Source organism: Mycobacterium numidiamassiliense (genome assembly GCF_900157365.1).
GTDB lineage: Bacteria > Actinomycetota > Actinomycetes > Mycobacteriales > Mycobacteriaceae > Mycobacterium > Mycobacterium numidiamassiliense.
This window is the reverse complement of sequence record NZ_FUEZ01000004.1, coordinates 2,968,758-3,084,100: the sequence shown is the minus strand read 5'-3', so window position 1 is coordinate 3,084,100 and position 115,343 is coordinate 2,968,758. Positions and strand designations below refer to the sequence as shown.

Here is a 115,343-nt window from a genome sequence, read left to right as displayed (position 1 = left end):
CGAGTTCGACGCCGTGGTTACGCGCCCCACCGGTAGTGGGGGCGATCAGTCCGGCGATGATGCGCAGCAACGTCGACTTGCCGCAGCCGGAGCGGCCGAGCAATGCGACAACTTCGCCCGCACGGATGTCGAGGTTGATGTCGTCGAGGACCACCAGGGTGCCACCATCGGGCTTGCTGAAGCTTTTGCCGACGTGGTCGAGGTGGATGATTACGTCGTCGTCCGTCATGGAACCTCCGTCAAGCCTTCGCGGATCAGGATAGGGAGAAGCGCCGCTCGGACAAGCGGTAGAGGCGCTGCCAGAGCACAATATTCATCGTCACGACATAGAAGCTCATCACGAGCACGCCTAGGAGAAGGCGCGGGGCGTCGCCCACCGCGGTGGCGTGCGTGATGTAAGAACCGAGCCCCACAGCCGACAACGTGGTGCTGTGGTACTGGACGACTTCAGCGACGATGGAAGCGTTCCAGGCGCCGCCGGCCGCGGTGATGCCGCCGGTGACGTAGCTGCCGAAGATCGCGGGCAATATCAGGGTGCGCCACCTCAACAGCATGGGCAGCCTCAAGCTGGCGGCGGCGTCGCGGAGCTCGGTAGGGATCGCGCTGGCACCGGCGATGACGTTGAACAGGATGTACCACTGCGTGCCGAGGGCCATCAGCAGGACGCCGCCCCAGTTGAGGCTGATGCCAGTGGCAAGCAGGACAGCGGTGAACAACGGGAACAAAAAGTTCGCCGGGAAGGACGCCAACACTTGCACCACCGGCTGGGCCAGCCGAGTCACCTTGGGATTCATGCCAATCCAGACGCCGATCGGCACCCAGATCAAGGTCGAGACCACGACCACCACCACGACACGGGCGAAGGTGGCCAAGCCCAGCAGCACGGCGTGGCCGACTTCGGTGAAGCCGACGGTACCGGCGATGTAGTCGATCACCCGAAACGCGCCGTAGCCGAGCATGACTATCAGTGCGAGAACGAATGCGACGTCGCCGGCGCGGCGGCGCACGCTAGATGTTTTCAGCGAACGCCCGGTCATCCCGAACACCGCCGTCACTCGGTCGACCGGATAGACCAGCCGCCCGAGTGGATGGCCGACAATGCCCGGAATCCGCGAGCGTCGCAGGACGTCTAGCGTCACACTGCGCGGTGTTTCGATGGCCTCGGATTCCTCGATGCGGAATCGTTCCGACCATGCTGTCAGCGGCCGCCAAAACAGCGCGTTGACCGAGATGATCACCACGATCATGACCGCGATGGCCAGCAACACCCTGGTCAGGTTTCCCTCGTTGCTGGCAGCTGCGACGTAGGCGCCGATCCCGGGCAGGGCGAACTTGTGATTGTTGACGCTCAAGGCCTCCGACGCGGTGAGGAAGAACCAGCCCCCGCCGAAACTCATCATGCCGTTCCAGACCAGCGGGATCACCCCGCTGGGCAGGTCGACCCGCCAAAATCGCTGCCACCGCGATAGCCGCAACAGCCGCGATGCCTCGTCTAGATCGCGGGGTTGGGCGATTAGCGATTGGTAGAACGCAAACGTCATATTCCATGCCTGGGAGGTGAAGATCGCGAAGATCGACGCGCATTCCAAACCCAGCAACGAGCCCGGAAACAAAGCGATAAACCCGGTGATCGTCACAGCAAGGAAGCCCAGGACTGGCACGGATTGCAAGAAGTCCAGCAGCGGGATCAGCACCTTCTCGGCCCGGCGCGAGCGCGCCGCCGCGGTGGCGTAGAAGAACGTGAAAACCAACGACAAGCCCAGCGCCGCGAACATGCGCAGCAGCGACCGGGCAGCGTAATACGGCAAGTGAATTGGGTCAGTTGACACTGTCGAGGGCGCGCTCGGCACCGTCCACGGCACGTCCGTCCCGCGACCGACGCGCACCACCAACCAGAGCAGCACCGCGGCGCCAACGAACACAGCGGCATCGGCGGCCCAGTTGCGTGTCGGGCGCGACACCACGCTCCGGCCGGCATACGTGCCGGCTGTGGTCGTCGTCACCGCACCCGGCTCTCAGGCGTCATGGCGCAATCCTCGGTCGTCGTCTGCGCTGTACCAAGTGCCAAGTTACGCAAATCCACTACGCAGAAGTCCCTTCCGCGCAGGGTCTAAAGCCCCCGTTGTTGCGATTAGGGACTAATGACTCTGCCCGGTGCGTGGCTGCTTCGCGCAATGTCGATATCGATTCAGCATATGACGGGAGATCCAGGTGACGTCGATGACAACTGTTCCAACGGACGTACTCGCACGCACAGTGGCGCTGGCCTGCCGGGCGCCCTCTTACCACAACAGCCAACCGTGGCACTGGGTCGCCGAGCGCGACGGACTGCACTTGTACTTGGAGCCAACCCGCGTGGTGCAAACCGACCCCACCGAGCGCCAGGCCTTGATCAGCTGCGGGGCGGCCCTTGACCATTTACGTGTCGCGATGGCTGCCGCTGGATGGCAAGCCCAGATCGACCGCTGCCCCGACCCGCGCAACGAGAACCATCTCGCCTCGATCAGGTTCACGGAGATGACGGCCGTGACCGATGAACAGCGGCACCGTGCCGAAGCGATTGCCACACGGCGCACCGACCGGTTGCCGTTCGCCCCCGTCACGGACTGGGCGGCGTTCGAAACTGCGCTGGCAAGCCGGACAGACGACGCAGTTGCGCTAGTGGACGTCATGGACGACGCGGATCGCGAGGAACTGGCGCGGGCAACCGATCTGACGGACGTCTTGCGTTTCTACGACTCCACTTACTTTGAGACGCTGCAGGAGTGGACGGCGCCGTTTGAGGGGAGCGACGGCATCCCCTACGACTCATTGGTCTCAGCGACCGAAGGCGAGCGAGTCGACGTGGCGCGCAGCTTCCCACTGAGCCACCACCCTGACCGGCGCCCACAGATACCTGCTGATCTGTCCACGATCCTGGTGATATCCATACACGACAACAAACGACGGGACCTGCTTGGTTGCGGCGAAACGCTGTCGACAGTGCTGTTGGAAGCCACCGCTGCCGGACTGGCCACCTGCACACTCACCCATCTGACCGAACTGGCAACCACCCGGCATCTCGTCGAAAAGGTGACCGGGCATCGGCTGCCCCAAGTGCTGGTCCGCATCGGTGAGGTGCCTGCCCACGAACACACCCCGCCACCGACCCCGCGCCGCCCACTGGCCGAAGTGCTGACCATCGACCTCTAGCATTCGGCAACCAGCTCTGTTCGAGTCAACTAGCCTCGCAAGGAAACCGTATGGACGACAACACCTCTCAGCACAGCCAGACAGTGGCCGTGACCATCACGTCCGATGCACACCATCGCCGCCGACGCGCCGTGGCCCGCCTGCGGTGGCGGGGTCACACCCTGATTGGTTTTGGTCTGTCTCATGGTGAAGTCGACAACGTCGGCGAGCAACTAGCACTGGCACAGGCCTTTTCGGACCTGAGCCGCCAATTATCCTGTATCAGTTGATGATTCAATGACTCCGGCACGACGGTCAGCCCGCGCCCTCGAAGATCGTCGGGACTAGGTGTCGGCCCTGTCCGCGTTTGTCTTGCCGTGTAGTGGTATTCGCATGCAAATCGCCCCGATACGCGCCGGCCGTTGACGTCCCGCGTCAGGACGACTTGTTACGCCGCACCTGATTGAAGGGCACTCCGCGATCGGCGGCATTCTCGCGGGGAAAATTTAGGACTCGCTCACCAATCACGTTGCGTGCCATCTCAGTAGTGCCACCGCCGATGCTGGCGATCTGACGACCCAAATAGCGCGTACCGATGTCGAGCTGGCCCGCATCGTCCTCGACAACGGCGGCCGGGCCCGCGACGGCCAGGGCCGTGTCGGTCTCCACATCGTGGACCGCGGCCATGGACAGCCTGATGATCGAGCCGGCCGTCGGCGGCAGCTTTCCTGCGGCTACCGCGTGGAAGACATGCTCGCTGAGCTGCGCGTGGACCGTGCGGTGGACCAGCGCCCGGCCGATCAGCTCCCGGACACGTTCGCTGTCGCCCTGACTGGTCCGTTCGACCAGCGACAACAGGTCGACCGAAACATCCTCGGCCTCACTGATTCCGGGTCCGCTGGTGTACTCCGAACCGTCGCCCATAGAGCGGCGTTCGTGATACAGCTGTCGGGACGCGACTTCCCATCCTTTGCCAGGCTCTCCGACGACGGCATCGTCACCGACTTCGACGTCGTCGAAGAATTCCTCGCAGAACTCCACCGAACCGTTCACCTGCTGGATGCGGTTGATCGTGATCCCGGGATGCCGCAGCGGCAGCAGGAACATCGTCAACCCCTCGTGCTTGGGCACGGTCCAGTCGGTGCGGGCGAGGCACAGACCGTAGTCGGCGGCGAAGGCCCAGGTGCTCCATGTCTTGGCGCCGTTGATGATCCATCGTCCGTCCCGGCGCTCGGCTCGGGTGATGACGCCGGCGAGGTCCGAGCCGCCACTGGGTTCGGAGAGCAACTGCACGAGGACCTCGTCGCCGCGCAACGCCGCCCGGATGTGGGTGCGCTTCTGTTCTTCGCTGCCCATGTCCAGAATCGTTGCGCAGCAGATGGCGAAAGACGGCACGTTGAGCAACAACGGAATCTCGTAGCCGACGGATTCGGCGTCGAAGGCTTTCTTGTACTCGTAGCCCAGGCCGAGGCCGCCGTACTCGCGCGGGAAACAAATTCCGGCGAATCCCCCGTCGTACAACCTCTTTTGCAGTTCGCGGGCCCGCACCCAGGATGCTTCCGCGTCACGCTCGAGCCGCGCCGCCTGATCGGGCTCCTGCGGCGGCATGTTCTCGGCCAGCCAGGCCTTGGCGCGGCTCCGGAATTCTGCCACGGTCTCCGTGGACTCGGCAGTCATCGCCGCTGGCCTCCCGCCGCCACTGTGCTGTTCGAGGATTGCTTGTGCTGGGCGACTGTACAACACCGCCGAATCACTGTACAGACCAGCGGGTTAGGACGATGCGTTGAACTTCACCGCGGCGCGAATGAGCGCCTTGAGCGTCTTCTCGTCGATCTTGTCACCCTCGTGGAAATCGACCGCCCGTCTGGTGTTGCCGTCCAGACTGGAGTTGAACAAGCCCGCGGGATCTTCCAGCGACGCACCTTTGGCGAACGTCATCTTGACCACGTTCTTGTGCGTCTCGCCCGTGCAGATCATCCCGTCGTGGTACCACACGGGGACGCCTCGCCATTTCCACTCCTCGACGACATCGGGGTCGGCCTGCTTGACCACTTTTCTGATGCGCGCGAGCATCTTCCCACGCCAATCCCCCAGTTCCTCGATCCTGGCATCGATCAGCTCAGCGGGAGTTTTCCCTGCTTTTTCGTCGGCCATGCCGGTCGTGGCATCCTTTCGGAGTCAGGTGATGGTCAGCGCGATCTTGCCGACGTGTGCGCCGGCCCGCATGACTTCGACCGCCTCGTCGATCTTTTCCCAATCGAAGACGTGGCTGATGTGCGGCTTGATCCCGGCCCGGGACATCAGCGCGCACAGGTCGCGATGGGCGCGCACGCTGCCGACGGTGATTCCGATGATCCGCAGATTGTTGAGCATCACCTCGGCAACCGAGAGGGGCGCCGAGTCGAATCCGCTGAGCACGCCGATCACCGCGACGGTGCCCCCGGGCCTAGCCGCATGCACCGACTGCGCCAGCGTGGCGGGCCCGCCGAGTTCGACGATCAGGTCGGCTCCGCGTCCCCCGGTCAGCCGCTTCACCTCGGCATCCCATTGCGGAGTCGTCCGATAATTGATGAGATGCGTTGCGCCCAAACCGGATCCAATCTTCAGTTTGTCGTCGGACGACGACGTGAGGATCACGGTGGCGCCCAAAGCCCGCGCCAATTGGACGGTGAACAGCGACACCCCACCCGTCCCCTGGGTGACGACGACGTCACCGTCGCCGATGTTGGCCTCCTGCAGCGCGCTCCACGCCGTCACCGCCGCGCACGGCAGCGTCGCGGCTTCGGCATCGGTGAGGTGATCGGGAGTGGGCACCAGACCGGACGCGGCGGCGACGCGGTACTGCTGCAGCCACCCGTCTTCGCTGTCGCCGGGCAACTCTCGCTTGGCCTCCGGCGTCGGCGGCCCGTCGAGCCAGCCGGGGTGAAACGCCCCCATCACTCGCTGTCCGACGTGCAACTCGTCGACATCCGGACCGAGCGCGACCACCTCGCCGGCCCCGTCGCTCATGGGCACCCGCGGCCAGGGCCCGGGAAGCAGACCCATCAGGTTGACGTTGTCGTGGAAGTTGAGACTGGAAGCGTTGACCTTGACCAGCACCTGCCCGGGGCCGGGTGGGTCGACGGCGGTCTCCAGTTTTTCCAAGTGTGCGCCGGGGCCGCTCATCACGAAGGCCTGCTGACGGTCCGGAATACTCACGTGCAACAGTCTGCCGCACGAGCCCGCTCGCAGAACGATTGTCCAGCGCACCCGCCGCCGAGTGACGAAGGATCAGATGACCCACCCATTCGATAGCGCCATCTACCTCGACACGATCGACACCAACACCAGGCGGGGCCGGACCCATCCGGAGTGGGCCAACATGGTCGGCCCGTTCGGCGGCATCACCGCGGCCGTGCTCATCCGCGCCGTCGAGACCCACCCCGATCGCATCGGCGACCCCTTGGCGCTGACCGTGAACTTCGCCGGACCCATCGCCGATGGCGACTTCGACATCGCGCTGCGCGCAGCGCGCACCAATCGCAGCAATCAGCACTGGATCCTCGAACTCAGTCAGGACGGTGAGGTCAAGACCATCGCGACCGCGCTGTTCGGCATCCGCCGAGACACCTGGGGCGACACCGAAGCGCGCCCACCGACGGTGCCGGCGCCAGAGCAGATCGCTCCCAGCGGCGATCAGGGGCGAGTCGTGGTGTGGGCACGCCTCTACGACATGCGATTCGCCGACGGCGCCCTTCCGGGCGAGGAGTCACAACCCAGCCCGTCGTCGACGACCACGCTCTGGGTGCGCGACAACGCGAAACGCACCGTCGACTACCCGGCGCTCGCCGCGCTATGCGACATCTTCTACCCGCGAGTGTTTCTTCGCCGCGGCGCGGTGCTGCCTGCCGGGACGGTCTCGTTGACGACGTACTTCCATGCCGATCAGCAGCAGCTTGACTCCGTCGGCGATGACCACGTCCTGGCTACCGCGCACGCCAACCGCTTCTCCAACGGCTACTTCGACCAGAGCGCACAAGTCTGGAGCCGTGACGGCGTCCTGCTGGCCACCACGCATCAGATCGTCTACTTCAAGGGCTGAAGGGCCCCGCCGACATACCACGTCCGAGTGGAATGTCAGGCTGGCCTGACGTCGGGAAGCACCGGTAGACCAGAATCGAGCCGTCATGACAGAACGCGCGAGCGATGTGATCGCTGACGACAACGCTGCCACGCTGGTCGCCATCGAGTCCATCAAGCAACTCAAAGCCCGCTACTGCCGGTATCTGGACACCAAGGACTGGGCCGCGTGGCGGACGATCTTCACCGACGACTTCGTCAGCGACACCTCGGAGGCGGGCGGCAAGCTGATCGTCGGCGCCGACGACTTCGTCGCGTTCACCCGCAAAGGCATCGGACGCCCGGCCCAGGCCACCGCGCACCAGGTACACGCGCCCGAGATCGAACTCACGTCCACGACGACGGCGCGCGGGGTGTGGGCGCTGCAAGACGTGGTGCGGTTCGGCCCGGGACTCAGCTTGGTGGGCTACGGCCACTACCACGAGACCTACGAAAACGTCGCCGGACAATGGCTTATCAAGAGCTCCAAGCTGACTCGGCTGCGTGAAGACATCGTGACGCCAGTCTTTTCGTTTTTCATCTCGGACCGGATCCGCAGGACAGCCGCCAAGCTCGCCGGCCGGCTGCTGGGTTAGTGAGGAATTCCATGACTGTCGACACCATTCTGGTCACCGGCGCGTTCGGACAGATCGGCAAGCGATGCGCCCAGATCCTGCTCGATCGGGGCCGAACCGTCATCGCCGTCGACCTGCGCAACGACAAAACCGTTGCGGTAGAACAGGAATTGTCGGCCGGCGCGCCATCTGGGGCGCTGGTTCCCGCCTACGTCGATCTCACGGATGCCGAGGGGGTGCGCGAACTGATCGCGACGCACCAGCCAGGCGCGATCGTTCACCTGGCGGCAGTCCTCTCGCCGGTGTCGTACCGCAACCCGGCGCTGGCCAGAAAGGTCAATGTGGGCGGCACCGAAAACCTCCTCGCCGCGGCCGCGGGCCTTCCTCGCCCACCACTGTTCCTGCTGGCATCCAGCGCAGCGGTCTACGGGTCGCGTAACCCCTATCGCCATCCGGAGCGGATCACGCCGGACACCGCGGTAAACCCGATCGACCAGTACGGTCAGGACAAAGTGCAAGCGGAGGCGGCAACCCGCGCCAGCGGTCTACCGTATGCGTTCTTTCGGCTCGGCGGGGTCATGTCGCCGGACTCCCACTCGAGCGTCAACGGTGACCACCTGGCGATCATGCGCTCACTGCCAAGCGACAACCGCATGCATGCGGTCGACGCGCGCGATGTGGCGCTGGCATTTGCCAACGGCGTCGATCGCGAGGCAACAATCAACGGCAAGGCGCTACTCATCGGCGGAAACGAATCGTATGTGCTGCTACAGAATGATTTCGAGGGCGACTTGATGACCGCCGTCGGCCTGGGTCGCCTCGGCCCGTCGGCGAGCCTGCCCGGCGACCCCAAGGACGATCGCGGTTGGAGCTTCACCGGCTGGTACGACACCACCGAGTCGCAGGCGCTGCTTGACTTCCAAGATCATGACTGGCATCAAACCCTGGCCTGGATTGCCGAATCACAGGGCAACCTACGCATCGCGTTGCGCGCCGTCGGTCCGATACTGCGGCCCGTGATACGCACCGCCCTCAAACTGCAGCGCCGCGCCGAGGGTCGAGGCCCCTACGCCGACCCGTGGACGCTGATCGAAAACAAATACGGTCCAGACGCCCTCGCTCATGCCGACGAGCAAGCGGGTTAGTGGTTCGAGGCGAACCAGACAGCGGCTCTGCGAATGGACTCTTCGGTGGGTTCGGGCGTCCATCCAAGGTCGCGTTCGGCCTTGCTGTGGTCGAGCGGCGACATCAATTCGACCATCCGCATCCCGGCGTAAGCGAACGGCAGGTCGCGGCGCAGCAGCCGCGCCATCACATCGTTGACCCGCGCACCCGCGCGAAGCACCGACATGGGAATTCCGATGCGCGGCGGCCGCCTGCCCACCGCGGTGGCGGCGATCTCGTGTAGCTCACGGTTGCTCATGAACCTGTCGGAGATGATGTAACGTTCGCCGTCTCGTCCGTGGTCGGCAGCGAGAAGCATTGCCCTGGCGGCATCTTCGATGCCCACCACTTCGCTCGAGTAGCCGAAGTAGAAGGGGAAGCGTCCGGTGGCAACACTGGCGAGCAGGGAACCGTGCGGAGTCGGGCCCCAGTCGCGGGGACCGTAGGTATTGGCGATGCACATGGCGACGGCGGGCAGACCTTTGTCGCGGGCGCACGACAGCACGATCTCCTCGGCGGCCACCCGGGCTTCGATATAGGCGCCACCCTCGTCCCAGTTATGCGGATCGTCCTCGGTAACCAGTCGACTGTTGTTGATCGCCAAAGTGCCTATGGTGCTAGTGAATACGAACTTCTTCAGGTTGGCGTCCAGGGCCGCATCCAGTACGTGGCGCAGACCGTCCACATTCGTGCGGAACAATGGCGCGGGATCCCGCAGCCACATCCGGGCGTCCACGACGCAGTAATACACGACGTCGCAGCCGGCCATCGCAGCCCGCAACGCCTTGTCATCGAAGACATCGCCGTAACAGCGCTCGACGTCAATATCGTCGATGGCCCTGGTGGAACTGTTGCGGCGCAACATGACTCGGACGTCGGCGCCCGAATCGGCAAGCTGTCGGGTCACGTGCGATCCGAGGAAGCCGCTGGCGCCGATCACTAGCTTCTTCTGGCTGATGGCTATCTCCCGTTCACACGCCTCACCATGATGGAATCGCACTAGAGAACGGGCGTGGCCTGGGCCTGGATTTCTTCGATGCGTTCCGCACGCGGCAGGACCGGACCGTCGTCGAGAGACTCGTCGATACCCAACTCGGACAGGCCGACCTGGGTGAGCATGGAGGTGCCGTAGGCGGCGATCATCAGTTTTTGATCGTCGCTGTGACCGTCCTCGATGAGCATGGCTCCGATGAGGCAGATGACCGCCATCTTGTAGGCGTTCAGGGCGCGGTACCAGGATCGGTTCTGCAGCCCGATCCCACTGGCCGCCTCGTAGTGCGAGAGCAGCGCCTCGATGTCCAGCGCGGCAGGATGACTCGTGAGGCCGACCGGCTGCATCCAGAGCAGTTCCAGCCAGCCGATGTCAGTCAGCGGGTCGCCGACGGTCGTCATCTCCCAGTCGAAGACCGCGCTGACCTGTCCGTCGGCGAACGCGAAGTTGCCCGGCTTGGCGTCGCCATGCACCAAGGTCACCCTGGGACAGGGTGCGGGCTTGCTGGCGCGCAGCGCTGCCAGCAGCCGTTCCAGGGCAGGCAAGGAATCCCGCTTGACCCGGTTCATCTCGTCGGCCCAGTGGGTGAGTTCGCGGTCGAGGTGATCCGTTCCTTTGTCGATCGCCGCGAGGCCAGTCGTTTTCAGATCGACCAAGTGGATCGCCGCGAGTTGTTCGGCCAGGCTCTCGCACATCCGCACCACGGTGTCGTCGGCGACGTCGGAAGGTGCCTGCATCTCATACACGATCCCGCCGGCACGTTCCATGATGAAGAACGGCCGGCCCAGCACGTCGCCGCTGTCCTCGAGCCACAGCGCGCGGGGAACCCGGACCGCGGTACCCTCCAACCCACGCAGGATGGCGAACTGGCGGGCCAGGTCGTAAGGTTCCAGCAGCGCAGGCGGTTTGGGACGCAGACGCAGCACGACGTCCTGCCGGGTATCCTGCCCGTCCTGTCGCGACACGATGGCCAGCACCATCATTTCGGCGGACATGCCGAACTTCAACCGATCGAGCCCCTCGACTCGGATGTCTTCGGCGCCGGGAAGCTGCGTGCGCAGCCATCCGGCCAGACGCTCATCCACCTTGTCGTCCAACGTCATTGACGAACTCCATCGCTATCGGCGGGCAGCTTTTCCACCGGCGTCTTTTCCTGGGTGAAGGCGGACATGTCCATCGCGGTCCAGTTGGGATAGCGGCGGTAGCGCTGGCCGCCCATCAGCAACTCGAAGATGCCCCAGCCGGTGTCGCCGTCGAGCTCAAAACGCATCAGCTGATCCAGCGCCATCGATTTCCCCTCGGTCTCGCCGAGCTGCTCGGGATTGCGGCTGTCCCACTGGAAGTGGATGAAGTACGCCCCGCCGCCGAGATCCTGGTACTGGCAATGCCCCATCGGCAACCCGTAGTAGGCGTTGACATCCTGATGCGGCGCGTCGGCGGTAACCCGGTAGTTCTTGCCGTCCTCGTCGGTGAAGACCAGCACCGCCCGGGCCGGCCGCTTATGGCCTGCGTCAAATTCGACGTCGTGCTCGATCTTGACGAACCGCTTGGACAAGCTGCCGTCATTGTGGGTAATCCCGCCGTCGACGTAACGAACTGCGCCATCTGATGATTCGATGATCCAGGCCTCAATAGCCCGGTCCTCGAAGCCGGCATCGAGCCAGAGCCAAAAGTCGATCTTGTCGGAGACCCGCACCCCGAAGGTCCGGTCCCGGCCACCGTGGAATCCGTCGACGCTGATCCGCTCGCCGTCGATCTGCACCCAACCGGTCCAGCGGCCCGGTTCCTTCATGTGGTACATGTCGGCCAGCGTCCGACCGTCCTCGTCGCGCACCTTCATCGGCAGCAGCTCCCACATGGGGGCTGTGGGTTCGTAATAGAGCTCCCACGCGATGCCGGAATCGTTGGGCTCGACGTCAAGACGCCACTTCTTCAACGGCTCCACGCAGGTCCAGCGCATCGGTCCGGCTTTCAGCTCGCCGCGGTCACCCCCGCCAATCGGACGACCGGACAACAGATCCCAGTGCCGGCCGTCGGCCAAAGTGACTTTGACGTATCCCAAGCCGGTACCGGTGTTCGGATTGTTACCGTAGCCGCTGGCCAACAGCAGCGTGCCGTCCGGCGAGGCCGCGAAGAAGTAGCACCGATCCGACCACGTGGGATCGGTGTCGTGCACCTGATCGAACGTCGTCGGCAGCTGATGGGTGAAAGACTCGTCAGCAGCGCTGTACACCATGAATGCCTTTCCATCGAAGAGCGAAAAATATTGTCACCGAACGCTTTCGGCTATCCCGCCAGAGTTGATGATATTTTTTGCCGAACCTCGCGAATCAGAGACTCAATGGCACAACCCATCCCCTACTATCGCTGCATGGAGCCGAGCCGGTGGTGGGGCGACGACCGCGCGATCCTCGACGACGACGAGGCGCGCATGCGTCTGCTGGACGCCGCGGGCCGCTGCATCGTACGTCGGGGCAACGCGCAGATCCGGATGGCCGAACTGGCCGATGAGGCCGGGGTGTCCCGCTCGACCGTATACCGATACTTCCCCAATCGCGACGAAGTCCTACTGGGCCTGATGCTGGCGCGGGTCGATACCGCATTGCGCGAATTGGTCGCGTCCCTGCACCATCCCGACGACCCGGTCCGCTCCCTGCCCGAGATGGTGCTGGCCCGCGTGGAATCGGTGGCGGGCAATCCGTTGAACGAAGCGTTGTTCGCCGCCGAGAGCACCGCGGTGCCCGTCGCCCTGGAGATCGGCTCGGAACCGATGGTGGAGCTGCTGTTGAAGCACTACGGGCCGCTGTTGCAGGGCTGGAAGCGGGCTGGCCGTCTCTATACCGACCTCGACCCTCGCTCGATTGTCCAGTGGCTGACCACGACCACCTTGTTCTTGCTGGCGCCATCGTGGCGGCACCGCCCAGTGGCTGACAAACGCAAATTCGTTGAGCAATTCCTGGTGCGGGCCCTGGTGCCACAGATCAGACATTAGTCTGACTTTGTCTGATGTCCAGACATTAGGTTATTTTTGTCCTAGCTAGTCGCGCGGCTCGGTTCCGTGGATCGCTACCAGCCCAAACAGGATGGACAGCTATGGCAAACCCGGTGGAACAGGCCTTTTCCGTCGCCGGCCTGGCGGCTCACCTGGGCCGAGGGCTCGGCCGGGTGACCGCGGACACGATCGTGGGGAGCCGCGCGGGGTTGCCCCGCTCGGTCGGCGATCTCGACACCTCGACGCTCTCCAAGGTCATGGGCCGCAGGGTCCGGTCGGTCCGTGTCCTTTCCAGCGACACCGGCACATCCTCGCGGGCGCGACTGGTGCTGACCGGCGACGGTGTGCCCGAGTCGGTCTTCGTCAAGATCGGCGCCAGTACCGCCGCCACCCGGTTGATGGGTGAGCTCGGCCGGCTGGGGCACACCGAGGTGCGCTTTTACAGTCAGCTCGCGCCCGAGCTCGCCGGCGTCCCGGAAGCGTACGGAACCGCATTCGACACCTGGACCGGTCGCTACCTAGTGATCCTGGAGGATCTGCCCGAGTCGTGCGTCTTCCCCGACACGTTGCACCCACTCTCGGTCGACCAGGCCAGCAGCATCGTCGAGTTACTGGCGAGCGTGCACGGCACGTTCTGGGATCGCATGCGCCAGAACGGGCGCGGGCCGTTGGCGTGGCTCTACACGCCGTCCGGCGACGTCACGTCGCTGCTGACCGGGTCGCTGATGAAGGCCTCGATGAAGCGGCTCGCCGAGAAAAACACGGTCCCGGTCGACTTCCCGGTTGAAAGGGGCCGCTTCATCGCGGAGAACTACCGTGCGGTCGCCGCCGTGATCGACACTCCCCCACACACCGTCATGCACGGCGATGCCCATCCCGGCAACGTGTATTTCCGCGACGGCGAGCCCGGACTGCTGGATTGGCAGGCGGTGCGCCGCGGGCACCCGTCCCGCGAGCTGGCCTACACCCTGATCACCAGCCTGACACCGCAAGATCGCCAGTCGGCGCAACGCGACCTGCTCGACGACTACCGACGCGCGCTGGCCGCAGCCGGTGGGCCCGAGCTGGAGCGTGACGATCTGTGGTTGCGGTACCGGCAAGGGGCGCTCTACGCGTATGTCGCCCCGCTGATCACCGCGGGCATGGGCGGAATGCAGGTCGAAGACATCGCCATGGAGGGTCTGCGGCGCGGCGTCGCCGCATTGGACGATCTGGAAACCGTTGCCGCGCTTGAGGGTGCGTTGCTAGCGGGCTAGCGGTCGATCCACGCCATCTGCGCCTCGGCGTGATGGCCCCCGGCCGCCGGGGTCAATTGGTCGAGTCGGGCCAGTTGATCGGTGGTGAGTTCCACGGTATCGGCCCCGACGTTTTCCTCAAGGCGTGCAACGCGTTTCGTCCCCGGAATGGGCACGATGTCACGCCCTTTCGCCAGCAGCCAGGCCAATGCGACTTGGGCCGGCGTGGCGCCGACTTCGGCGCTGATGTCCCGCAATTCGTCCGCACTGTTGAGGTTGTGCTGGAAGTTCTCGTCGAAGAATCGGGGGTTGGTCTTGCGGTAGTCGCTGTCCGGAAGCTCCGCGTTCGAGCGGATGCTGCCGGTGAGAAAGCCGCGGCCCAGCGGCGAGTAGGCAACGAACCCGATGCCCAATTCGCGTAGTAGGGGCAGTATCTCGCCCTCTTGGTCGCGCGTCCACAACGAGTATTCCGATTGCACCGCGGTAATCGGGTGCACAGCGTGCGCGCGGCGAATGGTGTGCACGCCAACTTCGGAAAGCCCGATGTGGCGGATCTTCCCCGCTGTGACCAGCTCGGCCAGCTCGCCGACCGTGTCTTCGATCGGGGTGTCGCGATCCAGGCGGTGCTGGTAGTAGAGATCGATGTGATCGGTCGCCAGCCTCTTCAGCGAACCGTCCACGGCGACGCGGATACTGGCCGGGCTGCTGTCCGGGCTATTGCGTCCGGTGTGGGAGATGAGGCCGAACTTGGTTGCCAGCACCACTTGATCCCGCCGACCCTGTAGGGCACGCGCGAGGAGTTCCTCGTTGACGAACGGCCCGTAGACCTCCGCGGTGTCGATGAGGGTGACCCCGAGATCGACGGCCCGATGAATGGTCCGGATGGATTCTGCGTCGTCGAAGCCGCCGACCGAGTAAGCCACCGACATGCCCATCGCACCGAGTCCGAGGCGCCCGACGCTCAGGTCCGCGAGTTGAGCCTGTTTCACAAAGCGTCTCCTGTCCTGAACCTTCTGTACGCCCGATCAACGGTCAACCGCCCTGGCACCGTTCGGCATTTTTGTTCCAGGGTCGACCCTAGACCGGAATCGCGGAAGGCCGGAAGGCCTTGGGTTCGGCGGCCTCATCCATCGGCGCAGCGGCTCAGAGCGTGGACGCCACCAGCCCGGTCAGGTCGGCGAGGCGGTTTGAGTAACCCCACTCGTTGTCGTACCAGCCGACGATCTTCACCAGATCGCCAGTGACTTTGGTGAGCCCCGAATCAAAGATGCACGACGAGGGGTCGGTCACGATGTCCGACGAGACGATCGGGTCCTCGGTGTAGGTGAGGAAGCCCCTGAGCTCACCCTCTGCGGCGGCCGCGAACGCGGCGTTGACGGCGTCGGCCGTTGCCGGCTCGCGGACAATGGCGGTGAGATCGGTGGCTGAACCGGTGGGCACCGGCACCCGCAGCGCATACCCGTCGAGCCGGCCCTCGAGCTGGGGCAACACCACGCTGATTGCGCGGGCGGCCCCGGTGGACGTGGGCACCACATTGATCGCCGCGGCGCGGGCCCGGCGTAGGTCGCGGTGCGGGCCGTCCTGCAGGTTCTGATCCGGGGTGTACGCGTGGACGGTAGTCATGAGCCCGCGCTCGATTCCGAACACCTCGTCGAGCACCTTCGCCATCGGCGCCAAGCAGTTCGTCGTGCACGAGGCGTTGGAGACGACGGTCTGCGTGCCGTCGTATTCGCGGTGGTTGACGCCCATCACCACGGTGAGGTCTGCACCCTTCGACGTCGCGGACACCACCACTTTCTTCGCCCCACCGTGCAGGTGACCACGGGCCTGCTCCGCGGCGGTATAGCGACCGGTCGACTCGATTACGACATCCACGCCGAGATCTCCCCACGGCACCGCCGCAGGCCCGTCCGCGATGGACCACGCTTTGATCCGCTGGTCTCCCACCACGAAGTCCTCGCCGTCGACCGACACGTCGTGCGATAGGCGTCCGAGGACGGAGTCGTATTTGAGCAGGTGCGCCAGGGTCTTGTTGTCCGTGAGGTCGTTCACCGCGACAATCTCGATGTCTGTGTCACCTGCCGCCCGTTGTACGTCCACAGCACGGAAGAAGTTACGGCCGACACGTCCAAATCCGTTCACGCCCACCCGAATAGCCACAATGGTCTCCTCATAGTTCTATGGTCTGGGCGCAGCATCGATTGCACGCCAATTCGAGTCTGACCACGCTTGGGGCCGAGCAGCAGAGGATAAAGTCCTCGGGCTCCCACTGTTCAGGATCGGAGCTGTCGCCACTGTCGTGGATCCAACGTCATCGGGGATCAGGGACCAATGCCTCTAGGGCCCGGTGTCGGAATCTCCGTAATGTCGGGTCCGATGGACAGGACGCCATCGGAGTCGGCGCAGCCTCCTACTGGCGAGGCCATCACGCGCACCACCATGGCGACCGCTGGAAAGTTTCACAGTTTTTCCGTCCCCCAATAGCTACCGCCGTCGGACGTCGGAGCACTCGAATACTTTGGAGCGCCAGTGCTCAACACGAAGATCGACGTTGAACTCACGAGCCAGCAGTTGAGCCAGTTGCGCGACGACGTGGACGACCTCCTGTCACGATTGGCTGCAGCTGAGTCATTATGGTCCTGGTGGCTGACCGGTGTGGCGACCCAGAATCGAATAAGCGCCCGAAACATGGTGCACTATTGGGCAATTCGACAATGCGATCTGCGCGACCTGCAGGCCCGGCTCGCGGCCTACGGGCTCTCCTCATTGGGTCGCAGCGAGCCCCATGTCGAGGCCACCTTGCTCCTGGTGAGGTCCGCGATCTGCGCCATGATCGGTGGCACCTGGCAACAGCCTCCGTTATCCGGCGCCGGCGTCGAGAATGGCCCCGAACTGCTCCGCTACCGGACGCAGCAGCTGCTGGGCCCAGAGCCGGTCGATCGCGTAACCCGCATCATGGTCACACTCCCCTCCTCGGCAGCGACCGATTCCAACTTGGTTCGCGAGTTGGTTGAACGCGGTGTGAACATCGCACGCATCAACTGCGCGCACGATGATGCCGAGGCTTGGCGCTGTATGGCACAGCATGTCAAGCAAGCCGCCGAAGCGACCGGCAGAACCTGCTTGATCGCTATGGACCTTGCGGGACCAAAGCTACGGACGGGACCGCTCGAACCCGGGCCGCGCGTCGTGAAACTCCGGCCAACCAGGAACGCGCTTGGGCAGGAAACCGTCCCGGTGCGGGCATGGCTGACTGCGGCGGAAGACCCGATCGACCCGCCCGAGGCCGGCCTGGTGTCACTACCTGTGTCCGGGCAATGGCTCAGCCGTCGCCGAGACGACGACGTGCTGCTTCTGCACGACACCCGAGGCGCGAAGCGCACGCTGGTGCTGAAAGCTGTTGTTCAGAAGTCAGACGCCCCAAGCGGATTCGTCGCCATTGCCGACAAGACCACTTACCTCGCCACCGGGACAGAACTGCGCGTCCGCGGCGCCAAGGATTCGACGCACCTCGGAGAAATTCCGCAGACCGAACAGAGCCTTATCCTGCACCGCGGGGACATCCTCGAGTTGACCAGCGATTGTTCGCCGGCGCCGCTGATCACCGAGTCCGTTCCGCGCATCGGTTGCACGCTGCCCGAGATCTTCGACCATGCTCACGTTGGCGACAAGGTGCACTTCGATGACGGCCGGATAGGCGGCGAGATAGTCAGCGTAGGTCCCGGCGTGCTGAGGTTGCGGATCGACCACGCGGCAGACGCAGGGTCCCGCCTCCGCGCTGGCAAGGGGGTCAATGTACCCGACACCAACCTCCCGATCTCCGCCCTGACCGAGAAGGACAAGTCAGATTTATCGACGGTGGTCGAGCTGGCCGATCTGGTCGAGATGTCGTTCGTGCGAGACCCTTCCGATGTCGAACAGTTGCTCGGCGAGTTGAGCCGCCTCGGCGGGGACTCATTGGGAATCGTGCTGAAAATTGAGACCCGGCAAGCGTTCGAACACCTTCCCCAATTGCTCCTTACGGCGATGCGGCATCCGCGCGTCGGTGTGATGATCGCGCGTGGGGATCTTGCCGTCGAGTGCGGATACGAGCGCCTCGCCGAGTTGCAGGAAGAGATTCTGTGGCTGTGCGAGGCGGCGCACCTACCCGTGATCTGGGCCACCCAAATGCTCGAACAGCTCACCAAGACAGGGAATCCCGCGCGCGCAGAGATCAGCGATGCGGCCATGAGCGAACAGGCCGAATGCGCGATGCTCAACAAAGGGCCGTATATCAACGACGCCGTCGTCGTGCTCGACAGCATCCTTCGGCGAATGACGGATCACCATTACAAGAAGAACGCACTGCTGGGATCCCTGCACTCCTGGCACCCGGCTCCCACCTGACCAGCGGCGACAAACGTTGCCCGCTCTGCGCCGACTTACGACCTCTTAGAGAGGGGCCGTAATGCCCTGGTCGGGGACGGTATCCGAGGAGTAACGTCCGGCAGACTGAGCACCCGGATCAGACGGGGACAACGTCGCTAAGGAGTACACAAATGTCGCACAGCGCAACGGTCGGTAACAACCGGGTCCCTCAGCAGCACGCCGAGGATGCCGAGCTATTAAAGGAGTCAGGTGCGCACAAGCTCATCGTCGCAGACCGCGACGGCAACTGCTTGGCGTTCGTATTGGCTTGGGACAGCTTCGACTATGACGCTGAGACCGACACCTATGTGTGCGTTGCCGACAGTGATGGCAGAGAACTCATGACCATGTACACCGCAGGTGAAATTAAGTCAGCGCCCGGTACGAACATGTATGTCGTCACTGCACCGGACAAAGGCCGCAGGGCATTGCAGGCCCTGTGAGCTATCGGGCGCCCGGCACGACCCAACCTTGAACGTTCAGGCTCGAGGCAACACTTCCGGCAGTTTGATGTCTCACGTGACCCTCGCGGTCTTGCGGGCGCGGAGTTCGTCCCGCGGTTAGCCCCTCTCCCCGGCCCGATCGCGGCTCGGGGCGGAGACGATAATCCGCAGTCCTTCAGCCGCATTATCGGCCGGCCAGGCGCCCGATCGTCTGGTTCATCCTGTCGTAAATTCCCCCGTGGGCGCGGATTTCGGCCGAGGGTGTCCATCGGTGCCGACGGTGTCGTCGGGATAGGTAGCCAAGTCACGGTAATGGTGAGATCTCCGCTTTCGGTCCACGCGACCGGCTCGTCGATCTGCTTGCAGCGGTCTGGGACACTCGCACGACAGGTCGGGGGTTCTCACGTCGCACCGGTTATGATAGACCGTTCGTACGGTTAGTTGACGCCGAAGGGTGGAAGATGCCCCGATCGCCTGGTAGACGTGGCGAGATTCTCGACGCGTTCGTCCGCTATGTCGCCGAACGTGGTTACGACAGAACGAATATGGGCGACATCGCCGACGAGCTCGGCATGTCGAAGGGCACCATCGTTCATCACTTCGGGACCAAAGCACAGATGTTGCGGGAGCTTGAAGAAACCCACCTGGCCGTTCAGCTCGATGCGCTACGAATGGCATGGGATCGCTTGGCCGCGCCGCACGAACGCATCGCCGCAATCATTTACGCCTCCGCGCTGCTACAGGTGATCGCCCGCGACGCGACGGTGGCAAGCCAGCGCGAGGTGGTTCAGCTGTCGGATGACCCGGCGATGCAGCAAGTGCGTAAGTTGCGCGTTCAATTGCAAACGCTCGCGATAGACGAGATCCGCAACGGGATCGAGGGCGGTGTATTCCGAAGCGTGGACGTCGAACTCGCGGCACTGCAGCTATGGGGATCGCTGGAGTGGATGTGGGTGTGGTTCGATCCCGCCGATTCCCCGCCACCCGAACAGGTCGGCGCCGCTTTCGTCGACGTGTTCCTCGGCGGATTGCTACTCGACCGCTTGGGGCTTAGCAAGTGGGCGAGCCCTTCCGCGGACGTCGTCTCGGTGGTGCGCGAATGCCTTGCCTCGGTATCGGGTGCGACAGATTGACCGTTTAGCGACAGAATGCTTTACGCGGGTTGGCAATTGGCCGTAGCCGATTCCTACTTCAAGTGCCGAGCCGTCCCTGGCTGCGACTAGGCTGACGCGACCAGCCGAGCAGACTCTGACTGTACGTTTACCTCGTTCAAACAGCACGACCGATGAACGCCGTCGCCAGCCGAGGAAGCGCAAAGGCCTCGTACGACGGAACTCAGGCGTCGTTTCTAATTGACCGTCCGTACGGTCTAATGCCATAGTTGCTGGGTGACGCAAACGAGGGCGACATGAGCCGCAGTGCAGGGACCGAAACTGCGGGTTGGGCGGACCACCTGGTTGACCGGCGCCCAGAGCGAAGAGATGCGCTACGCACACCAGGAATCGTCGTGCCGGAACCTAGGGCGAATAACTCGAAAGTCGTCGTCGTTCGCGCCCGTTCGAAATGCTATGCAGCGGATCACTTTTCGCAGCGTGCGTCATGATCCGCCGCGCGGCACACGGTTCCGTCGTGAGAGGGCGATCATGACGAGGTCGACAGGGGCACCTGCTGCGGTTGCGACGCGCCGAGCGTGGTTACGTCGGGGGCAGCGCCGATGACTACCTCGAACATGGTTGGCGGAAAACTGCTCGAAAGGATCCGACCAGGGACGGAAGTGGCCGGCGGATTCTTCCGAATGTGCATCCTGACCGGCAAAGCCCTGAGGCAGCCGTTCGAATGGCGTGAGTTCATCTGGACTGGCTGGTTCCTCATGCGGGTATCGCTGCTGCCCACTATCGCCGTGTCCATCCCGGAAACCGTGCTGCTCATCTTCACGCTCAACGTCTTGCTGGCCGAGTTCGGCGCCGCAGACGTCTCCGGTGCTGGCGCCGGGATCGGCGCGGTCACCCAGCTCGGCCCGATCGTGACGGTGCTGGTGGTCGCCGGCGCCGGAGGCACCGCTATCTGCGCCGACCTCGGCGCTCGCACCATCCGCGAAGAGATCGATGCGCTCGAGGTGCTCGGCATCGACCCTATCCACCGGCTGGTGGTGCCCCGCGTCGTCGCCTCGACACTCGTCGCGGTACTGCTCAACGGCCTCGTGATCGGCGTCGGCCTGGGGGGCGGCTACCTCTTCAGCGTGTACCTGCAGAACGTCTCGAGCGGTGCTTACCTCTCCACGTTGACTGCGCTCACCGGCCTGCCCGAGGTGGTGATCGCGAATATCAAGGCCGCGACGTTCGGGCTGATCGCCGGCCTGGTCGGCTGTTACCGCGGGCTGATCGTCCGCGGCGGGTCGAAAGGTCTGGGCACTGCTGTCAACGAGACGGTAGTGCTGTGTTTCATCGCATTGTTCGCGGTGAACGCGGCGCTGACCACCATCGGTGTCCGGTTCGGCACGGGGCGCTGAGATGGCGACGGTCGCCGCACGGCATGTCCGCTTCTTCCCGCGGGCAGCCGCCACCTTCAGTCGATACGGGGACGCCCCGAGCCGGCTGCTGGTCGAGGTCGGGCAGATTGTCTGGTTCGCACTGACCGCGGTCGCGCAGATCCCCTTCGCGCTGCGCCGCTACCACAGAGAGCTGGTGCGGCTGGTTGCCCAGATGGGGATGGGGACCGGCGCGATGGCCGTGGTCGGTGGCACCGCCGCGATCGTCGGATTCATCACCCTGTCCGCGGGCTCACTCGTAGCCATCCAGGGCTTCGCGTCACTGGGCAACATCGGTGTAGAGGCATTCACCGGCTTTTTGGCCGCAATGGTCAATGTGCGGTTTGTGGCGCCGGTGGCCGCCGGTCAGGCGCTGGCAGCGACGGTCGGCGCCGGCGCCACCGCCGAACTGGGCGCCATGCGCATCAGCGAGGAGATCGACGCACTTGAGGTGATGAGTATCAGGTCGATGGCCTACCTGGTGTCCACCCGGGTGGTGGCGGGTCTCATCGTCATCATCCCTCTCTACGGCGTGGCGATTACCCTGGCCTTCCTTTCCGCGCAGGTCACCACGGTTTTCTTGTACGGGCAGTCTGCCGGCACGTACAACCACTACTTCCACACATTCCTGCGCCTCAACGACGTGGGCTGGTCGTTTGCGGAGGTGATCCTCGTTGCGGTGGTCGTGATGACCACCCACTGCTACTACGGCTACACCGCCACCGGCGGGCCGGTCGGCGTCGGTCAAGCGGTCGGCAGGTCGATGCGGCTGTCGCTGATCACAATCGTTGTCGTGGTCGTGCTGACCGCGATGGCGATCTACGGCAAAAACCCGAACTTCAACCTCACCGTGTAGCCGTCATGACGACCCCGGTGAAGGAGAACCCGCCCCGCATCCCGCCGTACAAAACGGCGGCTGTGCTGTTCGGGGTGGTCGCCGCGATGGTGTTGGCGTTCGTATGGTTGCAATTTCGGGGCGAATTAACGCCGAACACATCCTTGACGATGTTGGCTCCGCGAGCGGGTTTGGTGATGGATCCCGGGTCGAAGGTCACCTACAACGGGGTGGAAATAGGCCGGGTGGCCAGCATTTCGGAGATCCAGCGTGACGGCATGCCGGTGGCCAAGTTCGTCTTAGACGTGAAACCGAAGTACATCAGGCTGATTCCGGCCAATGTGGACGCCAATATTACGGCGACCACGGTGTTCGGCAATAAGTATGTGTCGTTGACGTCGCCGAAAACCCCTACACCGCAACGCATCACCCCACAGCATGTGATTGATGCGAGGTCGGTGACGACGGAATTCAATACGTTGTTCGAGACGCTTACCTCTCTCGCGGAGAAGGTGGACCCGGTCAAGTTGAACCTGACGCTGGCTGCGGCCGCGCAGGCCTTGACCGGGTTGGGCGACAAGTTCGGGCGGTCGATCGTCAACGGCAACGCCATCCTTGACGACATCAATCCGCAAATGCCGCAGATCCGGCATGACATTCAGCAGCTGGCGGCCCTGGGCGACACCTACGCCAACGCCGCACCGGATCTGTTCGACTCCCTCGACAACGCGGTGATCACGGCGCGCACGCTGCACCGGCAGGAAGCCGACCTGGATGCCGCGTTGTTGGCTGCGACCGGGTTGGGCAACACCGGCGAAGACATCTTCGCCCGTGGCGGGCCCTACCTGCAGCGGGGAGTCGCCGATCTGGTGCCGACCGCCCAGCTGCTCGATACCTACAGCCCTGCGATCTTCTGCACCATCCGCAACTACTACGACGAGGAACCCAAGGCCAATGAGACGACGGGCGGCGGCAACGGCTACTCGCTGAAAACCATGACCGAACTGACGTCAGGGCTGGGAGGCATACTGACTCTCCCAGGATTGACCGGCACTGTGGCCACACTGGGGCTGCTCGGGTTGGCCGGAGTGGTAGGCGGCGCGCCGAATCCCTATGTGTACCCGGACAATCTGCCGCGGGTGAACGCTCGCGGCGGGCCGGGCGGTGCGCCGGGTTGCTGGCAGCCCATCACCCATGATCTGTGGCCGGCGCCGAGTCTGGTGGTGGACACCGGCGCCAGTCTCGCGCCCTACAACCACTTAGACACCGGCTCACCGTACGCAATCGAGTACGTGTGGGGCCGTCAGGTCGGGGACAACACGATCAACCCATGAAAACCACCGGCAGCGCTATCAAGCTCGGCATCGTCTCGTTGGTGCTGCTGCTGATCAGCGTGTCGATCGTAGTGGTGTTTGCTCAGGTGCGCTTCAACCGCACCTACGGATATTCCGCGGAGTTCAGCAATGGCAGCGGGCTGCGTGACGGCGAATTCGTCCGCGCCTCCGGCGTGGAGGTCGGCAAGGTCAAAAAGGTGCAGCTGATCGACGGCGGCAGGCGGGCACGGGTGGAGTTCGACGTCGACCGGTCGATACCGCTCTACCAATCGACGACCGCGCAGATCCGCTATCTCGACCTGCTCGGTAATCGGTTTTTGGAGCTCAGCCGCGGTGAGGGTGACGGCGCTGACCGGGTCCTGCCGGCGGGGGGATTCATCCCGCTGTCTCGCACGTCACCGGCGCTGGATCTCGACGCTCTGATCGGTGGTTTCAAGCCGCTTTTCCGGGCGATCGATCCGGAAAAGGTCAACACCATCGCGTCGGCCCTCATCACCGTTTTTCAGGGTCAGGGCGGCACCATCAACGACATCCTCGACCAGACCGCGCAACTGACTGCGCACATTGCTCAACGCGACCAGGCGATCGGCGAGGTGGTCAAGAACCTGAACATCGTGCTGGACACCACGGTTAGACATCGCAAGGAGTTCGACCAGATCGTCGACAACTTCGAAAGATTGATCACCGGGTTGAAGGACCACGCCGATCCCTTGGCCGCCGGCGTGGCGAACATCAGCAACGCCGCGGGGACGGTGGCCGACCTGCTGGCGGACAACCGCGCTCTGCTGCACAAGGAGCTCAACTACCTACAGGCTCTTCAGCAGCCGCTCGTCGACCAAAAAGATCAGCTCAACGATCTGATCCACAAGACGCCGACCGCACTCAACCTGATCGGACGCAGCATCGGCCTCTACGGAGACTGGGTGAACTTCTACGTGTGCGATCTCACGATCAAGTGGAACGGACTGCAGGCCGGCGGTCCGGTCCGCACGGTCAGGATCTGGCAGCAACCCACGGGCAGGTGCACGCCGCAATGAGATCACTAACGGAATTCAACCGCGGCCACGCCGGGCTCATGGGCATCACCGTGCTGGTGCTCGTCGTCGCCGTCGGCCAAAGCTTCACCAGCGTCCCGATGATTTTTGCCAGTCCGAGCTACTACGTGCAGTTCACCGACACCGGTCAACTGAACCAGAACGACAAGGTGCGCATCACCGGCGTGAATGTCGGCAAGGTGGAGGGGCTCGAGATCGACGGCGACCACGTCCTGATCAAGTTCTCCATCGGCGGCAACAGCATCGGCACCGAGAGCCGGCTCGCGATCAAGACGGACACCATCCTGGGTAAGAAGGTGCTCGAGATCGAGCCGCGGGGAACCCAGCCGTTGCGGCCCGGGGGCGTGTTGCCACTGTCCCAAAGCACCACCCCGTATCAGCTCTACGACGCGGCCTTCGACGTCACCAAGGCCGCCACCGGCTGGGACATCGACACCGTGAAGCGGTCGCTGAACGTCTTGTCGGAGACCATCAATCAGACCTACCCGCACCTGAGTGCCGCCCTCGACGGTGTGGCCAAATTCTCCGACACCATCGGCAAGCGCGACGAAGAGATCAAGCACCTGCTCGCTCAGGCCAACCAAGTAGCCAGCGTGCTTGGTGAACGCAGTGAACAAATCAACCGGTTGTTGCTCAACGCGAAGGCGCTGCTGGCCGCGTTCAACGAACGTGGACGGGCCATCGACACCCTGCTGGGGAACATTTCCGCCTTCTCGACCCAGGTGCAGGGATTGATCAACGACAACCCGAACCTGAATCCTGTGCTGGAGCAGTTGCACACCATCAGCGATGTCCTCGTCGCACGCAAGGACGACCTGGCTCAAACCCTCACGTATGTCGGTCAATTCGCCGCATCGCTAGGGGAATCCGTCGCGTCGGGACCTTACTTCAAGATCGTGCTGTCGAATCTGCTGCCGTACTGGGTGTTGCAGCCGTTTGTCGACGCCGCCTTCAAGAAGCGTGGTATCGACCCGGAGGACTTCTGGCGCAGCGCGGGCCTACCCGAGTTCCGCTTGCCCGACCCCAACGGCACCCGATTCCCCAACGGCGCGCCGCCGCCCGCACCTCCGGTGCTGGAAGGCACCCCGGAACATCCGGGACCGGCCGTGCCACCGGGGATAGCGTGTTCGTACACCCCGCCGGCTGACGCGCTGCCGCGGCCGTGGAACCCGCTGCCGTGCGCGGGGGTAAGCGTGGGTCCTTTCGGCGGCAGTTTCCCTGCACCGATCGACGTGCAGACGTCGCCGCCGAACCCGAACGGCCTGCCACCGACACCGGGGATCCCGATCGCCGGGCGACCAGGCGAGGCGCCTCCGGATGTCCCGGGCACACCGCTGCCGCTACCGCCCAACGCGCCGCCGGGAGCGCGCACCGAGGGTCTGCAACCAGCCGGCCCCATCCCTGCGCCGTCCACGTTCGCGCCGGGGCTGCCGCCGGGGCCACCCGCGCCGCTGGGACCTGGGCAGCAGCTGCCGGCTCCCTTCATCACGCCGGGCGGGACGGGCGGTAGCGGCGCAACGGGAGGTAGCCAGAATTGAGCATCCTCGATATCCGCAACCTGCGGCACCGGAGGGCCATCGTGTTGCTCGTGGTGGTGCTGGCCCTCGTCGCCGGGTTCGTCGGCTGGCGGCTCTACCAGAAGTTGACCAACAACACCGTGGTCGCTTACCTCCCAGCGGCGAACGCGCTCTATTCCGGGGACAAAGTTCAGATCATGGGCGTTCGCGTGGGTTCGGTCGACAAGATCGAGCCGGCCGGCGACAAGATGAAGGTGACGTTTCACTACAGCAACAAGTACAAGGTGCCCGCCAACGCGTCCGCGGTGGTCGTGAACCCCGCGCTGGTGGCGTCGCGGAGCATTCAGTTGGAGCCGCCCTACAAGGGTGGTCCAGTGATGGCCGACAACGCCGTGATCCCCATCGAGCGCACGCAGGTGCCTACGGAGTGGGACCAACTGCGCGACAGCGTCGCCAACATCATCTCCAAACTCGGCCCGACACCCGAGCAGCCCAAAGGCCCCTTTGGTGACCTCATCGAGTCTTTCTCCGATGGGCTGGCCGGAAAGGGCAAGCAGTTCAACACCACGCTGAACAGCCTGTCGCAGGCGCTGACCGCGCTGAACGAGGGCCGTGGCGACTTGTTCGCGGTGGTGCACAGCCTGGCGCAATTCGTCAACGCTCTGCGCAAGGACGACCGGCAGTTCGTCGCGTTGAACAACAACCTGGCCCAATTCACCGACGAGTTGACCGGGTCTGACCGGGACCTCACCAATGCGATACGGCAGTTCGACGGCCTGCTCTCCACACTGCGCCCGTTCTTGGCCAAGAACCGCGAGGTTCTCGCGCGCGACGTCGACAACCTCGCCACCGTGACCACCACGCTGGTCCAACCCGACCCACTGAATGGTTTGGAGACCGGCCTGCACGTCTTGCCGACGCTCGAGACGAACCTCAGCCAGATTTACCACCCGTCACACGGTGCGGTCATGTCCATCCCGGCAATCCCGAACTTCACGAACCCAATGCAGTTCATGTGCAGCATGATCCAGGCCGGTAGCCGGCTGGGCTATCAAGATTCCGCCGAACTGTGTGCGCAATACCTGGCGCCAATCCTCGATGCGATCAAGTTCAACTACCTCCCGTTCGGGCTGAACCTGTTCAGCACCGCGGAGACGCTACCCAAGGAAGTCGCCTACTCCGAGCCCCGGCTCCGGCCGCCGAACGGGTACAAGGACACGACGGTGCCCGGGATCTGGGTGCCAGATACCCCGTTGTCGCACCGCAACACCCAGCCCGGCTGGGTTGTGGCGCCAGGCATGCAGGGCACACAGGTGGGGCCGACCACGGCGGGCCTGTTGACCCCCGAATCTCTGGCCGAACTGATGGGCGGCACGGATATCGCACCCCCGCAGTCAGGGCTCCAAACCCCGCCGGGACCGCCGAATGCGTACGACGAGTACCCGGTGTCGCCCCCCATCGGCTTAAGGGCGCCGCAGGTGCCGATCCCGCCGCCGCTGCCGGGGCCGGGTGTGGTCCCGGGGCCGGTCGCGCCGACACCGGCGGCCGCCTCGACAGGACCGGGATCGTGATGGACGCACGAAGCACGGTGGTCGTGAACGCGCTGTGCGCGTTCGGTTCTCGCATTCGGCACCGGGCCTGGCAGGGGCTGGCTCTACTGGGGGCCGCGGTGGCGCTGACGTCGTGCGCGAGCTGGCGCGGAATCGCGAACGTGCCGATGCCCGGTGGCCCGGGCAGCGGGCCCGGCTCCTACGTCGTCTACGTGCAGATGCCCGACACGCTGGCCTTGAACGACAACAGCCGGGTGCGGGTGGCCGATGTCTTTGTCGGCACGGTGCGCGCGATCGAACTGAAGAACTGGGTCGCCACGCTGACGCTACGTGTGGACAAGAACGTCAAGTTACCCAAGAACGCCACCGCCAAAATCGGGCAGACAAGCCTGCTCGGTTCTCAGCATGTGGAGCTGGCCACGCCGCCCAACCCGTCACCGGAGCTATTGAAGAACGGCGACACCATCCCACTGAAGAATTCGTCCGCTTACCCCACGACCGAGCAGACGTTGGCCAGTCTCGCCCTCATCTTGCGCGGAGGCGGCGTCCCGAACCTCGAAGTGCTACAGAACGAGGCCTACAACATCCTGAACGGGCGGGCCGACCAGACCCGTGCCTTCCTGGACAAGTTGGACACCTTCAACGCCCGACTCAACGAGCAACGCGATGACATCACCCGAGCCATCGATTCGACCAACCGGCTGTTGGCGTACGTGGGTTCCCGCTCGGCCGTGCTGGATCGGGTCCTCACCGAATTCCCGCCACTGATCAAACATTTCGCCGACAAACAGAACCTTTTGATCAATGCGATCGACGCGACAGGAGGCCTCAGCCAGGTTGCCGACCAATACCTGTCCGCCTCGCGGAACGACCTCCACCAAGATCTGCTGTCGCTGCAGTGCCCGTTGCGGGAACTGGGCCGTGCCTCACCGTATTTGATCCGCGCACTCAAGCTGATGCTCGTCCGGCCGTTCGACGTCGACAGCGTGCCGAAGTCGTTCCGCGGCGACTACTTCAACCTGTCGCTGACGCTTGACCTGACCCTCAGCGCTGTCGACAACGGGGTCCTTACCGGGACTGGATTCTCCGGAGCGCTGCGCGCGCTCGAGCAATCGTGGGGCCGCGACCCGGAAACGATGATCCCCGATGTCCGGTACACGCCGAACCCCAACGACGTCCCGGGCGGCCCGCTGGTCGAAAGGGCGGATAGACAATGCTGACCCGCTTCATCCGGCGCCAGCTGATCCTGTTCACCATTCTGACTGCGATCACAGCGGTTGTGCTGGGCGGGTATTACCTGCAGATTCCCACTGCGGCAGGGATCGGCCAGTACACGCTGCAGGCGGACCTGCCCGCGTCGGGCGGTCTGTACAAGACGTCCAACGTGACTTATCGCGGTGAAACCATCGGCACAGTCACCGCCGTCGACCCGACCGAGACGGGCGCGCACGTGACCATGAGTATCGCCAACCGCTACAAGATCCCGATTGACGCGTCGGCGAACGTGCATTCGGTGTCGGCGGTCGGTGAGCAGTATCTGGACCTGGTATCGGTAGGCAACCCGGGCAAATACTTCTCGCCGGGACAGACCATCACCAACGGTAACGTGCCTACCGCGATCGGGCCGGCGCTGGATGCCGCGAACCGCGGGCTGGCCGCGCTGCCCAAGGACAAGATCCCCGCGCTGCTCGACGAAACAGCCCAAGCGGTAGGCGGGTTGGGCCCCGCACTGCAACGACTCGTCGATGCGACGCAGGCGATCGTCGGAGACTTCAAGACCAACATCACCGATATCCACGACATCATCCAAGGCTCCGGGCCGATCATCGACAGCCAGGTCGACTCCCGGGACGCGATCCAGCGCTGGTCGCACAACCTGGACATCCTGGCCGCGCAGAGCGCCGAAAGCGACCAGCACGTGCAAAGCATCCTCACCCAGGCGGCGCCGACCGCAGATCAGGTCAACGCGGTATTCGGCGACGTCCGCGAGTCGCTGCCGCAGACGCTGGCGAATCTCGAGATCGTGCTGGACATGCTCAAGCGCTACCACAAGGGCGTCGAGCAGCTGCTGGTGGCTTATCCGCAGGGCGCAGCCGAAGGCCAGACGGTGACCGCGGCTTTCCCCGGCTACGCCGCGCTCGGCACTTCGCTGACGATCAACCAGCCCCCGCCATGTCTGACCGGCTTTCTGCCGGCACCTCAGTGGCGTTCACCAGCGGATACCAGCCTGGCGCCGATGCCGTCCGGAACATATTGCAAGATCCCGCAGGACACTCCGGCCAACGCCGTGCGTGGGGCACGCAACCTCCCGTGTGTCGACGTCCCCGGGAAGCGAGCCGCGACGCCGAGGGAATGCCGCGACCCCAAGCCGTACGTTCCCGCGGGCACCAACCCCTGGTATGGCGACCCGAACCAGATCCTCACGTGCCCGGCGCCCGCGGCACGCTGCGATCAACCGGTGAAGCCGGGTCAGGTGATCCCCGCGCCATCGATCAACAACGGCATGAACCCGGCGCCCGCCGACCGAGTGCCGGGGACGCCCCCACCGGTTAGTGACCCTTTGTCGCGGCCGGGATCAGGTTCGGTGCAATGCAACGGACAACAGCCCAACCCTTGCGTCTATACCCCGAGCGGGCCACCCTCGGCGGTCTACAGTCCCCAGAGCGGTGAACTGGTGGGGCCCGACGGGGTCAGATACTCCGTCGAGAACTCGACCAGAACAGGCGACGACGGATGGAAGTACATGCTGACGCCGCCCGGCTGAAGCCCTGCGCCGTTGCGCTTGTGAGATTTCGATGGCGTGTTGGGTTCAATCTTGCTCGCTTACAGTGCTTTTCGCCTCGGTCCGGACCTGTCGTCGGTGAGAACCCTTCCCGCTCAACCCCGCCCATTTGCACGAAGCTCGTAGCGCAGCTTCCCCGCTTCGCCGTCCGTCTAGGCGGAACCGTTGACACTGACCGCACGTACAGTCATATACTCTGCTTGGGCGAATGGGTCGCTTCCAGTGACCTAGATCGGAGCGCCCGCAGCTCTCCGCACACAGCCGTCAACAGCCGGCCGCGTGCCGCTGGACACAGAGATCGGAGCGAAATGCCGGAAGTGATTGGCCTAGGCCAACTCCGGAGTAACGCGTGCACGTATCTCGAGCGGGTTGCCGCCGGGGAGACGATCGATGTCGTCCGTCGCGGCAAGTTGGTGGCACGGATCGTGTCGGTCGGCGACTGGAGCGCGGCTCCGATTCCGGCGCGATCTGTCAAACCCGTGGCACCGGACGCTGGTGGGTGGGTCGGGCTTGACGAACTGCGAACGCGCGCCGGGCGCTGCTTCGATCGGGTGGCGGCCGGGGAGACGATTTATGTCGTCCGTAGCGGCAGGTTGGTGGCACGGATCGTGTCGGCCGAGGACTTGAGGATGACCACGATCCCGGCGGACGCTGGTCGGCAAATCGGGCTTGACGAATTGCGAAAGCGTGCGGGGCGTTACTTCGACAGGGTTGCGGCAGGGCAGACGATTGAGGTCATCCGTGGCGGCGAGCTGGTTGCTCGCATCGTGTCAGCCGAGGAACGGCGCCCGAACCCATCAGTGATGCTCCCCTTGTCAGTGTCCTCATCGTGACGGCCGATGGCCCCGACAGACCAGGGGCCCGGCATCCAGACGGTGGCTGAGTTCCACGCCGACGAACGGCCCACGGGGCGCGGGACTTCCGCCCCTATCGTCGGCGTCCGTCAACTGGTCGGATTCAGGGGTGGCTCACTACCCCCGACAGCAGAACCAATGGCAATGAAGGCACCGACGCAATCGGTATCCAGAATTGTCACTCTCACGATAAGTCCGGCGCTCGACCCCATAGATGTCGACGGCGCTCATCGGTTGTTCGCCCAAGCAAAGACATCGTCATGACGCTGCCGGTCACTGTCGACCCGCGCTACCACGACGCCGTGATCTTCAACCTCGACGTTGTGTTGGCCGACACTCCTGGTGTTCGGCTGTTCGAGTCGACGATCAACCTGGTGCGAAAATTACTGGAAGCCGGCGTCGCCACCGCGGTCTACGCATCGCGCCTGGGCGGTCAGCAGCTCTTGAAATCCGCGGGGATTGACGACCTATTCGGTGTCTGTGTCGATGGCGTCCCTGCCGCGGTCCTTGCAGACGCCCTTCGCCAACTCGGTGTGCGTCCGCAACGGTCTGTCGTCGTCGACGACGCCGGTCCCGGGACAGCGGCGGCCCAGGACGACGGCTTCGCTCTCGTCATCGGTGTCGACCGGTCCGGGAATCCCGACCGACTACGGGGGTGCGGCGCCGACGTCGTGGTTGCGGACCTGGAGAACATCGCTGTACGCGTGGGCGACACACGGATCTCGGAGCTCCCCGATGCCGTGGAATCATACGGTCAGATAATCGGTGTTCTGGGCGCCCGAGAACCGGCGTTGTTTCTCGACTACGACGGAACCTTGTCCCCCATCGTTGCCGATCCCGCGGCCGCCATCCTCGCCGACGGAGCGACCGAGGCGCTGGAATGCTTGGCGTCGCAATGTCCCGTCGCCATACTCAGCGGTCGCGACCTCGCCGATATCCGCGCCCGGGTACCGATACCGGGTATCTGGTACGCGGGCAGCCACGGCTTTGAGCTGACGGGACCGGACGGCACCTATCATCGAAACGAAGCGGCCGCCGCCGCCATCGGCGTCCTCGAACGTGCGGCCGCCGAATTAAGTACAAGCCTGGCCGAGATTCCCGGAGTACGGGTGGAGCACAAGCGCTTCGCCGTCGCGGTCCACTACCGCGAGGTCGCACCGGAGCACATCGGCGAGATCGTCTCTGCCACACACAAGCTCGGACAGCGCGATGGCCTACGCGTGACGAGCGGGCGCATGCTCGTCGAGCTGCGGCCAGACATTGACTGGGACAAAGGGACCACGCTGGCCTGGATTCGCGATCACATCGACGCTTCGGGTTCCCTGCTGCCGATCTACATCGGCGATGACCTCACCGACGAAGACGCTTTCGACGCAGTCCAATTCGACGGCATTGGGATTGTGGTGCGGCACAATGAGGACGGCGACCGAAAGACGGCCGCCCGTTTCGCTCTGCAGAGTCCCGATGAGGTGCGGGAGTTCGTGCAGCGCGGGTCGAATTGGCTAGCGATTAAACGTGAGAAGTCTTCCACGGCATGGGATTTCACCTATGAAGGGTACGACCCGCAGAGCGAGAAGCTTCGTGAGTCGTTGTGCACGGTGGGAAATGGCTACTTCGCAACCCGGGGCGCGGCGCCCGAATCGAAGGCAGACCAGGTCCACTATCCGGGCAGCTATGCCGCCGGGGTTTACAACCGTCTCGTCGACGATGTATCAGGCACCGCAGTCGACAACGAGAGTTTGGTCAACCTGCCCAACTGGCTTCCCCTCACCTTCCGGGTCGACGGTGGCAGCTGGTTCGACCTCGACGCGGCCGAAGTGCTGTCCTACCGGCAGACCCTCGACCTTCGCGGCGCCGTACTGACCAGGGAGGTGCACTTCCGTGACGACGCCGGACGCACCAGTTCGCTGACCCAGCAACGATTCGCCGCGATGCACATGCCCCACGTCGGCGCCCTGCAGACGACGATCGTCGCCGAGGATTGGTCCGGGACGATCGAGATTCGCTCGACGCTGGACGGCAACGTCACCAACTCCCTGGTCGAGCGCTACCGAGACTTAGCCAGCGATCATCTTGGGTTGGTCGAGAAGCGGGAGATCAATGACCACTCCGTGCTGCTGACAGTTCAGACGACGCAGTCGCGCATTCCCATTGCCATGGCAGCGCGAAGCATCGTGTGGCGTGACGGAACTCCCGTCCCGGCTACCTACCACCTTGTCGACCAGGCAGCCGAAATCGGTCACGTTATCGCCGTCGAGATGTCACTCGGTGATGCGTTGACGGTAGAGAAGATCGTGACCCTGTTCACCGGGCGCGATGTCGCGACGTCCGAACCCGCTGTCGATGCCCAGCGCTTGCTGAGCCGACTCGGCCGGTTCGCCGAGTTGCGCGACGGGCACCTGAATGCCTGGGCACATCTGTGGGAGCGCCTGTCCATCGAATTCGAAGACTTCACCGACGAATCGCGCATCCTGCGGTTCCATCTCCTGCATCTCCTGCAGACGGTTTCCCCCAACAGTTGCGACCTCGACGTCGGGGTACCGGCTCGCGGACTCAACGGTGAGGCATATCGCGGGCACATCTTCTGGGACGAGCTGTTCATCTTCCCGGTGCTGAATTTACGGCTGCCGATGATCACCCGGTCGCTGCTGGCCTACCGCTACCGGCGCCTGCCCGAGGCACGTCAGGCCGCCAAGGCGGCGGGCTACTCCGGCGCGATGTTCCCGTGGCAATCCGGCAGCGACGGACGCGAGGAAAGCCAACGCCTGCACCTCAATCCGCGCAGCGGACGGTGGAACCCCGACTCGAGCGCTCGTGCGCACCACATCGGCATCGCCGTCGCCTATAGCGCGTGGAAGTTTTATCAGGTCACCGGGGATCTCGCGTACCTCATCGACTATGGCGCGGAGATGCTGACCGAGATCGCACGCTTCTGGGTGAGTAGGGCCAGCTACGACCGGGAACGCGAACGCTACAGCATCCGGGGCGTCATCGGGCCCGATGAATTCCACTCGGGCTACCCCGACGCTCCTTACGACGGCATCGACAACAACGCCTACACCAATGTGATGGCGGTGTGGGTCATCATGCGCGCCCTCGACGCGCTGAAGCTGCTACCGCTGCCGAACCGACTCGACCTCAAGGAAACGCTCGGACTGCACAACAAGGAACTGGCGCATTGGGAAGAGGTAAGCCGACGGATGTACGTCCCGTTCCACGACGGCCTCATCAGCCAGTTCGAGGGATACGGGGAGTTGCAGGAACTCGACTGGGACGGTTACCGGCGGCAGTACGGCAATATCCAACGCCTCGACCGCATCCTCGAGGCGGAGGACGATGACGTGAACCGATACAAGGCTTCCAAGCAGGCCGACGTCCTCATGCTGCTCTACCTGATGTCGGCAACCGAGTTGGGTGAGCTACTCGAGCGGCTTGGCTATCGCTTCATGCCCGACAAGATCCCCGAAATGGTGGACTACTACCTGGCCCGCACTTCACACGGGTCGACGCTGAGCGGTGTGGTGCATACCTGGGTGCTCGCCCGGGCCAACCGCCATCGTGCAATGGAGTTCTTCCAGCAGGCGCTGAAGTCCGACATCTCAGACATCCAGGGTGGCACCACATCTGAAGGCGTACACCTCGCGGCCATGGCCGGCAGCGTCGACCTCATGCAGCGGTGCTTCACCGGGATGGAAACCCGGTCCAACCGCATCATCCTCTCGCCGTACTGGCCGGAAGCACTTGGCGTGCTGGCGTTCCCGATCCATTACCGCGGTCTGCACCTGCACCTGCGGGTCAGCGGAAAAGGCGTGATCATCAGCGTAGATCCACGCGACGCTGCCGGAGTCGAAGTGGAATGCCGCGGTCGAGTCGTTCAACTGATGCCAGGGACCACGGTCCGATTTCCTGGCTGACCGTTGCCGGTGAGTGTTGCTTCTGCTCCTTGCGATCAAGGAGGGCGGTACGATCGCAATTCGTGCAACGGCGAGCGGAAAGACGGCACTGATGTGGTCATCACGCCCGGCCGTGGTGGACGGCGACGCCCACCCGTGACCGTTCACGCGGCTAAAACCAGAAACTGGCTGACGCGCAATGTGTGGGTGTTATCGGCTGTTTCATTCCTCCAAGACACCGCCAGCGAATTGCTCTACCCGCTATTACCGATCTACCTGACCGTAGTTCTCGGTGCGCCACCGGCCGTCGTGGGAGCGGTCGAAGGCGCGGCCGAGGGAGCCGCGTCGCTGACAAAACTGGCGGCTGGACCACTCGGGGATAGATTTGCGCGGCGTCCTCTCATTGCGGCGGGCTACGGGATGGCCGCGCTCGGCAAGGTGATCGTTGCGGTCGCCGGTGCTTGGCCCGGTGTCCTGACCGGACGCGTGGTCGACCGAGTCGGTAAAGGTATCCGGGGTGCGCCGCGCGACGCACTGCTCGTCGACGGGATCGACGAAGCCAGCCGCGGCCGCGTGTTCGGGTTTCACCGCGCGATGGACACCCTCGGCGCGGTCGCCGGACCGCTGATCGGGCTTGCGGGATACGAGTTACTCGACCATGAGATTGCGCCGTTGCTCTACATCGCGATCGTCCCGGCCGCGTTGAGTGTGGCACTGGTCGCGTTGGTGCGGGAGCGGCCCCGGCCGGTTGAACGTACGCGCCGACCACCCATGGCGGCGGCGATACGTGAACTGCCGGGACGGTATTGGCGGGTGGTCGTGCTTTTGACAGCCTTCGCCGTTGTGAACTTTCCAGATGCCCTAATCCTGTTGCGCCTTAAGGAGATCGGATTCTCTGTGGCCGAGGTGATCCTGGCCTACGTGGGATACAACATGGTCTACGCATTGGGCAGCTATCCAGCCGGGTCACTCGCTGACCGCATCCCAAAACGCACGGTCTTCGGAATTGGCATGGTCTTTTTCGCTGTCGGTTACATCGGACTTGGACTCACCACCGACAAAGTCGCGGCGTGGCTCATCCTCGGGCTGTATGGACTGTTCACCGCGTGCACTGACGGCGTCGGAAAAGCGTGGATCTCGGGACTCGTTCCTGCCAAGCAGCAGTCGAGCGCGCAAGGCATATTTCAGGGCGCGACGGGTTTCGCGGTTTTGTCGGCAGGTCTGTGGGCCGGTCTGCTATGGGGGGCGAAAGGCCAACTGCCGCTACTGATCTCAGGAATTGCCGGGGGCTTCTTTGCAGCAATCCTGCTTATTCTCTCTATCGCTGCGTGGATCCGCGCCAAATCCCGTGCTACGTCGGCTAACTGACCGCAAAGTCAAGAAGCAGTGACCTGGGCACCGGGAAACGATCCCGCCGCCCTGACGAAAGCGAGGCCCGCGCGCTGAATGCCGTGATGGGACCACAGCTCGACGAGGTGGCTGGGCGGCGTCGCGGGCTACCTCGAGCTGTTGCACTGGGAAGAACACCTCACCACGCTCGACGCCGAACACAGCGCGGTACACCCCGCGCATCCGGGCTGGGCTGTGACCGTCACCGGCCCGGACCTGACTCTTATTCAGCTCCGCACGGACGATGGTCCCAGCGGCGAAGACGAGTAGACGCTCGCATCCCGCCAGCCGACATGGGTCGGCTGCATAGGAAATGTCGCAGTGAAGGGTGATGGCAGGTGGAGACCGTCATCGGCACCGCGGGGCAGGGAAACCCACCCGCGGGCACAATCGGGCCCGGTCGCATCGACCGTGGCCACCTCCCGTCGGACCGTTACCCGTTCGGGTGACCTTCGGCCCTGGCACCGTGCGTGCCTCTGTGCGAGGTTGGCATTTGTGGCGCTATCCCAGACACACGCGGGCACCGGAGCACTCGATCGACGAGTCATGAATTTGTGCGTCCCTCCGTCGGCGTGCACCCGAGAGTGGCTGCGCCCGCTACCCGACAGCGAATTGGGGCCTGGCCGATGAGGACGGCGGTGTCCGACAACGATACCCGGCGAGTTCGATGCCGCGGGCTTGAAGCGCTACGAGAGGACAGGTCATGAGCACATCCGGGTACATCCGCTTTTTTGAGGAGTTCGGCATCGACGATGTGCCACTCGTCGGCGGAAAGAACGCGTCACTGGGCGAGATGTTCCAGAAGCTGTCCGGACAGGGCGTCCGCGTCCCACACGGGTTCGCCATCACCGCCCAGGCCTATCGCTACATGTTGGACGAGGCCGGCGCCTGGGACCGTCTGCATGCCGAGCTCGACGAGCTCGATCCCGCCGACGTTGCCGCGCTGGCGCGAAAAGGCAAGCGAGCCCGTGAGATCGTCTACGGCGCCGGGCTTCCCGACGATCTGGCCACCGGGATTCTGGATGCCTACCGCAAGCTTCAGCAGGAGTACGGCGAGGAGGTAAGTCTCGCTGTGCGGAGCTCTGCGACCGCCGAGGATCTGCCGACGGCGAGCTTTGCCGGCCAACAGGATTCGTATCTCAACATCAAAGGCGAAGAGAGTCTGCTCGACACGTGCCGCCGGTGTTTCGCCAGCCTGTTCACTGATCGCGCCATTCACTACCGAATCGATCAGGGCTTCGACCATTTCAAGGTCTCTCTGTCGATCGGCGTGATGAAGATGGTGCGCTCCGATATCTCTTCGTCGGGTGTGATGTTCTCCATCGACACCGAGTCGGGCTTTCGCGACGCCGTCTTCGTGACGGGCGCCTACGGCCTTGGTGAGAACGTTGTTCAGGGTGCCGTCGACCCGGACGAGTTCTACGTCCACAAGCCGACCTATCTCGCCGGCCACCGCGCCGTGTTGCGCCGCCTCATCGGCGACAAGGCAGTGAAGATGATCCTCGTCGAAGGCGAGACGAAGAACACGACGCGAAACATCCCCACACCAAAGTCCGACCGCGCTCGGTTCTGCCTCACCGATGAGGACGTCCTGGAGTTGGCCGGCTATGCGTGCACCATCGAGGCGCACTACGGGCGGCCGATGGACATGGAATGGGCGAAGGACGGTCTGGACGGAAAGCTCTACATCGTCCAGGCTCGCCCCGAAACGGTGGCCTCCCAGCACAGCGCGACGGCGCTGGAGTCCTACGTGCTCGAAGGCCGCGGCGAAGTACTCGCGGAGGGGCGCTCGGTCGGCGAGAAGATCGCCTCGGGTGCGGTCAAGCGGATCGAGAAGCTCACGCAGCTGGATGAATTCGAGCCTGGTCAGGTACTTGTCGCCGACACCACCACGCCCGACTGGGAGCCGGTGATGAAGACTGCCGCAGCGATCGTCACCAATCGCGGCGGTCGCACTTGCCACGCGTCGATCATCGCTCGCGAACTCGGCATTCCGGCCGTGGTCGGCACCGGCGACGCGACCACGTGCGTGCCCGATGGCGCCGTCGTGACGGTGTCGTGCGCCGAGGGCGACACGGGCCGCGTATACCGGGGTGAGATCGGCTTCCACGTCGACCGAACCGAGGTGGCGGATCTGGCGCGGCCGCGAACCCAGATCATGATCAACCTCGGCAACCCCGACCTCGCCTTCAAGACGTCGTTCCTGCCGAACGACGGCGTTGGACTCGCTCGGATGGAGTTCATCATCAGCGAGTACATCCGGGTTCACCCGCTGGCCCTACTGCATCCCGAGAAGGTCGACGATCCCGAGGCGCGTCGGACGATCGATCGGCTCACCCAGGGCTATCCCGACGGGAGCGCGTTCTTCGTGGAACGCCTTTCCGAAGGGATCGGCACCATCGCCGCCGCCTTCTGGCCCAAGCCCGTTGTGGTGCGGATGTCGGACTTCAAGACCAACGAGTACGCCAGCCTGATCGGTGGAGCAGCCTTCGAGCCATCGGAGAGCAACCCGATGATCGGCTTCCGCGGTGCCTCGCGCTACGCGCATCCCGCCTACGCCGAGGGTTTCGCGCTCGAGTGCCGCGCGATGCAACGCGTGCGTGACGAGATGGGTCTGACAAACGTCATTCTGATGCTCCCGTTCGTGCGTCGAATCGTCGAAGCGGACCTCGTCCTGCAGACGATGGCCGACCTCGGTCTGCGCCGGGGCGAGAACGGGCTCAAGGTGTACGCGATGTGCGAGATCCCCAACAACGTGATCCTGATCGATGAGTTCGCCAAGCGTTTCGACGGCTTCTCCATCGGCTCGAACGACCTGACCCAGCTCACCCTCGGCGTCGACCGTGACAGCGAGATCGTGGCCTTCGACTACGACGAACGCGACGAGGGCGTCAAGGAGATGATTCGCCTGGCCGTTGAGGGCTGCCGCCGCAACGGAATCCACTCGGGGCTGTGTGGCCAAGCGCCTTCGGACTACCCGGACATGGCCGAGTTCTTGGTCCGGCTCGGCATCGAGTCGATCAGCCTGAACCCCGACACGGTGATCAAGACCACCCGCCAGGTCCTCGAGGTGGAAAAACAGCTCGTACCGGCTCAATGAGCACTGGCGCGTTCCAGCGGCCCGCGGCCGGACCGTCGAAGGATCTCACGCCGCTTCCGGACCTGTTGCATAGTGAGCGCCGGGCCGGGCCGGTGCGCGAACGCCGACCCGTCTACGTCGATTTGCTGCCGCCCTGCAATGCAGGTTGCCCCGCTGGGGAGAACATTCAGGCCTGGCTTGCCCATGCCACCGCGGGCAGACACGAGCAGGCCTGGCGTCAGCTGGTCGCGGACAACCCATTCGCCGCAATCCACGGACGGGTCTGCTACCACCCGTGCGAAACCGTCTGCAACCGTGCCCATCTCGACAGCTCCGTGTCGATCCATTCGGTGGAGCGGTTTCTCGGCGACCTTGCGTCTGAGCGCGGCTGGAGTTTCGAAGCACCGTCAACCCGCACCGGCAAGCGAGTCCTGGTCATCGGCGCGGGGCCGAGTGGACTGTCCGCCGCCTACCATCTGAGGCGCCTCGGCCACGAGGTCGAGATCCGCGACGCGGGCGCCGTGCCCGGTGGGATGATGCGGTACGGCATTCCGAGCTACCGGTTGCCCCGTGACGTGCTGGATGTCGAGCTGAACCGGATCGCGGCCATGGGTGTCCGGCTAACCACTGATCATCGGGTCGAAGACCTCGCGGCGGAGCGGGACGAGGGCGGCTTTGACGCGGTGTTCGTTGCGGTCGGTGCGCATCTGGCCAAACGAGTCGACATCCCCGCACGCGACGCGGGCACGATGGTGGATGCGGTGTCCTTTCTGCACAACGTCGCCTCCGGCGAAAGGCCGGAGATCGGGCGTCACGTGGCCATCTACGGCGGTGGCAACACCGCGATGGATGCCGCCCGCGTGGCCCGCCGCCTCGGCGCCGAGGACGCGGTCATCGTCTACCGCCGCACTCGCGAGCAGATGCCCGCCCACCAAGAGGAAGCCGAGGATGCCGAACGCGAGGGTGTGCGCATCAACTGGCTGCGGACAGTCAAGGCCTTCGACGGCCCCGAACTGCGGGTCGAGGTAATGGAACTCGACGATTCGGGCTACCCGCAACCGACCGGACGCTTCGAGACGCTGGCCGCCGACACTCTGATCATGGCACTCGGTCAGGAAACGGAATCGGCATTCATGCGTACGCTGCCGGGAGTTGAATTCGATGACGACGGTAGCGTGCGCGTGTCGGAATCGTTGATGACCGGCTGTCCGGGTGTATTCGCCGGCGGTGACATGGTGCCTAGCGAGCGCACCGTCACGGTTGGCGTTGGCCACGGGAAAAAAGCCGCACACAATATCGACGCCTGGTTGCGTGACGCGCCGAGCGCACACACGGCGAGACACCCGACGGCGACGTTCGACTCGCTGCACCTGTGGTATTTCGGTGATGCCGCGCGACGTCCGCAGCCCGAAGTCGATCCAGCACAACGCATCGAGAGTTTCGAGGAGGTCGTCGGCGGTCTGTCCGCCCAGGAGGCGACATTCGAGGCGGAGCGTTGCCTTTCGTGCGGCAACTGCTTCGAATGCGACGGCTGCCTCGGCGCATGCCCCGAGGACGCGGTGATCAAACTTGGTGTCGGGCACCGGTACAAGTTCGACTACGACAGGTGCACCGGCTGCGCCGTCTGCTTCGATCAGTGCCCGGTGCACGCCATCGAGATGTTCCCGGAGCGGAAATGACACGCGCCACGGTGGACGGCAACGAGGCCGCGGTTTCGGTCGCCTATCGACTCAACGAAGTGTGCTGCATCTACCCGATCACACCGTCATCACCGATGGCCGAGTTGGCCGACGAGTGGTCCAGCGCGGGGCGGCGCAATGTTTGGGGCACTGTCCCCACAGTGGTCGAAATGCAAAGCGAGGGTGGAGCGGCGGGGGCTCTGCACGGCGCTCTGCAGGGCGGAGCGTTGACAACGACCTTCACCTCATCGCAGGGTCTGCTGTTGATGATCCCGAATATGTACAAGATCGCCGGCGAGCTGACAGCTGCCGTCATTAATGTGGCAGCCAGATCGATTGCAGCACAAGGATTATCGATCTTCGGAGACCATTCGGACGTGATGGCCGTGCGGCAAACGGGATTCGCGTTGCTCGCATCGGCCTCCGTGCAGGAGGCACACGACCTGGCACTCGTCGCGCAGGCTGCCACACTGAGGACGCGGGTACCGTTCGTGCACTTCTTCGACGGATTCCGAACGTCGCACGAAATCAACACGATTGAAACGCTTTCCGACGACGACCTGCGGGCGCTGGTACCGGAAGAGTTGGTCTGGGCGCATCGTGAGCGAGCGCTGTCTCCCGAGCGCCCGTTCATCCGCGGCACCGCGCAGAACCCCGACGTCTACTTTCAGGCGCGCGAAACGGTGAACCCTTTCTACGCAAGGGTTCCCGGGGTGGTCGATGACTTGATGGCCCGTCTAGGCGAACGCACCGGCAGGACGATGCACATCGTCGACTACACCGGACATCCCGAGGCGCAACGAGTGCTGGTGGTGATGGGCTCAGGCGGCCAGACCGTGGTGCAAACCGTCGCCGCCCTCGCCGAGCGCGGCGAGCGGGTCGGGGTGGTGCAGCTGCGGCTGTACCGCCCATTTCCTGCCGCAGCGTTCCTCGAGGCGCTGCCGGCGACGGTGCGTACGGTCGGCGTTCTGGACCGCACCAAGGAGCCGGGGTCGATCGGCGAGCCGTTGTATCTGGACGTTGTCGCCGCGCTTGCCGAAGCCTGCGCCGACGGGGAGCGGGTCGCCATGCCACGCGTAACGGGTGGGCGCTACGGACTGTCCTCCAAGGAGTTCACGCCCGCCATGGTTGCCGGGGTGTTCGCCGACCTCGCTCGCGAGCAACCACGGCGCCGTTTCACCATCGGCATCGACGACGACGTCTCCGGTACCAGCGTCGACTACGACCCGGCGTTCGACATCGAGTCACCCGACACCTTCCGGGCGGTCTTTTTCGGGCTGGGTTCGGACGGCACCGTCAGTGCGAACAAGAACACGATCAAGATCCTGGGGTCCGAAGAAGGTCTGCACGCCCAGGGCTACTTCGTCTACGACTCGAAGAAGTCGGGATCACAGACCGAGTCGCATCTACGCTTCGGGCCAACTCCGATCCGGGCCCCCTACCTGGTGACTGCCGCCAATTTCATTGGCTGCCACCAGTTCCGATTCCTCGACAAAATCGACGTGCTCGATCGAGCCGCCCCCGAAGCGGTGCTGCTGCTGAACTGTCGGCACCCCGTCGAGAAAGTCTGGGACGCCCTACCGCGGCCGGTCCAGGAACAGATCGTCGCCAAGCGGATCACGCTGTACGCCGTCGACGCCGACCGGATCGCTCGCGACGCCGGGCTCGCGGGGCGGATCAACATCGTTTTGCAGACTTGCTTTTTCGCGATCTCGGACGTGCTGCCTCGCGAGCAAGCGCTCGCCCGAATCAAGGACTCGGTGGAAAAGGCGTATGCAAGCCGGGGCGCCGACGTGCTGCGCAAAGAACTAGCCGCGGTGGACGGCGCCCTGGCCGGGTTGCACCGGATCGAAGTGCCCAACCTGGTCGCCTCCACGCGCGCACTGGCACCGACGGTGCCCGAGTCCGCACCGGAGTTCGTCCGCAATGTCACAGCCGAGATGATGGCCGGACGCGGAAATGCCTTGCCGGTCAGCGTACTTCCAGTGGATGGCACCTATCCCAGCGGAACGACTGCGTTCGAGAAGCGCAACATTTCCGAGCTGGTTGCGGTCTGGGACTCCGGGAGCTGTATTCAATGCGGCAACTGCGGCTTCGTCTGCCCGCACAGCGTGATCCGCTCCAAGTACTACGACCAGTCCCAGCTGGCCGGGGCGCCAGACCAGTTCGACTCCGCGCCCCTGGACGCCGTCGGCCTCCCGAACGCCAGATACTCGCTACAGGTCTACGTCGAGGACTGCACCGGTTGCGGCCTGTGCGTCGAGGCCTGCCCGGTCGTCATACCGGGTAGCACCGCTACCAAAGCGATCAATCTCGGCCCCAGCGAACCGCGAGTCATCGCCGAGCGCGAGAACATCGCCTTCTTCGAAACCCTGCCGACCAACGACAGGACCCGGGTGGACTTCGGCACCGTGCGCGGGACCCAATTCCTGGAGCCGCTGTTCGAGTTCTCCGGCGCCTGTGCCGGTTGCGGTGAGACGCCTTACCTCAAACTGCTCTCCCAACTTTTCGGCGATCGGCTGATGATCGCCAACGCGACCGGCTGCTCATCCATCTACGGCGGCAGCCTGCCCACCACTCCCTGGACCACCGACGCGGACGGGCGGGGCCCGGCGTGGTCGAATTCGCTGTTCGAGGACAACGCGGAATTCGGCCTCGGCATGCGGTTGGCCAGCGACGGACACGCCGAACTGGCACGGCAACGCCTCGCCGAGTTTCGCGACGCCGTCGGCACCGAGCTCGTCGACGCCATTCTGGGGGCACCGCAGCTGCGGGAGTCGGAGTTGCACGCCCAGCGTGAGCGGGTGGCCGAGCTCAAGCACCGCCTCAGGGGCCTCGATCCGGCCACGACCAGCGACCTGCGCAGCGTGGTCGACCACCTGGTGCGGCGCAGCGTATGGATCGTCGGCGGTGACGGCTGGGCATACGACATCGGGTCCGGCGGCCTCGACCATGTGCTGGCCACCGGCCGCAACGTCAACGTGCTGGTGCTCGACACCGAGGTTTACTCCAACACCGGCGGTCAGATGTCCAAGGCCACACCACTGGGCGCAGTCGCCAAGTTCGCCGCCGCCGGCAAGACGGTGCCGAAGAAGGATCTCGCGCTCCAAGCGATCGCGTACGGAAACGTCTACGTCGCCAAGGTCGCCATGGGTGCCGACCCGCAGCACACTCTCCAGGCCTTCCGTGAAGCCGAGGCTTACGAGGGCCCGTCGCTGGTGATCGCCTATAGCCAGTGCATTGCGCACGGCATCGATATGCGTCTCGGGATGGACCAGCAGTACCGCGCGGTCGCCAGCGGACATTGGCCGCTGATCCGTTACGACCCGGTACTTCGTGCCACCGGGCACAATCCGTTCCTGCTCGATTCGCACCGACCGCGGATCCCGCTTGCCGACTACGTATACCGAGAGCTGCGATATCGCGCGCTGGCCAACGCCGAGCCGGTCGAAGCCGAACGCCTGCTCGGGTTGGCAGAACAGGCGATCGAACAACGCTGGAATGTCTACGAGGAGATGGCTTCCCGCGGTCCCGAACACTTCCACGCCGACGCCCGCAGGCAACGCTGATGGAGCTGTCGACCCGCTATCTAGGCCTCACATTGCGCAACCCGCTCGTCGCGGCGGCATCCCCGCTGTCCCAGACGGTCGATGGCGTCCGGCGCCTCGCCGACGCCGGCGTCGGCGCGGTAGTGCTCTATTCGTTGTTCGAAGAGCAGCTCCGCCGCGAGGCTGAGCAGAACGCGCGCGCGGCCGAGGCGGGCACCGAGAGCTTCGCCGAGTCTTTGTCGTACTTCCCGCACGCCGCCGATGTGGACCACGGCCCGCGCCGGTACTTGAGCCTGCTCGAACGTGCGGCAGGCGCGGTCTCAGTTCCGGTGATCGGCAGCCTCAACGGCATCACGCCCGGCAGTTGGGCCCGCTACGCCCGGTCAATGCAGGATTCCGGAGCGGCCGCAATCGAATTGAACATCTACTACCTCCCCGCCGATCCGCAGATCTGCGGTCGCGGTGTCGAACAGCGTCACCTCGACATCCTGGCGTGGGTCAAGGACGCGGTGACCGTGCCGGTGGCCGTCAAGCTCAGCCCGTACTTCAGCGCGACCGGCGAGATGGCAAGGCGCCTGGACGAGGCGGGCGCGGACGGGCTTGTTCTGTTCAACCGATTCCTGCAGCCCGATATCGACCCCGAGACGCTCAAGGTGGTGCGTACGGTGTCGTTGTCCACCGCGGCGGAGATTCGGCTGCCGCTGACGTGGATTGCGTTGTTGCGCGGACGGGTCGGCGCTTCGCTGGCCGCGACGACCGGCGTCGAGAGCGCCGCGGAGCTGACCAAGTACCTGCTGGCCGGCGCGGATGTGGTGATGACCGCGTCAGCACTGCTGCGACACGGCCCGGAACACGCCGCCGTACTGCTCGACGGGTTGTGTGAATGGATGCGGCGCAAGGGATATGCGACCATCGAGGAAGTGCGGGGGCTGCTCGCGATACCCGTCGGCGCCGACGAGACCAGCCGGGAACGCTGGGACTACGTCAACGCGCTAAGCGAAGCCAATAGCACCGATTACGGCCCCTGGTGACCCGCGCCACACCGCCCGAGCTTTCTCGGGTCTGCTGCCTTGCAGCGGCGTTGCGGCGTTCATTTCCCGGACAGGTTTGGAACTACGCGCGTTCATGTCGACCGTCTTCGATAAGTGGGATGCCACCGGCATCGCCGGATCAGGAGGCGTAGATGTTCCTCCGCAACACAACGATCACTGCTGTGATCGCCATTAGTGCTGCGAGTTGGCTGACCGGGTGTGGAAGCACCAGTGGCGGCGGGGCCGCCGGCAGCACCCAGCAGGGCCTAGCGGGCCAGATTTGCGGCCAGCAGGCGGCCGCCAAGCCCGGCTACCCGAGGACGATCCCCAAGATCGACGGCGGTGCGACCAGCTTGTCGGGGGCCGGGTCGACGTTCGTGGCGCCGGCGATGTCGGTGTGGACCAAAGACTATTCACAATCCGATGGGGTGCAGGTCGCCTATCAGCCCATCGGCTCCGGCGGCGGTGTGCAGCAGATCGTCGCGGGCACAGTCGATTTCGGCGCATCCGACACCCCGATGAAGGACAGCGAGCTGGCCGCCGCGAAATTCGGCCCCATCCTTCACATCCCGTTGACACTGGGCGCCGTCGTACCCACCTACAACGTGAAGGGTGTCCAAACCGGCCTGAAGTTCGACGGTGACACGTTGGGCAAAATCTTCGCCGGGAAGATCACCAAGTGGAACGACCCAGCGCTCGTCGGGCTGAATCCAGGCACGACTCTGCCCGACCAGCCGATCGCGGTGGCCCATCGTTCGGATGGCTCCGGCACAACCGCGGTTTGGACGGATTTTCTGACCAAGGAAAGCCCGACCTGGGTGCAGACCCTCGGCGGCCCCGATAGGAGCTTCGGCAAGGACATCGCGTGGCCGGTGGGCATCGGCGGCAAGGGCAACGAGGGCGTTTCCGGGGTGATCAATCAGACCGACGGAAGCATCGGCTACGTCGAGTTGGCCTACGTGTTGGCGCAGAACCTCAATTACGGCGTCGTGAAAAACAAGGCGGGCAACTTCATTCAGCCCTGCGTAGCCACCATCACCGCGGGCACCCAGGGCATCGCTTACCCACCAGACCTGCGGGTAAGCCTGACCGACGGGTCCGATCAAAACGCCTACCCGATCACCGGCACCGTTTACGGGCTGGTGTATCAGAACCAGACCGACCCGGCGAAGGCGAAGGCGCTCGTCAACTTCTTCTCGTGGACCCTGTCGAACGGTCAGGACGATGCCGCCAGCGTCAACTACGCCCCCCTGGGCAAGGATCTGCAGGGTTTGGCGATGGGCATGGTTCAAAAGATCACCCTCAACGGCGGTCCGGTCACGAAATGACCGCGGAGGTTCTGGCCCCGCCCACTACGTCGGAGCCATCGTCGGACGGTCGGTTCATCGACGGGGTGTTCGGGCGACTGATGGCCGCCGCGGCGCTGACCGTGATCGCGGTCTTGGTAGCTACCGCTGTGTTCCTTCTGATAAGAGCGTGGCCGGCACTGTCGCACTACGGGCCGCTGAGTTTCTTCCACGCCCGATGGGCGCCGTCGGAAGCGGTGGTGACTTTATCCAAGCCGAATCCTTACGGGATCCTGCAGTTCGTCTACGGGACCGTGGTGACCTCGCTGGTCGCGATGGTGATCGCGGTGCCGGTGGCGATCGCGGTGGCCCTCTACATCACCAACCTCTCACCGGCGGTACTTCGCCGACCGTTGTCGTCGTTGGTCGACCTGCTCGCGGCGATCCCCAGTGTGGTCTACGGCTTTTGGGGGGTGTTCGCGCTCATTCCCGCGCTTGGACCGATCGGTCGCGGATTGACGTCGGTGTCGGGCATCCCGGTGATCGGCTGGTTGTTCCAGGGTCCATTTTTCGGATATTCCGTGTTCGCGGCCGGCGTCGTTCTCGCGATCATGGTGCTGCCCATCGTCACCGCCATTTGTCGGGAAGTTTTCGACACCGCACCGGCCGCCGAAAAAGAGGCGGCGCTGGCGGTGGGCGCGACCAAGTGGGAGATGATGCGCATCGCGGTGTTGCCGCGGTCGCGTTCGGGGATCATCGGCGCTGCGATCCTGGGTCTAGGCCGCGCGTTCGGGGAAACGATCGCGGTGACCATGCTGATCGGCAACAACGTGCTGACTATCCCGCACGGGATAATGCGCGCGGGATCCACCATGCCGAGCGTCATCGCCAATGAGTTCACCGAAGCCAATCAGCCATTTCATCTGGATTCACTATTCGTGGTGGCGTTCGCGCTGCTGCTGTTGTCGTTGCTCGTCAACGTGATCGGCAAGCGCATCGTCGGCCGGGTTTCAGAGCACATCGCATGAGTACGACGATCGAAAAGGAGCCATTGGAGGGACTATCCGAAGGCGACGCGATGCCCGGGGAGCGCCGCCGTCAGATCACCAACGTATTCATGCACGCCGTGCTGCTACTGGTGATGATCGCCACCGTCGGCGTGCTGGTCTGGGTGCTGGTCTACGTCGCCGGTCAGGGGCTGAAGTACCTAGGCCCGGAGTTCCTCACCCAGACCCCGCCCGGCAATCCCGGCCAGCCGGGCGGAGGCTTCCTCAACGGCATCATCGGAAGCCTCATCGTCACCGGCATCGCGACGCTGCTGTCGATGCCCGTCGGTATCGCGGCAGCGATCTACTTGGTCGAATACGGAGGCCGACTGGCAAGGGTGACACGCTTTCTGACCGACATCCTGGTCGGCGTGCCAACGATCGTCACCGGCGCGCTGGTCTACGCGATGTGGGTGGTGTTCTTCGGATTTTCCGGCATAGCCGGAGGAATAGCCCTCGGACTCGTCATGCTGCCGCTGGTGATTCGCTCGACCGAAGAAATGCTGCGACTCGTGCCCCGCGAACTGCGCGAAGCCTCCCTCGCGTTGGGCGCCAGCAAAGCAGGCACCATTGTGTCGATTGTCTTGCCGGCTGCCAGTTCCGGAATCATCACCGGCGTCATGCTCGCGTTCGCGCGCGCCATGGGAGAAACGGCGCCGCTGCTGCTGACCGCGCTCGGCAATGACTTGTTCATCGAACTGAACCCAACGAAGCGCATGTCGACACTGTCCCTGCAGATCTTCGGTAACGCCATCACCGGATACAAAGCCGCCCAGGCCCGTGCGTGGGCAGGAGCGCTTACTCTGGTGGTGATCGTCCTGCTATTCACCGTGGCGGCCCGATGGATCGCCAGCCGGACCAGCGTTGGTCGCGGGCATGTGATCGAACCTAGAGCATGAGGAATCGGCTGTCCCATATCAGCCAACACGACAACACAACGCAGGTCCCCCGGCCGGGTCTGAACGCGAACGACATCACAGGAGGATCGCGTGACACAAGACATCAACATGACAAAGGACGACGCCGTCATCGGGAGTCCCGAAATCACGGCCCCCCCAGCGCCCGCCGCAGCGGAACCGGCGGGGGAACCTGGCCAGCGCAGGGGCGCGAAACGGGTGGAAGTCCGGGATCTCAACATTTACTACGGCTCCTTCAAGGCGGTGGCCGATCTCGACATGACGGTCAATCCTCGAAGCGTCACCGCGTTGATAGGACCATCCGGGTGCGGCAAATCCACCGTGTTGCGGGCGATGAACCGTCTGCACGAGACCATCCCGGGGGGCCGGGTGGAAGGATCGGTGTTGCTGGACGGCTGGGACATCTACGGCGCGGGGGTCGGCGCGGTTGGTGTGCGCCGGATTGTCGGGATGGTCTTCCAGCGGCCAAACCCCTTTCCCACCATGTCAATTCGCGACAATGTGCTCGCCGGATTGAAACTGCAAGGACTGCACAAGAAGAGAAGTCTCGATGAGCTCGCGGAACGGTCGTTGCGCGGCGCAAGCCTATGGAACGAGGTCAAAGATCGGCTGGACGCGCCCGGCGGCGGCCTATCCGGTGGCCAGCAGCAGCGGCTGTGCATCGCACGGGCGATCGCCGTCTCGCCCAGTGTGTTGCTGATGGACGAACCCTGTTCCGCGCTTGACCCCATCTCGACCCTTGCGATCGAGGACTTGATCGCTGAGCTCAAGAAGGACTACACGATCGTCATCGTTACCCACAACATGCAGCAGGCCGCCCGCGTCAGCGATCAGACCGCGTTCTTCAACCTGGAGGCCACCGGCAAACCCGGACGGTTGGTCGAAATCAACACCACCGAGAAGATTTTCTCCGCGCCTGACCAAAAGGCCACCGAGGACTACATTTCCGGCCGATTCGGCTGACCACACAAACATCGGCCTGACCATCGATGTGACATGACCGCGGACAGGTACCGTGGCGCTGTGCACCGCGTCGAGTTTTCCCCGACCTGATGGCCCAGGCGAACAGCGCGCGACCAGTCCGCAATCTAGCGGTGGATTTCTACCGCGTATCGGGCGTGGTCCTTATTGTGCTGGGTCACTGGCTAGCCGGAGCGGTCACCTATCACGACGGGCATTTCGGGCGGGAAAACCCGCTCGTCGACCTGCCCTGGACACAGTGGCTGACCTGGATTTTCCAGGCGGTTCCGGTGTTTTTCCTGGCGGCCGGCTACGCCGGCGCGGTGTCGTGGACGCATCGGCGCGGCGCGGACGGTTTCTCACGTGAGGTCTGGCTTCGGCATCGACTGGCCCGGGTACTCGGTCCGACGGCGGTCTACATCGTGCTGGTGTCGGTAGTCGTAGCGGTTCTCGTCGCCTGTGGCGTTCCCGGATCGGTGCTGGAGTACGCGGGTTGGGCGGTGGCGATGCACTTGTGGTTCCTCGCCGTCTACGTGGTGGTGGTGTCGCTGACGCCGATTGCGGTTGCCGCACAAACCCGTTGGGGCCTCTTGGTGCCGGCCGTGTTGGCGATAGGGGTCGTGGTACTCGACGTTGCCACGATCGCCGGCCACGTGGCCTACGTCGGCTGGCTGAATTACCTCTTGTGCTGGGGGGCGCTCTACCAGCTCGGAATCGCTTGGCGCGGCGGGTTATTGGCCGGTCGCAGACCCGTGCTGCTCGCGGCTGGATCGGCGATCGCGCTGGCGCTGTTGATCTGGCAGGGCTGGTATCCGGTCAGCATGATCGGCGTCCCCGGTCAAGCGGTGCAGAATACGACGCCGCCCACCGTGGCGATGCTGGCTTTCGCATGCACGCAGGCCGGATTGGTGGTGACGCTCGCGCCCGCGCTCAACCGCGTGCTGCGCGCCGGCTTCGTCAAGCGCATGCTCTTCATAGCGAATAACAATGTGATGGCCCTTTACCTTTGGCACATGATCCCCGTGGTGATCGTGGCGATCGTCGCCTACCCTGCGGGACTGCTACCGCAACCGCTCGAGGGAACCGCGCAGTGGTGGCTGGTCCGGCTGGAGTGGATCGCCATCCTCAGCCTGGTGACAGCGGTCGAGATCGCGCTGCTGTGGTGGCAGCGAAGGCTTTTCGCGGCGCCACTGCCCATGCTGGCCGTACCGCTTACCGCTCGCTGGGGCGAAGTGGTCATGCTGGCCGGCGCCCTGATGGCCGCCTTCAGTTTGCACATGTTCGCCTATGCCGGCTTCGCGCCGGACGGGCACCTTCCGTGGGTGAACGTGCTGGTATTCACCGTCGGTGTGGCGCTGGTCGCGCTTCGTCCTACACAGACGAGCCCACTCACCGCGCCCGTACCGACCATCGGTTGAAGTAACGCCGGCTCTTGCTGAACCCGGTGGGCTGGATGACACCCGGTCCGCCGAATCCCGTTATTGCAGCCCTTTCGTGGTGCGCCTTTGATTCCCGGCTGTCCTCCGCCGGCCCCGGGTAATTACTCGTTTGCCTAGTTAATATGGGTAGCCTAACCTAAGGCTCGATCGCATGGAAGGCTTACCCGTGACACTTGCGTTGCCGATTGATCCGCATGCCGATGATTCTCGGCGTGCTTGGCTGCCGTGCCCCAGCTGCGACTGGGGCCGCAACAAGTGTGCGGAGTGCCGCAGCAGCCGCAATTGCGGTTCACATTGGCAGTACCTGTTGAGCAATCACGCGACGCGGGTCAACCTCCAATGCCCGGGTTGTGCCACCTTGTGGTCCATCGACACCCGTAATCGCTGATCTTGAAACCGCCACGTATTCCTCGACATGACAGGGTTTACGTGCGCCGCACCAGGCTCAGGGGTGGCCGAACGCGTCGTCGGGCAGCGGGCGCCGACAGACCGCGCGCGCCTCGTCGGCGCTGAGTCCGAAGAGCTGCAGCACGTTTTCAGTCACCAGATCAGCCGCGCGCGCGTCGTCGCGATCCGGGTCGTCGCGCAGCAGTTGCCCGAGACCCAGCAGCGCGCCGCCGGCCATGGCGAGGGCAAGCGCGGGGTCGTCGAGGTGAAACCTGCCGGCGTGGACGCCCGCCTTGATGTCGCGCAGTGCGCGAGGGGCGAGGCCGCGCTCCGACGACAACAGCGCCGGACCGTGTGCGAGCAGGATCTCACTCTCCTGGGGGCGCTGACGGAATAGCCGACCGGTCAGCCGAAAGCTGGTGGCGAACGTCTCGGCCGGGTCGTCGATCGACTCGGTGAGCCGGTCCAGCATCGCCCCGTGTGCGTCAAGCACGTCGGCGACCGCGGCCTCGAACAACTCCTCCTTGCTGTCGAAGTGGTTATAGAACGAGCCCATCCCGACATCGGCAGCCCGGGTGATCTCCAACACCGGCACGTTGAGTTTGCCTTCGGCGATGAGCCGCTGGGCGGCCCTGATCAGCGCCGCCCTGGTGCGTTGCTTGCGCCGCTCCAAGCGGCTTGGCACGCCGGAATCGTCGGGCATCGTGCTCATGAGAGCAGTATGGATGACTTTTGATGATTTCGTCAGCATCCTTGACTGGGCGTGACCCCGTATGTGACGATTTCGTCAGTTACTTGGGAGACGGTCATGACTCAAACCAGAAACGGGCACCGCGACGGGCACAGCGAGCAGGGGGCGCTGCCCGGCGACCACCCCGACCGGTCGCGCAATCCGGTGATCAAGGTCGTCGACATCGCCTGGCTGGAGTTCGAAAAGCCGGACCTGGTGCGCACCGAGGCGTTCGCGCGGGCATTCGGCTTTCACACCGAGGAGCACGGCCGCGATGGTCTCCACTTGCGCGGCACCGCGGCGGGCCGACCGTGTGTGCTCGTGCGCCGTGGGCCCCGGACTCGATTTGCGGGTGCGGCGTTTCGGGCCGGCGGCGAGGCCGACGTGCTGCGACTGGCCGACAATTTCGGCACCCGCGCACGGCGGCTCCCGGAAACCATCGGCGGCCTGGCGGTCGACCTGATCGACCCCAGCGGCATGCCGGTGCGCGTGGTCGCCGGTATGCACGAACTACCGGAGCTGACCGGACAGCAGCCGCACGCGTTCAACTTCGGCAACGACGTCCGGCGCACCAACGCCGCCCAGCGTCCCCCGCGGGTTCCGGCGCGAGTACGCCGCCTCGGCCATCTGGTCGTGCAGTCGACCACCTATCTCACAACGCTGAACTGGTATCTGGACAACCTGGGGATGATCGTCAGCGACTTCCTGTTCTTCCCGGGCCAGCGTGACCGTGGCCCGACCATGAGTTTCGTTCGCTGCGACCGGGGTTCGACACCGGCCGATCACCACACGCTGGCCCTTGCCCTGGGCCCGGCCAACCGTTACATGCATTCGGCGTTTGAGGTCAGCGACCTCGATGCCCTGGCCGCAGGCGGCGAATACCTCAGGGAACACGGCTATGTGCGCTCCTGGGGAATCGGCAGGCACATCCAGGGCAGCCAGATCTTTGACTACTGGCGCGATCCCGACGGCTTCCTGGTCGAGCACTTCACCGACGGCGACCTGTTCGACAACTCCGCTGAACCCGGCTGGGCGCCCTTCACGGCATCCGGCTTGGCCCAGTGGGGACCTCCAGCAACCAGAGACTTCCTCGGAACCGACCTCAAATCAGCTCGCCACGAACTGATTTCGATGATCAGCGCGCTGCGCGACCGCAACGAGTTCGATAGCCGCCGCCTCCTCGGCCGACTGAAAGTAGCTGTCTCATGACCATTTCCGTGTTGCACACTGCTGATGCATGGTGGGTCAGGACCCCAGCCGGCGCCGCCAAGATTGACACGACCGCGACCACGACCGGTGCACTGCTGTCCGACCGGGCCGCGATCGACGCCGCCACCGCCGCGGTCGAGACCGTCGCGGTGGACACTCTGGAGCTGTTGTCACCGGTGACCAGGCCGTGCCGGGTAGTGGCGCAGATGACCAACTTCACGTCGCACGTCAAAGACGCCGGAATGGACCCGGCGTCGGTTCCGCTGACGTTCTTCCGCAAGGCCTCGGCGTCGATCACCGGCCCATTCGACGACATCGTCAAGCCCAATCACGTCACATTGCTCGACTACGAGGTGGAGATCGGGCTGGTGATCGGGCGCGCAATCCCAGTCGGGGCAACCATTTCCGAGGATAACCTGAGCGAGTTTATTGCCGGACTGGTCGTCACCAACGACGTGTCCGCTCGCGACATCCAGCTGCCGCAGACCCAGTTCTACGAGGCGAAGTCCTACCCCACCTTCACCCCCGTCGGGCCGGATCTGGTGCTGCTGACGCCCGACGAACTCAAGCGGTTCGGCGATCTACGGCTACGACTGAGCGTGAGCGGTGCCGAGCGGCAGAACGCGCTCGTCGAGGGCGACATGCTGTATCGGCCGCTGCAGGCGCTGCAGTCGCTCACCCGCTTTCAAGAACTCGCCCCGGGCGATCTGATTCTGACCGGCACGCCGGTCGGCACTGCGCTCAGCGCCCCGCCGAAACCGTTGGCCATCGCGGGCAACCTCTTGCCGCCCGCGCTCAAGTGGAAGCTGTTCTTCTCGGGCCAGGCCCGCAACCCGCGTTACCTGCGACACGGTGACATCGTGGAGGCGTCGGTGGCCACCGATGACGGAGTGATCGATCTCGGAACCCAGCGCACCGCAATCAGATTCGCGTGAGTGGTCGTGCCGTTGGGCGGGTCGTCATCGTCGGCGCCGGACCGACCGGTGTCACTGCCGCCACCCTGCTCGCCCAATACGGCGTGGACTGTGTCTTACTCGACCGCTGGACCGGCGTGTATCCGCAGCCACGCGCGGTGCACCTGGACGACGAGATCTACCGCGTCATCGCCCGTCTCGGCATCGCCGACGAGTTCGCCGTGATTTCGCGGCCCACGTTGGGTTTGCGGCTGCTCGATCGGCGGTCGCGGGTGCTTGCCGAATTCACCCGCGACACCTCGCGCAGCGACAACGGCTTCCCGCAGGCCAACATGTTCGATCAACCGGAGCTGGAGACGCTGCTGCGTGCCAATCTCTCGCGCTACCCGAACGTCCAATTGCGCGGTAACGCCGAGGTGATCGCGGTCGCCGACCGTGAAGGCCGGGTGCGGGTCACGTATACCGACCGCGGAGGCGGCCAGCTGCACGAGGTCGACGCCGATTACGTGCTGGGCTGCGACGGCGCCAACAGCACCGTACGCGCCCAGATCGGCTCTTCGATGCGGGATTTGAACTTTGAGCAGCGCTGGCTTGTCGCTGACGTGTCCAGCGAGGCCGACCTGCGTCAGTGGGACGGCGTGCATCAAGTATGCGACCCGGAGCGCGCGGGCACCTATATGCGGATCGGACCGACCCGCTACCGCTGGGAGTTTCAACTGCTGGCCGGCGAAAGTGCCGACCAATTCGCGTCGTTGACCGCCCTGCGTTCACTGATCTCGCCGTGGACCACACAGGTACCGGACAGCGAACTGACTGTGCAGCGCGTGACCGAGTACACATTTCGCGCACAGATCGCCGACCGGTGGCGTCGGGGGAACACGTTTCTTCTGGGCGACGCGGCCCACCTCACTCCCCCATTCGTCGGTCAAGGCATGGGGGCAGGCATCCGCGATGCGATGAACCTCGCCTGGAAAATCGCCGCCGTCTGCCACGGCACCCTTGCCGCCGACATCCTGGAAAGCTATGAGCAGGAACGGAAACCGCACACCCTTCTCATGATCCGGCTGGCATTGAACGTCGGCCGGGCCATGACCCAGGGAGGCCGGCCCGGTGACCTGATCCGCCGCCTGGTGCTGCCCCGGCTGCGGCTGATTCCCGGCGTGCGCGACAAGGTCGTCGATTCCGCGACACCGCCACTGAATGCGTCGGCGCTGGTGTCCAAATCCCTTCGGTCACATCGCCTCCCGGGCACGCTGTGCCCGAATCCCTTGCTTCCAGACGGCCAACGGCTCGATGACGCCCTCGGCGGCGGCTTCGCCCTGATCGCTCTGCACCGCCCGCCGCCCACCGACGACATGACACTGCGGCACCTCGGCGCCGTCGTGTTGGTCGCTCACCCAGGCAGCCCGCTGGCGAGATGGCTGCGCCGGGGCGCCGCTACGGCCGTCTTGGTGCGTCCGGACCGAACGGTGATGTGCGCCGGACGCGACGTTGCGACATTGTGCGCGCGGGCCGCTCAGCTCCTACGCCGGCCGGGCGACGATGAGCGGCATCCGCACGGAGTGCAGGACGCTGTTGCTGACCGAGCCCAGCATCGCGCTCAAGCCGCCGCGACCGTGACTGCCCACGACGACAAGCTGCGCCTTCTCTGACTGCTCCACGAGCTGCCGTGCGGGTCGATCGCGCACGATCAGTCGGTGCACCTTGACGTCGGGATAGCGTTCCTGCCAGCCTGCCAGGCTCTCGGCCAGACTGCGCTCGGCTTCGGCCTCTACCCCAGACCAGTCCAGTCCCGAAATATCCATCACCGCGACGTCACTCCATGCGTGCAGGGCCAACAGATCGACGCCACGACGGGAAGCCTCGTCGAACGCGATGGCCGTCGCGAGCTCAGAAGCCGGCGATCCGTCGATCCCCACCAGGACGGGGGCGTGCTGCGGATCCGGCATCAACGGATCCTCGTCGCGAATGACCGCGACGGGACAATTGGCATGGTGCACCACGCTCGAGCTAACCGAACCCAGCAGACCTCGGGCCAGCATTCCGTGTCCAGAGCTGCCGACCACGATCAACTCCGCCTCGTCGGACATTTTGACCAACGCAAGCGCCGGGGTCGAATAGATGAGTTTGGTGGTGACGGCGGCTTTCGCGTCAACCGGCATCGACTCGTCGGCGATCTTGACTGCGTGCGCGACGATCTTGCGACCTTCGTCCTCCAGCCCCACCAGCAAGGAATCCGGGTATGGAACCGGCGGCCAGGTCGCCATGGGGGTGACCACCGCGTGAACAATGGTCAGCGGGATGCTTCGCATTGCCGCGTCGCGTGCTGCCCAACAGATTGCCGCATCCGAGGCCGGCGAGCCGTCGGCCGCGACGACAATTCCGAGATGCTTTCCCGTTACGGACATTTCGTTCTCCCTTCGTCAGGAGCAACGCTACAAGCCGGCGATGGCGTCGGTCGTGAGGCTTTAGTCCCCAAGCGTCGGGACTTCAGTGCCTTCGAGATCTACCTGTCGCGGTCGTTCCTGAGGGTCTTGATGGCGCTCAACACCCCCGCGATGTCGTCGTCGGTGAGCCTGTCGCCGTCGAAGACATGATTGAGCAGGACTTTGAGATCGAGCATCTGCTGCAGGTAAGTCAGGCACGGAGGGCATTCCTCGAGATGCTTTGCCACGATGGCTCCCCACTGCTGTGGGTCGGAGTCGACAAGGTCGTCGACGAGTCGAACAAAATCGACGCAATCGATCGCCGGAACGGTGTTGTCGTAAATAGTCATCGTTGGTAGACCTTCTCCAGTTCGTTACGCAGGTTCCCCCGGGCGCGGTAAAGCAGGGCGCGCTGCGCCTCGGCGGACAGTTCCAGGATCGACGCCGCCTCTTCCCCCGAGGCGCCGACGAGGTCGCGAAGGATCACCAGCTGACGTTGCCGCGCCGGCAACGCATCCAACGCCGCGCGCAGATACCCGACGAGTTCGGCTGCGACGGTTCGGTCTTCGGGGAGAAATCGCCGCGACGGCGGGACGCTCCAGTGCCCGGCGTCAGGGTGTCCGGCCGGGTGCATGCGACCCGAGAGCGGCTCGATGGCATCGTCACCGGCGGCCAGCACTTCATGCTCGCGGATGCGCGACTCACGCCGTCGGTGGCGCGAGGCGGTGTTCTTGACGATGGCGAACAGCCAGGTAGCCACTGATGACCGTCCTTCAAACGAATTCGACGACTGCAAAACCTGCACCCATGCCTCTTGCACCGCCTCTTCGGCCAATGCCGGTGAATTCACCATGGTGCGAGCGAAATTGAGCATCGGCCGATGAAAATCACGCACCAAGCTACTCAGCGCAATGCCGCCTACCGATTGCTCGGCCGCAGGTTCAGGACCTTCGGGTGACGACGTGCCGGACGTCTCCGAAGTCACCGTCGGCCCAGGCCGACGCTCACTGGCATCGACTGAGTTCCCAACGCAATTGAGCCTCTGACGGCGATTGAACCGGAATGAACGCGGCTTCGCGATAACGCCGGCTAGCCGGCGTCCGGCTCGCGTACCCCTTGCCGCCCGCCGTCCTAATCTCCAATGCGGCACTGGCACTCGCGATCTCAGCCGATGCGAGCCGAAGCGTCAGCAACTCCTTCTTACTGGGCGGCTGTCGCCCGCCCACCGCCGCCGCCGCGCTCGCCAACGCCTCCTGCGCTGCCGCGAGCCCAGCTGCGACTTCCTCGACCTCGTCGGTGAACACCGCGTTCACCCCGGCCAGTCCGAGCCGGCTTTGAGCAAGGGTGGTTGTCGTCAGCCCGAGGCACATCGCCGACTGCAGGACGAGAAAGGTGGGACGTACCGTGTTCAGGAACGGCAGGAAGTCGGTGGACAACACCTGCTCGGATGCGACAAACGCTTCGTGCAGTTTGAGATACGACGACGCCGTGCTACCCATTGCCAGCAGCGCGAAGTGGTCGCCGAGCACGACACCGGAGGTGTTCAACGGCAGCGCCACGATCAGCTTCTCGCCGTCCTCGGTTCGGGCCGCGGTGATCATCAACGAGTCGTCGTACAAGTTGCTGGCCCACCTGATCGCGCCGCTGAGCCGGTAGCCGCCGTCGACCGGCGTGGCCGTCAGGTCGAGGCTGCCGCACCCGGCTGCGTCCTTGAAGGCCGACGCCATACCGGTAACTCCGGGGGTCGTTCCGTCAAGTAGCCGCTCGGCCGCCTCCGTACCGAATGGTGTTGCGGCCGTGAGCAAGTACTCGATCGCCATCCGGTGGGCCCACAGTGAAAACCCGGTGCTCATGCATTCCGCGGAGATCTTGGCTATCACGTCGGCCATCCGCGGAAGCTGTCCATCGGCGTTGCCCGGCGCACCGAGCCCGAGCAGGCCTGCCGCCCCGAGCGCGGCGAAGCTGCGCCGGGACGTGTCTTCGTCCCGGTCCAGCGCGTCGGCATGGGCACGAATGTCGGGCAGTAATTCCGTATCGAGCAGGCCGATTCCGGCATCGATGGCCGCGGTCACGGTCTGTCCTCCTGTTCTGCGTGCTGCCATGCGTAGTCGAGAAACTTGCCATCGAACGTGACGACCACTCGATCGCCCTGCGGGTCCGGACGGCGCTGCACGCTGAGCCGGAAGTTGATGGCGCTCATGATCCCGTCGCCGAATTCCTCATTGATGAGCTCCTTGATCGCCGGCCCGTATACCGACAGCGCCTCGTGGAACCGGTAGATCGTCGGATCGGATGCCACGGCCTGACCACTGCCCCGATACGGCGTCAGCTGCAAGACGGTGACGGCTTCGCTGTCGAGTTCAAGCAGTTCGGCGACGATCCTGGCTTCGTCGGCCGACAGCGGATGCTGCCCGAGCAGCGCGGCAACCGTCCACGCCCGATCCTTGCCGATCGACTCCGCGATGTGCGCCCAGCTCAAACCGTGTTTGAGCCGGGCCAGCTTGATAGCCTCCGCCAATTCTGACTTGGTCAATGTCCTTGCCACCGTGGGCTTCCCGTCCTTAGTCCCTAGCCGATGGCCAGGGTCGAGTCGACGCTTACCGGGTTGCGGAAGGTGTTCACGACCGGTGACCAGGCGATGGCGTTGTCGTGAATCTCCTTCAGCGTCGCCTCATCAGCGTCGCCGGCCAGCGTCACCTTGCAACGCACCGCGCTCAACCCGAGCAGCTTGCCCTCCGGGGTGTCGCCCACCCCCCACACCGCCGAGATGTCGATGTCACCTTCCATCTCGACCTCGATCTTGGTCAAGGTGACGCCACGGTGTGTCGCGTTCGCCAGCAGGCCCACCGAGACGCACGATCCCAGCGCCGCCAACGCCGTCTCCGAAGGGTTGGGCGCCGAGTCGTCACCGAGCAGCGCCGGCGGCTCACCCACCAGCATCGGGGCGAGATCCCGAACATAGGTCATGTTGCGGAACCCGGTCTCGCACACTGTCTTGGCTTTGAGAGTCTTCTTGCCGGTTTCCGGGTTGGCCTTGGCGTTACAGGACAGCCGGTCGAGGCCTTCAGCATCAATGACGAGCACGTCGCTCATGGACTTCCTCCTTAGTGAGTGATCTTCATGCGGTTAGTGCTCTGCGGGTGCCGAAACGTGACGGCGGCCCGACGGATTGATCGGCGTCTCAACAGCATCGCTTGCTACGGCCCGCCGGGGTTGCGACACGGAGAGTCGGCAGAGGAAGCGTTGCTCAACTGAACAGGCTTTGGCCGATGAAGTGGCCTTCCTGGGGTCCCGGCGGGATCGCGAAGATAGCTGAGCCGATGTGGCGGATGTACTCGTTGAGCAGATCGTGGGCGCCGAGCCGGTTCTGCAGACGAATAAAATCGTTCGGATCTTTTTGATACGAGATGAACAACAGGCCGGCGTTGAGTTGGCCGTTGGCATCGAGGCCGTCGGTGTAGTTGTAGGAGCGCCGGCGGATCATGATGCCATCGTTGTTCTCCCTGGCCGCCAAGCCGACGTGGGACAGCGGATCGATGAGCGGATTGCCGTCGGCGTCTTTGGCGGAGAAATTCGGCGTATCGAATTCGGCCTTGCCGCTCAGCGGCGCTCCTTCGGTTTTGGTACGGCCAAAGATCTTCTGCTGATTGCCGATCCGATCGACGTCCCAGGTCTCCAGCAGCATCCGGATCTTGCGGACGACTTGATAGGTGCCCCCGTTCATCCAAGCCTGGTCGCTGTTGTCGACCCAGACGAAACGGGCGTACTCCGCGTCGCTGGCGATGTTGCGGGTACCGTCCTTGAATCCCAACAGGTTTCGCGGCGTGAGCTGACCGGGTCCGGCCGACGCACGCCCGAAGCCCAGCACCGCCCAGAACGGGAAGACGATATTGCGGCCGAGGCGGGCCAGGTTCCGCACGGCGTGATAGCAGACCTGGGGGTCGTCGGCGCAAGCCTGCACCGACAAGTCCCCGCCGTGCAGCCGCGGATCGAGGTTGTCCCCGTCCAGCGGCGGCAGTTCGGTGAACACCGCCGGCCGCCGCGCGGCCAGCCCGAAACGGTCGCCGAACAGTGAGGGCCCCAAGCCGATCGTGACGGTGAGGCTGGCTGGGCTCAGCCCGTAGGCCTCGCCGGTATCGGTGGGCGGCTGAACATCGACCTGGGGTTGCACCGTCCCGACGGGCTTTCCTTGCTGCAGCACCGCGCCCGCGGCCGACCAGCGTGCCAGCAGGGCCTGTAGATCGGCCCGGCCGGCCCCGGCGGCCAGGGAGAAGGACATGAACACCGCGTAACGCTGTGGGAGCGTGGCGATTCCGCCTTGATGGCCCTGTCCGTAGAACGGGTAGCTACGGCGCAGGTCGACGGTGTCGTCTCCCCCACCAGCCGAGCCGCCGCTGGCGGTCGCGGCCGCATAGCCGGCGAACCCGCCGCCTGCGGCACCGACGGCGGTGCCGGCCAGCCCGGCCAGCATGCTCCCACCGAGCATGCGGCGACGCGAGACGGCGGTGGTATCCGTCTGTGCCGCTGCGTCAGCGTCGTCTGTCATGGTCAGTTGGCTGTGACGACTTTTTGGGCGACTGTGGACAGGCTCTGATGCAGCGGCTGGATGACTGCGGTCAGTTTCGTTGCGTCGCTCGCCTGCAGCGCTGGTGTGTAGGTCCGGTAGCCGCCCAGCGCCGACGGGTCGCGGTAGCCGTCCAGCACACCGAGGACCGCCTGGAACTGCTGATCGATCTGCGTGACGAGATTGTCGTCGATCTTCTGCAGACCCGGCCGCAGTGAGGCGTAGGCCTGCTGGGCGCCTTCCACGTTGCCCGAAAAGTCGACCAGGTCAATGTGACTGAAGGCCTCCTCTTCGCCGGTGATCTTGGTGTTCTGCACCTCTTCGATCAGATCGCTGGCGCCGTTGGCCAAATCTTCGGGCTTGTATTGCAGCGAGGCGACGATGTCCTTCAATTTGCCTACGTTGCCGACCAATTCGGTGCTGAGCGCCTTGGTGGCGGGGGTGATCGCGTTGCCCTGCCACAGGTCACGCTCGACGGCGTGGAAACCCTTCCACCCCACTTTGGCATCGACCGGGGTGGACGCGCGCATGTCGATCAGGTAGTCGAGGCTGCCGGCGTTGTCCCCGGCGGCGAAGCCCGGCAGCACGAAGCCCTCCACGGTGGACTCCGACCGCTCCCAGAACAGTCGCGCTTTGGCATACGCGGCCTTGGCGGCGTCGACGTTGCCCGCCTGCACGGCCACATCGAGGGCTTTGACGCCGTCGTTGAGCTGGCCGATCTGGTTGACGATGTACACCGCGTAATCCTTGGTGCCCTGGCTCAAGATGCTCGCCACCGTGCCCGTCGGTGCGGACGGTGCGCTGCCCGTCACCGTCAGGGTTTGGTATTCGGTGCTCGCGCCCGGGCAGTACAACTGATACAAGCCGCCGTCCAACGTGACGGTGAACGACACCGGATCCAGCCCGGGTGCGAGATTCTCCTTCTCACCGACAATGCGCTGATCCCTGAGCAACTCCATTTCGGTGATTCCCGGTGCGCTGGTGTTGGCCACCGTGAAGGTCACCGGACCGGCCGGCACGCTGGTCGTGTTCAGCGCGCAACCGTCTTTTCCGCCGTTGTTGGCCATCGTCACCTTGACCGCGTTCGGCCCGCCGGCTTGCCCGGATCCCGCGGGGCTCGATTGGCTGTTCGAGTGGCTGCACGCGGCCAGCGGCAAGACTGACGTCGTAGCCAAAACCGTTGCAGTCAAGACGAATTCACGAGACCGGCACGCTGCCCGGGCGGTGCGACTCACCATCAATCGACTTCCTCTCCTCAACTTGGCTGCGGTCACTGCGCACCGAGGCTATCGCCGACAGCGCACACCAGCGCGAGACCGGCAATAGCCAACGGCGCCCAGACTCGCCACAACCGCCCCTCGGCGTGGTCGCGGTCGTTCGCGACGATCTCGGCCGTCGTCGAGTGGTCTTCGGCACTGGACGTGGACCAGTCCGTCGGTAACCCGCCAAGACTCACGGTCTTGGCCCCGGTCAGCCCACCGCCGGTCAGTATCGCCGTGCGGTTGCTCGTCGCTTGCGCCGATATCACGGAATCACCTTGTGCGAGCACGGTATACACGGTGGTCGTAACCCATTGCCCCAGAAAGGGCCCCGGCGTGCGGCCAATCGCGAGACCGACCGGCAGCCGGCCCCCCGTCATGCTCAGCAACTGGTCCAGCGTGACTGCCGGCGCACCATCGGCCCCGGCAGCCTCTGAAGCCTGCCATGCCTGTACCGGTAAGCCATCCACCGTTTGGTCGCCTGCCGGGATAAGCGTGATGCTGCTGACGGTCGAGCTGCCCTCCGGGGCTACCGTCAGCTCGCGTCCGTGCGGCCCAGTCATCATCGCCACCTTGGCCGTGTGACCCGAGCGGTCGGTGACGGTGCGCGCGGCGCGCGGCGAGCTGCCGGCGGGCGTCGTGATCGCCAGTATCGCCGCGACGATGAGCAGCAGTGCCGAGGTGGCGGCCAGTAGGCGGCTCCGGGTTCGCGGTGTCGCGGCACGCCGGGCCGGCCACAGGAAGACGACGAGCACGGGCACCGCGTAGAGCAGCCAGCCCATTACTTCGACCAGGCGTGGGTCGGCGGGGATACCGAACACCCCGGTGACCAGCGCGCCCAGCACGGACTGGCTGGGTATCCAGGCAGACAGGTCCAGGGCCTGTTGCTGGCCGACGGTGACCCAGCCGGCCTCGTGCGCGGTGCGCAGTCCGCCGAGTACCAACCCCGCGGCGATCAGCACCAAGAACACACCCGTGATGCGGAAGAAGCGGCCGAGGTTGAGTTTCAGGCCGCCGTAGTAGAGGCCGGCACCCAGCGCTATCGACAACGCGATTCCCGTCGCGCCGCCGAGCACGGCCATCCAACGGTTGCCGTGGGACGTCTCCGCGGCGGCCAGCAGGAACACCGAGGTCTCGAAGCCCTCCTTGAGCACCGCAAGGAAGGCCATCACCACGAGTGCCAGCGCGCCGCCGCGGTTGAGCGCCTGCTGGGCTTCATGTTCGAGTTCGCCCTTGAGTCGCGCGGCGTTGCGATTCATCCAGATGATCATCGACGTCACGAACACCACGGCGACGGCGTTGATGACGGTTTCCATCATCTCTTGCTGAGCCTGCGGCAGGGTCGCCGAGAGCAGATCCAGGCCGACGCCCACCGCGACGCTGATCAGCACGGCCAAGGCGACGCCGGCGAACATCGGACGCATCGGTTGGCCGTTTCGCTTGAGGAAGGCGCCGACGATGCTGACGATGAGCGTCGCCTCGAGGCCTTCCCGCAGGCCAATGAGGAACGTGCCGAGGAAGATTCCGAATACGCCCTGCATGCGTCCGATTCCTGTCCCGCGGATCGGGACCCTCGAGTTAGCCTAACCTAACTTGCCGCCGTGGTTAAGGGCGCTTGGCCGGGCCGGAAGTGCTCATCACCCCGGCTGCGTCACAAAGTCGATGAGTTCTTCGACCCGGCTGATCAGTTCTGGCTCCACATCGTTCCAGTCCCGCACGCGCGACCGGATGTGCCGCCATGCCGCGGCGATGTCGGCCTGGCTCGCATGTGGCAAGCCGAGCGCCTGACACACACCGCGCTTCCACTCGATGTGGCGCGGCACTGCCGGCCAGGCTTTCAGGCCGAGCCGCTGCGGCTTGACCGCCTGCCAGATGTCGACGTAGGGATGACCGACCACCAGGGTGTCGGGACCGCCCGGCCCGTTGCGCACGGCCTCGGCGATCCGCGTCTCCTTCGAACCCGCGACAAGGTGGTCGACCAGGACGCCGAGCCGGCGGCGCGGCCCGGGACGAAACTCCGCCACGATGCCCACCAGATCGTCGACGCCCCCGAGGTGTTCAACGACGACACCTTCGATGCGCAAGTCCTCCCCCCAGACCTGCGCGACGAGTTCGGCGTCATGACGGCCCTCAACATAGATCCGGCTCGCCCGCGCGACCCGGGCACGGGCACCCGGTACCGCGACCGAGCCCGACGCCGTCCGACTGGGGCCGGTGGGCGCCGAACGCCGCGGCGCGGTCAGGATGACCGGGCGGCCTTCCAACAGATAGCCGGGTCCCAGCGGAAAGCCGCGGGTGCGGCCGTGACGATCCTCGAGTTGCACGCGGCCGTATTCCACCCGAACCACGGCGCCGACGTAGCCGCTCTCCACGTCCTCGACGACCAGGCCCAGCTCCGCCGGATGCTCTGTCGAGCGGGGCTTGCGCCGACCCGCGGCGAGAACATCGGTTCCGTAGCGATCGTCCACTCGGCAATATTAGGAAGGCTTTTGGACAACCGGGTGACGGCGCGCCCTACGTCGACGGTTTGACTGGGCCACCGCACGCCGACAGATAGTCCGCATAGTTCCAGGTCTTCAAGAACTTCTGACCCGCTTGCAATCCGCTCTGATAGAGGGCTTCGCGTTGTTCTTCGCTGAGATCGAAGTCGATCGGGCTCACTTGGTCAGCCGGCACGAAGATAGTGCGACGAACCGTGCAGGGGTCGTCGATGTACGAATTGTCTTGATTGCTCACCAACGTCTCAATCGCCGCGAGCCCCAACGACACCGGCCCGTGCACCGGATGGGTGGGCGGTATGCCCGGTCGCGCCGACAGCCGGATCCCGAAGGTCGGCCAGCGCGGCCCGGGCCGGTCGAACAGGTCCACCGGAAAGTTGGAGAGCAATCCGCCGTCCACCCAGGTGGCGCCGCCGACTCGGACGGGCTCGAACACATAGGGAATCGCAGCCGAGGCGTGCACGGCGCGGGCGACCGGAAATGTGTCCGGGTCAATGCCGTATGAAGGCAGGTCCCACGGAATACGCACCAGTTGGCGCCGGGACAGGTCGCTGGCGGTCACGACCAGCGACCAGGCGAACTGGTCGGGCTCGTCGCCGGTGCGCAGGTCGCCGAAGGTGTGGACGCCGAACTCGGCAAGCCGTTCGGCCACCAGGTGTTCGAGATACGCGCCGCGGTATACACCGTCGGACACCAACAGTGACAGTCCCCCACCGATGAGTGGAATGTGTCCAATCAGGTTGCGGTCGAGGAACTTTCGGTAATCGATGCTGCGCATGATTTCGGCGAGCCGGCTCAGCGGTGCACCGGCATGCTGCAGTGCCGCGACCAGGGATCCGACGATCGCACCCGCGCTGGTCCCCGCGACCCGCGGGAACCGGTAGCCGGCCGCGGCCAGCGCATCCACCGCTCCGACCAGGCCGATACCCCGAACGCCACCGCCTTCGCAGACCAGATCAACCGAGTCCACAACGACCCCCTAGGTCCGCGTCAATGTACTTGCGGTCCAGCCAAAATAGCATCGTCGATCGCTTGGTCGCATCGTCACACTGCGATCCGCTTCCCGTCGACTCCGAAAAAGTGTAGGTGCCCGGGTTCGGGATGCAGACGCACCCGGCTGCCCTTCTGCGGTGGGTTACGGCCGTCGGCGCGCGCAACGACGTTCTGGGCGATCACCTTGCCCCCGTCGGCGATATGGCCGTAGAGGTAAGCATCGGCTCCGAGCTCCTCGACCACGTCGACTTCCATCTCGACGCCGAGGCCACCCAGCTCGAAATGCTCGGGACGGACTCCCACCACGACTTCACTTGCGGTACCGGTGATTTCACGCGGCAGTTGGATCGACCAATCCCCCAGCGAGACGACCGAATCGACGATGGGAAGAGTGAACAGATTCATCGCAGGCGATCCGATGAAGCCGGCCACGAAGACGTTCGCGGGATTGCGATAGAGCTCGCGCGGCGCCGCGAACTGTTGCAGCAGGCCGTCACGCAGGACCGCGACGCGGTCACCCATGGTCATCGCCTCAACCTGGTCGTGAGTGACGTAGACCGTGGTGGTCTTGAGCCGGCGCTGCAGGGCGGCGATCTGGTTGCGGGTCTGCACCCGCAACTTGGCATCGAGATTGGACAGTGGTTCGTCCATCAGGAACACCTGTGGGCGGCGCACGATCGCACGTCCCATCGCCACCCGTTGACGTTGACCACCGGACAGGTCTTTGGGTTTGCGATCCAGATACGGTTGCAGGTCAAGCAGTTTCGCCGCGTCCAGAACCCGCTCGCGAATCTCGGCCTTCGGGGTCTTCGCGATCTTCAGCGCGAAGCCCATGTTCTGTGCCACCGTCATGTGCGGGTACAGGGCGTAGTTCTGGAAGACCATCGCCACATCGCGATCTTTGGGATCGACGTGGGTGACGTCGCGGTCGCCGATCCGCACGCATCCGGCGTCCACCGTCTCCAGTCCGGCCACCATGCGCAGCGACGTCGTCTTGCCGCATCCCGATGGCCCTACCAGCACGACAAACTCGCCGTCGTCGACGAACAGGTCAAGGCCATCCAGGGCCGGCCGGTCGGCGCCCGGATAGCAGCGTGTCGCTTGCTCGAAACTCACCGAAGCCACGCCTCACCCACTCATTCCGGTTACCGCGATGCCACGGACGAAGGACCGCTGCGCAAACGCGTAGATAACGACCAGCGGAACCATGATGAGCATCGAGGCCGCCATGATGATCGGCCAGCGCGCGACGTACTCCCCGCGCAGCCGGACCAGGCCGAGCGTCAGCGTCGCCAGGCTGTTGCGCTGAAGCATGAGCAGCGGCCACAGAAAATCGTTCCAGACGTTGACCCAGGTGAGCACGGCGAGCACCATCACGGCGGGTCGGGCATGGGGCAGCAGAATCCGCCAGTAAATCTGCCATGGCGAGCAGCCGTCTAGGATCGCGGCTTCCTCGAGATCGCCGGGCAGCGTCTGGAAGAACTGCCGCATGAGGTAGGTCCCGAACGCGCTGCCGAACAGGCCGGGCACGATCATCGCCCACGGGGTGTCGACCCAACCCGCGATCCGCATCAGGATGAACTGCGGAATCACGGTCACGGTAAGCGGCACCATCAGGGTGCCGAGGTACAAAACGAACAACGTGTCGCGACCGCGAAATTGCAAGCGCGCAAAGGCATATCCAGCCAATGAGCAGAAGAAGACCTGTCCGGCGGTGACGCAGCCTGCATACAGCACCGTGTTGAAGAACATCCGCCAGAACGGCATCAGCCTGAACACGTCGGCGTAGTTCGACCACTGCGGCTGGGCGGGAAACATTATGGGCTGGCTGATCTCGCCTTCCCGTTTCAGCGAGCCCGACACCGCCCAGGCCACCGGGAACAGCCAGAACCACGCGATGCCGACCAGTGCGGCATAGACCGGAACAGCACGAACGACGGTCCCCTTGACCACGCGCTCAGCTAAGGCCACGAGATGCCTCCCAGGAACGCTGCCGGGTGATCCGCAACTGAATCACGGTCAGCACGAGCAAGATCGCGAACATCACCCATGCCAGCGCCGAAGCGTAGCCGAACTCCAAGAACGAGAAGGCGTGCTGGAAGAGCATGATGCCCAGAACATATGTTGAGGTTTCCGGACCGCCATTGCTGCCGTTGAGGACGTAGACCACGTCGAATGCCTGGAACGCGTGGATGATCGAAATGATCACGACAAACGATATCGATCCGCGGATCAGCGGCACCGTGATGAAGGCGAACTGCCGTACCTCGCCCGCGCCGTCGATCCTGGCTGCCTCGTAAACGGTTTCGGGAACGCCTTGCATGGCGGCCATCAGGATAACGGTGGCGAACGGAACGCTTCGCCACACACTGACGATGCACAGCGAGGCCATCGCCCAGTTGGGGTCGACCAGCCAGGGGATCGGGCCGATTCCGATCCAGCCCAGCATGATGTTGAGCAGCCCATTGTCGGTGTTGAAAACGAACTGCCACACGACCGCCATCACCACCGACGAGATGGCCAGCGGCATGAAGACGATTGTCCGGAAAATCGCGATGCCCTTGACTTTCCGGTTCAATACCGCGGCAACGACGAGGCTGATCAAGATGGTCGGCACGACCGTTCCGACGGTGAAGACTACGGTGTTGCGGATAGCGATGAGGAACAACGGATCGGAGGTGAAAAGCTGTTCGAAGTTCTTGAGGCCCACAAACTTTGGCGGATTGAATACATCCCAGCGCTGAAAGCTCATGTACAGCGAGAAGCCGAGCGGAAAGACCATGAACACCGCGACCGCGAGCAGGTTCGGTGCGACGAAGAGGCGACCGGCCCGGGCGCGCCGGCGCGAGGGACGCGTCCGCCGTGCTGGTGGTGTTGCGCCGGCCGGCGTGGACTGTGCGGAGGTGTCGATCGACGTCATGGACTGCCCAACACCTCGTCGACGGCTCGCGATAGCCCGGTCAGTGATGTAGCCGGGCGGGCTCCTCGCAATACGGGTCCCATGTCGCGGTCCATCAGGGCCACGACCTTCTCCCATGCCGGGGTGACGGGTAGGCCCTCGGAATAGGACGGCCCTTCGGTCAGAACCGGGAGATTGCGAATCCTGCGGTGGGCCTTGGCGAATCCCTCCGAGTGCAACACCGACCGCAACACCGGGACGAACAGACACGATTCAGCGATGATCGCCTGCCCGACCGGGCCCGCGGCGAACTTGACGAATTCCCATGCCTGATCCTTGCGTTGGCTGCTCGCCGCGATGGCCAGTCCGGTGGTGCCGATGTTGGAGCACGCGCTGCGTCCGTGGGGCAGCGACGGTCCTACCGGTAACGGGGCCACGTCGAAATCCAAGCCCTCGGCGGCCATGAAGGTCTGGTATCGCCAGTGGCCGCCGAGCGCCATCGCCGCCTTGCCCGATGCGAACAGGTCAGGTGTGGACATCGACTGCACCTCGGACGCATTGGGGGCGACGTTGTGCTCGTTGGACAGATCGGCGTAGAACTGCACGGCCTCCATGAATGCGGGATTGTCGAAATTCAGGTGACTGGGGTTCTTCTGCGGGCTGGACCACGGCACCCCGTTGTTCATGGCGAACAACCCAGCCGAGTAGTAGGAGACGAAGGTGTTGACGAAGCCCCATTGCGTGGACCGTCCCGATCCGTCCCGCTTGGTCAACGCCGTGGCCGCGTCGACGAATTCGGCGAACGTCCAGGTCTTGTCCCAGGTATGGGGCGGCTCCGGCACTCCGGCGTCTGCGAACAGCTGTCTGTTGAAGTACAAGAAATTTCCGGACCACTGCTCCGGAAAGGCAAATTGCCCGTGGTTGAACGCAAACGTGTCATACAGCGGCCCAATGCTTTCCGCCTTCAACTGCGTCGCGAAGGCTTGTTCGCGCGCCAGAAAACCGTTCAGGTCCAGCAACACTCCCCGGTCGGCCAGCTCGGCATAGCTCAGGTCCCAAGCCTGCATCACATCCGGGCACTTGCCGCCCGCACAGAACGTCGACAACTGCTGCATAATGCCCGGCCCGGACCGGACCGGACGCACCTTGATATGAGGGTGACGGCGCTGGAATTCACCGACGACCCGCATGCGAGCGGCGGCCTCGTCCGGATTGGCCGCAAAGAAGAAGGTCAACGCGTCGTCGTCGGAAGCGCAGCCGGCGCCCGATCCGACCAGCGAGGCCGCGGTGAGCACGCCGGCCCCCCGCAGCAGGCCGCGCCGCCCGAACGGCTTATCAAGCATCATGCTTCCGATCGTGACTCGTAACCGACCTCCGGCCGTTTGTGTCCTGCAGTCCTTGGTACCCGGTGAGGCTGCGGCGTTGCTGGATAGAACACGCGGGTCTCAGGCGGGAAAATACCGGATTTTGGTGATCGTGTTGCCTCGCCACGCGACGTCGGCGAACATAATGCCCCGGCCATGACCCGAGTTCAATGACACGGTGACCGTGGGGCCCGAGCCGTTCATCTTGCTCCACTGCGCGCGATACAGCTGCTCGGCGAGCTCGGCGATGTCCAGTGCGTCGTTGTCCCCCAAAGTTGTTGCGGCAGAGGGAGCCAGCGCGCGCATCGCGGTCGCTTTGTCGCCGCGCGCAAGGGCGTCGAGGAACGTCTGCACCAGCCTTTTGTGCCGCGCGCCCACTCGACGAAAACCACTCATGAAACCCGCGGTGCCCCGCAACCGCTGAATGACCAACAGATCACGCGACATCTGCAGCGCTGGCGACATTGCCCGCGATCCGGTCCGCAGGAATTGCGCCATCATCGCCGGCAGCTCCCAGTAAGCCCGCAATTCGGCAATCCGCCACTCGCCGTGAGCTTCTCGGAGGTCGTAGCGCAGGTACGCGGGAATATGCATCGTGACCGCCGGACCCATCGCCACCTCAAGCTCCAGGTCACGCAGCACGACAGTGCCGAACACGATGTCAAGATCGCGGTGAAAGGTGATGTCGCGCGGCTCGATGAAAGTGTCGTAAAAGCGGCCGATCTCCGCTGTGCCCACATGCGGCCGCGAACCCACCGGGTCTTCGATGCTGGCGTCGACGGTGAACAGCCCAACCCACGCTTCGCGATCATGCGCGGTGACCGCTTGCGGCGATCGTTCGACGGCGGCGAGCAGGCGCTCGCGGTCCAGCGGCACCACCATGACTAGCCCTCCACCAATTCGACGCCGGCGGTCCGCATCCCCGCCAGCGCTGTGACGGCCGACTCCGGTGAGATCGGAGCCGTCAGCCCGACCAGCACCCGGGTGGTCAGACCGGCCCGGACCGCGTCCTCGGCCGTCCGCCGGACACACTGCTCGGTGGCGATGCCGACCAGGTCGACCTCGTCGACTCCCCGCTGGTGCAGCCAATCGAGCAGCGAGGTTCCGTTCTCGTCGACGCCTTCGAAGCCGCTATAGCCGGCCGCGTAAGCGCCCTTACAGAAGACCGCCTCGATCGGACCGGTGTCGAGAGCGGGATGAAAATCCGCCCCTGGGCTTCCCGCGATGCAGTGGGGTGGCCAGGTCGTGGCGAAATCCGGGTGATCCGAGAAATGATCACCCGGATCGATATGGAAGTCCTTGGTCGCGACCACGTGCTGATAGCCGGGCCGGCCGGCCAGGTAGTCGCTGATGGCGCCGCCCAAGGCCGCCCCACCAGGCACCGCCAGCGAACCGCCCGCGCAGAAGTCGTTTTGTACGTCGACGATGACCAACGCACGCATACGCCCACCCTAGCGCCGGCGACCAGTGCCAGCTGGGGCGATAACCGGTCGGTTTGTTCGCTGTGCGGCCGGGTAACCCAGCTGTCATGGTGATTCGGAGAATCGCGCGGCCTCTACTGTCCGCGGCGTTTATCGGGCAAGGAATCAATTCGCTGCTCAACCCCAAATCGGCGGCCGAAGCCGCGGCGCCGGCGGTCGACGGCCTGCAGTCGCTGCCTGACCCCCTCGGCAGCCGCATCCCGAGCGACCCCCAGACGGTCGCGCAAGTCACCGCGATCGTTCAGATCGGCGGCGGCGTGCTGCTCGCCAGCGGGAGACTGCCGCGGGTCGCATCGGCCGCCCTGGCGTTGACGGTGCTTCCGGCCAACCTCGGAACCCACTCGTTCTGGAACGAACTCGACCCGCAACTCAAAGCCGAGAAACGCCAGCAATTCCTGACCGACCTGAGTCTGCTGGGCGGCCTGCTGATTGCGTCGGCTGACACTGCGGGCAAGCCATCACTCGGGTGGCGTAGCCGCCGGGCTGCCGAGCGGCTCTCCGAGCGGGTGTCCTCCGCACTCCCGGGGTCCGACGACACCGACTTCGCGGAGCTCGGCGAGAAGATCGTGCACGGCCTGCATACGAGCGCCGAACGTGGCCGTGAATTGGCCAGTGCCGCTGCCGAACGCGGCGCGCCTTACGCCGAAGCAGCGCTGGAACGAGGCCGCGAACTCGCCACCACCGCAGCCGACCGCAGCGCACCCTACGCCGAAGCAGCGCTGGAACGAGGCCGCGAACTGGCCAGCACCGCCGCCGACCGCAGCGAAAAGCTGGCCAAAAAGGCGCGCAAGCGCAGCGAGGAACTGGCCAGCACCGCAGCCGAGCGCAGCGCACCGTATGTCGACGCCGCCCTGGAGCGGGGTCATGAGTTCGCCAGCACCGCCGCCGACCGCAGCGAAAAGCTGGCGAAGAAGGCGCGTAAGCGCAGCGAGAAATTGGCCAAGAAAGCCCGCAAGCGCAGCGAGAAGCTGGCCGACACCGCCCGGGCCCGGGGTATCGAGCTGGCCGAATCCGCCTGGGATTACGGGAGCGAGTTCGCCGACACGGCCGCCGAGCGCGGCGGTCAGTTGGCCGACACGGCGCGCAAGCGCCGCCCCTGGTAGGCGCGCTCAGGCCTGCATCGCCTGCCGCGCTTGTAAGCGCGCCAGGACGCCGCCGACGATCGTGTCGACGTGTTGACTGACATCGACGGTGACGCCAGGTTCGTCGGGGCCGAGCGGTTCGAGCGTGTCGAATTGCGATCGCAGCAACGCGGGCGGCATGAAATGCCCTGTCCTGTCGGCGATCCGGCGGCCGATCAGCTCCGGTGAACCCCTGAGATAGAGAAACTCGATGCCCGGGCAATGTGCGCGCAGCCGGGCCCGGTAGGCCCGTTTGAGGGCAGAGCAGCTCACCACTCCGCCGTCACGGTGTCCGGCCAGCCATTCACCGATCTTGTCCAGCCAGGGGCTGCGATCGTCGTCGTCGAGTGGTTCGCCGGCACTCATCTTGGCGATGTTGGATGGCGGATGCAGGGTGTCGGCGTCCACGAACGGCACCCGCAAGCGTTGCGCCAGTGCGGAACCCACCGTCGACTTGCCCGAGCCCGATACGCCCATCACCACGATGGGTGATGGCGCGCCGTGCGAGGCCGCGGCTATGTCCGTTGCTCCAAGTTGCGGTTCCATTCGATCCAGCCGACGCCGGAGCGGCCATCGGCGGTGTTGACGCCGACCCAGGCGCGGGCGAACTCGCTCACCCGCCCGTCCTCGGCGGTCAGACGGACCGGCGCGTTGCCGTGCACCTCGAGGTTGGTGGTCAGGTCAGCGGGATCGAAGACCAATGTTGCATCGACAGGTAAACCGTTGATGTCGAACGATTCTCGCGTGTTCACCGCGTCCAATTCGGTGAGGGCGCCCTTCGGATCCTGCACATAACCGACGCTGAAATTCGGGACACCCGGGATCCGCATGTTCACACCGTGCACGTGCGTACCGTCGTCGAGGTGCAGGGCGCTCCACACCCAGTTCATGCTCCACCAGTCGCGAACACCCCACGAGTGGTCCCGCTGCCCGGCCACCGAGTCGAACTCGTAGGTTTTGCCGTCGACGGTCACGGTGCCCGACACGGTGCAGGGGATCTCGTAACGCGTTGTAATCCGGTACTTGTAGGGCGTCCCGTCGGTGGCCCACACCAGGTCCATCGTCAGCTCGACGGGAGTTCCCGCCTCCCCACGCAACAGGGCGGACGGGTCTGAATACGACTGACCCTGCCCGCGCAGATCGACCCGGTAGCACTGCAGCGGCGTGCTGGCGGCATGGCCGAGCTCCAGCCCGTCGGCGCGCACCACCCACGGATCCGGCGGCAGCGGGACGTCGGCGGCGACGGCCACCGTCGGCAGGTCCGGTCCGCACAAGAGCGCCTGAACCCACGCGGTCTGCTGGTTCGCAATCAGGCCGATACGAAACCAGCCGCCCAATCCCTGTGCGGCATCGACGAAGTCGGCGTACCAGCTCTCGCTCCACAGCGGTTCGGCGGTCGGTGTATGCGTGCCCTCGTCGTCTTCGGAGGGTTGCAGCGGTTGCGGCGCCGCCGGCGCGGGCAGCGTCGCCAACGCGTCGGTATCCAGGGCGTGGTCGCAGTTGCGTTGCAGCATGGTCATGAACATCCGGTCGCCCCGCTCGGTGCGCTCCACCAACATCGACGAGACGATCGCCATCATCACACCGAAAAAGCTTTGGCGACGCACACCTTCGGCAACGTCTGCGAGCGTGAGCGCCGCCTGTGGCCCCAGCGCTTCGTGGTATGCCCGCAGCAACGCGTCATAGTGTTCGCGGCGTTGCGCGGTCGGCAACGCGCAGCCGATGAAGTACGCCAGGTCGGTCAGCGCTGGGCCCCAGGAAACGGTCTGCCAGTCGACGACGGTCAGCGCGCGGTCGGCGCCGTCGGTGCCGAACAGCATGTTGTCCAGGCGGTAGTCGCCGTGAACCAGGCCGTGGATGCGGCCCGACTCGGCCTCGGCCGCCGCGTAGTCGTCGAACGCGCCGACCAGATGCTCGCAGACTGCGCGATGTTCCGGCGCGATCTGGTCTGCGTATCGGTCGATGAAACCCGCATAGAGCCCGGTGATCATCGCTTGGTTCAGCGGCGAGTCACGGTTGAGCCACGGAGCTGCGGCCAGCGAAGCGTCGCCGAGCAGCGGACCGTGCAGGCGTCCCAGTTCGGCGACGGCGAGTGTGGCCTGTTCGATTGTGGCACCGGCGATTTCGTCGCCGACGACGGCCGGACCGGCATCGCCGAGGAGTAGATCGAACACGCCCGTCGCAGCGTCGATCGCGCCGTGATAGCACGGCGCGATCGGGCCGCCGAGCCTTGACGCGATGTCCGCGTAGAAGCGGACCTCACGCTCGTAGAGGCCCAGGGCCGCCCCGGTTTGCCGGCTCACCGGGTCGCCGGCCGCGACCTTCAAAATCACCGAGTCCGGCCGATCAGGGTCGGCGGTTTCATCCGTGTACCGCAGTTGGACGCGGTAACACTCGCTCATCTGGCCGGTGCCGATGCGCTCGACGGAGAAATCCGCAATGTCTCCCGCACCGATAGCCGCGGTCAACCAGGACGTCGTGAGTTCACTGGGTCGTTCGATAATGTGCTCGGTGTCTGCGGGCATGAGGCTCAGCGTGCCAGGTCAAGGCGCTAAAGAGAACCCGTCCCAGGCCATCCGGCGATCGGGGTGTGGGTCGAACTCCACGCGGCACTTGCGGTCGAAGACCAAGACCGCGCGGTCGTCGGGGGCGTAGGCAGGCCAGTCGTCGCCGGGAACCCCGGTCTGGCTGAACGACCGCCACCGGCGTTGCACCTGGTCGCTGACCCGCAGGGCCGCGCGCTGGTCGGCCGCGGCCGTCAGCAACGCGCCGAATCGGGTGCGGTAGACGTCGAAGACCGCGAGCAACTCGGTGGCATGCGTCGCGCCCAGCCCCGACCAGCGCAACGTCCGCGGCGCGTAGTCGTACCGGTACAGATACGTGGGCGCGTGGGTGCTGTGCGCCTCGGCGATCTGCCAGGCCGCGGAGCTGAACGCGAAATCGCCACCGAGCTGAATGCACGCCGACGCCGACGGATAGTCCGGGTAGGCAGCCGTAATACGTTCGCGGGCATCGGGTTCCGTGTCAGCCAACAGCTCTTCGATCATCGATTGATTCGTCGGCAGCATCTTCAGGAAACGGGTGAACAGCCGCCCTTCTTCGGCATTGGTGCCGACGATCAGCGGGACGCGATGGGCCGAACCACCGCGCATCGCTTCGACGGGGTCCACCGGCAGGATGTCGTCGCCGATGACCGGACCGATGGGGAAAGCGCCCAGCCGGTTCTCCATGCCCTGATCGATGAGGGCATGTTGGGCCTCCACCAATTGGGCCGCGGATACTTGCAGCAGCGTCCTGGCCGCATCCTGGGCCGGTACCCCCAGCACGTCGGCGAACCGTTTCGCGAATTCGGCGGAGATCTCCTTCGACCGCGCCAGGCCGGCGGCCGGGCTTTCCGCGATCGCGCGGGCGAACAGGCCTTTCGCGGCGGGCACCGCCAACAGCGCGGAGGTGATGCACGCGCCGGCACTTTCGCCGAAGATGGTGACATTGTCTGGGTCACCGCCGAATTGCGCGACATTGTCCCGAACCCATTGCAGCGCCAGCACCAAATCGCGCAGGTACAAATTGCTGTCGATGGTGATGTCCGCGGTCGACAACGACGACAGGTCCAAACAGCCGAGCGCACCGAGCCGGTAGTTCACCGACACGTACACGCAACCACGGCGCGCCAAGGCCGCGCCGTCATAGAGCGGGGTCGCCGAGCTACCCAGGATGTAGCCGCCGCCGTGGATGAAGACCATGACCGGCAGGGGCTCGACGGAAGGGATTTCGGGTGTGACGACGTTCAGGGTGAGGCAATCCTCGTCCATCGGCTGGTACCTGCCCACGCCCAGCAGGGTGTAGCGACGCTGCTGGGGCGCGCACCCGGTGAAACCGTGGCAGTGCCGCACTCCCGACCACGGCTGCGCGGGCAGCGGAGCCCGGAATCGCAGCCGTCCCAGCGGGGCCCGGGCGTAGGGGATCGATCGCCAGCGGTTAACCCCGTCGCGGGTGAAGCCTTCAACGGTGCCGATGGACGTCTGTGCGCGGATGGTGCGCTCATGCATAGCCCGACGGTAGCCGACACTACGGATGTAGGGCGGGCGTAGCGGTGAATTCCGGGGTGTGACGGTTAGCCTGACAGGATGCGGTTTGCCGCGCTGGTCACACTTTTGCTGCTGGTTGCCGGATGCTCGCATCAGCGCGACGGCCAATCCGGGACATCCGGCGCTCCCACGACGACAACCACGGCCCCGGCGGGCAGCACCGCATCGGGAGCGTCGACCGCACCTGCCGCCGGTGCCGCCATCTCCGACGTCATCGCGTGGATCCAGGCAGGTCAGGCCGCCGATACGGCGCGATATCACGCTGTCACGCGCGACGGCGTCACCACCCAATTGGGTGGCGACATCGCCTTCGCGGTTGCAGCCGCCAAGGTGGCGTGCACGACTGATTCCAAGCACACCGGCGGGGCGCTGGTCTGCCTGGTCGATCTGGCCAATCCTCCGCCGCGGCCTGACACCGCCTACGGCGAATGGAAGGGCGGCTGGGTCGACTTCGACGGCATGAGCCTCCAGATCGGCGCGGCCCGCGGCGACCCGGGCCCGTTCGTCAACGGCAATGGACCCGAATTGGCCATCGGAGACACACTGTCCTACGACGATTACCGCTGTCGCGCCGACCAAGCCGGCCTGTTCTGCGTGAACTACGCCCATCAGTCGGCGGTGCGGTTCTCGGGCGCCGGAATTCTGCAGTTCGGCTGCCTGCGATCGGTGCCGGCGCCCGACGGCATCGGGATTGCGTTCAGCTGCTGAACGCCTGGATACGCTGTGGTGCCGTGCTGCCTCAGTTGGCCATGATGGTCGCAAAGAGCTCGGCCATCTCGTCGGCGGGGCCGCCCGGCACGGTGTAGCCGGCCTCGTCGCGGATCACGTCGAGCTGGTCGCGAACGTCCTCGACGGATAGTTCCGGGTGGTAGAACCCCTTGGTCCTGCCGACGAAGAATCGCGAAACATGGCCTGCGCCAATGGTATAAATCTCCCCCGTTACCGCGCAGTCGCGGTGGGAAAGGAATGCCACGACCGGCGCGACCAGCGCCGGGTCGAGCCTTTTCAGATATTGGTTCGTCAGGTCGTCCAGCACGGCCTGCGCCGCCGCGTCGGCCGGCGGTGCGGCGCTGTCGATCGAGTGGGTCAGCATCCGCGTGAACGCAATCGGGGCGACGGCGTTGACCTTGATGTTCTTGTCCGCGCCCTCCGCCGCCAGGACGCGGGTGAAGCCGATCAGTCCCGTTTTGGCCGAGCCGTAGTTGCTCATGCCGGCGTTGCCCAGGATGCCGGCCGCCGAGGTCGTGTTGAGTATTCGCCCATACCCCTGCTCGCGCATCACTTTCCAAGCCGGTCTCGTCACGTGAAACGCGCCCCTGAGGTGCACGTCGAGCAACGGTTCGAAGCGGTCCGCGCTCATGTCCTCGAAGGGCGCATCACGCACGATGCCGGCATTGTTGATCACGATGTCCACCCGGCCCCACGTGTTCATGGCGGTATCGATGATCGCCGCTCCCCCGTCCGGGGTCGTCACACTGTGGCTGTCGGCGACGGATTCGCCGCCGAGATGCCGGATTTCGGCCGCGGCGGTGTCGGCCGCCGTGGTGTCCGAACCATCCCCCGTCACCGACCCGCCGATGTCGTTGACCACGACGCGCGCGCCGCGAGACGCGAGCAGCAGCGCGTATTCCTTGCCCAAACCGCCGCCGGCGCCGGTGATCACGGCGACCTGTCCGTCAAAGCGCAGCTCGTTCGTCATTGAATCCTCACCAGGTGACCGGTAATTCCGTCATTCCGTAGATGTCGGCGTCTTTGAACTTCAGCGCATCCGGAGCTACCGCTAATCTCAGCCCGGGCAAGCGCTTTGCCAACGTGGCGAAAGCCACCTGCATTTCGACGCGGGCCAGGTTCTGTCCGATACATTGGTGCACTCCGTAGCCAAAACCTAAGTGCCCGCGAGTATTTCGGTCGGCATCGAATACATCCGGATTGTCAACGAACTCGGCGTCCCAGTTCCCGGCGGGGATGTTCATCAGGACCATGTCGCCGGCGTGGATCAATTGACCGCCGAGTTCGAAGTCCTCGGTCGCCACCCGATCCACCTGGCTGTGCACGATGCTGAGGTAGCGCATGAGCTCTTCGACGATGTTGGCGACAAACGCGGGGTCATCGGTCTCGCCGAGCCGCTTGAAGACGTCGGGATGTTCCAACAGGGCAACCGTTCCCAGCGAAATCATGTTGGCACTGGTTTCGTGACCGGCCAGCATCATGACCACGCCGTCCATCGCCGCGGTCTCGCGGGTGAGTTGGCCAGTCAAGACGTAGTCGGTGACCAGGCGGCTGATCAAGTCATCGCCCGGATCGTGCTCGCGGCGATTCACCAACTCCTGGATATAGGAGTACATTTCCCCGAAGGCTTGCGCCCGTTGCTCGTTGGTGGTGGTGGTCTGCAGCCCCACCGTAGAGTTGTGCTGGAAGAGCTCCAGGTCCTGGGGGGGCACACCCAGAAGCAGCGCGATCACCAGTGATGGCACCGGCAGGGCGAAGTCGTCGACCAAATCCGCGGGCGGCCCACTACTGATCATCTGATCGATGTGCTGGTCGACGAGCTCCTGAATCTGGGGCCGCATCCTTTCACAACGCCGGAAGGTGAAGTCACGAGTCAGCATGCGTCGTAACCGATTATGTTCGGGATCGTCGACCCGCGCGAACATCACCGGCACGGTGCTGTCCGGGCTCTCCGGCTTGAGCGACGCCGGGATGGTGTCGGCGGACAAGCGCGGGTCGAGCAGCGCCTCCCGGATGTCCTGATAGCGGCTCACCACCCAGGCCGGCTCGCCGTGGTAGATCGCCCGTTGCAGCCCGGGCTGCTTTCGCCACTCGACGAACTCGGCCGGCGGGCGTAGCGGGCATCGCGCGGCCCGCGCGACGGGAATGACCGGAAGATCGGTATCAGAGCTCAAATCGGAAATTGTTGACATTGGCGGCTTTTCCCTATGGTCGAGTTGCATGCTGGTGCGGGTGGCCGGTCACCAGCTGACCGGCAACTCCTTCATGCCGTAGATGTCGGATTCTTTGAAACGCAATGCGTCTGGCGACACCGCCAGTTTCAATCCAGGTAGGCGCCGAGCCAATGTGGAGAACGCCACCTGCATCTCAACGCGAGCGAGATTGGCTCCGATGCATTGGTGCACGCCGTAGCCGAAACCCAAATGCCCACGCGTGTTTCGCTCGACGTCCAAGGTCTCTGGATTGTCGACAAAATCGGCATCCCAGTTGCCGGCGAGCAGGTTCATCATGACGAATTCACCCGCACGGATCAGCTGACCGCCGATAGTGAGGTCTTCGGTCGCGATTCGGTCGACCTGGCTGACCACGATGGTGAGGTAGCGCATCAGCTCTTCGATGATGTTCGCGACGACGGCCGGGTCATCGCTGTGGCCGAGCCGCTCGAAGACGTCGGGATGCTGCAGCAGCGCAACCGTTCCCAGCGAAATCATGTTTGCGGTGGTTTCGTGGCCGGCTTGCATCATGATCACGCTGGTGATGGCGGCGGTCGCATGGTTGAGTTGGCCGGTCGCGACGTACTCGGTGACCAGGCGGCTGATCAGGTCGTCGCCGGGTTCGCGCTCTTTGCGCTCCACCAACTCCTCCAGGTAGGCGTACATCGAGCCGAAGGCCCGGGTCTTCTCCTCGTCGGACGACTTCTGGTCCAGCCCAACGCTGGTGTGATGCTGGAACAGCCCGAGATCTGCCGGGGGCACCCCCAGCAGCAACGCGATCACCATGGACGGCACCGGCAACCCGTAGTCAGTGACCAGGTCGGTCGGCGGCCCCTTGCGGATCATCTCGTCGAGGTAGCCGTCGACCATCTCCTGGATTTGCGGCCGCATCGCCTCGCAACGCCGGAACGTGAAGTTGCTCGTCAGCATGCGCCGAATCCGGTTGTGCTCGGGATCGTCAGTGCGCGCGAACACCACCGGGATCTTGTTGTCGGCATCCGTCGGCATCATGGCGTCCGGCAGGGTTTTCGCGGACAGGCGCGGATCGACCAGCGCAGCCCTGATGTCCTGGTAGCGGCTCACCACCCAGATCGGGTTGCCGTGAAACATCGCCCGTCGCAGACCGGGTTCTGCACGCCAGTCGGCGAATTCAGCTGGGGGTGCCAGCGGGCAACCCGCGGCCCGTGGGACGGGCAGCACTGGAAGGTCAGCGTCGGAACGCAGTTCGGAAGTTGTTGACATCACCGGCGTTTCCCATTAAGTGTCAGTTGACTGTCAATTAGAGCAGCCTAGAGGTCAGCTGACTGCCAGTCAACCGTTAGCTAAGCTGTCGCAATGACGGCGGTGGCGGACCGACCGTTGCGGGCTGACGCGGCCCGCAACGTTGAACGCATTCTGCGTGCCGCGCGCGACGTCTACGGCGAGCTGGGCCCCGATGCCCCAGTGGAGGCGGTCGCCCGCCGTGCCGGCGTAGGTGAACGCACCCTCTACCGCCGATTCCCCGCGAAGGCTGATCTGGTGAGGGCTGCCTTGGATCAAGCCGTCGCCGAGCAGCTCACACCGGCGATCGCGGAGGCTCGCCGCGACAGCGATGCGTTGCATGGACTCACCCAATTGTTCGAGGCGGCGATATCGCTGGGCGCATGCGAGCAAAGCCTGCTGATCGCCGCGCAACGGGCCGGATCGCTGACCGCCGACATCTCGGACTCCCTCATCGAAGCGCTCAGCGAGCTGGTCCGCCGGGGTCAGCAGGACGGCGTCATCCGCTCCGAGCTGGTCGCCGAGGATCTGCTGCGGGTGATCGGGATGCTCTACAGCGTGCTGTCCACGATGGCCCCGGGCAGCGATGGCTGGCGAAGGTACGTCGCGCTGATTCTCGATGCAATATCGACCGCGGAACGACAGCCGCTTCCGCCTGCGGCGGCATTTCATTTCCCGGAGCCGAACAACTGGCCGCTGTGAGCGACCGCCCGCTAGTCGCTCAGCGCTCCAACGGCCGGCCCGTCGGCGGCCAGCTCGAGCACATGAATTTCTCCGGTGCTGCCGTCGACCTCGATAAGGGCGCCCGATGGCAACACCTTGGTGGCTCCCTGGACGTCCACCACACACGGGAAGCCGAATTCGCGGGCAACCACTGCCGCATGTGACATCGGGCCACCGAGTTCGGTCACGACGGCGGCCGCATACGAGAACGCCGCGGTGTACCCGACGTCGGTGACCTCCGCGACGAGGATCTCGCCGGGCTGCAAATCGTCGATCGTTTCCGGGCGCACGATGCGCACCCGGCCACGCACCCGTCCCCCACACACCCCGACACCGCGCATGCTCTCGCCGGTGGTGAGCGCCAGCGACGACGCCGTGGTCGGCTGCCAGCTTCCGCTGAACACCGTCGGCGGAACGACGGTGGCCAGCCGCTGTTGTTCGGCCCGGCGCCGGGCCACCAGCCCTGCGACGTCCACGGGCAACGCGTCGAGCTCGTCGACGAGCAGATAGAAGACATCGTCGGCGGTATCGAATACTCCGGCCTCGACCAACCTGCGCCCAAACTCACGCATCAGGTTGCGCAGCACCCAATTGGCCCGCACCACTTTGTCGCGACGAACTTCGCGGTCGCGGAGCTGGCGCGCGGCCAGATATGCAACGGGCTTGGCGTGCAACGGAATATGCGGCTGCCACGGCTGCGGTGCGGGGGCCGCGCTCATCGCTCTGGTCACCATCCGGACCAGCAACTCGGGATCGTCGGAGTAGCTGGTCGACAGCATCTCAAGCTCGGCGGGGCCGCGGTGCCCGATCAGCGCCAGCTCGGCCAGCACCGCGGCATGAAACTCCGGCGCCTCGGCGGCCAACTTGCCCAGCCGGTCTCCCGGCTCGGTCAGCAGCGCGGCCGCGTGTGGATCGCGTTGCGCCGCAAGCACCAACCGCTGCATCGCTTCCACCGATCGGGCGCTGACGAGTTCGGGTCCCGCAGGCGCGGCGGTGTCTCGCCCGCACAACGCGCGCAAGAGGACGTTGAACGCCGCGCACAGCATGAACGATGCCGAGGCCAGCACCCAGCCGTGGACGACCTGGTCGCGGGCCAACGAGATCAGGCTGAGCAGCCGACGATCGTCGAGCTGTGCGACATCGCCGCCGGCCAGGCGTTCCAGCCGGTCGACATCGGCAACGAACTCGTCGGTGTCACGAGGCGAGCCCGCGGACAGGCCGATCAGGTTGACGCCGAAGACCCCGATGTTGCGAACCGTCCGCAGTTGCCTTCGGAGACGGCCGGTTTCGGAGCGTGGACGCTCCTCGCCGAAGACCGGCAGCGCAGCCATGCTGGGGCCGAAGAACCCGCTGTTGCTGACAATCGTCGTGGGCTTGGCGAACGGCACGGTCTCGGCCATGTAGTGCGCCGACGTGATAGCTCCGTAAAGGCGGTGGGCGAATACCGCGACGGTTCGCATCGCGATTTCACGCTCGATGATGCCGCCGGGCCGCAGCCGCTCGGCGATCGCGACACCGCCCGCGCGCAGCCCGCGCACGGTGACCGACGCCGACGACGGCGAGAACGGGCCGGGTAGCGCCTCCGACAAATTCGTGGCCAGAAAAGTGGGGAAGCGCGGGTCGATCGGGGTGTCGAATTCCCCGTTATCTCCCGCTGGGCCAGCCCAATTGGGCTTGACCCCGTCCTCGGTCGGGGTGTCGACCGCGGGCAGGTCTGCGATGCTGGCCATCCGCCACGGCAGCGACACCACCTTTGTGCCCACTGTGACGCGGCCACGCACGGCCAGTGCGAAATCGTCGACGCACTCGGCGGCTTCCCACGCCGGCTGGAACCCCCACTGCTCGCGCAGTCGCGACGTGTCCATCAGCGGGGCGCTCTGTATCAGTTTCAGCTCGGCCGGTGTAAAGCCCAGCCGGACCACGGGACGTCCGAGCGCTGCGGCGACTTGGGCAAATTTCAGCGTGCCCGGAGCGGCGAGATTGACTGGGCCGCTAATGCTTTCGGTGCCCTCGATGGTGCGGATGAACAGTCGAAGTGCGTCGTCGAGATGGACGACCTGCATGCTGCGACCGGCGGACCCGTCGGGGAGCACCGGTAACGCCAGCACCCGGCGCACCCAGTTGTCGACGCCGCGGCCGAGAATGACGGCGGAGCGGATCGCGACCCAGTCCAGCTGCGAGTCCTCGAGCATGCGCTCGACCCGGACTTTGCTGTGGCCGTCGGCCGTGTGCGGGTTGAGCGCGTCATGCTCGGTCCTAGGCGCGTCTGCCGCCCCGTAAACCTGCGCCGAGGACGCGAAGACGATTCGCCTGGCGCCGGTTTCGGCCATCGCCGCGAGGACGTTGCGGGTGCCCTCGATATTGACCTGATGGCTGATCCGGTCGCCGCGGCCGGGAGTGTTGGCCCAGGCGCAGTGCGCGACAACATCCGCGCCGGCCAGGGCGCGGCTGACCGCGGCGGCGTCGCGAATGTCTGCCGCGACGAAATCAGTGGCACTGGGCCAGCTTTCGGGCCGATGCCGGGCAATCCCGGCCACCTCGTGGCCCTGGCTGAGCAGTCGCGCGGCGAGACCGCGACCGAGTACACCGCTGGCCCCGGTGACCGCGATCTTCACTGACTACTCACGCCCATCGTCACTCGTCGTCGTCCATCAACGCCGCATTGAGGAGGGCGTCGAGGTCCATGTCGGCGATGTCCTTTTCTGACGTCGCCGCGGCGGTCGCCGGCTGCGCGGTGCCTTCGGCCTCATTCGCCAACGCGAGCAACAGTTCGAGCACGCCGGCCTGGCGCAGGCGCTTGACTGGAATGGACCCGACGACCCGTTGAATGTCGGCTTCCCCTGGCGCGGCGACCGGGGCGCTCTCCCCGGCCGCGCCGATGAGTTCGCGGTGCATATAGCCCGCCAACGCGGCCGAGTTCGGATAGTCGAAGATGAGCGTCGGCGACAAGGCCAATCCGCTGGCGGATTTGAGCCGGTTGCGCATCTCGACGGCGGTCAACGAGTCGAAGCCCAACTCCTGGAACGCCCGGTCCGGATCGATGGCCTCCGGGCTCGAGTTGCCCAGCACCGTGGCGATGTTAGAGCGCACCAAGTCCAGCAGCACCGCGTACTGCTCGTCTTCGGGTAGCCCCTCGAGTCGTTGCAGCAGAGCTGATTTCGACTGCGCGGCGGCCAGGGAGTCGTCGACCTGACGCCGGGTCGGGGCGTTGATCAGATCGACGAACATCGGGGGCAGGGTGCCCGCATCGAACTTGACTCGCAGTGCGGCGAGGTCGATGTGGGCCGGCAACAGGAACGGCTCGTCGATGATCAACGCGGTGTCCATCAACTCCAGGGCCTGACCCGACGACATCGCGACAATCCCGTCCCGGCCGAACCGCGCCCGGTCGGCGGCACCCAGCGCACCGGTCATGGCGCTGGTCTGATCCCACAGACCCCACGCCAGCGAGATCGCCGGCAACCCCAGCGTCCGCCGGTGCACGGCCAACCCGTCCAGGAACGAGTTGGCCGCCGCGTAGTTGGCCTGGCCCGATGCGCCCGCCAACCCGGCCATCGAGGAGAACATCACGAACGCCGACACATCCAGGTCGCGAGTCAGCTCGTGCAGGTTCCACGCCGCATCGACCTTGGCGCGCAACACCACATCGACGCGCTCGGGGGTCAGCGACGAGATGACCGCGTCGTCGAGCACCCCCGCCGCGTGCATCACGCCGGACAGCGGCCGCTGCACCGGAATATCGGCGAGCACCTTGGCCAGCGCCTCGCGGTCGGCCGCGTCGCAGGCCACCACCTGCACCTGGGCGCCCGCCGCAGACAGCTCGGTCATCAGCTCTGCGGCTCCCGGCGCGTCCAGGCCGCGCCGGCTCAGCAGCACCAGGTTGCGCGCACCGTGCCGGGCCACCACGTGGCGTGCCAGCGCCGAACCTGCCATTCCGGTCGCGCCGGTGATCAGCACGGTGCCGGCGGCCCAGGCGTTGGGCATGGTCATCACGACCTTGCCGACGTGGCGGGCCTGGCTCAAGTACCGCAAGGCGGCCGGGGCGCGTCGTACGTCAAACCTGGTGACCGGCAACGGTTGTAGCACGTCATCACCGAACAGCGCGGCCAGCTCGTCCAGCATCTGTGCAATGCGGTCCGGTCCGGCTTCGAAGAGGTCGAAGGCCCGGTAGCGCACGCCGGCGTGGGCCTGCGCGACGGCCTCGGGATCGCGGATGTCCGTCTTACCCATCTCCAAGAACACGCCGCCGGCGGCGACCAGTCGCAGGGAGGCATCCACGAAATCACCGGAGAGCGAATCGAGCACGATATCCATGCCGCGCCCGCCGGTGACCGTCCGGAACTTCTCCTCGAAGTCGAGGCTGCGCGAGTCGGAGATGTGATCGTCGTCAAAGCCCATGGCGCGCAACGCGTCCCATTTTGCGCGGCTGGCCGTCGCGAAGACTTCCAGACCGAAGTGCCGGGCCAACTGCACGGCGGCCATTCCCACCCCACCGGCGGCGGCGTGCACGAGTATCCGCTGGCCGGGCTTGACGCCCGCCAGGTCGACCAGCGCGTAGCACGCCGTGGCGAACACCACCGACGTAGTCGCGGCGGCGGTGTGCGACCATCCGGCCGGCACCTTGACGAGCAGCCGCTCGTCAGTGATGGCGATGGTGCCCGTCCCGTCCGGGAATAGGCCCATCACGCGGTCGCCGACCACGAATCGGCCATTCCCCGAAGCGGTTTCCACCACCACGCCGGACGCCTCAATGCCCATCACGGCGTCCGGGTCGGGGTAGAGGCCCAGCGCGATCATGACATCGCGGAAGTTGGCGGCCAGCGCCGACAATCCAACGCGCACCTGGTTTGGCCCCAGCGGCGCGTCGGCATCGGGGATGCGCTCCAGCCGCAGATTCTCGATCGTGCCGTAGCTGCTCATGCCCAGCCGCCACGGCCCGTCGTCGGGGGGCACCAGGAGACTGCCGACGGCGCGGCTGCCGTGCACCCGCGCCGTATAGACCGCCCCATGCCGGAACAACACCTGCGGCTCGGCGGCCGCCAAAATTGCCGCTAACGCGTCAGCTTCGAGCGGCGTATCGGTGTCCACGAGCACAATCCGGCCGGGATGCTCGGTCTGCGCCGACCGCACCAGGCCCCACACCGCGGCGCCCGCCAGGTCCGTGACGTCCTCGCCCGGCAACACCATCGCGCCCCGGGTCGACACCACCAGCGTCCCCGCACCGTCGCGGGCCAGCCACGACTGCAGTACCGGGAGCACCGCGCGCGTGGCGGCATACACCTCGGTCACGACGTCACCGGCGACGGGAGTGGATTCGAACAACACCGCCAATCGTTCGGCGCCGTTGTCATCCGACTCCGTTGCACCCCAGGCACATACCGATACCGGTTGCACCGCGGACGACGGCTGCGCCGACCAGATGACTTCGAAGAGCCGGTCCGGACCTGAATTCGACACCGCAGCCAGCAGCTGCTGATCGGTCACCGGCCGGGCCACCATCGACGCGACCGAGAGCACCGGCAGGCCCAGCCCATCGGCCAGCTCGATGGATACCGCCGACTGTCCCACCGGCACGATGCGGGCCCGTACCGCCGCCGCGCCCGCGGCGTGCAGCGACACCTGCTGCCAGGAGAACGGCACCAGCATCGAGCCTTCGGCGATTTCGTCCCCATCGGAGGCGAGGATCACCGCGTGCAATGCCGCGTCGAGTAGCGCGGGGTGCACGCCCAATCCGTTGACGCCCCCGGCCGCGTCGGGCAGCGTCACTTCGGCGAACACCTCATCGCCACGACGCCACATCGACGTCAAGCCGCGGAATGCCGGGCCGTAGCCGTAGCCGCGCTCCGCCAACTGCTCGTAGCCGTCGCCGATATCCACCGGGACCGCCCCCACCGGCGGCCACGCCGACAAATCCGCGCTCGGTTGCATCGAGCCCGGACGCAGCACGCCCTCGGCGTGCAACGACCAGCCCGAGCCCGCGTCGGCTCGCGAAAACACTGATACGGCGCGGGCATTCGAATCGTCAGGGCCGCCAACCACGACCCGAACCGCGACCGATCCACCGGGCGGCAACACCAGCGGCGCCGCCAGGTTCAGCTCGTCAACAATGCCGCAGCCCACCTCGTCGCCGGCGCGGATCGCCAACTCGACAAAGCCGGCACCGGGGAACAGCACGACACCGCCAACGGCGTGATCGTTCAACCAGCCCTGCGTGCTCGGCGACAACCGCCCGGTCAGCACCACCCCGCCCGACGTCGGCAGCTCCACCACCGCGCCCAGCAGGGCGTGTTCACTAGCCGCCAGGCCCAGGCCGGCCGCGTCGGCCGGCGCGTCCGCCCCGGATAGCCAAAAGCGCCGCCGCTCAAAGGCATACGTCGGCAACTCGACGAGGTTGCCGTTGCCGAGTGCCCTGCGCCAGTCGACGTCCATGCCTGCGACGAACCCGTGCGCAATGGCCTTGGTCAGGGTCTCCGGCTCTGGGCGGTCCTTGCGCAGGGCGGACATGGTCACCACGGGTGTGTCGGTAAGAGTTTCCTCGATCGACGCGGCCAGCCCGCTGTTCGGCCCGAGCTCGAGGAAGCGGGTTGCCCCGGCCGAGTGCACGAATCGCACGCTGTCGGCGAATCGCACCGCCTCGCGGACATGTCGCTTCCAGTAGGCCGTCGACGCGAAGTCGTCTGCGGCCAGCTGCCCCGTGACATTCGAGACGATGGGGATGACGGGCTTGCCGATGGCGAGTCCGGCCGCGACAGTTCCGAATTCGTCGATCATCGGGTCCATCAGCGGCGAATGGAACGCGTGCGAGACGGCGAGTTGGTGCACACGGCGGCCCTCGGAGCGCAGCCGCTCCGCGACCGCCACCACCTCGGCTTCGGCACCCGAAATCACCACCGAGCCAGGCGCATTGATCGCCGCGATACCCACCTCAGGCACCAGCAGCGGCGCCACCTCTTCTTCGGTAGCCTGCACAGCGAGCATCGCCCCACCGGGCGGCAGCGCCTGCATGAATCGGCCCCGGGCGGCCACCAGGACCGCGGCGTTCTCCAGCGACAGGACGCCGGCGACGTGCGCGGCTGACAACTCTCCGATCGAGTGCCCGATCACGAAGTCGGGACGGATGCCCCAGGATTCCAGCAGCCGGAACAGGGCGACTTCCACCGCGAACAGCGCGGGCTGCGCGAATTCGGTGGTATTCAGCACGTTTTCGTCGTGGCCCCACATCACTTCGCGCAGCGGCCGCAGCAGGTGGCGATCCAGTTCGGCGACGACGGTGTTGAACGCCTCGGCGAACACCGGGTAGGCGGCGTGTAATCCCATACCCATGCCGAGTATTTGCGAGCCCTGACCCGGGAAGACGAAGACGGTCTTGCCGCCGTGCGTTGCGGTGCCACGAATGATCGAGCCAGCCAGGTCGTCTCCGGCCAGCTCGTCGAGCCCGGCCAACAGGCCCTCGCGGTCGGCGCCGACGATGACGGCCCGATGCTCGAACGCCGAACGGCCGGCCAATGACCAACCCACATCGGCGATGTCGACTTCGTAAGCCCGGACATGCGTCGCCAGCCGTGCAGCCTGAGCCCGCAACGCCGATGCCGACTTCGCCGACACCGGCCACGGCAGCACGGGCGGTTTGGGGCCGGACTCGCGCGGCTCGGCCCCCGCGGGGGCGGCCTCCACGATCACGTGGGCGTTGGTACCGCTGATCCCGAACGATGAAACGCCCGCGCGGCGCAGTCGACCGTCAGCGGGCCAGGACCGCGCCTCGGTCAGCAACGACACGGCCCCCATCGACCAGTCCACATGCGGGCTGGGCTCGTCGACATGCAATGTGGCAGGCAACATCTGGTGCCGCATCGCCAGGACCATCTTGATCACACCGGCGACACCGGCCGCGGCCTGCGTGTGGCCCATGTTCGACTTGATCGACCCCAACCACAATGGCGCACTGCGGCCCTGCCCGTAGGTCGCCAACAACGCCTGAGCCTCGATCGGATCGCCCAACGTCGTCCCGGTGCCGTGACCCTCGACCACATCGACGTCGGCCGCGCTCAGGCCGGCGTTGGCCAGCGCGGCCCGTACCACCCGCTGCTGCGAAGGCCCATTGGGCGCGGTCAGCCCGTTGGACGCACCGTCCTGATTGATTGCCGAGCCCCGCAGCACGGCGAGGACCGGGTGCCCGAGTCGCTGTGCGTCCGACAGGCGCTCCACCACGAGCATGCCGCCGCCCTCGGAGAATCCGGTGCCGTCGGCCGCACCGGCGTAGGCCTTGCACCGGCCGTCGGCGGACAACCCGCGCATGCGACTGAACTCGATGAAGATGTCGGGTGTGGCGTTGACCGTGACGCCGCCGGCCAGCGCCAGATCGCATTCACCCGAACGCAGCGACTGCGCCGCCATGTGCAACGCCACCAACGACGACGAACACGCCGTATCGACCGACACCGCGGGGCCTTCCAGGCCCAGCGCATAGGAGACCCGGCCCGACGCCACGCTCGATGACTGGCCGGTCAGCCGGAAGCCCTCGGCGGCGGGTGCGGCGCCCATGCCGTAGCCCTGTGTGTACACCCCGGCGAACACTCCGGTGGCGCTGCCGCGCAGATTATTGGGGTCAATCCCGGTGCGCTCCAAGGCTTCCCAGGACAACTCGAGGAACAGGCGCTGCTGGGGGTCCATGGCCAGCGCCTCACTCGGCGCGATGCCGAAGAACGCGGGGTCGAAGTCCCCGACCTCGTCGACGAAGCCGCCGGTACGCGTGTAGCAGGTGCCCGGCACGTCGGGGTCCGGGTTGTACAGCCCGTCCAGGTTCCAGCCACGATCGCCGGGGAAGTCGGTCAGCACGTCACGACCCTCGGCCAGCATGTCCCACAGATCGTCGGGCGAATTGACGCCGCCCGGATACCGGCAGGACATACCGACGATTGCGATCGGATCGTCCTCGGTCACCCGATGGACCGGGGCGTGCGTGATTTCTTGTGGCACGCCGGCAAGTTCGGTGCGGATGTAGCCGACCAGGCCGTTGGGTGTTGGGTAGTCGAAGATCAGCGTGGGTGAAAGAGCAAGCCCAGTCGCGGTTTTGAGCCGGTTACGCATCTCTACCGCGGTCAGCGAGTCAAAGCCCAACTCCTGAAACGCCTTGTCCGGATCGATCGCCTCGGCGCTGGTGTTGCCCAGCACGGTGGCAATGTGCGAGCGCACCAGGTCCAGGAGCACGGCATGCTGTTCGGCTTCGGGCAGCCCGTGCAGGCGATGCGCGAGAGCCGATTTCGACTTCGCGGCGGCCAGCGAGTCGTCGACCCGGCGGCGGCTCGGCGCGTTGACGAGATCGGCGAACATCGGCGGCACCGCCACCGCGTGGGCACGCAGCGCACCGACATCGATACGGGCTGGCGCCATGAATGGTTCGTTGACGATCAATGCGATGTCGAACAATTCCATCGCCTCGGCCGAGGACAACGCCAAGACCCCGTCGCGGCCCAGCCGGGCGCGGTCGGCGTCGTCGAGCCCGCCGGTCATGGCGCTGGCTTGGTCCCACAGCCCCCACGCCAGCGAGATCGCCGGCAGTCCGTGCGCCCGACGGTGCGCGGCCAACGCGTCCAGGAACGAGTTGGCGGCGCCGTAGTTGCCCTGGCCCGACGAGCCCACCAGCCCGGCCAGCGAGGAGAACATGACGAAAGCCGACAGATCGAGCTCGCGGGTCAGTTCGTGCAGGTTCCATGCCGCGTCGACTTTGGCCCGCAGTACCGCGTCGACCCGTTCCGGCGTCAGCGACGTGACCACCGCATCGTCCAGCACGCCCGCGGCGTGGATGACGCCCGAAAGAGGCTGTTGTGCAGACACATCGGCAATAACGGATGCCAGCGCAGAGCGATCGGCCGCGTCGCAGGCGACCACGCGTGCCCGGGAACCGGCCGCCTCCAGCTCCGTGAGCAGCTCTGCGCACCCCGGAGCGTCCGGACCGCGGCGGCTCAACAGCACCAAGTCTTGAACGCCGTGCTGCGCGACCAAGTGACGAGCCAGCGTCGAACCCGCCATACCGGTCCCGCCGGTGATCAACACGGTGCCGGAACTCAGCCCGGAAGGCAGGGTCATGACGACCTTGCCGATGTGGCGGGCCTGGCTCAGGTACCGCAACGCCGCGCGAGCGCGTCGCACGTCAAACGTGGTCACCGGCAATGGCTTGAGCACGCCGGCCTCGAACAGCCCGGCCAGCTCGAGCATCCACTGATGCATCCGCGGACGGCCGGGCTCGAAAAGGTCGAAGGCGCGATAACGGACGCCGGGATATTCCCGCGCGACCACGCCCGGGTCGCGGATGTCGGTCTTGCCCATTTCCAGGAAAACGCCGCCTGGGGCAACCAACCGTAGTGAGGCATCGACGAATTCGCCTGCCAGCGAATCCAGCACGACGTCCATACCGCGACCGCCGGTGACGGCGCGGAACTTCTCCTCGAAGTCCAGGCTGCGGGAATCCGCGATGTGCTCCTCGTCAAAGCCCATGGCGCGCAGGGTGTCCCACTTGCCGCGGCTGGCGGTCCCGAACACCTCCAGGCCCAGATGCCGGGCGAGCTGAACCGCCGCCATCCCGACGCCGCCGGCGGCGGCATGCACCAGCACCCGCTGTCCCGGTCTGACATCGGCCAGGTGGATGAACGCCATGTACGCGGTGGTGAAAACGGCTGAGATAGCAGCGGCTTCGGGGTAGGACCAGTCGGCCGGCTTGGGCACCAGCAGCCGGACGTCCCCGGCGACCAGCGTGCCGCTGCCATCGGGGAAGAATCCGTATACCGAATCGCCGACCGCGAACTCGGTGACTCCCGGCCCCACCTCGACCACCACACCGGCACCCTCGCCGCCGAGCAGAGCGTCGTGGGTGAACATGCCCAAGGTGATCATGACGTCGCGGAAGTTCGCGGCGATGGCGCGAAGGGCGACCCGAACCTGGCCCGGCTCTAGTGGCGCACCGGCGTTGGGAACCGGCTCCAGGCAGAGGTTTTCGAACGTGCCCGCGCTGCTGATGCCCAGCCGCCAGGGCCCGTCACCGGGGGGCACCATGAGGCCGTCGACCGCGCGGCTGCCGTGCACCCGCGGGGTGTACACCGCGCCGCCGCGCAGCAACAGCTGGGGCTCGCCGGCCGCGAGAACAGTTGCTATCGCGTTATCGTCCAGGGGCGCATCGGAGTCCACGAGCACGATGCGGCCGGGATGCTCGGTTTGCGCCGATCGCACCAGTCCCCACACCCCGGCGCCGGCCAGATCGGTGACGTCCTCTCCCGCCAATCCCACCGCGCCCTGGGTCGCCACCACGAGTACGCCGCAGTCGTCCTCGGTCAGCCACGGCTGCACGGCAGCCAGCACCTGGCGCGTGCGCTGGTATGTCGCTGTTACCGGATCTTGGTCAGTGGCAAGGGATTCCAGTAACTGGTGTTTCGGCGTCGCCTCGCTTGAAGTTATCGTCGCCGGTGACCACACCACCTCGAACAGCCGGTCCGGGCCCGCGCCCGACACCGCGGCCCGCAACTGTCGCTCGCTGACCGGTCGGGCCACCATCGCACGCACCGACAGCACCGGCAGCCCCAGCCCGTCGGCAAGCTCGATCGAGACTGCCGAATTGCCCGCAGGCGCGATGCGCGCGCGCACCGCCGACGCGCCCGCGGCGTGCAGCGAGACGCCCTGCCACGAGAACGGCAACACCACTTCGTCGGTCCGGCCGGCGATGTGGTGCCCCATCACCAGGGCGTGCATCGCCGCGTCAAGCAGGGCGGGGTGCACGCCGAATCCTTTGACGCCGCCGGCCGCATCGGGCAGGCTCACCTCGGCGAACACTTCGTCGCCGCGGGCCCAGCTCGCGGTCAATCCCCGAAAGGCCGGGCCGTAGCCGTAGCCGCGCGCCGCCAGCTGCTCGTAGCCGTCGGCGGTGTCGACCGCGACCGCACCGGCGGGCGGCCACACCAACAGATCCGCGCCCGGTTCAACCGGTCCGGTGCTCAGTATTCCCTCGGCATGGCACACCCAAGTAGAGCCGGCATCGAGGCGCGAGTAGATAGACACGGTGCGCTGACCGTCTTCGGCGGCGGGACCCACCACGACTTGCACCGACACCGAGCCCGAGCCAGAGTCCTTGGCCGGCAACATCAACGGCGCTTGCAGTGTCAGTTCTTCAACCGTCGGGCAACCGACCTCGTCACCGGCGCGGATCGCCAACTCCACAAATCCGGTGCCCGGGAACACCACCACACCGGACACGGCGTGATCGGCCAGCCAGCCCTGCACACTGGGCGACAACCTGCCGGTCAACAGCACCCCGCCGGACGCGGGCAGCTCCACGACCGCGCTGAGCAGCGGATGTTCGCTGGCGCCCAGCCCCAAGCCCGCGGCGTCGGCAACGATGCCTTCTCCCGACAGCCAAAACCGGCGCCGGTCGAAGGCATACGTAGGCAGCTCAACGAAGCCGGCGCCATCAATCGCCCCGCGCCACTCGACGCGTACTCCGGCGACGAATGCGGTAGCGGCCGACGTCAAGAACCTCTCGAGCCCGCCGTCGTCGCGGCCCAGGGTCGGCACCACGATGGCCTCGTTGCCCGCTGGGGTGTCCCCCGCGGCACAATCGTTGGCGGTGTCTTCAATCCCGGCGATCAACGAGGGATGCGGGCTGGATTCGATGAATGTTCGGTAGCCGTGCTCGCAGGCACTGCGCACCGCCTGATCGAACTGCACGGTCTGCCGGATATTGCGATACCAGTATTCCGCATCCAATCCCGCTGTGTCCAAACGGTTTCCGGTGACGGTGGAAAAGAAGGCGGTGCGCGAGGACTGCGGCTCGATACCGGTCAGAGCGGCGACGAGTTCACCGTGAATCGACTCGACCTCAACCGAATGCGAGGCGTAGTCGACGTCGATCCGCCTTGTCCGCAGCTCCAGGTCGGCGCAGAAGCCGACGAGTTCGTCCAGCGCGGACACATCGCCGGACACCACGACGGCCGAGCGGCCGTTGACCGCCGCGATGCTGACTCGATTGCCGTAGGGCCCCAACAACTCCCGGGCGCGCTCGGTGCTGCACGCGATGGAGAGCATGCCGCCGGGCGCGGCCAGTGACCGCAGCAGCTTGCTGCGCAATGTGACCACCCGCGCGGCATCCCGCAACGACAACGCGCCGGCGACGTAGGCCGCGGCGATTTCACCTTGCGAGTGGCCGATCACCGCATCGGGGCGCACGCCAACCGACTTCCACAGTTCGGCCAGCGACACCATCACCGCGAAGAGCGCCGGCTGCACGACGTCCACCCGATCCAGGCCCGGCGCGCCCGGGGCGCCACGCAGGACGTCCGTCAGCGACCAGTCGACGAATTCCGCGAAGGCCTCGGCACACGCCTCCATCTGCTGAGCGAAAATCGGTGCGGTGTCTAGCAATTCGATACCCATGCCCAGCCATTGCGAGCCTTGGCCGGGAAAGACGAACACGGTCTTGCCCGCCGGCGCCGCGGCGCCCTGAACGACCGAGCCGGCCAGCCCGCCACCGGCCAGCCCGCCAGCGGCCAGTTCGTCCAGCCCGGCCAGCAGCCGGTCCCGGTCACCGCCGACAACGACAGCTCGATGTTCAAAGTTGGACCGGCCGGCCAAAGTCCACGCCACGTCGGCGGCATCAAGGTCACCGTCGGCTCGCACATGCGCGGCCAGTCGAGCGGCCTGAGACTCCAAGGCAGAGATCGACTTTGCCGACACCACCCACGGCAACACGGGCGGTTTGGGGCCAGCCTCTCGCGGCTCCGCGGCGGGTGCGGCCTCCACGATCACGTGCGCGTTGGTGCCGCTGATCCCGAACGAGGAGACGCCCGCTCGGCGGGCTCGGCCGTCAGCGGGCCAGGACCGCGCCTCGGTCAACAACGACACCGATCCCGCCGACCAGTCCACATGGGGGCTCGGTTGGTCGACATGCAATGTGGCAGGCAGCATCTCGTGGCGCATGGCCTGCACCATCTTGATCACACCGGCAACACCGGCCGCGGCCTGGGTGTGGCCCATGTTGGACTTGATCGAGCCAAGCCACAGCGGCTCGGCGCGATCCTGCCCGTAGGTCGCCAACAACGCCTGGGCCTCGATCGGATCACCCAGCGTCGTCCCGGTGCCGTGGCCCTCGACCACATCGACGTCGGCCGGGCTCAGACCGGCGTTGGCCAACGCGGTCCGCACCACCCGCTGTTGCGACGGACCATTGGGGGCGGTCAAGCCGTTGGACGCGCCGTCCTGATTGACCGCCGAACCGCGCACCACCGCCAGCACCGGATGACCCAGCCGCCGGGCATCCGACAACCGCTCCACGACCAACATGGCGCCGCCCTCGGACCAGCCCACCCCGTCGGCCGCTCCGGCGTAGGCCTTGGACCGGCCGTCGGGCGCAAGGCCCCGGTGCCGGCTGAACTCGATGAAAACCGTTGGGGTGGCGTTGACGGTCGCGCCGCCGGCCAAGGCCAGGTCGCACTCGCCGGTACGGAGCGACTGCACCGCCATGTGCAACGCCACCAACGACGACGAACACGCCGTGTCCACTGACACGGCCGGGCCCTCCAGCCCGAGCACGTAGGAGACGCGTCCGGAGGCGACGCTGGAGGTCATGCCGGTCAGCCGGTAGCCCTCGATCTCTTCGGCGAGCATTCCGTAGCCCTGCACGATGAGTCCGGCGAAGACGCCCGTGGCGCTGCCGCGCAGCCCGCTGGGATCGATTCCGCCCCGCTCCAACGCTTCCCATGAGAGCTCCAGCAGCATCCGGTGCTGCGGGTCCATCGCCAGCGCCTCACTGGGCGCAATGCCGAAGAACGCCGGGTCGAAGTCGGCGACACCGTCGACGAAGCCGCCAGTGCGGGTGTAGGTCTTATGGCGCGCATCCGGATCGGGGTCGAACAGCCCCGCCACGTCCCAGCCGCGATCGTTGGGAAAGTCCGACATCACATCGCGGCCGTCGGCCACCATCTGCCACAGGCTCTCCGGGGTGTCGACGCCACCCGGGAAACGACACGACATGCCGACGATCGCGATCGGCTCGCTCGACCGCTCCAGCAGCGCACGGTTGGTGCGCTTCAGGCGTTCCACCTGCACCAGCGCTTTTCGCAGCGCTTCGGTTGCATGCTGGAGTTGATCCACTATCGCCTACCCCTCGCCTTCCACTGGCCGTCTTCAACCATCGGATGCCGAGTCACGGAAGTTGCTGCACAAAGCGCCAACTTTTCGACCAGCGTCGTGCTGCTCTCCGACCTAAGAATGTCGCTGGTGAGTATGGCCAACTCGGGAAGGAATTCAAAACGTCCGATCCTTCCGTCCCCTACCGAGGGAACGGTGGGCTGACCCGTCCAGCGGTACCCGGGTCCCGCTGACCCAGACCCGCACCTGGCCTTATGCCCATGGCGCGACTGTACCCGGCGACGCATCCCCGGTGATTGGGCGCATGGCGGTGAGAATCTCGGTAAACGCCGGGCGAAGCGGTGCGGCGCGTGACGCTTGCGTTCAGACACCCACGCGGCGCCAACCGTCGGCGGCCCGCGCGGCGCCGATCAGCACGTCGCACAGCTCGCGCAATTCGGCTGCCCCGGCCCCTTCGTCAAGTGCGGTGGCGACATCTTCCGCGGCGCATCGGACCTGGTAGACGCGATCCGACAGGTCGGCCGCCTCGTCGGCGGACAACACCACCGCGTCGGCGGGCACCGCCGTCGCGTCGCCCCGGCTGATCGATGTCCGCTGCTCGTAAGCGCGCTGTCGGCACGACTGCCGGCAATACTGGCGGCGACGGCCCATGCCGATGTCGGTCACATCTCGACCGCACCATCGGCAGGGCTGGGGGCGGGCACGGCGGGTCACGCCTGCCGACTTTAGTCCGAGCGAATGCACGATCCCGGTATCATTGATGGTCGAGTCGCTGACGCCGCGTGTCTGCCGGGGAACTCCGCAGGTCGTCGTAACGTTTGCTAAGCGGACTAGAAGCCCAACAGCTCAGAGCATCTGAAGGAGTAGCAGCCATGGCTGATCGTGTATTGAGGGGCAGTCGCCTCGGAGCCGTGAGCTACGAGACCGACCGCAACCACGACTTGGCGCCACGTCAGCTCGCCAAGTATCGCACCGAGAACGGCGAAGAGTTCGAGGTCCCGTTCGCCGACGATGCGGAGATTCCCGGCAGCTGGCTGTGCCGCAACGGCTTGGAAGGCACCCTGATCGAGGGCGACCTGCCGGAGCCGAAGAAGGTCAAGCCGCCGCGCACCCACTGGGACATGCTGCTGGAGCGCCGCAGCGTCGAAGAACTCGAAGAGCTGCTCAAGGAGCGCCTCGAACTGATCCGGTCGCGCCGCCGCGGCTGAGCCGCGGCCGGGGCCCGTTTAGCTGCGGTTACCGGCCGACGCGGTACGGGCGTTGGCCATCCGTGCCTGGATCCCCCACTTGGCGACCTTGACCAGCGCCTCGCGAATATTGGATCCACTCATTTTGGATACGCCGAGTTCACGCTCGGTAAAGGTGATCGGCACTTCGGCAACAGCGAATCCGTTGGCCAAGGTGCGCCTGGTCAGATCGATCTGGAAGCAGTAGCCCTTGGAATCCACGCCGTCGAGATCGATCGCCTCGAGCACTTCGCGGCGATAGGCGCGGTACCCGGCGGTGATGTCGTGGATGTCGATGCCCAGCGCCAATCGCGCATAGGTGTTGGCCGTCCAGGACAGGGCCCAGCGCTGCCACGGCCAATTCCGGACGTTGCCGCCGTCGACGTAGCGTGACCCGATCACCAGGTCGGCTCCACCATCGATGGCGTCCAGCAAACGGTTCAGCTGCTCGGGCGCGTGGCTGCCGTCGGCGTCCATCTCGACAAGCACGGAGTACTGCCGGCTGAGACCCCACGCGAACCCGGCCAGGTAGGCGGCACCGAGTCCGTCCTTGGCGGTGCGATGCATGACGTGCGTGCGTCCGGCGTCGGCCGCTGCCAGCTCGTCTGCGAGTTGGCCGGTGCCGTCGGGGCTGCTGTCGTCCACGATGAGCACTTCCACGTCGGGGCACGCGGCTTTGACCCGCTGATGGATGAGCGGCAGGTTCTCCCGCTCGTTGAACGTGGGGATGATCACCAGAACACGCTGACTGGGCCGGTTGCCCGAAACTCGGGGCGTCTGCTGGCCGGTGGTCATGTAGCTCCTCTGTGTCGCCCGAGATAACGCGGGGGTCTGCCGCCCCGGTGAAGCGCAGTGTAGTCACCGCCGTTGTCGGGCGGAATGTCGTCGGCACCCTGGTCAGGCGGCGACCCGCCGGCGGGAGCACCGGGCTCCTCCGGTTCATCCGAGGGCTTGGACCTCAAACGAATCGGCCGCGGGAACCACCTATTGTGCCGTATCCCGGCCAAAATGACCGCTCCAGCCGCCGCGACCAAAACCCACTGCATGATCGGGCCCCAGCGGGTTGCTGGTGTCAGCTCGGTCTTGAGGCGCACCTGAATATCCAAATAGCCGGGTGTGAAGAACTCGGTGCGCACCAACTCACCGCCGTCCGGGGCGATGATGGCGCTGACCCCGGTGGTGCCGGCGACTACGACATATCGGTCGTGCTCGACGGCGCGAACTTTGGCGAACGCCAGCTGTTGCTCGCTCATGCGCTTGTCGAAGGTGGCATTGTTCGCCGGCACGGCCAGCAGCTGGGCGCCGTTGAGAACCGCTTTGCGCGGTGACCGGTCGAAGATCACCTCCCAGCAGGTGGAGACGCCGACGGGCACCCCAGCGATCTGCACCACGCCGCTGCTCGGGCGGGGCACCATATGACCGGCCCGGCCGGCATAACCCGAGAGATGCTCGAACAGCCACGGCATAGGCAGGTACTCACCGAACGGCTGCACGATCTCCTTGTCGTGGCGATCGGCCGGCCCGGTGACCGGATTCCACACGATCACGGTGTTGGTGGTGTATTCGGTGGGGTCTTGTGGGCGGCTGGGCAATTCGAGGACGGTGCCTAGCAGGATGGGCGCGCCGATTGCGTGGGCCGCCTCCGCGATCTGCTGCGCGGCGTCGGGATTGAGTAAGGGATCGATGTCGGAGGCGTTTTCCGGCCACACGACGAATTGCGGTTGCGGGGCGGCGCCTGCGCGCACGTCCGCGGCCAGCCGCAACGTCTCGTCAACGTGGTAGTCCAGGACGGCCCGGCGTTGCGCGTTGAAGTCGAGGCCGAGCCGGGGCACGTTGCCCTGCACGGCGGCGACGGTGACCGTGGGTTCGCCGCCCGATCCGGCGCCGGCGTGCCGCACCTGTGGCCAGACGACGGCCGCGGCGAACAACACCAGGCAGATGCAGATGCCGGGTAGCACCACCGCGGGCGGGGGCGTGTCGGCCGATGTCACGTCCTTGTCTGCGACCTCGTCCGCGGCGTGCTCTGACGCCTCGGCACCGGAGTGGCCGCCGCTTCGCCACCACTTCACGATCTCGCGCCCGATCGCGGTCGCGCTGAATCCCAGCAACATGACCGCCAGGGACAGCACCGGCGTCCCGCCGAGCTGGACCAAGGGCAGCAGCGGGCCGTCGGCCTGCCCGTAGGCCACCGCGCCCCAGGGGAAACCGCCGAAGGGCACGATCGACTTCAACCACTCCTGGGCCGTCCACACCACAGCGAACCAGATCGGCCAGCCGGGTAGGCCGCGCACCACGACCGCGAACAGGCCGAAGAGGCCGGGAAACACCGCGCACATGGCCGCCAACAGCAGCCAGGGCACGGCGCCGACCAGGCTGCTGATCCACGGCAGCAGCGGCACATAGAACGACAGGCCGAAGAGGAATCCGTAACCCACGCCACCGAACGCGGTCGTCGCCGGATGGGTCAGCACCCACCCCAGCAGCGCGGCCGCGACGACGGCGGCCCACCACCAGTTCACCGAGGGGAAGCTGGCGCACAGCAGCAGCCCGCTGACGACGCTGACGATCAGGCGAGCCAGCCGGGGCCGCAGCGCGCCCCACCAGCCGGGCAGCCGCACCAGGACCGCGGTGCCCAGCCGTGCCGGTGCCCGCCGCGCGGCGGTGCCCAGTCGAACGACCAGGCTGTCCGGCACCTCCTCAGCTCTCGTGCCGGCCCCGGTGTCGTCTGCGCCGTCGTCGGCGGGTGCTTCGTCAGGTGCGACGAGAGGTGCCTCGTCCGCCTCGTCGTGCGGGTCAGCCGGGGCTTCGTCGTCCGGCGACTCGTCGAGCGTCTCCGGGGGGCTCGCGGCGCCCTCGTCTACCGGGGCGGCCTTGCCGGCCTCGGCAGACCGCCGGTGGCGGCCCAGCCATTCCTTAGCCATGGATGACAGCACCCCGGTGCACGGTTTGGCGGCAACGCGGCAGGGCGTCGGCCGGACCCAGCGACGGCAGCGCGGGCACCCGGGATCGTGGATCGGTCGACCAGCGCTGGACGCCGTCCTGCGGCGCGTGGACGTCCAGGCCGCCTGCATCCCACACCGCGTAGGAGGCGGGCGCACCGGGCACCAGCGTGCCGGCCGTGTAGTCGCGCACGCCGCACGCCCGCCAGCCGCCGCGGGTGGCGGCGGCAAAGGCGGCCCGCGCCGACACCGCACTGCCTGGAGTGTGATGGTTGACGGCCGCGCGCACGCTCATCCAGGGATCAAACCCCGTCACCGGGGCGTCCGAACCGAGCGCGAGGGGCACGCCTTGGGATGCTAACAGCGCCAGCGGGTTGAGTTCCCTGGCTCGTTCGGCGCCCAGCCGGCGGGCGTACATGCCTTCGCCGCCGCCCCACAGCAGGTCAAAGTTCGGCTGCACGCTGGCGATGACGCCCCACGCGCCGAGCTTGGCGGCCTGGTCTGCGGTCACCATTTCGACGTGCTCGAGTCGATGTCCGCACCGGGCCACCGCAACCACGCCGAGGTCGGCGACGACCCGTTCGAAGGCATCGACGGCCGCCGAGACCGCCGCATCGCCGATGACGTGGAAACCGGCGGTCACCTTCGCCTCGGTGCAGGCCCGCACGTGCGCTTCGATGACGTCGGCGTCGAGGTAGCAGGTCCCGACGCGGTCCGGGGCATCGGTGTAGGGCGCGTGCAACCACGCGGTGCGCGAGCCGAGGGCGCCGTCGATGAACAGGTCACCCGCCAGGCCGCGGGCGCCCGTCCGCTCCATCAGCGCGCGGGCCTGCGCAGCGGTCGTCACCGCCTCACCCCAGTAGCCGATGACTTCGACGCCGTGTTCGAGGGCCCGCAGCTGCAGCCAGTCGTCGAGCCCGCCGATCTCGGGCCCCGCACACTCGTGCACCGCGACGATGCCGGCCGCGGCGGCGGCCTGCAGCGCGGCGAGCCGGGCCTCGGCGAGCTGCGCAGGCGTCAGCAGGTCGCGGGCGACGGCGCGGACCAGGTGGTGTGCATCGCCGGACAGCGGCCACTCGGCGGCGAAGCCGTCTGCCGCGGCCAGGTCGGGTACCAGCCGCCGCAGGCCCGTCGACGCCAGCGCGGAGTGCACGTCGACACGCGCCAGGTAACCGGGCCGGTCGCCGAGCGCTGCGTCGAGATCGGCGGTGGTCGGCGGGCCGCTGTCCGGCCAGGTCGACTCATCCCAGCCGTGGCCCCAGACCGGCTGGCCGGGGTGAGCGGCGGCATAGTCGGCGACCAGCCGAAGGCAATGCTCGCGGGAGGTGGCGGTGCGCAGGTCCAGCCCGCTGAGGGTCAGGCCGGTCGCACTCACGTGGATGTGGCTGTCCACGAATCCCGGCGCCACGAAGCCGCCGTCGAGGTCGACCACATTGGCGCCCGGGAACTGGCTGCGGCCCACCCCGTCGCTGCCAAGCCACGCCACCAGGCCGTCGCGCACCGCCATGGCAGTCGCGTCCGGGTGGGTCGGGCTGTGCACCCGGCCGTTTACCAGCAGCGTCGTCGGGATCGGGGTCACAGGCCAAAACTACGCGGGGCGGCGCGCAGGGCAATCAGTACGCGCGCAGGGCAATCAGTACGAGCGTGGCCGCCGCGGGGGCTGGTCATCGACCGTATTCGTCGGCAAGGCAGGTGGGTCGAATTCCGTGACGTCGATGACCTCGCCATCGATGTAATCGCGGCGTTCAGCGAATCCTGCGGCATATCCGCGGCGGGATTCGGTGAAGGCAGTGCCAAAGCTGACCAGCGGCGCACGCCGCTGCAGACTGCGCAGCGCGATCGCGGTCACGCCAGGGCCAGCGACGGCGCGCACCGGGCGCAGGAGCAGCAGCGTGCCCACGACCGTGGTGACCAACCCAGGGACCAGGACCAGGCCGGTGGCCACGGTGACCAGAGCGCCGTCACCCAGCGTGCTCTGCGGTTCTTGCGCACCCGAACGCAAGCGCCCGACCTGGTGGAGCAGCTGCGATCCGGCCAGCGGGGCCAACAGGCCCCACCCGAGGACGAACGTCGCGAGCATGATCAGCAGGGTCCAACCCCATCCGAGGGTCCACACCAGCGCGAAGACCGCCGCCAGCTCGACGACGGCGTAGACGAGTAGTAGCCGGCTCACCATGTCATCCCAACGTCTGCGGGTCGCGCCAGAGTTCCCCTGGTGACCGGTGGTGCGGCTGCAGTTAGATGACGGTATGACCACGATTGAGATCGATACCCCTGACGGACCGATCGATGCACTGCTGAACACTCCTCCGGGCGAGGGTCCGTGGCCGGGTGTCGTGGTGATCCACGACGCGTTCGGCTACGGCCGGGACAAGGAGTCGACCAACGACCGCATCGCCAGGGCGGGTTACGTGGCGATCACCCCGAACATGTACGCGCGAGGTGGGCGCGTCCGCTGCATCACCCGGGTCATGCGTGAGCTGACGACGCAGCGCGGACGTGCACTCGACGACATCCTGGCCGCCCGGGATTACCTGCAGTCGCGACCGGACTGCACCGGGCAGGTGGGGATCGCCGGCTTCTGCATGGGCGGTCAGTTCGCACTTGTCATGTCGCCCAAAGGTTTTGGTGCCTCAGCGCCGTTCTATGGCGCTCCCCTGCCGAAAAACCTCAGCGCGACGCTGGACGGAGCCTGCCCGATCGTGGCGAGCTTCGGTGGCCGCGACCCGCTGGGTAAGGGCGCGCCCGAAAAGCTGCGCGAAGTGACCGCGGCCAAAAACATCACCAACGACATCAAGGTCTACCCGGGCGTCGGGCACAGCTTCGCGAACGCCCTGCCCGCCCAGCCGCTGCTGCGGATCAGCGGATTCGGCTACGACCAGGCCGCGACCGACGACGCGTGGGACCGCGTGTTCTCGTTCTTCGGCGAGCACCTCGGAGCGCAAGCGGCGACCTAGCCGACTACGGCATCAGCTTCTGCGACAACACGTTTGCGAAGGTGTGGGTGTCGCCGGGCCAGCGTGCCGACACGTAGTTGCCGTCGTCGACGACGAAGGCAGGCCGCGAGTCGGTCGCGGTGTCGCGCGCCATCCCGGAGGACTTGAGCAATCGGTGTGCAGAACCGGGCTCAACATCACGAAAGTCCTTGGGGTCGCGCAGCGCCCGGGTGACTTCGGACTGCACGGACATGTAGCCACCGGGCTGCCCGGGTTGTTCGGTGTAGGTCCGGTAGTAGTCGGGATCCCAGAACCGGGTCAGCCGGGTGAGCCGCCACGCCAGGCGCTCCATCGCCCAGGTGAGCGCGGTGGTCGTGCGTCCGTAGAGCACCGAGCGTCCCGTCACGGGATCAATGCTGCGCGCGGCCAGCAGTACGCCGTGGCAGATCGCGGCCACAATCACGCCGCGGGCGAAGGCGTCGACGACCAGTCGATGCAGGACGTCGCTGTCGATATAGCTGCGCATTCCGCGGGCGCGATGACCGCCGGGCAGCAGTAACGCGTCGATGCCGTCCAGGCTGGCCTGGCTCCAGCTCACCGGCTGCTGGTATTCCGCCGACTGCAGCATGCGAGCGTAGGCGTCGCGACCGTCCTTGTTGGCGCGCAGCATCAGTCCGATGACCGGAATACTGCCCAGCAGAGGCACTTTCGACCACACGTCCAAGCCCCGGCCGGTCACCATGATGTCGTCGGCCTCTGCGGGCATGCCGCTTTCGGTGGTGAAGACCACCCGATGACCGTTGCGCGTCAACACGCGCCAGCTGACCGCAACCTCGGTCGGGTCGAAGTCGCGATCGGGAATCGGAATCAGCACCGCGCCCATGGCGGCTAGCTCGGGGCGACTCGGAGCGCTAGGCCGACGTTGTTGTCCATGCCGCCGCGTAGCTTGCTGAAGAGGTTGAAGACCTTGCCCAGGAGGCCGTAGCGCTTGCCTATCGCGTCGTACACGGCGGCCGTCTCCGACTTGTCGAGCACCTCCGCCACGCCCTCGACGGCCTCGCTCGTCGCCTGGCCGCGCATGGTGCAGGTGGCCAGCGTGACCCTTGGGGTGTTGCGGATCCGCTTGACCTTCCACGACTTTTCCTGAGTGATGACCAGCAGCCGATCGCCGTCGACGGCGGCCCAGATCGGCGTCGGCTTTTCTCTGCCGTCCTTAGTGAAGGTGGTCAGCAAAATGTATTGGGCTTTCGCGAGGTCGGCGAAGGTTGGCGTCACGGATGCCAACCTACTCGGGAACGTTGACATTCTCAGCCGTGGGCGCAGCCCTGTGATCTCGGTCGGGCCGGGCTTCCCGAAGAGGTCGCGTCCATCACCGCATACCTCGGGTCGCAGCGAAACGGCTATGTCACTGGGGCGACGGTGAACGTGGACGGCGGGTCGGACTTCATCTGAACTAACCGGGCACATGCGCCGCGTCAGCCACGCGCCGGCGGGCATGACAGAACTTCGATAGTGATAGCGGATGCGATATCACTATGCGAAGGGCGAGACGGCCCGAGCCGCGAGGCCGCGAGCGTGACACCCTATCCCTCCAGGTCGCCCTCGGTTTCCAGCAGGGCCTGGCGCAGGCCGTCGAGGATTTCCGGTTGCGGTTCGGCCCACATGCCGCGACCGGCCGCCTCCAGCAGCCGTTCGGCCATGCCGTGCAACGCCCACGGGTTGGACTCCGTCATGAATTTCCGGTTCTCCGGGTCCAGCACATAACGCTCGGTGAGCTGTTCATACATCCAGTCCGCCATCACCCCGGCGGTGGCGTCGTAGCCGAACAGGTAGTCGACGGTGGCCGCCATCTCGAAAGCGCCCTTGTAGCCATGCCGGCGCATCGCCGCCATCCACCGGGGATTGACCACACGAGCGCGGAAGACCCGAGCGGTCTCCTCCGACAGCGTCCGGGTGCGGATCGCGTCGGGTCGGGTGTTGTCGCCGATGTAGGCGGCCGGTGCTTGGCCGGTCAGTGCCCGCACCGTGGCGATCATGCCGCCGTGGTATTGGAAGTAGTCGTCGGAGTCGGCGATGTCGTGCTCGCGAGTGTCGGTGTTCTTGGCGGCCACCGCGATCCGCCGGTATTGGCGGTTCATGTCGTCCACGGCCTCGCGGCCGTCCAGGTCACGCCCATAGGCGAAGCCGCCCCATGCGGTGTACACCTGCGCCAGGTCGGCGTCGTCCCGCCAGTTACGGCTGTCTATCAGCTGCAGCAACCCCGCGCCATACGTGCCGGGCTTGGAGCCGAAAATCCTTGTGGTGGAGCGACGTTGATCGCCATGCTGAGCGAGGTCAGCCTGCGCGTGCGCGCGGACGTAGTTGTCTTCGGCCGGCTCGTCCAGGTCGGCAACCAGGCGCACGGCGTCGTCGAGCATCGTCACGACATGTGGGAAGGCATCCCGGAAGAACCCGGAGATCCGCACCGTCACGTCGATGCGCGGGCGGCCCAGCTCGGCCAGCGGAATCGGCGTCAATCCGACGACGCGTCGCGATGCGTCATCCCAGACGGGCCGAGCGCCCAGCAACGCCAGGACTTCGGCGATGTCGTCGCCCGCGGTGCGCATGGCCGAGGTGCCCCACACCGACAGCCCGACGGATTGCGGCCACTGCCCGTGATCGTCGCGGTATCGGGTCAGCAGCGAATCCGCCAGTGCCACACCGGCTTCCCAGGCCAACCGCGACGGGATCGCTTTGGGGTCGACGGAGTAGAAGTTGCGCCCGGTGGGCAGCACGTTGACCAGGCCACGCAGCGGCGACCCCGACGGACCGGACGGGATGAATCGACCGTCCAAAGCCCTCAGCACCTGCTCGATTTCGGCAGAAGTGCCGGCCAGCCGCGGCACCACTTCGGTAGCCGCGAACCGCAGTACCGTCGCGATGTCGGGATCGCCGGTGATGCCGTCCACTGCGGCGGGATCCCAGCCGGTGGCTTGCAGCGCGGCCACCAGTTCGCGGGCGGCGGCCTCGGCCTGGTCCACCGCGGACCGTTCGTCGGTGCCGTCCTCAGCCAAGCCCAGCACCTGTCGCAGGCCGGGGATGGCCTGCTCGCCGCCGAACAACTGGCGGGCCCGCAGGATCGCGAGCACCAGGTCGAGTTCGGTTTCCCCCGTTGGTTTTTGGCCCAGGATGTGCAATCCGTCGCGGATCTGGACATCCTTGATCTCGCACAGCCACCCGTCGACGTGCAGCAGCATGTCATCGAACGAGTCGTCCTCCGGGCGTTCGGTCAGGCCCAGATCGTGGTCCATCTTCGCGGCCCGGATCAGCGTCCAGATCTGCTGGCGAATGGCGGGCAGCTTGCCGGGATCCAGCGCGGCGACGTTGGCATGCTCGTCGAGCAGCTGTTCCAAACGGGCGATGTCGCCGTAGGATTCGGCGCGCGCCATGGGCGGGATGAGATGGTCGACGAGGACCGCGTGGGCTCGCCGCTTGGCCTGGGTGCCCTCGCCGGGATCGTTGACAAGAAAGGGGTAGACCAGCGGCAGGTTGCCCAGCGCGGCATCGGATCCACACGCCGCCGACATGCCCAGCGTCTTGCCGGGCAACCATTCCAGGTTGCCGTGCTTGCCGAGGTGCACGATGGCGTGCGATCCGAATCCAGCGTCCAGCCAGTGGTAGGCGGCCAGATAGTGGTGGCTGGGCGGCAGATCCGGGTCGTGGTAGATGGCAACCGGGTTTTCGCCGAAGCCGCGCGGCGGCTGCACCATCAGCACCAGGTTGCCGGCTTGCATTGCGGCGATGACGATTTCGCCGTCCGGATCGTGGCTGCGGTCGACGAAGAGTTCCCCGGGCGCCGGACCCCAGTGCTTGGTCACCGCATCGGTGAGCTCGGCGGGCAGCGTGGCGAACCAGTCGCGATAGTCCTTGGCGGACAGTCGGATTGGATTGCCGGTCAGTTGCCCTTCGGTCAGCCAGTCCGGGTCTTGCCCACCGCGTTCGATCAACGCGTGGATCAGCGCGTCGCCGTCGCCGGCCTCGACGCCAGGCAGATCGCCCACCTGATACCCACGATCTCGCATGGCACGCAGCAGGGCGACGGCGCTGGCCGGCGTGTCGAGCCCGACGGCGTTGCCGATGCGGGCGTGCTTGGTGGGATAGGCCGAGAACACCAACGCCACCCGTTTGTCGGCGGGCCCGACGCTGCGCAGCTGCGCGTGCCGGACGGCGAGGCCCGCGACACGGGCGCAGCGTTCCGGGTCGGCGACATAGGAGATCAGCCCGTCGTCGTCGATTTCCTTGAACGAGAACGGAACCGTGATGATCCGGCCGTCGAACTCGGGCACCGCCACCTGGGTGGCGACGTCGAGCGGGGACAGGCCGTCGTTGTTGTCATACCACTGGGCTCGCGAGCTTGTCAGACACAGTCCCTGCAATATCGGAACATCCAGGGCCGCAAGGTGTTCGACGTTCCAGCTGTCGTCCTCGCCACCGGCGGACGCCGTCGCGGGTTTCAGTCCCCCGGCCGCCAGCACCGTCACCACCATGGCATCGGCATCGCCAAGCCGCTGCAGCAGATCCGATTCGGCGGTACGCAGCGACGCGCAGTAGACCGGCAGCGGTCGCGCGCCGGCGTCCTCGATGGCCCGGCACAGTGCCTCGACGTAGGCGGTGTTCCCGGCCAGGTGCTGCGCGCGGTAGGACAGCACCGCGATCGTCGGGCCGTCCGCGCTCCTGGCGTGCGGCCGCTCCAGCTCGCCCCAGGTCGGCGTCATCACCGGCTCGGTGAAACCGAATCCGGTCATCAGGACGGTGTCCGACAGGAACGCGTGCAGCTGCCGCAGATTGTCCACGCCGCCGTAGGCCAGGTAGATGTGCGCCTGGACCGCGATGCCGGCGGCAAGCGTGGACAGACCGGTCAGCTCCGCGTCGGCCGCCTGCTCGCCGCTGACCAGCACGGTCGGGACCCCGCTGGCGATCACCGCATCGATGCCGCTCTGCCAGGCGCGGTAGCCGCCGAGGATCCGGACCACCACGATCGACGCGCCGGCCAGCAAATCGGGGAGCACTTCGTCGGAGAGCCGCGACGGGTTGGCCCACCGATAGTTCCTGCCGCTAGCCCGCGCGCTGATCAGGTCGGTATCGGACGTCGACAGCAACAGGACGGTCGGCTCAGCCACCCCTCATTCGTACCGTAACCGCGCTGGAGCGCGCGCTGGCGGCGCCGGGGAGGGTTCGTGTCGTGTTCGATGCTGGACTACTGAGGCGGCAATTTAAACGCGAACTGCGGGCAGTAGTAATTGACCGAATCGCGGAGAAACAGGGCGGCATGCGCTCGGTCAAGACCGGCGTTCTGATTGAGGTATGTGTAGGCCTGCTCTTGGTAGTCGAGCAGGTCGCAGACTTCCTTGGCATCCTCGATCAGGTAACCATCCGGCCGGCCGACACCGATCCCCTGCGAGCGCGCCAGAGCAAGGAAGTCACCCGTAGGATCTGCATGCGCGACTGCTGCTCCAATCGATGAAAGCGCGATAGCCGCAAACGTTCCTACGACTATGGGGGTCTTTAAGGCCGCCGCAATGTTCATTCGTTTACTTCCCTTCCGAGTTATCCCTGGTTAGCGCGTCATGATGTCCGACTGCTCTAAATTTGCTGCGAATAGTTGGTAGCGCCAAAGTTTCCAGACGCAATCCGACAGGCTCATATCCCGGCGCAGATACTCACAATTCGGATGGGCGCGCAGATGCCGACCCAGACGTTCGGTCGGGGCCCGTTAGGGGCCGGGGGCGGCAGAGCTTGCGGTGGCGGCGCCTGCGCAGCGACCACGCACATGTTGGAAGGTGCGTCGTACTGGGTTCCTTCGCCGCATTGGGCCGCATTACTTACTGCTGGCCACATAGAGGTGGCGACAACGGCCAGCGCGAAGGCGGCCGGGACGATGAGTGCTAAACGATTCGCTATCCCGAACATCAGAGCTCTCCGTGCCCAGAGTTTGCCCCCTCGGCAAACTTTGCCACAGAAGGGGCGGCAACGCATACCGTTTGAACGGCAACCGCGCAGTCGTACCGTGGTCAGGTGGTCCGAGGTCGCGATACCGATGCCTGTCCGGGTGCGCTGCAGGTACACCAGGCCGCCGACGGCGCGCTGGTGCGGGTCCGGCTGCCCGGCGGGGCGATCACTGCCGCGCAGCTGACGGCGCTGGCCGGCGTGTCGAACGGGCTCGGCTCCGGCACGCTGGAGCTGACCGCGCGCGGCAATCTCCAACTGCGCGCTATCACCGACGTGACGGCGGCCGCCGAAACGATCGCGGCGGCGGGACTGTTGCCATCGGCGACGCACGAGCGGGTCCGCAATATCGTCGCGTCGCCGCTCTCCGGCCGCGTCGGCGGACACGCCGATGTGCGGCCCTGGGTGCAGGAGTTGGACGCGGCGATCCGCGCCGAGCCCACACTGGTGGAGCTGGGCGGCCGCTTCTGGTGCAGCCTCGACGACGGCCGCGCCGACGTCTCCGGCCTGGGCGCCGACGTCGGTGTGCACGTGTTCGAGGACGGCTGCGGGCTGCTGCTGGCGGGCCGAGACACCGGTGTCCGGCTGGCGGGCGAGGACGTCGTCCCGGCACTGATCGCCGTCGCGATGCGGTTCACCGAGATACGTGGAAACGCTTGGCGGGTCAACGAATTGGACGATCCCGCTGCCCTGTGGCCGGGAGCCCAGCTCGGCGAAGGGTTTCCGGCCGTTACCCGGCCAGCGGTCGGCTGGATCGATCAGGACGCGCCGAAACAGCAAGGCCGCATCACGCTGGGCGCCGCGGTGCCGTTGGGCGTGCTGCCGGCACGTGTGGCTGAATACCTTGCGGCCATCGAGGCCCCACTGGTGATCACGCCCTGGCGGTCGGTGCTGGTGTGCGATCTCGACGAGGCCGTCGCCGATGTGGCGCTGCGGGTGCTGGCGCCGTTGGGCTTGGTGTTCGACGAGAATTCTCCCTGGCTGAATGTCAGCGCCTGCACCGGCAGCCCCGGTTGCGCACGGTCCGCGGCCGACGTGCGCGCGGACGCCGCGGGCTCACTCGAGACCGAGTCGGATGTCCGTCGACATTTCGTCGGCTGCGAACGCGCATGCGGTAGCCCGGCTTCCGGGCAGGTGCTGCTGGCGACCGGCGATGGATACCGCCCGCTACGGTGAGCAGGTGCTCGACTACATCCGCGATGCGGCGGAGATCTACCGCCGGTCGTTTGCGGCCATTCGCGGCGAAGCCGACCTGACGCGATTTCCCAGCGACGTCGCACGGGTGGTGGTTCGGTTGATCCACACCTGCGGACAGGTCGACGTCACCGAGCACGTCGCCTTCACCGACGACGTCGTCACGCGAACCCGCGCCGCCCTGCACCGCGGCGCCCCGGTCCTGTGCGATTCGTCGATGGTGGCCGCGGGCATCACCGCCGCGCGGCTACCCGCTGGCAACGAGGTGGTGTCACTGGTGACCGATCCGCGCGCCCCCGAGCTGGCCGCGCGGCTGGGTACCACCCGCTCGGCGGCGGGCGTCGAACTGTGGGCCGACCGGCTGCCCGGAGCAGTACTGGCGATCGGCAACGCACCTACCGCCCTGTTCCGGCTTCTCGAACTGATCGACGAAGGGGTGTCACCCCCGGCCGCGGTCCTGGGCGGGCCGGTGGGATTCGTCGGTTCGGCGCAGTCCAAGCAGGAGCTCATCGACCGCCCGCGCGGGATGTCCTATCTGGTGGTGCGGGGCCGCCGCGGCGGCAGCGCCATGGCGGCCGCCGCCGTCAACGCGATCGCGAGCGACGCCGAATGACCGCGCAAGGCAACCGCAGAGGGACCCTGTGGGGGGTCGGGCTGGGCCCCGGCGACCCGGAATTGGTGACCGTCAAGGCGGCCCGGCTGATCGGTGAGGCCGACGTGGTGGCCTACCACAGCGCCCGGCACGGCCGCAGTATCGCCCGCGGCATCGCGGAACCGTATCTGCGGCCCGGCCAGATCGAGGAGCACCTGGTCTACCCCGTGACCACCGAGGTGACCGATCATCCCGGGGGCTACGACGGAGCGATGGACGACTTCTATGTCGAAGCCGCCCAACGCATCGCCGCGCATCTGGACGCGGGGCGCAACGTGGCGCTGCTCGCGGAGGGCGATCCGCTGTTCTACAGCTCGTACATGCACCTGCACACGCGGCTCACCCAGCGGTTCGACGCCGTCATCGTGCCGGGCGTAACGTCGGTGAGCGCCGCCTCGGCCGCCATCGCCACACCGCTGGTGGCCGGTGACGAAGTGCTGTCGATACTGCCGGGCACCTTGCCCGTCGCCGAGCTGACCAGGCGGCTCGCCGACGCCGACGCCGCCGTAGTGCTCAAGCTTGGTCGTTCGTATCACGCTGTACGGGAAGCACTTTCGGCATCCGGTCAACTCAGCGACGCACTGTACGTGGAGCGCGCCAGCACCGCGACAGAACGGGTACTGCCCGCGGCGGAGGTCGATGAAACCAGCGTTCCGTATTTCTCGCTGGCGATGCTGCCGGGCGGACGACGGGCTAAGCGGCAATCGTCGGCGCCCGGCACCGTCACGGTGATCGGGTTGGGCCCCGGCGGCAACGACTGGATGACACCGCAGAGCCGACGCGAGCTGGCCACCGCGACCGATTTGATCGGCTACGCGAACTACCTGAATCGCGTCCCCGTTCGCGACGGCCAGCAGCGGCATCCCAGTGACAACACCGACGAAGCCGCCCGTGCGCGATTGGCCTGCACGCTGGCCGAGCAGGGCCGCGCCGTGGCGGTGGTCTCGTCGGGTGATCCCGGGGTGTTCGCGATGGCCACCGCCGTGCTCGAAGAAGCCAAACAGTGGCCCGGAGTGCAAATTCGCGTCGTTCCGGGGATGACCGCCGCGCAGGCCGTCGCCAGCCGGGTCGGTGCCCCGTTGGGCCACGACTACGCGGTGCTGTCGTTGTCCGACCGGCTCAAACCCTGGGAGGTCATCGCGGAGCGGCTCGCCGCCGCCGCGGCCGCCGATTTGGTGCTGGCCATTTATAACCCGGCCTCGAAGACGCGGACCTGGCAGGTCGGCGCGATGCGCGACCTGCTGCTGACCCACCGCGAACCCGGCACGCCGGTGGTGATCGGGCGCAACGTGTCCGGGCCCGACGAAGGCGTGCGGGTGGTGCGGCTGGCCGACCTAAATCCCGCCGATGTCGACATGCGCTGCCTGCTGATCGTCGGGTCGTCCCAAACCCAGTGGCATGCAAGCGATTCCGGCGACCGGGTGTTCACTCCCCGGCGTTATCCGGCCTGATTCCCGCCTACAAGGCGACGGCGACCAGGTCCAGACGCCACAGCGACTGAAAGAGCTTGCGGCCGAATTTCCCGAGTTCACCGGCGCTGTTCTCGGGATGGTCGTCACCCGCGGCCACCGACTCGGCTATCTCGCGGATGGTGCGACTGCCGTCGATCTGCCGGGCAAAGGCCAACTCGGCGGGGCTGAGGGGCAACCGCCATCCCGGCCCGAACATCTCGGTGTCGGTGACGCCGCAGCGGGTGCGCAGCAGCGGCACGTAGTCGAGGGAGGCGACCTTCGAAAAGTCAACCTTGTAGTGCTTTTTCGGCCGGTCCCGACGGCAGGCCATGAAAAAATGGGAGGTATTCATCGTCTGGATGCGTTCCATCACGGACCAGACCTTGCTCTCCGGCATCGCATCGATGAAGAGATGGAATTTGCTGTTCGGCGCGAACAAGTCGTGCGGGTAATACGGCATTTTGTGAAACCATCCCTGGAAAGTCAGCTCAGCGGATGTCACGAGCTCAATACAGTCGTCCACGGTAAAACTGCGCTGCGGGGTATGCAGAAACGCCTCGACGAGAGCTTCGTCGGACTTCAAGTCGTCCACCAGTTTCACGTAGTCGCGCAACGGGTGGCCCTTAGGCAGCACCGAGATGACCTCTTTGACCAACTTGATCGACGCCTTGTCCTGACGCAATCCCATGTCGCGGAAGACCGATTCGAGAAGCTCGACGCCTACCCGGCCGTATTTCGCATTGACCATGCCGGCGATGACGCCGTCTTTGCGCAGACAACTCGCGAGGGCGTGCAGGCCCGCCTGCGGGTCGCGGACGTGATCCAACACCCCGGTCGCGACCACGAGGTCGAAATCGCGGTTCAGCGTGGACAGCTCGCCAATGGGCAGTAGCCGCAGTTCCAAATTGTCCAGGCTGTATTTGTCTTTGAGATATTGCTCATGGTCGAGCGCGGCCTGGTTGACGTCTATCGCGACGACGTTGGCCTTGGGATTCGTGAACGCATAGATCGCCGCTTGGTTGGTGCCGCAGCCCGCGACAAGGATGTCGAGGTCGGGTTTGTAGTGTTCGTTGGGCCACAAAATGCGGTGGGAGTGCGCCGGGTCGAACCAATCCCAGTTCATGACAGTCCACGTTTCGAGGTTCTCGATCGGCGGTGGATAGGCCCACTGCTGGT

Annotated in this window: 85 protein-coding genes and 3 pseudogenes (2 of these 88 cut by a window edge); 43 read left to right on the top strand and 45 right to left on the bottom strand. The window is 65.7% G+C overall.

Features of this window, described 5'->3' with window-relative positions; all coding sequences use genetic code 11:
* Window positions 1-154: the 5' portion of an ABC transporter ATP-binding protein gene (locus MNAB215_RS22965; protein WP_245830382.1), read on the bottom strand. 1,100 nt of this gene lie to the left of the window's left edge; 154 of the gene's 1,254 nt are visible here — the first part of the coding sequence; its start codon is at window positions 152-154; its stop codon lies beyond the left edge, outside the window.
* Window positions 155-254: 100 nt separating this feature from the next.
* Window positions 255-2,003, bottom strand: coding sequence for an ABC transporter permease (locus MNAB215_RS22960; protein WP_077080841.1), 1,749 nt, complete (start codon window positions 2,001-2,003; stop codon window positions 255-257).
* A gap of 217 nt (window positions 2,004-2,220) precedes the next feature.
* On the opposite strand from MNAB215_RS22960, the gene MNAB215_RS22955 reads away from it, so the two are divergent.
* Together MNAB215_RS22955 and MNAB215_RS22950 are read left to right on the top strand one after the other, a co-directional pair.
* The gene (locus tag MNAB215_RS22955; protein ID WP_077080840.1) at window positions 2,221-3,192 is read left to right on the top strand and encodes an Acg family FMN-binding oxidoreductase; all 972 of its coding nucleotides are present in this window, start codon (window positions 2,221-2,223) and stop codon (window positions 3,190-3,192) included.
* Between the two features lie 50 nt (window positions 3,193-3,242).
* Window positions 3,243-3,461 carry a dsRBD fold-containing protein gene (locus MNAB215_RS22950; RefSeq protein ID WP_077080839.1) on the top strand — a complete coding sequence of 73 codons (219 nt, stop codon included), beginning with the start codon at window positions 3,243-3,245 and terminating at the stop codon, window positions 3,459-3,461.
* Between the two features lie 145 nt (window positions 3,462-3,606).
* Here MNAB215_RS22950 and MNAB215_RS22945 read toward each other — a convergent pair whose 3' ends face one another.
* The 3 genes from MNAB215_RS22945 to MNAB215_RS22935 all read right to left on the bottom strand — a co-directional run bounded on the left by MNAB215_RS22945 (window position 3,607) and on the right by MNAB215_RS22935 (window position 6,369).
* Window positions 3,607-4,848, bottom strand: a complete 1,242-nt coding sequence (locus MNAB215_RS22945; RefSeq protein ID WP_077080838.1) for an acyl-CoA dehydrogenase family protein — start codon at window positions 4,846-4,848, stop codon at window positions 3,607-3,609.
* 93 nt (window positions 4,849-4,941) lie between these two features.
* Entirely contained in the window at window positions 4,942-5,325 is a 384-nt protein-coding gene (locus MNAB215_RS22940) for a DUF1801 domain-containing protein (RefSeq protein WP_077080837.1), read from the bottom strand.
* Window positions 5,326-5,349: 24 nt separating this feature from the next.
* Complete coding sequence (locus MNAB215_RS22935) at window positions 5,350-6,369, bottom strand: zinc-dependent alcohol dehydrogenase family protein (RefSeq protein ID WP_083746218.1); 1,020 nt, start codon at window positions 6,367-6,369, stop codon at window positions 5,350-5,352.
* 76 nt (window positions 6,370-6,445) lie between these two features.
* Between MNAB215_RS22935 and MNAB215_RS22930 the strand changes: the two genes are divergently transcribed.
* The 3 genes from MNAB215_RS22930 to MNAB215_RS22920 all read left to right on the top strand — a co-directional run bounded on the left by MNAB215_RS22930 (window position 6,446) and on the right by MNAB215_RS22920 (window position 8,989).
* Window positions 6,446-7,252: an acyl-CoA thioesterase gene (locus MNAB215_RS22930; RefSeq protein ID WP_077082249.1), complete on the top strand. Its 807-nt coding sequence runs from the start codon at window positions 6,446-6,448 to the stop codon at window positions 7,250-7,252.
* Window positions 7,253-7,337: 85 nt separating this feature from the next.
* Window positions 7,338-7,865 carry a nuclear transport factor 2 family protein gene (locus tag MNAB215_RS22925; RefSeq protein WP_077080836.1) on the top strand — a complete coding sequence of 176 codons (528 nt, stop codon included), beginning with the start codon at window positions 7,338-7,340 and terminating at the stop codon, window positions 7,863-7,865.
* 11 nt (window positions 7,866-7,876) lie between these two features.
* The gene (locus MNAB215_RS22920; protein WP_077080835.1) at window positions 7,877-8,989 is read left to right on the top strand and encodes an NAD-dependent epimerase/dehydratase family protein; all 1,113 of its coding nucleotides are present in this window, start codon (window positions 7,877-7,879) and stop codon (window positions 8,987-8,989) included.
* On the opposite strand, the gene MNAB215_RS22915 is transcribed toward MNAB215_RS22920, so the two are convergent.
* The 3 genes from MNAB215_RS22915 to MNAB215_RS22905 are packed head-to-tail and all read right to left on the bottom strand — an operon-like array spanning window position 8,986 to window position 12,235.
* The gene (locus MNAB215_RS22915; RefSeq protein WP_077082248.1) at window positions 8,986-9,966 is read right to left on the bottom strand and encodes an NAD-dependent epimerase/dehydratase family protein; all 981 of its coding nucleotides are present in this window, start codon (window positions 9,964-9,966) and stop codon (window positions 8,986-8,988) included. The genes MNAB215_RS22920 and MNAB215_RS22915 overlap by 4 nt on opposite strands.
* A gap of 41 nt (window positions 9,967-10,007) precedes the next feature.
* On the bottom strand, window positions 10,008-11,102 hold the full coding sequence (locus MNAB215_RS22910; RefSeq protein ID WP_077080834.1) for a phosphotransferase family protein: 1,095 nt from the start codon (window positions 11,100-11,102) through the stop codon (window positions 10,008-10,010).
* Window positions 11,099-12,235, bottom strand: a complete 1,137-nt coding sequence (locus MNAB215_RS22905; protein WP_077080833.1) for an Rv3169 family protein — start codon at window positions 12,233-12,235, stop codon at window positions 11,099-11,101. The genes MNAB215_RS22910 and MNAB215_RS22905 overlap by 4 nt, the downstream gene beginning before the upstream one ends.
* 135 nt (window positions 12,236-12,370) lie before the next feature.
* On the opposite strand from MNAB215_RS22905, the gene MNAB215_RS22900 reads away from it, so the two are divergent.
* Both MNAB215_RS22900 and MNAB215_RS22895 read left to right on the top strand, forming a co-directional pair.
* Window positions 12,371-12,991: a TetR/AcrR family transcriptional regulator gene (locus MNAB215_RS22900; protein WP_077080832.1), complete on the top strand. Its 621-nt coding sequence runs from the start codon at window positions 12,371-12,373 to the stop codon at window positions 12,989-12,991.
* A gap of 101 nt (window positions 12,992-13,092) precedes the next feature.
* The gene (locus tag MNAB215_RS22895) at window positions 13,093-14,247 is read left to right on the top strand and encodes a phosphotransferase (RefSeq protein WP_077080831.1); all 1,155 of its coding nucleotides are present in this window, start codon (window positions 13,093-13,095) and stop codon (window positions 14,245-14,247) included.
* Here MNAB215_RS22895 and MNAB215_RS22890 read toward each other — a convergent pair.
* The gene (locus tag MNAB215_RS22890) at window positions 14,244-15,215 is read right to left on the bottom strand and encodes an aldo/keto reductase (protein ID WP_077080830.1); all 972 of its coding nucleotides are present in this window, start codon (window positions 15,213-15,215) and stop codon (window positions 14,244-14,246) included. The genes MNAB215_RS22895 and MNAB215_RS22890 overlap by 4 nt on opposite strands.
* Window positions 15,216-15,369: 154 nt before the next feature.
* On the bottom strand, window positions 15,370-16,386 hold the full coding sequence (gene gap / locus MNAB215_RS22885) for a type I glyceraldehyde-3-phosphate dehydrogenase (protein ID WP_077080829.1): 1,017 nt from the start codon (window positions 16,384-16,386) through the stop codon (window positions 15,370-15,372).
* 369 nt (window positions 16,387-16,755) lie between these two features.
* Here gap and MNAB215_RS22880 point away from each other — a divergent pair, with 369 nt between their 5' ends.
* From MNAB215_RS22880 to MNAB215_RS22770, 24 genes are all read left to right on the top strand, one after another.
* A complete protein-coding gene (locus tag MNAB215_RS22880; RefSeq protein WP_077080828.1) occupies window positions 16,756-18,612 on the top strand; it encodes a pyruvate kinase in 1,857 nt (618 codons plus the stop codon).
* A 152-nt stretch (window positions 18,613-18,764) separates the two neighbouring features.
* A complete protein-coding gene (locus MNAB215_RS22875) occupies window positions 18,765-19,076 on the top strand; it encodes a hypothetical protein (protein ID WP_077080827.1) in 312 nt (103 codons plus the stop codon).
* Window positions 19,077-19,537: 461 nt separating this feature from the next.
* Entirely contained in the window at window positions 19,538-20,209 is a 672-nt protein-coding gene (locus MNAB215_RS22870; protein WP_077080826.1) for a TetR/AcrR family transcriptional regulator, read from the top strand.
* Between the two features lie 581 nt (window positions 20,210-20,790).
* A complete protein-coding gene (locus MNAB215_RS22865; RefSeq protein WP_077080825.1) occupies window positions 20,791-21,585 on the top strand; it encodes an MlaE family ABC transporter permease in 795 nt (264 codons plus the stop codon).
* 1 nt (window position 21,586) lies between these two features.
* Entirely contained in the window at window positions 21,587-22,459 is an 873-nt protein-coding gene (locus MNAB215_RS22860; protein ID WP_077080824.1) for an MlaE family ABC transporter permease, read from the top strand.
* Window positions 22,460-22,464: 5 nt separating this feature from the next.
* On the top strand, window positions 22,465-23,772 hold the full coding sequence (locus MNAB215_RS22855; protein ID WP_077080823.1) for an MCE family protein: 1,308 nt from the start codon (window positions 22,465-22,467) through the stop codon (window positions 23,770-23,772).
* Entirely contained in the window at window positions 23,769-24,809 is a 1,041-nt protein-coding gene (locus MNAB215_RS22850) for a virulence factor Mce family protein (RefSeq protein WP_077080822.1), read from the top strand. Before MNAB215_RS22855 ends, MNAB215_RS22850 begins: the two co-directional genes overlap by 4 nt.
* Window positions 24,806-26,365 (top strand): virulence factor Mce family protein, encoded by a 1,560-nt coding sequence (locus MNAB215_RS22845; protein WP_077080821.1) that lies wholly within the window; start codon window positions 24,806-24,808, stop codon window positions 26,363-26,365. Before MNAB215_RS22850 ends, MNAB215_RS22845 begins: the two co-directional genes overlap by 4 nt.
* Window positions 26,362-27,915, top strand: a complete 1,554-nt coding sequence (locus MNAB215_RS22840) for a virulence factor Mce family protein (protein WP_077080820.1) — start codon at window positions 26,362-26,364, stop codon at window positions 27,913-27,915. Before MNAB215_RS22845 ends, MNAB215_RS22840 begins: the two co-directional genes overlap by 4 nt.
* Window positions 27,915-29,114 (top strand): virulence factor Mce family protein, encoded by a 1,200-nt coding sequence (locus MNAB215_RS22835; protein ID WP_077080819.1) that lies wholly within the window; start codon window positions 27,915-27,917, stop codon window positions 29,112-29,114. Before MNAB215_RS22840 ends, MNAB215_RS22835 begins: the two co-directional genes overlap by 1 nt.
* The gene (locus MNAB215_RS22830) at window positions 29,108-30,658 is read left to right on the top strand and encodes an MlaD family protein (RefSeq protein WP_077080818.1); all 1,551 of its coding nucleotides are present in this window, start codon (window positions 29,108-29,110) and stop codon (window positions 30,656-30,658) included. The genes MNAB215_RS22835 and MNAB215_RS22830 overlap by 7 nt, the downstream gene beginning before the upstream one ends.
* Window positions 30,659-30,984: 326 nt before the next feature.
* Window positions 30,985-31,509, top strand: coding sequence for a type II toxin-antitoxin system Phd/YefM family antitoxin (locus MNAB215_RS22825; RefSeq protein ID WP_077080817.1), 525 nt, complete (start codon window positions 30,985-30,987; stop codon window positions 31,507-31,509).
* 281 nt (window positions 31,510-31,790) lie between these two features.
* Window positions 31,791-35,444, top strand: a complete 3,654-nt coding sequence (gene otsB / locus MNAB215_RS22820; RefSeq protein WP_077080816.1) for a trehalose-phosphatase — start codon at window positions 31,791-31,793, stop codon at window positions 35,442-35,444.
* Window positions 35,445-35,630: 186 nt separating this feature from the next.
* Entirely contained in the window at window positions 35,631-36,791 is a 1,161-nt protein-coding gene (locus MNAB215_RS22815) for an MFS transporter (RefSeq protein WP_245830381.1), read from the top strand.
* Between the two features lie 141 nt (window positions 36,792-36,932).
* On the top strand, window positions 36,933-37,082 hold the full coding sequence (locus MNAB215_RS29835; protein WP_165691603.1) for a hypothetical protein: 150 nt from the start codon (window positions 36,933-36,935) through the stop codon (window positions 37,080-37,082).
* Window positions 37,083-37,515: 433 nt separating this feature from the next.
* Window positions 37,516-39,912: a phosphoenolpyruvate synthase gene (ppsA, locus tag MNAB215_RS22810; protein ID WP_077080814.1), complete on the top strand. Its 2,397-nt coding sequence runs from the start codon at window positions 37,516-37,518 to the stop codon at window positions 39,910-39,912.
* Window positions 39,909-41,570 (top strand): NAD(P)-binding protein, encoded by a 1,662-nt coding sequence (locus tag MNAB215_RS22805; protein ID WP_077080813.1) that lies wholly within the window; start codon window positions 39,909-39,911, stop codon window positions 41,568-41,570. Before ppsA ends, MNAB215_RS22805 begins: the two co-directional genes overlap by 4 nt.
* Window positions 41,567-45,139: a pyruvate:ferredoxin (flavodoxin) oxidoreductase gene (gene nifJ / locus MNAB215_RS22800; protein ID WP_077080812.1), complete on the top strand. Its 3,573-nt coding sequence runs from the start codon at window positions 41,567-41,569 to the stop codon at window positions 45,137-45,139. Before MNAB215_RS22805 ends, nifJ begins: the two co-directional genes overlap by 4 nt.
* Window positions 45,139-46,149, top strand: coding sequence for a dihydroorotate dehydrogenase-like protein (locus tag MNAB215_RS22795; RefSeq protein WP_077080811.1), 1,011 nt, complete (start codon window positions 45,139-45,141; stop codon window positions 46,147-46,149). Before nifJ ends, MNAB215_RS22795 begins: the two co-directional genes overlap by 1 nt.
* A gap of 152 nt (window positions 46,150-46,301) precedes the next feature.
* Window positions 46,302-47,477, top strand: a complete 1,176-nt coding sequence (gene pstS / locus MNAB215_RS22790) for a phosphate ABC transporter substrate-binding protein PstS (RefSeq protein WP_077080810.1) — start codon at window positions 46,302-46,304, stop codon at window positions 47,475-47,477.
* Entirely contained in the window at window positions 47,474-48,463 is a 990-nt protein-coding gene (gene pstC / locus MNAB215_RS22785) for a phosphate ABC transporter permease subunit PstC (RefSeq protein WP_083746217.1), read from the top strand. Before pstS ends, pstC begins: the two co-directional genes overlap by 4 nt.
* Entirely contained in the window at window positions 48,460-49,380 is a 921-nt protein-coding gene (gene pstA, locus MNAB215_RS22780; RefSeq protein ID WP_083746216.1) for a phosphate ABC transporter permease PstA, read from the top strand. Before pstC ends, pstA begins: the two co-directional genes overlap by 4 nt.
* A gap of 90 nt (window positions 49,381-49,470) precedes the next feature.
* Window positions 49,471-50,361 carry a phosphate ABC transporter ATP-binding protein PstB gene (gene pstB / locus MNAB215_RS22775; RefSeq protein WP_245830380.1) on the top strand — a complete coding sequence of 297 codons (891 nt, stop codon included), beginning with the start codon at window positions 49,471-49,473 and terminating at the stop codon, window positions 50,359-50,361.
* Between the two features lie 89 nt (window positions 50,362-50,450).
* Window positions 50,451-51,776: an acyltransferase family protein gene (locus MNAB215_RS22770; protein ID WP_077080809.1), complete on the top strand. Its 1,326-nt coding sequence runs from the start codon at window positions 50,451-50,453 to the stop codon at window positions 51,774-51,776.
* A 466-nt stretch (window positions 51,777-52,242) separates the two neighbouring features.
* Here the strand turns inward: MNAB215_RS22770 and MNAB215_RS22760 are convergent, their stop codons facing one another.
* Window positions 52,243-52,887 (bottom strand): TetR/AcrR family transcriptional regulator, encoded by a 645-nt coding sequence (locus tag MNAB215_RS22760; protein ID WP_108637807.1) that lies wholly within the window; start codon window positions 52,885-52,887, stop codon window positions 52,243-52,245.
* Between the two features lie 105 nt (window positions 52,888-52,992).
* On the opposite strand from MNAB215_RS22760, the gene MNAB215_RS22755 reads away from it, so the two are divergent.
* From MNAB215_RS22755 to mhpA, 3 genes and pseudogenes are all read left to right on the top strand, one after another.
* Window positions 52,993-54,123, top strand: a complete 1,131-nt coding sequence (locus MNAB215_RS22755) for a VOC family protein (RefSeq protein WP_077080806.1) — start codon at window positions 52,993-52,995, stop codon at window positions 54,121-54,123.
* Window positions 54,120-55,058 carry a fumarylacetoacetate hydrolase family protein gene (locus MNAB215_RS22750; protein WP_077080805.1) on the top strand — a complete coding sequence of 313 codons (939 nt, stop codon included), beginning with the start codon at window positions 54,120-54,122 and terminating at the stop codon, window positions 55,056-55,058. Before MNAB215_RS22755 ends, MNAB215_RS22750 begins: the two co-directional genes overlap by 4 nt.
* Window positions 55,055-56,572, top strand: a pseudogene (gene mhpA / locus MNAB215_RS30345) (bifunctional 3-(3-hydroxy-phenyl)propionate/3-hydroxycinnamic acid hydroxylase MhpA); the annotation flags it as partial. The gene MNAB215_RS22750 and the pseudogene mhpA, both read left to right, overlap by 4 nt.
* On the opposite strand, the gene MNAB215_RS22740 reads toward mhpA, so the two are convergent.
* The 17 genes from MNAB215_RS22740 to pncA form a co-directional block, all read right to left on the bottom strand.
* The gene (locus MNAB215_RS22740) at window positions 56,561-57,445 is read right to left on the bottom strand and encodes a universal stress protein (protein WP_077080803.1); all 885 of its coding nucleotides are present in this window, start codon (window positions 57,443-57,445) and stop codon (window positions 56,561-56,563) included. The pseudogene mhpA and the gene MNAB215_RS22740 overlap by 12 nt on opposite strands.
* 98 nt (window positions 57,446-57,543) lie before the next feature.
* A complete protein-coding gene (locus MNAB215_RS22735; protein WP_077080802.1) occupies window positions 57,544-57,813 on the bottom strand; it encodes a hypothetical protein in 270 nt (89 codons plus the stop codon).
* The gene (locus MNAB215_RS22730; protein ID WP_077080801.1) at window positions 57,810-58,448 is read right to left on the bottom strand and encodes an RNA polymerase sigma factor; all 639 of its coding nucleotides are present in this window, start codon (window positions 58,446-58,448) and stop codon (window positions 57,810-57,812) included. The genes MNAB215_RS22735 and MNAB215_RS22730 overlap by 4 nt, the downstream gene beginning before the upstream one ends.
* Window positions 58,449-58,467: 19 nt before the next feature.
* Complete coding sequence (locus MNAB215_RS22725; protein ID WP_077080800.1) at window positions 58,468-59,535, bottom strand: acyl-CoA dehydrogenase family protein; 1,068 nt, start codon at window positions 59,533-59,535, stop codon at window positions 58,468-58,470.
* Entirely contained in the window at window positions 59,532-60,008 is a 477-nt protein-coding gene (gene cynS / locus MNAB215_RS22720; protein WP_077080799.1) for a cyanase, read from the bottom strand. The genes MNAB215_RS22725 and cynS overlap by 4 nt, the downstream gene beginning before the upstream one ends.
* Before the next feature lie 23 nt (window positions 60,009-60,031).
* Window positions 60,032-60,556, bottom strand: coding sequence for an OsmC family protein (locus MNAB215_RS22715; protein ID WP_077080798.1), 525 nt, complete (start codon window positions 60,554-60,556; stop codon window positions 60,032-60,034).
* Window positions 60,557-60,710: 154 nt separating this feature from the next.
* Window positions 60,711-62,009: an iron uptake transporter deferrochelatase/peroxidase subunit gene (gene efeB, locus MNAB215_RS22710; protein ID WP_077080797.1), complete on the bottom strand. Its 1,299-nt coding sequence runs from the start codon at window positions 62,007-62,009 to the stop codon at window positions 60,711-60,713.
* A 2-nt stretch (window positions 62,010-62,011) separates the two neighbouring features.
* A complete protein-coding gene (gene efeO / locus MNAB215_RS22705) occupies window positions 62,012-63,265 on the bottom strand; it encodes an iron uptake system protein EfeO (RefSeq protein WP_174604625.1) in 1,254 nt (417 codons plus the stop codon).
* 32 nt (window positions 63,266-63,297) lie between these two features.
* A complete protein-coding gene (gene efeU, locus MNAB215_RS22700; protein WP_077080796.1) occupies window positions 63,298-64,827 on the bottom strand; it encodes an iron uptake transporter permease EfeU in 1,530 nt (509 codons plus the stop codon).
* Window positions 64,828-64,923: 96 nt separating this feature from the next.
* The gene (locus MNAB215_RS22695) at window positions 64,924-65,754 is read right to left on the bottom strand and encodes a DUF3097 domain-containing protein (RefSeq protein WP_077080795.1); all 831 of its coding nucleotides are present in this window, start codon (window positions 65,752-65,754) and stop codon (window positions 64,924-64,926) included.
* 46 nt (window positions 65,755-65,800) lie between these two features.
* A complete protein-coding gene (locus MNAB215_RS22690) occupies window positions 65,801-66,754 on the bottom strand; it encodes a patatin-like phospholipase family protein (protein ID WP_077080794.1) in 954 nt (317 codons plus the stop codon).
* 74 nt (window positions 66,755-66,828) lie between these two features.
* The gene (locus MNAB215_RS22685; protein WP_077080793.1) at window positions 66,829-67,902 is read right to left on the bottom strand and encodes an ABC transporter ATP-binding protein; all 1,074 of its coding nucleotides are present in this window, start codon (window positions 67,900-67,902) and stop codon (window positions 66,829-66,831) included.
* A 3-nt stretch (window positions 67,903-67,905) separates the two neighbouring features.
* Window positions 67,906-68,748, bottom strand: a complete 843-nt coding sequence (locus MNAB215_RS22680; RefSeq protein ID WP_077082243.1) for a carbohydrate ABC transporter permease — start codon at window positions 68,746-68,748, stop codon at window positions 67,906-67,908.
* Complete coding sequence (locus MNAB215_RS22675) at window positions 68,735-69,697, bottom strand: carbohydrate ABC transporter permease (RefSeq protein WP_077080792.1); 963 nt, start codon at window positions 69,695-69,697, stop codon at window positions 68,735-68,737. The genes MNAB215_RS22680 and MNAB215_RS22675 overlap by 14 nt, the downstream gene beginning before the upstream one ends.
* Complete coding sequence (locus MNAB215_RS22670) at window positions 69,694-71,019, bottom strand: ABC transporter substrate-binding protein (RefSeq protein WP_077082242.1); 1,326 nt, start codon at window positions 71,017-71,019, stop codon at window positions 69,694-69,696. The genes MNAB215_RS22675 and MNAB215_RS22670 overlap by 4 nt, the downstream gene beginning before the upstream one ends.
* A gap of 102 nt (window positions 71,020-71,121) precedes the next feature.
* A complete protein-coding gene (locus MNAB215_RS22665; protein ID WP_077080791.1) occupies window positions 71,122-71,922 on the bottom strand; it encodes a ketosteroid isomerase family protein in 801 nt (266 codons plus the stop codon).
* Between the two features lie 2 nt (window positions 71,923-71,924).
* The gene (gene pncA, locus MNAB215_RS22660) at window positions 71,925-72,482 is read right to left on the bottom strand and encodes a pyrazinamidase PncA (protein WP_077080790.1); all 558 of its coding nucleotides are present in this window, start codon (window positions 72,480-72,482) and stop codon (window positions 71,925-71,927) included.
* Window positions 72,483-72,568: 86 nt separating this feature from the next.
* On the opposite strand from pncA, the gene MNAB215_RS22655 reads away from it, so the two are divergent.
* Window positions 72,569-73,624, top strand: coding sequence for a DoxX family protein (locus tag MNAB215_RS22655; RefSeq protein WP_077080789.1), 1,056 nt, complete (start codon window positions 72,569-72,571; stop codon window positions 73,622-73,624).
* Between the two features lie 6 nt (window positions 73,625-73,630).
* On the opposite strand, the gene MNAB215_RS22650 is transcribed toward MNAB215_RS22655, so the two are convergent.
* Genes MNAB215_RS22650 through MNAB215_RS22640 form a run of 3 tightly spaced genes read right to left on the bottom strand, consistent with a single transcriptional unit; the run spans window position 73,631 to window position 77,691 of the window.
* Window positions 73,631-74,119: a gluconokinase gene (locus tag MNAB215_RS22650; protein ID WP_077080788.1), complete on the bottom strand. Its 489-nt coding sequence runs from the start codon at window positions 74,117-74,119 to the stop codon at window positions 73,631-73,633.
* 38 nt (window positions 74,120-74,157) lie between these two features.
* The gene (locus MNAB215_RS22645; RefSeq protein ID WP_077080787.1) at window positions 74,158-76,167 is read right to left on the bottom strand and encodes a DUF7064 domain-containing protein; all 2,010 of its coding nucleotides are present in this window, start codon (window positions 76,165-76,167) and stop codon (window positions 74,158-74,160) included.
* Window positions 76,168-76,185: 18 nt separating this feature from the next.
* Window positions 76,186-77,691 carry a carboxylesterase/lipase family protein gene (locus MNAB215_RS22640; RefSeq protein ID WP_077080786.1) on the bottom strand — a complete coding sequence of 502 codons (1,506 nt, stop codon included), beginning with the start codon at window positions 77,689-77,691 and terminating at the stop codon, window positions 76,186-76,188.
* Between the two features lie 78 nt (window positions 77,692-77,769).
* Here MNAB215_RS22640 and MNAB215_RS22635 point away from each other — a divergent pair, with 78 nt between their 5' ends.
* Window positions 77,770-78,438: a hypothetical protein gene (locus MNAB215_RS22635; protein WP_077080785.1), complete on the top strand. Its 669-nt coding sequence runs from the start codon at window positions 77,770-77,772 to the stop codon at window positions 78,436-78,438.
* A 31-nt stretch (window positions 78,439-78,469) separates the two neighbouring features.
* Here MNAB215_RS22635 and MNAB215_RS22630 read toward each other — a convergent pair whose 3' ends face one another.
* From MNAB215_RS22630 to MNAB215_RS22620, 3 genes are read right to left on the bottom strand one after another with little or no spacing between them, the layout of a single operon-like run.
* Window positions 78,470-79,429, bottom strand: coding sequence for an SDR family NAD(P)-dependent oxidoreductase (locus MNAB215_RS22630; RefSeq protein WP_077080784.1), 960 nt, complete (start codon window positions 79,427-79,429; stop codon window positions 78,470-78,472).
* Window positions 79,430-79,436: 7 nt separating this feature from the next.
* A complete protein-coding gene (locus MNAB215_RS22625) occupies window positions 79,437-80,651 on the bottom strand; it encodes a cytochrome P450 (protein ID WP_077080783.1) in 1,215 nt (404 codons plus the stop codon).
* A gap of 48 nt (window positions 80,652-80,699) precedes the next feature.
* Complete coding sequence (locus MNAB215_RS22620; protein WP_083746215.1) at window positions 80,700-81,914, bottom strand: cytochrome P450; 1,215 nt, start codon at window positions 81,912-81,914, stop codon at window positions 80,700-80,702.
* A 93-nt stretch (window positions 81,915-82,007) separates the two neighbouring features.
* Here MNAB215_RS22620 and MNAB215_RS22615 point away from each other — a divergent pair, with 93 nt between their 5' ends.
* Window positions 82,008-82,634, top strand: coding sequence for a TetR/AcrR family transcriptional regulator (locus tag MNAB215_RS22615; RefSeq protein ID WP_077080781.1), 627 nt, complete (start codon window positions 82,008-82,010; stop codon window positions 82,632-82,634).
* An 11-nt stretch (window positions 82,635-82,645) separates the two neighbouring features.
* Here MNAB215_RS22615 and MNAB215_RS22610 read toward each other — a convergent pair whose 3' ends face one another.
* The 3 genes from MNAB215_RS22610 to MNAB215_RS30055 form a co-directional block, all read right to left on the bottom strand.
* Complete coding sequence (locus MNAB215_RS22610) at window positions 82,646-85,270, bottom strand: sugar epimerase family protein (protein ID WP_077080780.1); 2,625 nt, start codon at window positions 85,268-85,270, stop codon at window positions 82,646-82,648.
* Window positions 85,271-85,289: 19 nt separating this feature from the next.
* On the bottom strand, window positions 85,290-97,790 hold the full coding sequence (locus tag MNAB215_RS22605) for a type I polyketide synthase (RefSeq protein ID WP_077080779.1): 12,501 nt from the start codon (window positions 97,788-97,790) through the stop codon (window positions 85,290-85,292).
* A gap of 357 nt (window positions 97,791-98,147) precedes the next feature.
* Entirely contained in the window at window positions 98,148-98,498 is a 351-nt protein-coding gene (locus tag MNAB215_RS30055) for a hypothetical protein (protein WP_077080778.1), read from the bottom strand.
* Between the two features lie 158 nt (window positions 98,499-98,656).
* On the opposite strand from MNAB215_RS30055, the gene rbpA reads away from it, so the two are divergent.
* Window positions 98,657-98,992: an RNA polymerase-binding protein RbpA gene (gene rbpA, locus MNAB215_RS22595; protein ID WP_077080777.1), complete on the top strand. Its 336-nt coding sequence runs from the start codon at window positions 98,657-98,659 to the stop codon at window positions 98,990-98,992.
* An 18-nt stretch (window positions 98,993-99,010) separates the two neighbouring features.
* On the opposite strand, the pseudogene lnt reads toward rbpA, so the two are convergent.
* The 3 genes and pseudogenes from lnt to MNAB215_RS22575 form a co-directional block, all read right to left on the bottom strand.
* Window positions 99,011-101,931: pseudogene (gene lnt, locus MNAB215_RS22585) on the bottom strand (apolipoprotein N-acyltransferase).
* Entirely contained in the window at window positions 101,924-103,528 is a 1,605-nt protein-coding gene (locus tag MNAB215_RS22580; RefSeq protein WP_077080774.1) for an amidohydrolase, read from the bottom strand. Before MNAB215_RS22580 ends, lnt begins: the two are co-directional and overlap by 8 nt.
* Window positions 103,529-103,582: 54 nt before the next feature.
* Window positions 103,583-104,125 carry an FxsA family protein gene (locus tag MNAB215_RS22575; protein WP_077080773.1) on the bottom strand — a complete coding sequence of 181 codons (543 nt, stop codon included), beginning with the start codon at window positions 104,123-104,125 and terminating at the stop codon, window positions 103,583-103,585.
* Window positions 104,126-104,198: 73 nt separating this feature from the next.
* Between MNAB215_RS22575 and MNAB215_RS22570 the strand changes: the two genes are divergently transcribed.
* Window positions 104,199-104,906, top strand: coding sequence for a dienelactone hydrolase family protein (locus MNAB215_RS22570; RefSeq protein ID WP_077082241.1), 708 nt, complete (start codon window positions 104,199-104,201; stop codon window positions 104,904-104,906).
* Window positions 104,907-104,910: 4 nt separating this feature from the next.
* Here MNAB215_RS22570 and MNAB215_RS22565 read toward each other — a convergent pair whose 3' ends face one another.
* Together MNAB215_RS22565 and MNAB215_RS22560 are read right to left on the bottom strand one after the other, a co-directional pair.
* Window positions 104,911-105,768: a type 1 glutamine amidotransferase domain-containing protein gene (locus MNAB215_RS22565; RefSeq protein WP_077080772.1), complete on the bottom strand. Its 858-nt coding sequence runs from the start codon at window positions 105,766-105,768 to the stop codon at window positions 104,911-104,913.
* Window positions 105,769-105,773: 5 nt separating this feature from the next.
* Window positions 105,774-106,160, bottom strand: a complete 387-nt coding sequence (locus tag MNAB215_RS22560) for a PPOX class F420-dependent oxidoreductase (RefSeq protein ID WP_077080771.1) — start codon at window positions 106,158-106,160, stop codon at window positions 105,774-105,776.
* Between the two features lie 45 nt (window positions 106,161-106,205).
* On the opposite strand from MNAB215_RS22560, the pseudogene MNAB215_RS22555 reads away from it, so the two are divergent.
* Window positions 106,206-106,337, top strand: a pseudogene (locus MNAB215_RS22555) (SDR family oxidoreductase); the annotation flags it as partial.
* A 131-nt stretch (window positions 106,338-106,468) separates the two neighbouring features.
* On the opposite strand, the gene cobN reads toward MNAB215_RS22555, so the two are convergent.
* Window positions 106,469-110,044, bottom strand: a complete 3,576-nt coding sequence (gene cobN, locus MNAB215_RS22550) for a cobaltochelatase subunit CobN (RefSeq protein WP_077080770.1) — start codon at window positions 110,042-110,044, stop codon at window positions 106,469-106,471.
* A gap of 77 nt (window positions 110,045-110,121) precedes the next feature.
* A complete protein-coding gene (locus MNAB215_RS22545; protein ID WP_077080769.1) occupies window positions 110,122-110,451 on the bottom strand; it encodes a DUF732 domain-containing protein in 330 nt (109 codons plus the stop codon).
* A gap of 488 nt (window positions 110,452-110,939) precedes the next feature.
* On the opposite strand from MNAB215_RS22545, the gene cobG reads away from it, so the two are divergent.
* From cobG to MNAB215_RS22525, 3 genes are read left to right on the top strand one after another with little or no spacing between them, the layout of a single operon-like run.
* A complete protein-coding gene (gene cobG / locus MNAB215_RS22535) occupies window positions 110,940-112,046 on the top strand; it encodes a precorrin-3B synthase (protein ID WP_077080767.1) in 1,107 nt (368 codons plus the stop codon).
* 4 nt (window positions 112,047-112,050) lie between these two features.
* Window positions 112,051-112,677, top strand: a complete 627-nt coding sequence (locus MNAB215_RS22530) for a precorrin-8X methylmutase (RefSeq protein WP_077082240.1) — start codon at window positions 112,051-112,053, stop codon at window positions 112,675-112,677.
* Complete coding sequence (locus MNAB215_RS22525; RefSeq protein WP_077080766.1) at window positions 112,674-114,167, top strand: precorrin-2 C(20)-methyltransferase; 1,494 nt, start codon at window positions 112,674-112,676, stop codon at window positions 114,165-114,167. The genes MNAB215_RS22530 and MNAB215_RS22525 overlap by 4 nt, the downstream gene beginning before the upstream one ends.
* 7 nt (window positions 114,168-114,174) lie before the next feature.
* On the opposite strand, the gene MNAB215_RS22520 is transcribed toward MNAB215_RS22525, so the two are convergent.
* Window positions 114,175-115,343, bottom strand: the 3' portion of a protein-coding gene (locus MNAB215_RS22520) for a class I SAM-dependent methyltransferase (protein WP_077080765.1). It continues 40 nt past the right edge of the window; only the last 1,169 of its 1,209 coding nucleotides appear in the window; its start codon lies off the right edge, out of view; its stop codon occupies window positions 114,175-114,177.

Bases quoted from the DNA above. Each gene is read 5' to 3' on its own strand.
- MNAB215_RS22955 (WP_077080840.1), top strand. From the start codon at position 2,221: ATGACAACTGTTCCAACGGACGTACTCGCACGCACAGTGGCGCTGGCC.
- MNAB215_RS22950 (WP_077080839.1), top strand. From the start codon at position 3,243: ATGGACGACAACACCTCTCAGCACAGCCAGACAGTGGCCGTGACCATC.
- MNAB215_RS22945 (WP_077080838.1), bottom strand. From the start codon at position 4,848: ATGACTGCCGAGTCCACGGAGACCGTGGCAGAATTCCGGAGCCGCGCC.
- MNAB215_RS22940 (WP_077080837.1), bottom strand. From the start codon at position 5,325: ATGGCCGACGAAAAAGCAGGGAAAACTCCCGCTGAGCTGATCGATGCC.
- MNAB215_RS22930 (WP_077082249.1), top strand. From the start codon at position 6,446: ATGACCCACCCATTCGATAGCGCCATCTACCTCGACACGATCGACACC.
- MNAB215_RS22925 (WP_077080836.1), top strand. From the start codon at position 7,338: ATGACAGAACGCGCGAGCGATGTGATCGCTGACGACAACGCTGCCACG.
- MNAB215_RS22920 (WP_077080835.1), top strand. From the start codon at position 7,877: ATGACTGTCGACACCATTCTGGTCACCGGCGCGTTCGGACAGATCGGC.
- MNAB215_RS22910 (WP_077080834.1), bottom strand. From the start codon at position 11,102: ATGACGTTGGACGACAAGGTGGATGAGCGTCTGGCCGGATGGCTGCGC.
- MNAB215_RS22905 (WP_077080833.1), bottom strand. From the start codon at position 12,235: ATGGTGTACAGCGCTGCTGACGAGTCTTTCACCCATCAGCTGCCGACG.
- MNAB215_RS22900 (WP_077080832.1), top strand. From the start codon at position 12,371: ATGGAGCCGAGCCGGTGGTGGGGCGACGACCGCGCGATCCTCGACGAC.
- MNAB215_RS22895 (WP_077080831.1), top strand. From the start codon at position 13,093: ATGGCAAACCCGGTGGAACAGGCCTTTTCCGTCGCCGGCCTGGCGGCT.
- MNAB215_RS22875 (WP_077080827.1), top strand. From the start codon at position 18,765: ATGTCGCACAGCGCAACGGTCGGTAACAACCGGGTCCCTCAGCAGCAC.
- MNAB215_RS22870 (WP_077080826.1), top strand. From the start codon at position 19,538: ATGCCCCGATCGCCTGGTAGACGTGGCGAGATTCTCGACGCGTTCGTC.
- MNAB215_RS22865 (WP_077080825.1), top strand. From the start codon at position 20,791: ATGACTACCTCGAACATGGTTGGCGGAAAACTGCTCGAAAGGATCCGA.
- MNAB215_RS22860 (WP_077080824.1), top strand. From the start codon at position 21,587: ATGGCGACGGTCGCCGCACGGCATGTCCGCTTCTTCCCGCGGGCAGCC.
- MNAB215_RS22855 (WP_077080823.1), top strand. From the start codon at position 22,465: ATGACGACCCCGGTGAAGGAGAACCCGCCCCGCATCCCGCCGTACAAA.
- MNAB215_RS22850 (WP_077080822.1), top strand. From the start codon at position 23,769: ATGAAAACCACCGGCAGCGCTATCAAGCTCGGCATCGTCTCGTTGGTG.
- MNAB215_RS22845 (WP_077080821.1), top strand. From the start codon at position 24,806: ATGAGATCACTAACGGAATTCAACCGCGGCCACGCCGGGCTCATGGGC.
- MNAB215_RS22835 (WP_077080819.1), top strand. From the start codon at position 27,915: ATGGACGCACGAAGCACGGTGGTCGTGAACGCGCTGTGCGCGTTCGGT.
- MNAB215_RS22830 (WP_077080818.1), top strand. From the start codon at position 29,108: ATGCTGACCCGCTTCATCCGGCGCCAGCTGATCCTGTTCACCATTCTG.
- MNAB215_RS22825 (WP_077080817.1), top strand. From the start codon at position 30,985: ATGCCGGAAGTGATTGGCCTAGGCCAACTCCGGAGTAACGCGTGCACG.
- otsB (WP_077080816.1), top strand. From the start codon at position 31,791: ATGACGCTGCCGGTCACTGTCGACCCGCGCTACCACGACGCCGTGATC.
- ppsA (WP_077080814.1), top strand. From the start codon at position 37,516: ATGAGCACATCCGGGTACATCCGCTTTTTTGAGGAGTTCGGCATCGAC.
- MNAB215_RS22805 (WP_077080813.1), top strand. From the start codon at position 39,909: ATGAGCACTGGCGCGTTCCAGCGGCCCGCGGCCGGACCGTCGAAGGAT.
- nifJ (WP_077080812.1), top strand. From the start codon at position 41,567: ATGACACGCGCCACGGTGGACGGCAACGAGGCCGCGGTTTCGGTCGCC.
- MNAB215_RS22795 (WP_077080811.1), top strand. From the start codon at position 45,139: ATGGAGCTGTCGACCCGCTATCTAGGCCTCACATTGCGCAACCCGCTC.
- pstS (WP_077080810.1), top strand. From the start codon at position 46,302: ATGTTCCTCCGCAACACAACGATCACTGCTGTGATCGCCATTAGTGCT.
- pstC (WP_083746217.1), top strand. From the start codon at position 47,474: ATGACCGCGGAGGTTCTGGCCCCGCCCACTACGTCGGAGCCATCGTCG.
- pstA (WP_083746216.1), top strand. From the start codon at position 48,460: ATGAGTACGACGATCGAAAAGGAGCCATTGGAGGGACTATCCGAAGGC.
- MNAB215_RS22770 (WP_077080809.1), top strand. From the start codon at position 50,451: ATGGCCCAGGCGAACAGCGCGCGACCAGTCCGCAATCTAGCGGTGGAT.
- MNAB215_RS22760 (WP_108637807.1), bottom strand. From the start codon at position 52,887: ATGCCCGACGATTCCGGCGTGCCAAGCCGCTTGGAGCGGCGCAAGCAA.
- MNAB215_RS22755 (WP_077080806.1), top strand. From the start codon at position 52,993: ATGACTCAAACCAGAAACGGGCACCGCGACGGGCACAGCGAGCAGGGG.
- MNAB215_RS22750 (WP_077080805.1), top strand. From the start codon at position 54,120: ATGACCATTTCCGTGTTGCACACTGCTGATGCATGGTGGGTCAGGACC.
- MNAB215_RS22740 (WP_077080803.1), bottom strand. From the start codon at position 57,445: ATGTCCGTAACGGGAAAGCATCTCGGAATTGTCGTCGCGGCCGACGGC.
- MNAB215_RS22735 (WP_077080802.1), bottom strand. From the start codon at position 57,813: ATGACTATTTACGACAACACCGTTCCGGCGATCGATTGCGTCGATTTT.
- MNAB215_RS22715 (WP_077080798.1), bottom strand. From the start codon at position 60,556: ATGAGCGACGTGCTCGTCATTGATGCTGAAGGCCTCGACCGGCTGTCC.
- efeB (WP_077080797.1), bottom strand. From the start codon at position 62,009: ATGACAGACGACGCTGACGCAGCGGCACAGACGGATACCACCGCCGTC.
- efeO (WP_174604625.1), bottom strand. From the start codon at position 63,265: ATGGTGAGTCGCACCGCCCGGGCAGCGTGCCGGTCTCGTGAATTCGTC.
- efeU (WP_077080796.1), bottom strand. From the start codon at position 64,827: ATGCAGGGCGTATTCGGAATCTTCCTCGGCACGTTCCTCATTGGCCTG.
- MNAB215_RS22675 (WP_077080792.1), bottom strand. From the start codon at position 69,697: ATGACGTCGATCGACACCTCCGCACAGTCCACGCCGGCCGGCGCAACA.
- MNAB215_RS22670 (WP_077082242.1), bottom strand. From the start codon at position 71,019: ATGCTTGATAAGCCGTTCGGGCGGCGCGGCCTGCTGCGGGGGGCCGGC.
- MNAB215_RS22665 (WP_077080791.1), bottom strand. From the start codon at position 71,922: ATGGTGGTGCCGCTGGACCGCGAGCGCCTGCTCGCCGCCGTCGAACGA.
- pncA (WP_077080790.1), bottom strand. From the start codon at position 72,482: ATGCGTGCGTTGGTCATCGTCGACGTACAAAACGACTTCTGCGCGGGC.
- MNAB215_RS22655 (WP_077080789.1), top strand. From the start codon at position 72,569: ATGGTGATTCGGAGAATCGCGCGGCCTCTACTGTCCGCGGCGTTTATC.
- MNAB215_RS22650 (WP_077080788.1), bottom strand. From the start codon at position 74,119: ATGGGCGTATCGGGCTCGGGCAAGTCGACGGTGGGTTCCGCACTGGCG.
- MNAB215_RS22645 (WP_077080787.1), bottom strand. From the start codon at position 76,167: ATGCCCGCAGACACCGAGCACATTATCGAACGACCCAGTGAACTCACG.
- MNAB215_RS22640 (WP_077080786.1), bottom strand. From the start codon at position 77,691: ATGCATGAGCGCACCATCCGCGCACAGACGTCCATCGGCACCGTTGAA.
- MNAB215_RS22635 (WP_077080785.1), top strand. From the start codon at position 77,770: ATGCGGTTTGCCGCGCTGGTCACACTTTTGCTGCTGGTTGCCGGATGC.
- MNAB215_RS22630 (WP_077080784.1), bottom strand. From the start codon at position 79,429: ATGACGAACGAGCTGCGCTTTGACGGACAGGTCGCCGTGATCACCGGC.
- MNAB215_RS22625 (WP_077080783.1), bottom strand. From the start codon at position 80,651: ATGTCAACAATTTCCGATTTGAGCTCTGATACCGATCTTCCGGTCATT.
- MNAB215_RS22620 (WP_083746215.1), bottom strand. From the start codon at position 81,914: ATGTCAACAACTTCCGAACTGCGTTCCGACGCTGACCTTCCAGTGCTG.
- MNAB215_RS22615 (WP_077080781.1), top strand. From the start codon at position 82,008: ATGACGGCGGTGGCGGACCGACCGTTGCGGGCTGACGCGGCCCGCAAC.
- rbpA (WP_077080777.1), top strand. From the start codon at position 98,657: ATGGCTGATCGTGTATTGAGGGGCAGTCGCCTCGGAGCCGTGAGCTAC.
- MNAB215_RS22575 (WP_077080773.1), bottom strand. From the start codon at position 104,125: ATGGTGAGCCGGCTACTACTCGTCTACGCCGTCGTCGAGCTGGCGGCG.
- MNAB215_RS22570 (WP_077082241.1), top strand. From the start codon at position 104,199: ATGACCACGATTGAGATCGATACCCCTGACGGACCGATCGATGCACTG.
- MNAB215_RS22565 (WP_077080772.1), bottom strand. From the start codon at position 105,768: ATGGGCGCGGTGCTGATTCCGATTCCCGATCGCGACTTCGACCCGACC.
- MNAB215_RS22545 (WP_077080769.1), bottom strand. From the start codon at position 110,451: ATGAACATTGCGGCGGCCTTAAAGACCCCCATAGTCGTAGGAACGTTT.
- MNAB215_RS22525 (WP_077080766.1), top strand. From the start codon at position 112,674: ATGACCGCGCAAGGCAACCGCAGAGGGACCCTGTGGGGGGTCGGGCTG.